General features: G+C 59.2%; 104 protein-coding genes, 1 pseudogene and 1 riboswitch (2 of these 106 only partly in view). Of the genes and pseudogenes, 74 read left to right on the forward strand and 31 right to left on the reverse strand.

The window, feature by feature from the left end:
• The 19 genes from QY316_05520 to QY316_05610 all read left to right on the forward strand — a co-directional run.
• Positions 1–677 carry the 3' portion of a PilX N-terminal domain-containing pilus assembly protein gene (locus tag QY316_05520; GenBank protein WKZ33855.1) on the forward strand. 604 nt of this gene lie to the left of the window's left edge, so 677 of the gene's 1,281 nt are visible here — the last part of the coding sequence; its start codon lies off the left edge, out of view; it ends in the stop codon at positions 675–677.
• 387 nt (positions 678–1,064) lie between these two features.
• Entirely contained in the window at positions 1,065–1,262 is a 198-nt protein-coding gene (locus QY316_05525; GenBank protein WKZ33856.1) for a helix-turn-helix domain-containing protein, read from the forward strand.
• Between the two features lie 10 nt (positions 1,263–1,272).
• On the forward strand, positions 1,273–2,340 hold the full coding sequence (gene pilM / locus QY316_05530; protein ID WKZ33857.1) for a type IV pilus assembly protein PilM: 1,068 nt from the start codon (positions 1,273–1,275) through the stop codon (positions 2,338–2,340).
• Positions 2,337–2,963, forward strand: a complete 627-nt coding sequence (locus QY316_05535) for a PilN domain-containing protein (GenBank protein WKZ33858.1) — start codon at positions 2,337–2,339, stop codon at positions 2,961–2,963. Before pilM ends, QY316_05535 begins: the two co-directional genes overlap by 4 nt.
• Complete coding sequence (gene pilO / locus QY316_05540; protein ID WKZ33859.1) at positions 2,963–3,604, forward strand: type 4a pilus biogenesis protein PilO; 642 nt, start codon at positions 2,963–2,965, stop codon at positions 3,602–3,604. The genes QY316_05535 and pilO overlap by 1 nt, the downstream gene beginning before the upstream one ends.
• Before the next feature lies 1 nt (position 3,605).
• Entirely contained in the window at positions 3,606–4,121 is a 516-nt protein-coding gene (locus QY316_05545; GenBank protein ID WKZ33860.1) for a pilus assembly protein PilP, read from the forward strand.
• Positions 4,122–4,286: 165 nt separating this feature from the next.
• Positions 4,287–7,118 (forward strand): type IV pilus secretin PilQ, encoded by a 2,832-nt coding sequence (pilQ, locus tag QY316_05550; protein ID WKZ33861.1) that lies wholly within the window; start codon positions 4,287–4,289, stop codon positions 7,116–7,118.
• Between the two features lie 291 nt (positions 7,119–7,409).
• On the forward strand, positions 7,410–8,606 hold the full coding sequence (gene aroC / locus QY316_05555) for a chorismate synthase (protein WKZ33862.1): 1,197 nt from the start codon (positions 7,410–7,412) through the stop codon (positions 8,604–8,606).
• Between the two features lie 74 nt (positions 8,607–8,680).
• Entirely contained in the window at positions 8,681–9,205 is a 525-nt protein-coding gene (locus tag QY316_05560) for a shikimate kinase (GenBank protein WKZ33863.1), read from the forward strand.
• 61 nt (positions 9,206–9,266) lie between these two features.
• Positions 9,267–10,346, forward strand: a complete 1,080-nt coding sequence (gene aroB, locus QY316_05565) for a 3-dehydroquinate synthase (GenBank protein ID WKZ33864.1) — start codon at positions 9,267–9,269, stop codon at positions 10,344–10,346.
• 239 nt (positions 10,347–10,585) lie between these two features.
• Positions 10,586–10,798 (forward strand): hypothetical protein, encoded by a 213-nt coding sequence (locus QY316_05570; protein ID WKZ33865.1) that lies wholly within the window; start codon positions 10,586–10,588, stop codon positions 10,796–10,798.
• 11 nt (positions 10,799–10,809) lie between these two features.
• On the forward strand, positions 10,810–11,169 hold the full coding sequence (locus tag QY316_05575; GenBank protein WKZ33866.1) for a roadblock/LC7 domain-containing protein: 360 nt from the start codon (positions 10,810–10,812) through the stop codon (positions 11,167–11,169).
• A gap of 12 nt (positions 11,170–11,181) precedes the next feature.
• Positions 11,182–12,267: a Xaa-Pro peptidase family protein gene (locus QY316_05580; GenBank protein WKZ33867.1), complete on the forward strand. Its 1,086-nt coding sequence runs from the start codon at positions 11,182–11,184 to the stop codon at positions 12,265–12,267.
• A gap of 212 nt (positions 12,268–12,479) precedes the next feature.
• Positions 12,480–12,938, forward strand: a complete 459-nt coding sequence (accB, locus tag QY316_05585; GenBank protein ID WKZ33868.1) for an acetyl-CoA carboxylase biotin carboxyl carrier protein — start codon at positions 12,480–12,482, stop codon at positions 12,936–12,938.
• Between the two features lie 30 nt (positions 12,939–12,968).
• A complete protein-coding gene (gene accC, locus QY316_05590; GenBank protein WKZ33869.1) occupies positions 12,969–14,303 on the forward strand; it encodes an acetyl-CoA carboxylase biotin carboxylase subunit in 1,335 nt (444 codons plus the stop codon).
• A gap of 252 nt (positions 14,304–14,555) precedes the next feature.
• Entirely contained in the window at positions 14,556–15,350 is a 795-nt protein-coding gene (locus QY316_05595; protein WKZ33870.1) for a biotin/lipoate A/B protein ligase family protein, read from the forward strand.
• A gap of 70 nt (positions 15,351–15,420) precedes the next feature.
• Entirely contained in the window at positions 15,421–17,745 is a 2,325-nt protein-coding gene (locus QY316_05600) for a tetratricopeptide repeat protein (GenBank protein ID WKZ33871.1), read from the forward strand.
• Entirely contained in the window at positions 17,742–19,229 is a 1,488-nt protein-coding gene (locus tag QY316_05605) for an HD domain-containing protein (protein ID WKZ33872.1), read from the forward strand. Before QY316_05600 ends, QY316_05605 begins: the two co-directional genes overlap by 4 nt.
• 146 nt (positions 19,230–19,375) lie before the next feature.
• On the forward strand, positions 19,376–19,867 hold the full coding sequence (locus tag QY316_05610) for a peptidylprolyl isomerase (protein ID WKZ33873.1): 492 nt from the start codon (positions 19,376–19,378) through the stop codon (positions 19,865–19,867).
• A 204-nt stretch (positions 19,868–20,071) separates the two neighbouring features.
• Here the strand turns inward: QY316_05610 and QY316_05615 are convergent, their stop codons facing one another.
• Together QY316_05615 and QY316_05620 are read right to left on the reverse strand one after the other, a co-directional pair.
• On the reverse strand, positions 20,072–20,695 hold the full coding sequence (locus QY316_05615; GenBank protein ID WKZ33874.1) for a hypothetical protein: 624 nt from the start codon (positions 20,693–20,695) through the stop codon (positions 20,072–20,074).
• A gap of 297 nt (positions 20,696–20,992) precedes the next feature.
• Entirely contained in the window at positions 20,993–21,685 is a 693-nt protein-coding gene (locus QY316_05620) for a BON domain-containing protein (protein WKZ33875.1), read from the reverse strand.
• 331 nt (positions 21,686–22,016) lie between these two features.
• On the opposite strand from QY316_05620, the gene rimP reads away from it, so the two are divergent.
• The 36 genes and pseudogenes from rimP to QY316_05800 all read left to right on the forward strand — a co-directional run bounded on the left by rimP (position 22,017) and on the right by QY316_05800 (position 58,638).
• Complete coding sequence (gene rimP / locus QY316_05625) at positions 22,017–22,481, forward strand: ribosome maturation factor RimP (GenBank protein ID WKZ33876.1); 465 nt, start codon at positions 22,017–22,019, stop codon at positions 22,479–22,481.
• Positions 22,482–22,515: 34 nt separating this feature from the next.
• On the forward strand, positions 22,516–23,829 hold the full coding sequence (nusA, locus tag QY316_05630; protein ID WKZ33877.1) for a transcription termination factor NusA: 1,314 nt from the start codon (positions 22,516–22,518) through the stop codon (positions 23,827–23,829).
• Positions 23,822–24,091 carry a YlxR family protein gene (locus QY316_05635; GenBank protein ID WKZ33878.1) on the forward strand — a complete coding sequence of 90 codons (270 nt, stop codon included), beginning with the start codon at positions 23,822–23,824 and terminating at the stop codon, positions 24,089–24,091. Before nusA ends, QY316_05635 begins: the two co-directional genes overlap by 8 nt.
• A 489-nt stretch (positions 24,092–24,580) precedes the next feature.
• A pseudogene (gene infB / locus QY316_05640) lies at positions 24,581–26,572 on the forward strand (translation initiation factor IF-2).
• A 196-nt stretch (positions 26,573–26,768) separates the two neighbouring features.
• Positions 26,769–27,056 carry a DUF503 domain-containing protein gene (locus tag QY316_05645; GenBank protein WKZ33879.1) on the forward strand — a complete coding sequence of 96 codons (288 nt, stop codon included), beginning with the start codon at positions 26,769–26,771 and terminating at the stop codon, positions 27,054–27,056.
• A 67-nt stretch (positions 27,057–27,123) separates the two neighbouring features.
• Positions 27,124–27,480 (forward strand): 30S ribosome-binding factor RbfA, encoded by a 357-nt coding sequence (rbfA, locus tag QY316_05650; GenBank protein WKZ33880.1) that lies wholly within the window; start codon positions 27,124–27,126, stop codon positions 27,478–27,480.
• Between the two features lie 50 nt (positions 27,481–27,530).
• Positions 27,531–28,517 carry a bifunctional oligoribonuclease/PAP phosphatase NrnA gene (locus QY316_05655; GenBank protein ID WKZ33881.1) on the forward strand — a complete coding sequence of 329 codons (987 nt, stop codon included), beginning with the start codon at positions 27,531–27,533 and terminating at the stop codon, positions 28,515–28,517.
• Between the two features lie 40 nt (positions 28,518–28,557).
• A complete protein-coding gene (truB, locus tag QY316_05660; GenBank protein ID WKZ33882.1) occupies positions 28,558–29,298 on the forward strand; it encodes a tRNA pseudouridine(55) synthase TruB in 741 nt (246 codons plus the stop codon).
• A gap of 198 nt (positions 29,299–29,496) precedes the next feature.
• A complete protein-coding gene (gene rpsO, locus QY316_05665) occupies positions 29,497–29,763 on the forward strand; it encodes a 30S ribosomal protein S15 (GenBank protein WKZ33883.1) in 267 nt (88 codons plus the stop codon).
• A gap of 176 nt (positions 29,764–29,939) precedes the next feature.
• A complete protein-coding gene (pnp, locus tag QY316_05670; protein WKZ33884.1) occupies positions 29,940–32,018 on the forward strand; it encodes a polyribonucleotide nucleotidyltransferase in 2,079 nt (692 codons plus the stop codon).
• Between the two features lie 196 nt (positions 32,019–32,214).
• On the forward strand, positions 32,215–33,480 hold the full coding sequence (locus QY316_05675) for a pitrilysin family protein (GenBank protein WKZ34085.1): 1,266 nt from the start codon (positions 32,215–32,217) through the stop codon (positions 33,478–33,480).
• Positions 33,481–33,522: 42 nt separating this feature from the next.
• Positions 33,523–34,194, forward strand: coding sequence for a response regulator transcription factor (locus tag QY316_05680; GenBank protein ID WKZ33885.1), 672 nt, complete (start codon positions 33,523–33,525; stop codon positions 34,192–34,194).
• 313 nt (positions 34,195–34,507) lie between these two features.
• Positions 34,508–34,768, forward strand: a complete 261-nt coding sequence (locus tag QY316_05685; GenBank protein WKZ33886.1) for a helix-hairpin-helix domain-containing protein — start codon at positions 34,508–34,510, stop codon at positions 34,766–34,768.
• Positions 34,769–34,999: 231 nt separating this feature from the next.
• On the forward strand, positions 35,000–36,421 hold the full coding sequence (locus tag QY316_05690; GenBank protein WKZ33887.1) for an FAD-linked oxidase C-terminal domain-containing protein: 1,422 nt from the start codon (positions 35,000–35,002) through the stop codon (positions 36,419–36,421).
• 27 nt (positions 36,422–36,448) lie between these two features.
• A complete protein-coding gene (locus QY316_05695; GenBank protein ID WKZ33888.1) occupies positions 36,449–37,711 on the forward strand; it encodes a (Fe-S)-binding protein in 1,263 nt (420 codons plus the stop codon).
• A 327-nt stretch (positions 37,712–38,038) separates the two neighbouring features.
• Complete coding sequence (locus tag QY316_05700; GenBank protein ID WKZ33889.1) at positions 38,039–40,138, forward strand: DUF1926 domain-containing protein; 2,100 nt, start codon at positions 38,039–38,041, stop codon at positions 40,136–40,138.
• 59 nt (positions 40,139–40,197) lie between these two features.
• Positions 40,198–40,731 (forward strand): HAD hydrolase family protein, encoded by a 534-nt coding sequence (locus QY316_05705; protein WKZ33890.1) that lies wholly within the window; start codon positions 40,198–40,200, stop codon positions 40,729–40,731.
• A gap of 244 nt (positions 40,732–40,975) precedes the next feature.
• A complete protein-coding gene (gene lptC, locus QY316_05710) occupies positions 40,976–41,539 on the forward strand; it encodes an LPS export ABC transporter periplasmic protein LptC (protein WKZ33891.1) in 564 nt (187 codons plus the stop codon).
• A gap of 19 nt (positions 41,540–41,558) precedes the next feature.
• On the forward strand, positions 41,559–42,104 hold the full coding sequence (lptA, locus tag QY316_05715) for a lipopolysaccharide transport periplasmic protein LptA (GenBank protein WKZ33892.1): 546 nt from the start codon (positions 41,559–41,561) through the stop codon (positions 42,102–42,104).
• Positions 42,073–42,795, forward strand: coding sequence for an LPS export ABC transporter ATP-binding protein (gene lptB, locus QY316_05720; protein ID WKZ33893.1), 723 nt, complete (start codon positions 42,073–42,075; stop codon positions 42,793–42,795). The genes lptA and lptB overlap by 32 nt, the downstream gene beginning before the upstream one ends.
• Before the next feature lie 198 nt (positions 42,796–42,993).
• Positions 42,994–44,547 (forward strand): RNA polymerase factor sigma-54, encoded by a 1,554-nt coding sequence (rpoN, locus tag QY316_05725; protein WKZ33894.1) that lies wholly within the window; start codon positions 42,994–42,996, stop codon positions 44,545–44,547.
• Between the two features lie 134 nt (positions 44,548–44,681).
• On the forward strand, positions 44,682–45,224 hold the full coding sequence (raiA, locus tag QY316_05730) for a ribosome-associated translation inhibitor RaiA (GenBank protein ID WKZ33895.1): 543 nt from the start codon (positions 44,682–44,684) through the stop codon (positions 45,222–45,224).
• A 237-nt stretch (positions 45,225–45,461) separates the two neighbouring features.
• On the forward strand, positions 45,462–45,932 hold the full coding sequence (locus tag QY316_05735) for a PTS sugar transporter subunit IIA (protein WKZ33896.1): 471 nt from the start codon (positions 45,462–45,464) through the stop codon (positions 45,930–45,932).
• Positions 45,933–45,947: 15 nt separating this feature from the next.
• A complete protein-coding gene (hprK, locus tag QY316_05740; protein ID WKZ33897.1) occupies positions 45,948–46,883 on the forward strand; it encodes an HPr(Ser) kinase/phosphatase in 936 nt (311 codons plus the stop codon).
• Positions 46,880–47,743: an RNase adapter RapZ gene (gene rapZ / locus QY316_05745; protein WKZ33898.1), complete on the forward strand. Its 864-nt coding sequence runs from the start codon at positions 46,880–46,882 to the stop codon at positions 47,741–47,743. The genes hprK and rapZ overlap by 4 nt, the downstream gene beginning before the upstream one ends.
• Positions 47,744–47,763: 20 nt before the next feature.
• Complete coding sequence (locus QY316_05750; protein WKZ33899.1) at positions 47,764–48,168, forward strand: PTS sugar transporter subunit IIA; 405 nt, start codon at positions 47,764–47,766, stop codon at positions 48,166–48,168.
• Positions 48,169–48,223: 55 nt separating this feature from the next.
• Positions 48,224–48,688, forward strand: coding sequence for a PTS sugar transporter subunit IIB (locus QY316_05755; protein ID WKZ33900.1), 465 nt, complete (start codon positions 48,224–48,226; stop codon positions 48,686–48,688).
• A gap of 93 nt (positions 48,689–48,781) precedes the next feature.
• On the forward strand, positions 48,782–49,075 hold the full coding sequence (locus tag QY316_05760; protein ID WKZ33901.1) for an HPr family phosphocarrier protein: 294 nt from the start codon (positions 48,782–48,784) through the stop codon (positions 49,073–49,075).
• On the forward strand, positions 49,075–50,847 hold the full coding sequence (gene ptsP, locus QY316_05765) for a phosphoenolpyruvate--protein phosphotransferase (GenBank protein ID WKZ33902.1): 1,773 nt from the start codon (positions 49,075–49,077) through the stop codon (positions 50,845–50,847). The genes QY316_05760 and ptsP overlap by 1 nt, the downstream gene beginning before the upstream one ends.
• Positions 50,848–50,971: 124 nt before the next feature.
• Positions 50,972–52,141: a methionine adenosyltransferase gene (gene metK / locus QY316_05770; GenBank protein ID WKZ33903.1), complete on the forward strand. Its 1,170-nt coding sequence runs from the start codon at positions 50,972–50,974 to the stop codon at positions 52,139–52,141.
• Between the two features lie 92 nt (positions 52,142–52,233).
• Positions 52,234–53,490, forward strand: a complete 1,257-nt coding sequence (gene ahcY / locus QY316_05775; protein ID WKZ33904.1) for an adenosylhomocysteinase — start codon at positions 52,234–52,236, stop codon at positions 53,488–53,490.
• A 341-nt stretch (positions 53,491–53,831) separates the two neighbouring features.
• On the forward strand, positions 53,832–55,865 hold the full coding sequence (locus tag QY316_05780; GenBank protein WKZ33905.1) for a chemotaxis protein CheA: 2,034 nt from the start codon (positions 53,832–53,834) through the stop codon (positions 55,863–55,865).
• A complete protein-coding gene (locus QY316_05785; GenBank protein WKZ33906.1) occupies positions 55,862–56,395 on the forward strand; it encodes a chemotaxis protein CheW in 534 nt (177 codons plus the stop codon). The genes QY316_05780 and QY316_05785 overlap by 4 nt, the downstream gene beginning before the upstream one ends.
• Positions 56,395–56,877, forward strand: coding sequence for a chemotaxis protein CheW (locus QY316_05790; GenBank protein ID WKZ33907.1), 483 nt, complete (start codon positions 56,395–56,397; stop codon positions 56,875–56,877). Before QY316_05785 ends, QY316_05790 begins: the two co-directional genes overlap by 1 nt.
• A gap of 113 nt (positions 56,878–56,990) precedes the next feature.
• Positions 56,991–57,761, forward strand: coding sequence for an outer membrane protein assembly factor BamD (locus tag QY316_05795; GenBank protein WKZ33908.1), 771 nt, complete (start codon positions 56,991–56,993; stop codon positions 57,759–57,761).
• Positions 57,762–57,921: 160 nt separating this feature from the next.
• Positions 57,922–58,638 (forward strand): tetratricopeptide repeat protein, encoded by a 717-nt coding sequence (locus QY316_05800; GenBank protein WKZ33909.1) that lies wholly within the window; start codon positions 57,922–57,924, stop codon positions 58,636–58,638.
• A gap of 87 nt (positions 58,639–58,725) precedes the next feature.
• On the opposite strand, the gene QY316_05805 is transcribed toward QY316_05800, so the two are convergent.
• The 16 genes from QY316_05805 to QY316_05880 all read right to left on the reverse strand — a co-directional run bounded on the left by QY316_05805 (position 58,726) and on the right by QY316_05880 (position 74,001).
• Positions 58,726–59,223 carry a periplasmic heavy metal sensor gene (locus QY316_05805; protein WKZ33910.1) on the reverse strand — a complete coding sequence of 166 codons (498 nt, stop codon included), beginning with the start codon at positions 59,221–59,223 and terminating at the stop codon, positions 58,726–58,728.
• 162 nt (positions 59,224–59,385) lie between these two features.
• Positions 59,386–59,880, reverse strand: a complete 495-nt coding sequence (locus QY316_05810; protein WKZ33911.1) for a periplasmic heavy metal sensor — start codon at positions 59,878–59,880, stop codon at positions 59,386–59,388.
• Positions 59,870–60,373, reverse strand: a complete 504-nt coding sequence (locus tag QY316_05815; GenBank protein ID WKZ33912.1) for a zf-HC2 domain-containing protein — start codon at positions 60,371–60,373, stop codon at positions 59,870–59,872. Before QY316_05815 ends, QY316_05810 begins: the two co-directional genes overlap by 11 nt.
• 27 nt (positions 60,374–60,400) lie before the next feature.
• Positions 60,401–60,970 carry a sigma-70 family RNA polymerase sigma factor gene (locus QY316_05820; protein ID WKZ33913.1) on the reverse strand — a complete coding sequence of 190 codons (570 nt, stop codon included), beginning with the start codon at positions 60,968–60,970 and terminating at the stop codon, positions 60,401–60,403.
• Between the two features lie 186 nt (positions 60,971–61,156).
• Positions 61,157–63,793, reverse strand: coding sequence for an alanine--tRNA ligase (gene alaS / locus QY316_05825; protein WKZ33914.1), 2,637 nt, complete (start codon positions 63,791–63,793; stop codon positions 61,157–61,159).
• A gap of 164 nt (positions 63,794–63,957) precedes the next feature.
• On the reverse strand, positions 63,958–64,440 hold the full coding sequence (locus tag QY316_05830) for a regulatory protein RecX (GenBank protein WKZ33915.1): 483 nt from the start codon (positions 64,438–64,440) through the stop codon (positions 63,958–63,960).
• 37 nt (positions 64,441–64,477) lie between these two features.
• Entirely contained in the window at positions 64,478–65,638 is a 1,161-nt protein-coding gene (locus QY316_05835) for a type IV pilus twitching motility protein PilT (GenBank protein ID WKZ34086.1), read from the reverse strand.
• An 8-nt stretch (positions 65,639–65,646) separates the two neighbouring features.
• The gene (recA, locus tag QY316_05840; GenBank protein WKZ33916.1) at positions 65,647–66,693 is read right to left on the reverse strand and encodes a recombinase RecA; all 1,047 of its coding nucleotides are present in this window, start codon (positions 66,691–66,693) and stop codon (positions 65,647–65,649) included.
• A gap of 50 nt (positions 66,694–66,743) precedes the next feature.
• Positions 66,744–67,322, reverse strand: a complete 579-nt coding sequence (gene thpR / locus QY316_05845) for an RNA 2',3'-cyclic phosphodiesterase (GenBank protein WKZ33917.1) — start codon at positions 67,320–67,322, stop codon at positions 66,744–66,746.
• 68 nt (positions 67,323–67,390) lie between these two features.
• Entirely contained in the window at positions 67,391–67,885 is a 495-nt protein-coding gene (locus tag QY316_05850) for a CinA family protein (GenBank protein WKZ33918.1), read from the reverse strand.
• 148 nt (positions 67,886–68,033) lie between these two features.
• Positions 68,034–68,483 (reverse strand): phosphatidylglycerophosphatase A, encoded by a 450-nt coding sequence (locus QY316_05855; protein WKZ33919.1) that lies wholly within the window; start codon positions 68,481–68,483, stop codon positions 68,034–68,036.
• A gap of 29 nt (positions 68,484–68,512) precedes the next feature.
• The gene (gene rodA / locus QY316_05860; GenBank protein ID WKZ33920.1) at positions 68,513–69,604 is read right to left on the reverse strand and encodes a rod shape-determining protein RodA; all 1,092 of its coding nucleotides are present in this window, start codon (positions 69,602–69,604) and stop codon (positions 68,513–68,515) included.
• On the reverse strand, positions 69,601–71,520 hold the full coding sequence (mrdA, locus tag QY316_05865) for a penicillin-binding protein 2 (protein ID WKZ33921.1): 1,920 nt from the start codon (positions 71,518–71,520) through the stop codon (positions 69,601–69,603). The genes rodA and mrdA overlap by 4 nt, the downstream gene beginning before the upstream one ends.
• Entirely contained in the window at positions 71,517–72,005 is a 489-nt protein-coding gene (gene mreD / locus QY316_05870) for a rod shape-determining protein MreD (GenBank protein WKZ33922.1), read from the reverse strand. The genes mrdA and mreD overlap by 4 nt, the downstream gene beginning before the upstream one ends.
• Before the next feature lie 58 nt (positions 72,006–72,063).
• Positions 72,064–72,915: a rod shape-determining protein MreC gene (gene mreC, locus QY316_05875; protein ID WKZ33923.1), complete on the reverse strand. Its 852-nt coding sequence runs from the start codon at positions 72,913–72,915 to the stop codon at positions 72,064–72,066.
• A 54-nt stretch (positions 72,916–72,969) separates the two neighbouring features.
• A complete protein-coding gene (locus tag QY316_05880) occupies positions 72,970–74,001 on the reverse strand; it encodes a rod shape-determining protein (GenBank protein ID WKZ33924.1) in 1,032 nt (343 codons plus the stop codon).
• A gap of 169 nt (positions 74,002–74,170) precedes the next feature.
• Between QY316_05880 and QY316_05885 the strand changes: the two genes are divergently transcribed.
• Together QY316_05885 and QY316_05890 are read left to right on the forward strand one after the other, a co-directional pair.
• Positions 74,171–76,087 carry a SurA N-terminal domain-containing protein gene (locus QY316_05885; protein WKZ33925.1) on the forward strand — a complete coding sequence of 639 codons (1,917 nt, stop codon included), beginning with the start codon at positions 74,171–74,173 and terminating at the stop codon, positions 76,085–76,087.
• 99 nt (positions 76,088–76,186) lie between these two features.
• A complete protein-coding gene (locus QY316_05890; GenBank protein WKZ33926.1) occupies positions 76,187–77,884 on the forward strand; it encodes a proline--tRNA ligase in 1,698 nt (565 codons plus the stop codon).
• Between the two features lie 73 nt (positions 77,885–77,957).
• Here QY316_05890 and QY316_05895 read toward each other — a convergent pair whose 3' ends face one another.
• A complete protein-coding gene (locus tag QY316_05895; GenBank protein ID WKZ33927.1) occupies positions 77,958–78,386 on the reverse strand; it encodes a PEP-CTERM sorting domain-containing protein in 429 nt (142 codons plus the stop codon).
• Between the two features lie 292 nt (positions 78,387–78,678).
• Between QY316_05895 and QY316_05900 the strand changes: the two genes are divergently transcribed.
• The 6 genes from QY316_05900 to QY316_05925 all read left to right on the forward strand — a co-directional run bounded on the left by QY316_05900 (position 78,679) and on the right by QY316_05925 (position 85,548).
• Entirely contained in the window at positions 78,679–79,149 is a 471-nt protein-coding gene (locus QY316_05900) for a DUF3015 family protein (GenBank protein ID WKZ33928.1), read from the forward strand.
• A 177-nt stretch (positions 79,150–79,326) separates the two neighbouring features.
• On the forward strand, positions 79,327–79,812 hold the full coding sequence (locus QY316_05905) for a DUF3015 family protein (GenBank protein WKZ33929.1): 486 nt from the start codon (positions 79,327–79,329) through the stop codon (positions 79,810–79,812).
• A gap of 64 nt (positions 79,813–79,876) precedes the next feature.
• Positions 79,877–81,751, forward strand: coding sequence for a DUF4105 domain-containing protein (locus QY316_05910; protein WKZ33930.1), 1,875 nt, complete (start codon positions 79,877–79,879; stop codon positions 81,749–81,751).
• Between the two features lie 351 nt (positions 81,752–82,102).
• The gene (gene sthA / locus QY316_05915) at positions 82,103–83,491 is read left to right on the forward strand and encodes a Si-specific NAD(P)(+) transhydrogenase (GenBank protein ID WKZ33931.1); all 1,389 of its coding nucleotides are present in this window, start codon (positions 82,103–82,105) and stop codon (positions 83,489–83,491) included.
• Positions 83,492–83,586: 95 nt separating this feature from the next.
• Positions 83,587–84,243 (forward strand): dienelactone hydrolase family protein, encoded by a 657-nt coding sequence (locus tag QY316_05920; GenBank protein ID WKZ33932.1) that lies wholly within the window; start codon positions 83,587–83,589, stop codon positions 84,241–84,243.
• A gap of 147 nt (positions 84,244–84,390) precedes the next feature.
• A complete protein-coding gene (locus QY316_05925) occupies positions 84,391–85,548 on the forward strand; it encodes a PQQ-dependent sugar dehydrogenase (protein WKZ33933.1) in 1,158 nt (385 codons plus the stop codon).
• Positions 85,549–85,806: 258 nt separating this feature from the next.
• On the opposite strand, the gene glgB is transcribed toward QY316_05925, so the two are convergent.
• A complete protein-coding gene (gene glgB / locus QY316_05930) occupies positions 85,807–87,744 on the reverse strand; it encodes a 1,4-alpha-glucan branching protein GlgB (protein ID WKZ33934.1) in 1,938 nt (645 codons plus the stop codon).
• Between the two features lie 369 nt (positions 87,745–88,113).
• On the opposite strand from glgB, the gene surE reads away from it, so the two are divergent.
• The 8 genes from surE (at position 88,114) to QY316_05970 (ending at position 94,276) form a co-directional block, all read left to right on the forward strand.
• Positions 88,114–88,866, forward strand: a complete 753-nt coding sequence (surE, locus tag QY316_05935; protein WKZ33935.1) for a 5'/3'-nucleotidase SurE — start codon at positions 88,114–88,116, stop codon at positions 88,864–88,866.
• Complete coding sequence (locus QY316_05940) at positions 88,863–89,564, forward strand: protein-L-isoaspartate(D-aspartate) O-methyltransferase (GenBank protein ID WKZ33936.1); 702 nt, start codon at positions 88,863–88,865, stop codon at positions 89,562–89,564. The genes surE and QY316_05940 overlap by 4 nt, the downstream gene beginning before the upstream one ends.
• Positions 89,557–90,030: a TIGR00725 family protein gene (locus QY316_05945; GenBank protein ID WKZ33937.1), complete on the forward strand. Its 474-nt coding sequence runs from the start codon at positions 89,557–89,559 to the stop codon at positions 90,028–90,030. The genes QY316_05940 and QY316_05945 overlap by 8 nt, the downstream gene beginning before the upstream one ends.
• Before the next feature lie 115 nt (positions 90,031–90,145).
• On the forward strand, positions 90,146–90,835 hold the full coding sequence (locus tag QY316_05950; GenBank protein ID WKZ33938.1) for a M23 family metallopeptidase: 690 nt from the start codon (positions 90,146–90,148) through the stop codon (positions 90,833–90,835).
• A gap of 94 nt (positions 90,836–90,929) precedes the next feature.
• Positions 90,930–91,841 carry an RNA polymerase sigma factor RpoD/SigA gene (locus QY316_05955; GenBank protein ID WKZ33939.1) on the forward strand — a complete coding sequence of 304 codons (912 nt, stop codon included), beginning with the start codon at positions 90,930–90,932 and terminating at the stop codon, positions 91,839–91,841.
• A 298-nt stretch (positions 91,842–92,139) separates the two neighbouring features.
• Entirely contained in the window at positions 92,140–92,655 is a 516-nt protein-coding gene (locus QY316_05960) for an adenine phosphoribosyltransferase (GenBank protein WKZ34087.1), read from the forward strand.
• Between the two features lie 146 nt (positions 92,656–92,801).
• On the forward strand, positions 92,802–94,067 hold the full coding sequence (locus QY316_05965; GenBank protein WKZ33940.1) for an SLC13 family permease: 1,266 nt from the start codon (positions 92,802–92,804) through the stop codon (positions 94,065–94,067).
• Positions 94,068–94,120: 53 nt separating this feature from the next.
• Positions 94,121–94,276, forward strand: a complete 156-nt coding sequence (locus QY316_05970; GenBank protein ID WKZ33941.1) for a hypothetical protein — start codon at positions 94,121–94,123, stop codon at positions 94,274–94,276.
• Between the two features lie 265 nt (positions 94,277–94,541).
• On the opposite strand, the gene QY316_05975 is transcribed toward QY316_05970, so the two are convergent.
• Positions 94,542–95,705: a class I SAM-dependent rRNA methyltransferase gene (locus QY316_05975; protein ID WKZ33942.1), complete on the reverse strand. Its 1,164-nt coding sequence runs from the start codon at positions 95,703–95,705 to the stop codon at positions 94,542–94,544.
• Between the two features lie 143 nt (positions 95,706–95,848).
• Here QY316_05975 and QY316_05980 point away from each other — a divergent pair, with 143 nt between their 5' ends.
• Both QY316_05980 and gspN read left to right on the forward strand, forming a co-directional pair.
• Positions 95,849–98,563 carry a GNAT family N-acetyltransferase gene (locus QY316_05980; GenBank protein ID WKZ33943.1) on the forward strand — a complete coding sequence of 905 codons (2,715 nt, stop codon included), beginning with the start codon at positions 95,849–95,851 and terminating at the stop codon, positions 98,561–98,563.
• Between the two features lie 224 nt (positions 98,564–98,787).
• Positions 98,788–99,669 carry a type II secretion system protein GspN gene (gene gspN / locus QY316_05985; GenBank protein WKZ33944.1) on the forward strand — a complete coding sequence of 294 codons (882 nt, stop codon included), beginning with the start codon at positions 98,788–98,790 and terminating at the stop codon, positions 99,667–99,669.
• Here the strand turns inward: gspN and QY316_05990 are convergent.
• The 6 genes from QY316_05990 to QY316_06015 form a co-directional block, all read right to left on the reverse strand.
• A complete protein-coding gene (locus tag QY316_05990; protein ID WKZ33945.1) occupies positions 99,652–101,982 on the reverse strand; it encodes a tetratricopeptide repeat protein in 2,331 nt (776 codons plus the stop codon). The two genes, gspN and QY316_05990, sit on opposite strands and share 18 nt — an antisense overlap.
• A 1-nt stretch (position 101,983) precedes the next feature.
• The gene (locus tag QY316_05995; GenBank protein WKZ33946.1) at positions 101,984–103,798 is read right to left on the reverse strand and encodes a tetratricopeptide repeat protein; all 1,815 of its coding nucleotides are present in this window, start codon (positions 103,796–103,798) and stop codon (positions 101,984–101,986) included.
• A 64-nt stretch (positions 103,799–103,862) separates the two neighbouring features.
• Entirely contained in the window at positions 103,863–105,212 is a 1,350-nt protein-coding gene (locus QY316_06000; protein WKZ33947.1) for a sigma 54-interacting transcriptional regulator, read from the reverse strand.
• Between the two features lies 1 nt (position 105,213).
• Entirely contained in the window at positions 105,214–106,530 is a 1,317-nt protein-coding gene (locus QY316_06005) for a nucleotide sugar dehydrogenase (GenBank protein WKZ33948.1), read from the reverse strand.
• A gap of 2 nt (positions 106,531–106,532) precedes the next feature.
• Positions 106,533–107,906 (reverse strand): PEP-CTERM-box response regulator transcription factor, encoded by a 1,374-nt coding sequence (gene prsR / locus QY316_06010; GenBank protein WKZ33949.1) that lies wholly within the window; start codon positions 107,904–107,906, stop codon positions 106,533–106,535.
• Positions 107,906–109,972, reverse strand: a complete 2,067-nt coding sequence (locus tag QY316_06015; protein WKZ33950.1) for an ATP-binding protein — start codon at positions 109,970–109,972, stop codon at positions 107,906–107,908. Before QY316_06015 ends, prsR begins: the two co-directional genes overlap by 1 nt.
• Before the next feature lie 94 nt (positions 109,973–110,066).
• Positions 110,067–110,201, forward strand: a riboswitch (cyclic di-GMP riboswitch).
• Between the two features lie 47 nt (positions 110,202–110,248).
• Here QY316_06015 and QY316_06020 point away from each other — a divergent pair.
• Complete coding sequence (locus QY316_06020; protein WKZ33951.1) at positions 110,249–112,060, forward strand: CFI-box-CTERM domain-containing protein; 1,812 nt, start codon at positions 110,249–110,251, stop codon at positions 112,058–112,060.
• Between the two features lie 29 nt (positions 112,061–112,089).
• Here the strand turns inward: QY316_06020 and QY316_06025 are convergent, their stop codons facing one another.
• The 4 genes in view from QY316_06025 to QY316_06040 are tightly spaced (at most 13 nt apart) and all read right to left on the reverse strand, a layout consistent with a single transcriptional unit that may run on beyond the window.
• A complete protein-coding gene (locus tag QY316_06025; GenBank protein ID WKZ33952.1) occupies positions 112,090–112,995 on the reverse strand; it encodes an exosortase/archaeosortase family protein in 906 nt (301 codons plus the stop codon).
• A gap of 2 nt (positions 112,996–112,997) precedes the next feature.
• A complete protein-coding gene (locus tag QY316_06030; GenBank protein WKZ33953.1) occupies positions 112,998–113,900 on the reverse strand; it encodes a glycosyltransferase in 903 nt (300 codons plus the stop codon).
• A gap of 13 nt (positions 113,901–113,913) precedes the next feature.
• Positions 113,914–115,098: a class I SAM-dependent methyltransferase gene (locus QY316_06035; GenBank protein ID WKZ33954.1), complete on the reverse strand. Its 1,185-nt coding sequence runs from the start codon at positions 115,096–115,098 to the stop codon at positions 113,914–113,916.
• 7 nt (positions 115,099–115,105) lie between these two features.
• Positions 115,106–115,343, reverse strand: partial view of a class I SAM-dependent methyltransferase gene (locus QY316_06040; GenBank protein WKZ33955.1) — the final stretch only. The gene runs 986 nt beyond the window's last position; 238 of the gene's 1,224 nt are visible here — the last part of the coding sequence; its start codon lies beyond the right edge, outside the window; it ends in the stop codon at positions 115,106–115,108.

A 115,343-nucleotide genomic window follows, 5' to 3' on the forward strand; every position in this document is an offset into this window, starting at 1 on the left:
GGACCGTGGTGGCCTATGTGGGCGCGAGCAACCTCAATACCGATACAGAATTCGGCATAAACACCAACGGTTGCGTAAACGTGTCCGGAGGCGCCGCCGACATCGGAGCAGTAAAGCAGGGGCCGGGCTGCGGCTGCGACCCCAAGATAACCGACGGAGGCGGCTCCTGCGAGCCCAACAAAACCACCGAAGACGACATGAATACCTATCTCGGCGAGGACATATCCGAGATAATCGAGTTCGCCAACGAAAGGCACAGCTGCAAGAACGGCACCTGCAGCGCTCCGGGCGACGACATACCTTCGAGCGGCAAGATAGAGGGTGTTGTCCAGGACTGGGGAGACTACGCCGGGAATACCTATTCCACGATGATATACATAGACAACAAGGGAGGAAAAGAGGTGAGCCTTTCCGGCAACTTTACGGGAAGGGGCATACTCATCGTGACCGGCGACCTCACCTTGAGCGGCACGCTCGCCTACGAGGGGCTTATATACGTCTTCGGCACTGTGACTCTCTCCGGCGGCGGAAGCTCCATGAACGTCTTCGGCGGCCTCATGGCCGACAGCACCGTCTCGGTCAATGGAAATATCGACGTCGTATACGACCAGGACACGCTTAACGACGTCGCGAGGGAGAACTCAAAACCCGCCATAATACTCTGGAAGAGGCTGTAACCGCAAGCTTCATCAAAAAGCAGCCCTTTCCTCAATCAGCACGAGTCCAATCCAGGGGCCGCTGCCGGGCAGTCTGGCAGAGGACCCCTGGATCACCGGCCCATCTCGGCTCTGCTCCCCTCAACACGACCAGGCACCCCGCGCGAAAAAAAAGTAAAAGGGCGGCACCTATTGGCGTCCCCGGGCCGGAATAAAAAAAGTCCTAAACTTATCCGGGTGTGCGCCGATATTATAGTTAATTATGTGCCAATTAGAAGAAATATGTTGACAATTATGGCTCATTGGAGATAGATTGCAGCCAATCCAGCTCAGATTCGTAATTCCCGGTCAGCTAAAGCGGCTCTCCATCGAGACCATCCATACCCTTGTGACTAAAGTGCTTGTGCCATGACGAGAAATAATCTAAAGAAGATACGTGAGGGCATGCTCCTCAGCAAATCCGAACTTGCCAGGAAGGCGGGGGTCTCCCCGCTTACAATAGACAGGATAGAGAGAGGATACCCTTGCAGGCTCGAGACGAAACGGAAGCTCATATGCGCGCTGGGCCTCAAGGTCTCCGACAAGGGCAAGATATTCCTGGACTGACGGGGGTAAAATGAACTTTTCCTTCAGCAAGAAAAAGGACGCCGTGGCATTCGACATCGGCTCCAATTCAATAAAACTTGTGCAGATGAACCGCACCAAGAAGGGCTGGGAGCTCGTGAAGATGGGCATGGCCAAGCTTCCTCCAGAGGCCATTGTCGACGGCTCCATCATCGATTCCATGACCGTCACCAACACGCTCCGCGAGCTCGCGAAGGAGCACGGCGTGAAGGTGAAGGACGCGGTCTCGTCGCTCACCGGCCATTCCGTCATCATAAAGAAGGTCAGCTTCCCGGCAATGACCGAGGACGAGCTGGCGGACTCCATCCAGTGGGAGGCCGAGCAGTACATCCCGTTCCCCATAAGCGACGTCAACATCGACTTCCAGATACTCGGGACCGACGCCGAGGGCAGGGGGCAGATGGACGTCATGCTCGTGGCGGTAAAGCGCGACGTCATAAACGACTACACCAATGTCATAAAGGAGGCCGGCCTGAACCCGGTCGTGATAGACGTGGACTCCTTCGCCCTCGAGAACATGATGGAGGTGAACTACCCGCTCGCTCCCGGCGAGAACATCGCCATGGTCAACATAGGGGCGAGCATCACGAGCATAAGCGTGATACTCGGCGGCATCACCATATTCACCAGGTCCATCCCCATGGGCGGCAACCAGTTCACCGAAGAGATACAGAGGCAGCTTAACATAAGCTTCAAGGACGCCGAGGACCTGAAGACCGGGGCCAGGGAGCCGTCCGAGCAGGAGGCAACTGAGCTCGCGGCGGCGCTGGAATCGGTCTCCACCAACCTCGCGTTCGAGGTCAAGAGGTCGCTCGATTTCTTCCTCGGCGGGGCGCACGGCTCCTATATCAGCAAGATATTCCTTTCCGGCGGAGGCTCCAGGGTCGCGGGCCTGCAGAACCTGATGCAGGAGAAGACCTCGGTCCCCGTAGAGCCGGTCGACCCGTTCAAGGGCATCGAGGCCAACCCGAAGCATTTCGGCCCCGAGGCGCTCAAGGAGGCCGCGCCGCTCTTCGGCGTGGCTGTCGGACTCGCCACACGGAGGTTCGCCGACAGATGATACGCATAAACCTGTTGCCCGTAAGGGCCGCCAAGAAAAAAGAGTCCATACGCCTCCAGCTCACGGTAGCCGGGCTGGCCACCTTCTTCGTCGCAGCCGTCTCGATAGCCGTTTACATCGTCGCCGCAGCCGAGGCGGGCGGGCTTCAGGACCAGATAACCTCCGGCAACCAGGAGCTCAACCAGCTCACGAAGAAGATAGGCGAGCTTTCAAAGATAAAGGAGCAGAAGAGGATAGTAGAGGAAAAGCTCGCAATAATAAACCAGCTTGAGTCCGACAGGACGGGCCCGGTAAGGCTCCTGAGGAACATAAGCGAGGCCATCCCGCAGAGGGCCTGGGTCAAGACGCTCAGGGACAAGGACTACCAGATCTCCATAGAGGGATACGCGTCAGACGACGAGGTGGTCGCGGAGTTCATGAGGGGGCTTGAGAGGGCGGGAATCGGCAAGGTCGAGCTCGAGGTGGCCAAGAGGGAGACGGAAAAGGAGTCCGGCTCCGAGGTGGTGAGCTTCGTTATCCGCCTGGAAAAGGAAAGGCCCGAGAGGGAGATGAAGGCCGACGCAAAAGGAATGGATAAAGGCAAGGCGGCCGGCAGGAAACCCGCGGCCAGGGAGAAAAAATAATGGCCTTTCCGATCAAGATAAACATCGACTCTGTATTAAAGCTCCCTCTCTCGAAGAGGATACTCATACTCGCGGGCGTGAACCTGGCCGTGGCCGGGCTTATGTACTGGTTCCTCATCGGCCCCAAGTACGCAAAGGTTGCTGAGCTTGACTCGGAACTTTCGGCGCTTACGGTCAAGCTCAACGAGAGCAGGCAGATCGCGGCGGACATACCGAAATACCTGAAGGAGAAGGAAGAGATGGAGGAGAAGCTCGCGGCAGCCGTCGCGCAGCTTCCGAACGCGAAGGAGATACCCGACCTCATCGACGGCATAAGCGGGGCCGGCGTCCAGGCCGGGCTGAAGATACTGCTCTTCAAGCCCGACAAGGAAGTCGAGAAGGGCTTCTACGCCGAGGTCCCGGTGAAGATGACGGTCGAGGGCAGGTACGAAAGCCTCTATGACTTCAGCTTCAAGATAGGGAACCTTCCGAGGATAGTGAACCTCGGAAGCCTCGAGGTCGTCTCCCAGGGACATAAAAACCGCGTGCCCGTCCTGAAAACGGACCTGGTCGCGACTACCTTCAGGTTCCTCCCCGGGGATGCAGCCGCGGCAGTGCAGGAGGAAGAGGGAGACCGGAAAAAAGGAGACCGGAAAAAATAAGATGAAAAGGAACCTTTTCATAGCGTTGGCGCTTTTTCTTCCGCTCCTCGCGGTCTCATGCAGCAAGACCGAAGAGGCGGCCGTTGAGAACGCGGCGAAGCCGGCGGCCAAAAAAGAAACTGTAAGGGACGCGGAAAAGGCCGTGCAGCCGTCCGGCGCGGAATCAGGCGGCACAACCGACCTGAGGAACCCTTTCCAGAGCCATCTAATCGCGTCCAGGGGCATCGAAGGCCCGGCCAGGATAAAGGGCCCGCTTGAGTGCTGCGAGCTCAACACTTTCAAGCTCATGGCCGTGGTCGTGGGCTCCGCCGATTCCGAGGGCTTCGCGCTCGTTCAGGCGCCTGACTCGAAACGGTATGTGATCAGAAGAGGGGACACGCTCGGCACGAGGGAAGGCAAGGTGGTGAAGTTCACCTCGAACTCAGTTGTCGTACGCGAGGTCTCAAGGGACGCGGAGGGCAAGGTAAGGTCCTCCGAGGACGTCGATTTCAGGCTGCCTGAAAAGGCTGGCGAATAGATTTTTCCGGAACGTCCGTCCTTCGCCCGGAACCAGGGCGAGGGTCGAGAATGCCGGGCCTATCCCGGCCCTGGCGCAAGCGCTTGGCAGTTCCAGCCGCTCCCAAGGGAAACATAAACGGAGGTTTATATGAGTTTGAGAGATGTTCGGTTGAGGCGGGCCCTCATGGGTATCATGCTCGGAGGCGCCCTGACCGCGGCAGGCTGCGCTTCGACCGGCCCCAAGGATATCCAGGCAGAGCCGGTTTCCGAAGCTGCCGCGCCGGCGGCCTCTGCCGTATCGGTCGAATACATCGACGTGGTCGGAGAGGGGGACAGGGTGCTTATCGGGACGACGGGCCCGGTCAAGTACACAGTCTTCAAGCTGTCTTCCCCGTCGAGGCTGATAGTCGACATGCCGGGGACAGGCCTTGAGAAGGTCGCCAAGACGCTTGCCGTCGGGAACGACTACGTCGGCGAGATAACAACGGCGGCATATGGCGATAACAAGGACATCGGCAGGATAGTGATAGGCCTCAAGGACGGCGTTGGCCACGACGTCAAGTCCAGCGAGAACAGCATACTCGTAAGCCTCAGCAAGCCAGGCGGCGAGGCAGTGGAGGCCGGCGCCATCAGGCTCGCCTCTGCGGACGCCGTCGTGGAAGAGGCCCTTCCTGACGCAGCGGAGCCGGCTGAAGGGCAAGCCGCCCAGGACGCGCCTGCCGCAATCGCAAGCGAGGCCCCGAGTGCGGAGCCTCAGGCGAATGCCGCCCCGGCCAAGAAGGCCACGAAGGTGACCGGCCTTGAGACAGCCGCGGAGGGCGAGAATACAGTCATAAGGGTATTGACCGACGGCATGGCCGGCAACCACAACGCTTTCGTGCTCGCCAAGCCCGCGAGGATAGTCCTCGACGTATGGGGCGTGCGGAACTCCACGGGCAAGGACGCAAGGAGCCTGAATGACAAATACGTCAAGGCCGTAAGGATAGGGAGCTACCCTGACAAGGCCCGCTTTGTTTTCGATGCGAAGGCAGACAAGCTGCCTCCGCATTCCGTAAGGGTTGAAGACGGCGCAATCGTCCTTACAATGGGCCCCGGCGCACTGCAGGCCGCTGCCCCCGCGCCGGCCACGGTAAAGGCGGCGCTCCAGGCAGAACCGGAAACCGCGAAGCCGGTGGAAGCAGCGGCATCGAGCCCGGCGCTTCCGGCGGTCCCGGCAATCTCGACGCAAGACGAGCCTTCATCCGAAAAGACCATATCCCTGAAGGATGAGGCTAAGGGAACCAGTATAGACAGGATAGACTACGCGAGGGTCGGAGACAAGGGAAGGCTCACCATAGCGGGTTCCTCGAAACTCGAGTACAAGACGAGAGAAGGCAGGGACGGGAAGACGGTAGCCCTGGATATCAAGGGGGCCGTCATCCCCGATGCGCTTGTGAGGACGCTCGACGCATCCAGGCTTAAAACGCCGGTCGCTTCAATAAGCTCCTATCAGGACTCGGTAAGCCCGAGCTCGGTCAGGGTGCTCGTAAAGCTCAGGGACAAGGCCGCGTACAATGTCCAGGAGGCCGGGAATTCCCTGGTAGTCGACTTCTCGGAAACGGCAGCCGCAGCGGACAAGGCGGCCCAGGCCGAGCCCGCCGCACCGGTCTCCTCCGAAACAAGCGCGATTTCCCAGGAGCTCGATAAAGAAAAGCGCTACAACGGCAAGAAGGTAAACCTCGACATGATGGACGCCAATATAGCCGACGTCCTGAGGCTCCTTGCCGAGGTCAGCGGCATGAACATCATAGCCTCCGACGACGTAAAAGGGACCATCTCGCTCAGGCTCAAGAACGTCCCCTGGGACCAGGCCTTTGACATCATCATGAAATCAAAGGGCCTGGACAGCGTCCAGGAGGGGAACGTCATAAGGGTCGCGCCCGCGCAGAGGATAAGGCAGGAGAACGAGGCACTGCTCGCCGCGAAGAAAGCCGGCGAGAAGCTCGAGGACATGGAGATCGAGTTCGTGGCCGTCAACTTCGCCAGCGCCGACGAGCTCAAGGACCAGGTGAAGAGCGTCCTTACGGACAGGGGCGAGGTCACGACAGACAAGCGCACCAACACCCTGGTGATAAGGGACATAAGGAAGGGCATAGAGGCAGCCAAGAACGTAGTAACCAGGCTCGACACTCCCATCCCGCAGGTGCTCATAGAGGCCCGCATCGTCGAGGCGTCCTCGAGCTTCGCCAGGGACCTCGGCATCCAGTGGGGCGTCGATTATTCGGCGGGGAACAGAAACCAGTTCAACACGCTCGGCAGCTCCACGAGCTTCGGGTCGGCAGCCCTAAGCCCTGACCGCAACATCACGGCGATAGTCGAGGAGGGCGGGGCGTACCCTATCGAGAAAAAGGAATGGCCGGCCAGGCCCGGCGTGAGCAACTATGCAGTGAACATCCCGGCTACAGGCGCTGCCGGGCCGCTCGGCGCATTCGGCTTCATGTTCGGTAAAATCGGCGCTAACCCGCTCATCCTCGACCTGAGGCTCACCGCTGGCGAATCGCAGGGGCAGCTGAAGACCATATCGAGGCCGAGGGTCACGACCCTGGACAACAGAGAAGCCAAGATAGAGCAGGGCGAGTCCATACCCTTCGAGACCACGTCCGCCGCGGGCACGGCTACGACCTTTATAGACGCGAACCTGAGCCTCACGGTCACCCCGCATATAACCCCGGACGGCAGCGTCCTTATGAAGATAAAGGCCTCGAGGAACTCCCTGGGCACGTTCAGGACGTCCGGCGGGCAGCCTTCCATCAATAAAAAGGAGGCCACCACCGACGTCCTCGTAAAGGACGGCGAGACGACCGTCATCGGCGGCATAGTCATAACCGACAAGAACAACAGCGAGCGCGGCATACCGTTCCTCAAGGACATACCGGTCCTGGGCTGGCTCTTCAAGGCGAAGTCGGTTGCCGACACCCAGACGGAGCTCCTGATCTTCATAACGCCGAAGATATTGAAGGAGAAGACCGTAGGCTAAGCGGCGGCCGTTCAATCGAAACGCGAAAATGCACCCTTCGGGGTGCATTTTTTTATTTATGGAAGGCCCGAAAAGTTATATAAATAATGGGTTGCGGGCGCAAACACCCGCCCCAGACAGGTCTGGCATGCCGCTGAAAAAGCGACCTGTCAAGCAATCAAGGATGGATCGCCAAATTGCGAGACTATCCAGGCCGGGCGATTTGCATGACTTGGACGAATTCACTTCCGCCAGGTCGCGGCTGAAAAGGCCGTATGGACTTTATCAGCATCCTATTGAAGGGGGCTTGAAATGCTCAGATACCTTACTGCTGGCGAGTCGCACGGCCCGGAGCTTACGGCCATAGTCGAAGGCATGCCGGCGGGCCTTAAGGTCTCCTCGGCCGATATCGACGCGGACCTTAAACGGAGGCAGTCGGGATACGGCAGGGGCGGCAGGATGAAGATAGAGTCCGACCGCGTCGAGATAACGTCCGGCGTGAGGAACGGGCTTACCCTCGGCTCCCCGGTAACTCTCAAGATACGGAACCGCGACTGGGAGAACTGGAAGGAGATAATGGCCGCCGATGGAGCCATATCCGACAGGACCGTCACGAGGCCGAGGCCCGGGCACGCGGACCTGACCGGAGGCTTGAAGTACGGGCACAGGGACCTCCGTAACATACTCGAGCGTTCCAGCGCGCGGGAAACGGCGATGAGGGTCGCCTCAGGCGCTCTCGCGAAGAGGCTCCTGAAGGAGTTCGGCATAAGCGTTTTTTCCTGGGTCGTCGAACTCGGCGGGGTAAAGGCCGGGAGCGCGGCCCCTGGCGGAGGGGGCGGGGCAGAGGCCCTTTTCCGGCGGGCCGAGGGGTCGCCGGTCCGGTGCCCTGATAAAAAGGCCGGAAGGGCGATGATGGCCCGTATCGACCAGGCGAAGGAGGCCGGGGACAGCCTCGGCGGCTCGTTCGAGGTCGTTGCGACCGGGGCCCCGCCCGGGCTCGGGAGCCACGTGCACTGGGACAGGAAATTGGACGCGAGGCTCTCTTTCGCCCTCATGTCCATACAGGCCATCAAAGGCGTTGAGGTCGGACTGGGTTTTGGCGCGGCACGGCTACCCGGCTCCGAGGTGCACGACGAGATATACTACAGAAGCGGGGGCGCCAAGAGCAAATGGTGGCCCCGCTCGCCTAGGTTCCTGAGAAAGACCAATAACGCTGGCGGCATAGAAGGTGGCATGTCCAACGGCGAGGCCATAGTCCTAAGGGCCGCCATGAAGCCCATACCCACTCTTTACAAGCCGCTTAGGTCAGTCGATATCGAGACCAAAAGGCCTTTCAGGGCGAGCGTGGAGAGGTCTGACGTGACAGCGGTCCCGGCAGCCGCGGTCATAGCCGAATCGGTCGTGGCATTCGAGCTGGCAAGCTTCTTCCTTGAAAAGTTCGGCGGAGATTCGGTAAGGGAAATAGCGCGTAACTATTGCGCCTACCTTGACGACATAGCCGCATATTGAAGGACTTGAGCCGGTGGATAAGGGAATGCAGGCAAACGCATGATATGCATGGATTTTAACCCGAAGCATTCTGGATGGCGTCGGAAGTGAACATAGTCCTTTCCGGTTTCATGGGCACTGGGAAGTCGACGGTCGGGCGAATCCTTGCCAGGAGGCTCGGCCATAAGTTCGTGGACATGGACGAGCTTATCGAAAAGGAAGCCGGCATGCCCATATCGGATATTTTCGGGAAAGAAGGCGAGGCCCGCTTCAGGGAAATAGAGACAGGCATCATAAGAAGGATTGCCGCCGGGGACTTTGGCGGAAATATCGTGCTCTCTACCGGGGGAGGCGCCGTTGTCAATGCCGGGAACCGTGCCCTTTTCAGGTCCTGGGGCACGCTCGTATGCCTTGCGGCATCTGTCGATGAGATACTGAAGAGGGTAGGGGACAGGGACGACAGGCCGCTCCTTCCGGCTGGAGAGAGGCGGGAGGCCGCGCTGAGGCTCCTTCGCGAAAGGGAGCCGGCGTACAGGGACTGCGACCTCGAGGTGGAGACCACCGGAAAGAGCGCTGATGAGGTCGCGGATATAATTGAAAGATACGTGCGCGGCGTATAGGGTAATATTGTAATATCAAGTATTTGCAATTGATGTTTAAACCGGCTTCGCAAGGCGTGGAATGGGAAGGATAAGGGTAGAACTCAAGGAAAGGTCGTACGACATCCATGTCGAGAGGGGCATCCTCAAAGACGTGGGCCGCCTCGTAAGGGACCTGGGCCTTAAGGGCAGGGCAGCCGTCATTACCAACCCCACTGTCGGAGGGCTTTACGGCGGGGCCGTAGCCGATGGCCTTGCCTCCGCCGGACTAAGCCCCTTTTTCATTACGGTGCCTGACGGCGAGGAATACAAGAGCATTGAGGAGGCCTCGAAGATATACGACGCGCTCATCTCGGAGCGCCTTGAAAGGTCTTCACCGATAATCGCGCTCGGCGGCGGGGTCATAGGGGACATGGCTGGGTTCGTGGCCGCGACATATTTGAGGGGCGTGCCTTACATCCAGGTCCCTACGACGCTCCTTTCGCAGGTGGACAGCTCGGTCGGCGGGAAGACCGCGGTAAACCACCCGAAGGGAAAAAACCTGATCGGCGCGTTCTACCAGCCCAGGGCGGTCTTCATAGACCCTGACGTACTGAAGACCCTCCCTGAAAGGGAGGTGAAGGCGGGGCTTGCCGAGGTCGTAAAGTACGGGGTCATATGGGACGCGGGGTTTTTCTACTACCTCGAGGAGAACGCCTCGAAGCTCATGAAGCCCGGCCCCGAGATAGAGAGGGCCATAGAGGCCTCGTGCAGGATAAAGGCCGAGGTCGTGGGCCTTGACGAGAAGGAGGAGGGCCTCCGGGCCATCCTCAACTTCGGGCATACTTTCGGACATGCCATAGAGGCGCTCGCCGGGTACGGAGCGTACAGGCATGGCGAGGCGGTCGCAATAGGCATGCGCATGGCGGCCCGCCTCTCGGAAAGGCTCGGGCTCTGCCGCGAATGCGGCCCGAGGCTGGAGGGGCTTTTGAAGGCCCTCGGCATACCTTTTTCGCCCCCGGCAATACCTTCGGCGGACTTCCTCGATGCCATGAGGCTCGACAAGAAGGTCGTCGGGAAAAGGATCAGGTTCGTGCTGGCCATAGAGCTCGGGAAGGTGGTCCTCCAGGAGGTCCCGGAGGAGGATATCCTCGGATTTCTTGGGTCTTGCACGCGCGCATGAGCACGGGCGAGGAACCCCTTTTTATCTTGACTTGCCGCCGTTTCTTTAATAATTTAGCAGTTTGCTGAAACACTCAAAATCACGTTCAGTCTGCTCAAAAAGCTCAAGATGCAAGGAGTCGAAAAATGAGGAATGAGGCGTACTTTCATTGTACGCCGGAGTTGCCAATTTTGAAGACGACGCCTTGAAGCGGGCTTTTTCAGCGGCCTGTTAGGACATTAAAACCTGGGCCGGAGAGCATGAGTAACATAAAGGCCGGAGACGATATATTCTTCACGGCGACCATGGCCGAGGTCCTGGAAAAACAGGGCCTTTACGAGGACGCCCTGATAGTCTACAAGATACTGGCGGATACGAACCCCTGGGACCAGTCCCTGAGTTTCAGGATAGAGCGGCTCAAGGCCCTGGCAGCCGGGCGCGGAAGGAAAAAGCCCGCCAGGGAAGAGAGCTGAGAGGGGGAAAGATGCCTTTCAAGGGCATATTGAAGGAACTGGTCGAGGCCATCGACGGCGGCGTTGCCGCGACCCTCATGGGCAAGGACGGCATATCCGTCGAGCAGCATATCAAATCCGGCGGGTATGACGTCGAGACAGTCGGGGTCGAGTACGGCAAGGTGGTCGACGAGATAGGGAAGGCTTCCGACCTCCTTAATCTCGGGAGCGTCCAGGAGGTCATGGTCTCGACGGCCTCAGTGGACATACTCCTCAGGATGGCGTCAGAGGACTACTACATAGCCTTCGTCCTCGCGGGCGACTCCAATATCGGAAAGGCAAGGTATCTCCTCCGGAAGGCCGCCGTTGCGGCCTCCGATGGGCTTCGCTGAGAGGGCAGGCGCTTGGGGGCTAAGCGGGAACCGGACTACAGGGGGAGGCTCAGGGGCCTGAGAACGCTCCTCGGCGATAAACTTGACGCCCTCCTCGTAAGCGACCTCAAGAACGCCAGATACCTTTCGGGCTTTACCGGCTCGAACGCGTTCATCGTAGTTACGCGCGACGAGGCGTTCTTCCTTACCGACCCGAGGTACACGGCCCAAGCCAGGGAAGAGGTCCGGGGCTTCAAAAAGAGGATATTCAGGAAGGCGCTGGACGAGATATCCGCGCTTGTGCTTGAGAAAAGGATTAAGGCGCTCGGCTTCGAGGCCCCGAACCTCAGTTACGCTACGTACAGGAAGCTCGCAAAAGCGCTCCCAAAGGCAAGGCTCAGGCCCGCGGACGGCCTTGTAGAGCGCCTGAGGGAGAGGAAAGACCCTTTCGAGGTCGAGAAGATAAGGGCCTCGGCAAGCCTACTTGACAGCGGGTTCAGGAAGGCCGCGCGGCTTGTAAGGGCCGGCGCAATCGAGAATGAAGCTGCCTTCTCCATAGAAGCGGACCTCCGGAGGAGAGGGGCCGAGGCCATGGCCTTCGACACCATAATCGCCTCGGGCGCGCGCGGAGCGCTCCCGCACGGCAGGGCCTCTGGGAAAAAGATAAAAAAAGGCGAGCTCGTCGTCGTTGACATGGGCGTCCTGATGGACGGGTACAACTCCGACGAGACCCGCACCTTCGCTACAGGCAGGCTCAAGCCCCGGCAGCGCGAGATATACTGCATAGTGAAGGACGCCCAGGCAGCCGCCATAAACGCCATAAGGCCTGGGGCAAGGGCGTCCGATGTGGACGGCGCGGCAAGGAAAGTAATAGAGAAGGCCGGGTATGGCAAGTTCTTCGGGCACGGCACCGGCCACGGGGTCGGGCTCGACATCCACGAGCGCCCCTCGCTCGGGCCGCTCTCCGAGGACGTACTCGAAGAGGGCATGGTCGTCACGGTCGAGCCGGGCATATACCTCCCGGGGTCCGCGGGCGTGAGGATAGAGGATATGGCGCTCGTCACAAAAGGCGGATGCGAGCTGCTTACGAAGACGGCAAAGGAGCTGGCCGAGCTCTAAGGGCTGCTGAAAAAGCCGTGAATGCGTCGTCTTCAAAATTGGACTTCCGGCGTACAAGGGAAGTTCGCCTCGTTTCTCGACTCATTGCATCTTGAGCTTTTTGAGCAGCCTTTATGTGGGTCTTGATTTTTTCGGCAACCAGCTAAGGGGGCGTTGGGGAAGGCAAGCGCATTTTTGAAATCGTTCTTGAGGAAGACGTCTGAGGAGGACCAATGGACATAAAGGACATAAAAGCCATCTACAAGTTCCTGCGGGAAACGGATATCGTTGAGTTCGAGCTGGAGGGGCCGGACGGGAAGGTGAGGCTTAAGAGGGGGAACGCCTATGCCGCGCTCCCCGCGAGGGAAGCTGCCGTGGAAGCCGCGCCAGCCGGTGCGCCTCCAAGGGAACAGGTGAAGGAAGACGCCGGAAAGGCCAGGCCGGACAACATAAAGGTCATCACCTCGCCGATGGTCGGCACTTTTTACAGGTCGCCTTCGCCCGAGGCCCCGCCTTTCATCGAGGTAGGGACTGTCGTGAAGAAGGCCCAGACGCTCTGCATAATAGAGGCGATGAAGCTCATGAACGAGGTCGAAAGCGACTTCAACGGCAAGGTCGTCTCCATACTCGTCGAGAACGGCCAGCCCGTAGAGTACGGCGAGCCCCTCTTCCACATAGAGGTCTCGAAATAAACCCGCGCCGGGAAACCGCAAAGGATAAGGATGTTCAACAAGATACTGATAGCGAACAGGGGTGAGATTGCGGTCAGGATAATCAGGGCCTGCCGCGAGATGGGCATAAAGACGCTGGCTGTCTACTCCGAGGCCGACAGGGAGGCCCTGCACACGAGGCTTGCCGACGGCGCGATATGCATTGGCCCGGCAAAAAGCAAGGACAGCTACCTGAACATCACCTCGCTCATAAGCGCGATGGAGGTGGCGGACGCCGAGGCCGTGCACCCCGGCTACGGCTTCCTTGCGGAGAACGCCGGCTTTGCCGAGGCCTGCGAAAAGTGCGGGATCAAGTTCATCGGCCCGGCCTCGAACACCATGCGCCTCATGGGCAACAAGGTGCAAGCCAAGCGGCTCGCAGAAGAGCTTAAGGTACCGGTGCTGCCCTGGAGCAACCGCGGCCTTTCCGACGAGAAGGAGGCCCTGGAGGTGTCGAGGAAGATAGGCTTCCCGGTGCTCATAAAGGCCGCTTCCGGCGGAGGCGGCAGGGGCATGAAGCTCGTGCACACGCAGGCCAGCCTCGCGAGCGCCTTCAACACCGCCAAGTCCGAGGCGGTCGCCGCCTTCGGCGACGGCGAGGTCTTCATAGAGAGGTTCTGCGAACTACCCCGCCACATAGAGATACAGGTCATGGCCGACGAGCACGGCAACATAATCCACCTCGGGGAGAGGGAGTGCTCCATACAGAGGAGGCACCAGAAGATACTTGAGGAGTGCCCGTCTCCAGTGGTTGACGCGAGGCTCAGGCACAAGATGGGCGAGTCAGCCGTGAGGCTCGCCAAGGGCATCGGCTACTCGAACGTCGGCACGGTCGAATACCTCCTCGACAAGAACAAGAACTTCTATTTCATGGAGATGAACACCAGGGTGCAGGTCGAGCACCCGGTCACCGAGATGGTCACGGGCGTGGACCTCGTGAAATCGCAGATAAGGATAGCTCTCGGAGAGAAGCTCCGCCTCAAGCAGAGGAACGTCACGATGAAGGGGCATTCGATAGAGTGCCGCATAAACGCGGAGGACCCCAAGACGTTCATGCCATGCCCCGGAAAGATAACCGAGCTTGTCATGCCCGGCGGCCTCGGGGTGAGGGTCGATACGGCCATATACTGCGGCTACAACGTGCCCCCGCACTACGATAACCTCCTTGCCAAGCTTATCGTGCACGCCGACACCCGGGAGGAGGCCATCGCCAGGATGACCAGGGCGCTTGAGGAGTTCCACATAGGCGGCATAAAAACGAACATACCGCTCCACCTGAGGATAATGAGGGACCACGACTTCATAGCAGGGAACACCAATATAGACTTCCTCTCGCGGTTCACCTAACTTGCTGCTGTAAGGCCTGTTGCCGTAAACGCAACCTCTAAAAATTGATCTTTTCCCCGGACTCTGCGTCAGGCCGTGAATAAAAATGCTCACATATTATCATATATGCTCCGCTTTTTATTCCCGGCCTTCCTTGATTGCAGGAAAAATCTCTAATTTTTAGAGGTTGTTTAAATCAAAGACTATGGAACCGTAGGCCCCGCCTGAACGTGGGCGGATGGATTTTTCCAGTATCCCTTCCGGAGAAGCCCTATGGACTGGAGGCTTATCATAGACGGAGACCTGCCGGGCCAGGTGAATATGGCCCGGGACTCCTCCATACTCAAGTCCCTCGAATCGGGGAGCGGCCGTCCTACGCTCAGGCTCTATGGCTGGGACCGGCCCACCATATCCCTCGGCTACCTGCAGGACCCCGCCCCTTTTCTGTGCCTTGGGCTCCCTGTGGTGAGGAGGGTCACCGGCGGCAGGGCGGTCGTCCACTGGCACGAGGTCACCTATTCGGTCGCCGGGCTCTCGGACGACGCGCTCTTTTCAGGCGGCATAACAGGCGCGTATGCCGTTATAAGCGGGTGCATAGCCTCGGCCCTCAAGGACGCGGGTGTCGAGGCCGCGCTCTTCAAGGGCAAATCCGGCCCGGGACGGAGCAGCGCCTGCTTCCGGTCTCCGTCCCGGTTCGAGGTCCTGGCCGGCGGCAGGAAGCTCGTCGGGAGCGCCCAGAGGCGCTTCAGGCGCGCATTCCTCCAGCACGGCTCAATACTCGTGAGCGCAGACCTTGAGCTGAATGAAAAGGTCTTCGGCCCGGGGCTGGCCTCGGCTATTGCCGCGGTGGATGAGTGGAGCGGAATAGGGGCCGGAGAGCTTAAAGACCTTCTTGTCAAAAGGTTTTCCGAGGGGTTCAGGGCGTCCTTTGAGCCCTCCGGGTTCTCGAGCGGGGAAGCGAGGCTCGCGGGGGAGCTCGAAGACGGCCTTCTCCTTGCCTGTCCCGGGAGCGTTGAGCCAGGCCGGGCCCAAGCCGTTGATTTTCCACGTATAAAAAATATGTTATAATTTTTCTGAATTCAGCCCTTTGGATTTCGACGGAACTGCCGATATTTCGATATGGTAGTATCGGGGGTATATGGCTCTTAAGGAAAAACTCATAGACAAGGCCCAGAAGCTCGTCCAGAAGGGCTATCTGGACAAGGCCATAGCCGAGTACAGGGCGGCGGTCGACTCAGACCCCAGGGACGTCTCCATACGCTTGAAGATCGGCGACCTCTTCGTGAAGCTCGGGAGGAAGGAAGAGGCCATAAAGGAGTATACCGAGGTCGCCAAGGCCAACGCCCAGAGGGGCTTCTACCTCAAGGCCATAGCCGTCTACAAGCAGATACTGAAGCTTGACGACTCCATCGAGGTCCACAACAAGCTCGCCGAACTCTACGCCAAGCAGAGGCTTATCGCCGACGCGATAAGCGAGTACAGCTATATCGTCACCTACCTGGAGCGCCGTGGAAAATCCACCGAGGTGCTCGATCTCCTTAAAAAAATGGTCGAGGTGGACCCCGACAACACCGGGGTGCGCCTGAAGCTAGCCGAGATATACCAGCGCATGTCGTTCGACAAGGACGCCATGTCCGAGTATTCTCTTATATTCGACAGGCTCGTCTCACAGGGCAAGCTCGACAGGGCCGAGAAGATGTACCAGGGCCTCTATAACAGCAGCCCGGGAAACGAGCAGGTCATTGCAGGCCTTGCCGAGTTATACAGGCTCAAGGGCGATAATACCCAGCGCCTGAAACTCCTCAAGGCGCTCCTTAAGTCTTATAACGCGTCCGCCAGGACCGAAGAAGCGAAAAAGACCGCCCTGGTAATAAGCGAGATAAGCCCGGACGACCCTGACGCTTCGGTCTTCCTCAAAAAGACAGAGGAGGACGGGTGGGCAGGGCAGGACCCGAAAGCCGGACCTCAGGCCGGCGCCGCCGTTGAGGCTCCGTCCGATGAAGCCGAACTTGTTTCCTGGCCCGAGGAGGAGATAGCAGTCCCTGTCGAGGCCGTTACAGAAACCAATGCGCGGAAGGACGGGGCGGCCCTGGAGACCGAGTTCGAGGCGGATGCGGCCATAGAGCCGCCCACCCCGTTAGTGGAGGCTCCGGTCGAGCCGCCTGCGAGTGTTTCCGATGCTTACTCGCCGCCTGCGGCCGGCGTCGAGGCCGGGCCGGGCGAGGTTGAAATCGATATCCAGGACCTCCTTAATGGAGAGCTGCCGTCCGCTGCCGGAACCGAAGGCCTGGAAACGCCACAGGAAACCGGCGCCCCTTCCGTTGAGGCAAGCGTAGACAGCGCGCCCGATGCAGGCCCTGAAATCGCTTCCGAGATAGAGATCGAGGTAGAGGCTGAGCCGGAGGAAACGCTTCCTTCCGGCGGGCCGGTTGAGGCCGGGGCGGATGAGGGGAGTGGGGAAGAGGAAATTGAAATAGAGATGATGCCGGAGGCCGGGATTGAGGAGGCAGCGGTCGAAGAGGCCGCTAATTTTGAAACGCCGTCCGCTTTCCCCGAGCCTTCAGAGGAGGCCCTGCCTGAGACTGCAATCGAGGCCGAAACCCCCGGTGGCGATGCTGTCGAGGTGCCCGGCGAAGCGCCTTCCGTAACGGTGGAAGAGATTCCGCCGGTCGAGGCGGAAGAGGAATATGCCGCCTCGCCGGTCGAAGCAGTTCCCGTGGCCGAAGCGACAGAACCGGAGGTCATCGCCGAAATACCCGGCGAGGCAGCGCCAGACGGGGAGGAAGAGGCTTCGGAGCAGGTTTTGGCCGATCTCGAGGAGTCGCAGGAGGACATCTCATCCGCCATAAAGGAGCTCATGGAGAAGATCGAGCCCGAGGCTGCGGACGGGGCGGCAAAGAGGGAGGACTACGTCGACCTTTCCGCGGAGCTCGGCATGGAGGAGGCGCTTACGGACCTCGCGGGCTCGTGGGGGAGCGAGGAGAAGAAGGATACTTTCGACGAGTTCAAGAGCGGCATAGGAAACCAGCTCAGCAAGGAAGACTCCGAGACCCATTATAACCTCGGGATAGCCTATATGGAGATGGAGCTCTTCTCCGAGGCCTCGAAGGAGTTCAAGATAGCGCTGAAGGACCCCCGCCTTGAGTTCAACTGCTATACCAGGCTCGGCCTCTGCGCGATGGCCCAGAACGAGCCCCAGGAAGCTGTGACATATTACCTTAAAGGCATCAAGGTCGAAGGCCGCTCCATAGAGGAACGGATAGGCATGATGTACGAGCTTGGGCTGGCTTACGAGGCTGCCGGCGAAATCGAAGAGGCGGAGGAGCTCTTCAAGGGCATTCACGAGCTCGCGCCCTCGTTCAGGGAGGTCGCCGGCAAGGTCAGGACCAGCATGCAGGCGCGTTCGAGCCCGCCGCCCTTCGTGCCGCTCGAAGACGGGCTCCTGGAAGTGGAGCTCATGTGAGCGGAAAAGACGACATCGAGCGAACGGGCCGAAGCGATTCGGCCCGTTCGTTTTTGAGGCGCTTCGAAGGCCTCGCCCAATTGGCTGAAGACAGGGTGGTAAAAGGGGTTTTCTCGGCAGCCGGGGCCGGGGTCTGGCTCGTCGGTGGGGTGCTCCGGAATATCGCCCTTTCAGCCCCGCCCGCGCCGGACTATGATTTCGCCGTAATGGGCGATACAGCCGAGTCCGCGGAGAAAGCGGCGTCCGTGTTCGGGGGCACCCCTTTTGCCCTTGACGAGGAAGCCGGCGTGTACAGGGTTGTCGTGAAGGGCGACGGCGCGTCCACGCTCGATTTCACGCCCCTCTCGGAAGGCGGCATTGCAGAGGACCTCGCGAAGAGGGACTTCACTGTGAACGCCATGGCAGTCGAGCTCCGAAGCCTTTTCGAGGGAGGCAGAGAACTCATAGACCCATTCGGCGGGCTCGACGACGCGGGGGCCGGGTTATTAAGAACGGTCTCAGCCGGGGCCTTTGACAGCGACCCTCTGAGGATGCTCAGGGCAGTGCGCATTTCAAGCCAGTACGGGCTCCGCATAGAGGAGGGGACCTGTTCCCTTATAAGGGAGAAGGCAGGACTTATTGAAAGGTCTTCGCCGGAGAGGGTAAGGGACGAGCTCAAGGCGCTTTTCGCCAATGACGGGACCGGGAAGGGGATAAGGCTCCTCTACGATACAGGGCTGGTAAATACCGTTATCCCCGAGATAGGCGGCTGGTCTGACGTGGACGGGTATGACCTCCTTTCCCATTCGCTTTCGGTTCTGACGGAGGCTGAGCGCATCCTCGGGAACATGAGGGAATGGGCCTTCCCGGGCTTCTCCGAAAGATTGATTGATTATTTTAACGAGCGCGAAGTGGAGCTTCCGAACCATGCCGTATTCAAGCTCGCGGCCTTTCTGCATGATTTCGGAAAGCCGCTGGCCCTGTCCAGGGAAGAGGGGAGGCTACGCTTCATAGGGCACGATACCAAAGGCGCGGAGGCCGTAAAGGGCCTTCTGGAAAGGCTCAGGTTCAGCAGGAAGACATCCAACGCCGTTTCTTCCTTTGTGGCGAACCACCACCGCGCTTTCATGCTCGCCGGGCTCAAGGAGCGGAGCTACCGCGCAAAGGGGCACTTCTTCAGGGCGTCCGGCGGCCCGGGCGGACTGCTTCTGCTTTGCCTCGCGCTTGCGGACGCAAGGGCGACAAGGGGCGGCGAGGACCCGGAGCTCTTTTCCGTTGTCATGGAGATGCTGGAGTTCTATTACGGGCCGTACTCCAGGAAAAAACCGAAGCCCCTCCTTACCGGGAACGAGATAATGGAGGCCTTCGGGGTCAGGGAGGGGCCGATAGTTGGGGATATAATCAGCGAGCTTGACAACGGGGTCGAGCGGGGGGAGATACGGAACAGGAAGGATGCGCTAAGGCACATAAGGGAGTGGCTCAGGCGCGGGCCCCGGCGGGGTTGACATTAAAGTCCCTTTGGGGTTTACTGTAGCTTTCATAACACGGGACCGGAGGAGATATGAGACGCTTTCTTTTGGTTTCACTGGTCATTATGATCATGGCGGCCTTGCCTGCCTTGATTAACGCAAAGGAAGGAGCAGGTAAGAGGATGGGAGAGGCAAAGGAGAGGAAGGCCGTAATAGAGACCAAGTACGGCGAGATGGAGTTGAGGTTTTTCCCGGAAGTCGCGCCCGGGCACGTAGAGAACTTCCTTAAGCTCGCAAGGGAGGGCTTCTACGACGGCACGATATTCCACCGGGTGATACCCGGCTTCATGATCCAGGGCGGCGACCCCAACACCAAGGGGAACGACAAGGGCACCTACGGCACCGGCGGGCCGGGCTGGCACGTAAAGGCCGAGTTCAACGACAGGCCCCACAAGAGGGGCGTATTGTCGATGGCGAGGTCCCAGCACCCGGACAGCGCGGGCTCGCAGTTCTTCATAGTGGTCAAGGACTCGAACTTCCTCGACGGTCAGTACACGGTCTTCGGCGAGGTCACGAAGGGCATGGAGGTCGCGGACAAGATAGTGAACCTCCCGAGGAACCCCAGGGACCTCCCGAACGAGAGGGTAGAGATGAAGGTGAAAGTGGTGGAGTAGGTCAAAGGCACCCTCTAAAAATTGATCTTTTCCCCGGACTCTTTGTCTGGCCGTGAATGAAATGCTCACATATTGGCATATATGCTCCGCTTTTCATTCCCGGCCTTCCGGGAAAAGCGGGAAAAGTCTCAAATTTTTAGAGAATGCCTGAACTGGATAGAGTCGGTGATAAGGAAAGGCCCCTTACGGGGCCTTTCCTTATTTTTACTTTTTCGGTTTTGTCTTCGGCTTCGGCTTCAGTTTCCTGAGTTCCTTCTCCGTTATGTCGAAGAGCGCCCGTACTTCCTTCTTCTGCGTCTCGTAAAGGGAGGGCACCTTTACGCCCTTCGGGACCTTCTCCTTTGCCTTGCAGTTCTTCTTAAGCGGCGTGTCGATGAAGAGCCTGCCCCTGTGCCAGGTAATGGGATAGGTCCTGCATATGGTAGGCACTATCCTCTTCGGCAGACCCTTGACGGCCCAGAGATAGAAGAGCGAGCAGCCCTTTGAGCCCCTGAGGTGAAAGGCGCAGATGTCGTCTTCTTTCCTCACGGCAGTCTCCCTGAACGAGCCGCCGATGTAGTCGCCGTCCTTTTTAAGCTCTGTCGAGAAGCAGTCCTCGACCTTCGCCCCTATGAGGGGCTCGATTAGCGCCCTGTATTTCAGGATGAGCTTGTAGGTCGCGTAGTCAACGTCGCAGCCCCAGCCGCAGCACTCGTCCTTGCAGGCGCACCCGTAGCAGCCCTCGTCGAAGAGGCCGTTATGCTCGGTTATCCTGGGGTCAATCTCGGTGATGCGTATCTTCCCTGTCCTTTTTTTCGCTCCGGGCCCTTTGCCCGCGCTTTTTGCCATCTTAAGCCAAGCCTCCGTCGTAGATTTAGCAGGCTGCTGAAAAAGTCCATTTGCTTCGAAGGCTACGTCGCTGGCTACGAAGGCGTACACGAAAAGTACGCCTCATTCCTCGCTCCCCTATTCCAACGGGGCCTAGCATCTGGAGCTTTTTGAGCAGCCTGAATAAAAACTGAGTTTTCCAGTAAGCTGTTTGCCGTATATGCTCCGCTTTATTCCCGGCCTTCCGGGAAAAGCGGGAAAATCCTGAATTTTTGGAGCTTGCCTATATGCGTTTTGTATTCAAAGGTGTGCTGGTATTCAGGGCAGCTTGTGTATGCTGGCCGCGTCTATTATGATGTTGTTCACGACCCCGTTTACGCCCCAGGTGAACCATGCGTCGTCCTCCGCTGCCTCCCTGCTCTCAGCGCTCGCCAGAACGCCTTCGAGGGTCACTACCCAGTCGCGGGTAAAGACCCTCAAGCTCGAGGCGTCGACGAGCCTGTCTTTTTCGAGTATGAGCCTTATCGCGTCGCTCACTTCATCGTCCGAGTCAGCCTCCGCCGGCACGACCTCTATGCTGTTTATGACGTCCGTCGAGCCGGGCACCCACCAGGCGAGCGCGCCGGCAAGGCGCTTGTGGCTCAGGGACCAGACCTCGCCCTCGAGGTCCACGACACCCCCGTTAACCTCGGGCTCGATGCGGAGGCTCTTCAAGGCGCTTTCCTCGGAAAGGGCCCTTCTGACATGGTCCCGTATCTCGTCGTCGGACATGTGGACCGAGGGGCGCACCCGGAGCCTGTCTATAACGCCTGAGACGCCTTCATAGCCCATCGCGAAAAGGAGCGCCCTCTTTTTCTGGGATATCTTCTCGACCATGCCCTCGATGAGGACGGAGCCGTCCTCGGACCTCACCTCGACAGGGTAGATTGCTGGGTCGAGGTGCAGCTCGTTTACGAGCGCGGCCTTTACGGCCTTCGCTATGTCGTGCGGGGTGTTTTCTTTCGGGGTCATTATGATTTCAAGGCGCCTGGGCCGCCTGTAGCCGTGGCTTAAGCTAAAATTTAAAATTGCTGTTGAGTATAGCAGAGCATATCTCCTTTAACAAGCTGTATTTGGGGCATTGCGCGTCCGTTGCCTCGCGATGCTACCGTCCGCGGAATGCCATGATTCGGCTCGAAAAAACCAAAATTTGGCCTTGCAAAGGCGGTTATTGTGTGTTAAATTGTATTTAATTAAAAACCCTCTTACATCTAAAGTGGGCCTTTGCTCACTTTTTTTGTTTGGGAGGAAGTTCTCCAGGGCGTTCGGTATTTCAGCGTCTCGCTGCGGGGGCGGAGGAAGGTTGAAGCCGGAAGGCGTCGAGGACAGGATAAGGGAGCTGGCCGGGCCTGTTGCAGAGGGCTTCGGACTTGAGCTCGTTGACGTCGCGTACGCCTCGGAGTACGGCAGGAGGGTACTCCGGATCTACATAGACAAGCCGGGCGGCATCACGGTCGAGGACTGCGAGCGCGTGAGCCGGGAATTGAGCGCCATACTCGATGTCGAGGACCCTATACCGCAGAGCTACAACCTCGAGGTCTCGTCCCCCGGGCTCGACAGGCCCCTTAAGACCGAAGCGGATTTTTCAAGGTTCAGGGGCAGGAAGGCCAGGATAAAGACAAGAGAGCCCATCGAGGGCAGGAGGAACTTCAAGGCCGCTATAGACGAGGCCAGGGACGGCGAGGTGCTCGTAACCGACTTCGACGGCAAAAAGTTCACGATAGCCATCAGCAATATTGATAAAGCCAGACTCGAAATAGAGATTTGAAAAATTTCAAGGTAGAATCCGGAGGATTTTGTAAATGCTAAACTTGGCCAATATAATCGACCAGGTCGGCAAGGACAAGGGGATCGACAAGCACATCCTCATCGAGGCGCTTGAGTCCGCGATGCTCAAGGCCGCCGAGAAGAGGTTCGGCCCGAACAAGGTCATAGAGGCGCACTACCAGGAGGAGATGGGCGAGATAGAGCTATTCCTCTTCAAGGAAGTGGTCGAGGACGTTGCGGACCCGGACACGCAGATAAGCTTCGAGGACGCCAGGGAGCTCGACCCGGAGGCCGCGCTCGGCGACAGCCTGGGCGTCAAGCTCGACTCCAAGGAGTTCGGCCGCATAGACGCGCAGACCGCGAAGCAGATCATCATACAGAAGGTCCGCGAGGCGGAGAGGAACATAGTCTATAACGAGTACTCGTCCAAGCGCGGCGAGATAGTGACCGGCATAGTCCAGAGGTTCGAGAAGGGCGACATTATCGTGGACCTCGGGAGGGCCGAGGCGCTCCTTTCCAAGAAGGAACAGGTGAGGCGCGAGGGCTACAGGCAGGGCGAGAGGATAAGGGGCGTGATACTCGAGGTCAAGGTAGAGGCCAGGGGTCCGCAGATAATCCTCTCGAGGACGCACCCGGCGTTCATAATCAAGCTCTTCCAGATGGAGGTCCCCGAGGTATACGAGGGCATAGTCGAGATAAAGGGCGCGGCCAGGGAGCCCGGCGACAGGGCTAAAATAGCGGTGGTATCTCATAACTCCGACGTCGACCCGGTCGGCGCCTGCGTGGGCGTGAAGGGCTCGAGGGTGCAGGCCGTGGTCCAGGAACTGAAGGGCGAGAAGATAGACATAGTCCACTGGTCGGACGACCCGGCCATATACGTGAAGAACACCCTTTCGCCTGCCCAGATATCGAGGGTCATAGTCGACGACGAGGAGCACGCGATGGAGGTCATAGTACCGGACGACCAGCTCTCTCTCGCCATAGGGAAGAAGGGACAGAACGTAAGGCTTGCGGCCAAGCTCACCGGCTGGAAGATAGACATACGGACGGAGAGCGAGTCCAAGGGCGTAAAGGAGAAGCTCTCCCCCGAGGAGGCGCTCCGGAAAGAGGTCCAGGCAGCCGGCGAAAGGGAAGACCGCGAGAGGGCTGCCGCGGCAAGCGATATCGGCGCAACGCTGGGTCTCTCACCCGAATTGGCGGCCAAGCTTGCCGCCGCGGGATACGTGAGCGCGGACAGCCTCACCCATGTGACGAGGGAAGAGCTTGAGAAGATAGAGGGGCTTGACGGGGAGGAGATCGAGGCGGTTCTCGGCGCCGTCTCCGAGCGCTCCGAGAAGGGTAATGCCTGAGAGGACGTGCCTGGGCTGCAGGTCGATCCTTCCGAAGTCCTCCCTTGTAAGGCTCGCGATGGACGGGGAAGGGCGGCTCCGGCCCGACCCTTCGGGAAGGCTCGGGGGCAGGGGGGCTTACATATGCCCGGACGAGGCCTGCCTCAAGGCGGCCTTGAAGAAGAACGCGTTTCACAGGGCTTTGAGGTCGGTCCCATGTGTCCCGGCCGCCGACGCTTTGTGGGAAGAGATAAAAGGCCAGGCGAGACCGGCTAAGGCTTAAAACTTAAGAGCATTGCATCCGGAGACCGGGTGCAAAAGTCCTGGCAATAATATTCGGGCGAGGAAAATGACACAAAAAGAAAAAGAAAAAGAGATACAGCAGGGCGGAGAGGTCGTTGAGAAGCGGATAAAGCCTTCCGTAATAAGAAGGAGGACCGCGCCAAAGCCGCCAGCGCCTGAAAAGGCAGCCCCGGAAGCAAAGGCTGAAGACGCGAAGGCGGCAGTCGCGGAAGCGCAGCCTCAGCCGGCAAAGGAGGCCAGGGGGCCTGAAGCCGCAGCCCCGGCAGCCACGCAGGAGGCCGCCGCCCCCGCAGCCCCGAAAGCCAAGGACGAGAAAAAGGACGATAAAAAGGGCAGGCCCGTAAGGGGAAGGGGCAAGGCCGACGAGAAAAAAGAGGCCCCGAGGAAGACCTCCACCAGGAAGGTAAAGGAAAAATCCGCCGCAGAGATACTCGCCGAGCTTACGGTAGAGGAGGAGCTTGAAAAAGCGGCCCCTGAGCCCGCGGAGGCGGCCGCTCCCGAAGTCCAGGCCGAGGCCGCGCCCACGGAGGCCCCTGCCGCCGCCCAGCCTTCTGTCAAGAAAGAGAAGGTCTTCGAGAAGGAGCCTGAGCTTAAGAAGTTTTTCTCAAGGCGCCCCCAGAAGAAAGACAGGTATCAGAAGGACGCGAAAAAGGCGTCGGCCCAGGCCAGGCCCATGAAGAAGACCGAGATAACGGTCCCGAAGGCCGCCAAAAGGGTAATAAGGATAGTCGACGCCATAAGCGTTGCCGACCTCTCGCAGAAGCTCGGAGTCAAGGCGGGAGAGATAATAAAGAAGCTGATGGGCCTCGGGATAATGGCGACAGTAAACCAGCTCATCGACCTGGACGCGGTCACGCTCATAGCCCAGGAATACGGCCATGAGGTCGAGAGCACCGCTGTCCTGGAAGAGAACCTCATGGAAGCCGGTGTAGAGACCCCGGAGGGGGAGCGCATAACCAGGGCCCCGGTAGTCACGGTCATGGGCCACGTCGACCACGGCAAGACCTCTCTCCTTGACGCCATAAGGAAGACCAACGTCGTAAGCGGCGAGGCGGGCGGAATAACCCAGCACATAGGCGCGTACCACGTGCACCTCGACAAGGGTGACGTAACCTTCCTCGACACGCCCGGCCACGAGGCGTTTACCGCCATGAGGGCCAGGGGGGCGAAGGCTACCGACCTGGTCATCCTGGTCGTCGCGGCTGACGACGGCGTCATGCCCCAGACGGTCGAGGCCATAAACCACGCCAAGGCCGCCGGGGTCCCGATAATCGTAGCGGTAAACAAGATTGACCTCCCACAGGCCGACGCCGGGAAGATAAAGCAGGAGCTTACGGGCTACGGCCTCGTATCCGAGGAATGGGGCGGGGACACCATGTTCGTCGAGGTCTCGGCCAAGAAGGGCATAAAGATAAAAGAGCTCCTCGAGATGATACTCCTCCAGGCCGAGGTGCTGGAACTGAAGGCCAGCCCTGACTCCCCGGCGAGGGGCATAGTGGTCGAGGCGAAGCTCGACAAGGGGCGCGGCCCGGTCTCCACGGTCCTCATACAGGACGGCTCGCTTAAGGTAGGGGACGCCATAGTCACGGGCATGCACTACGGCAGGGTAAGGGCAATGATAAACGACTGGGGCAAGCGCGTCGATAGCGCGGGCCCCTCGATGCCCATCGAGATACTGGGCCTTTCCGGGGTGCCGCTTGCCGGGGACACCTTCGTCGCGGTAAAGGACGAGGCAACGGCCAAGCAGATAGCCGCCATAAGGGAAAGGAAGAGCGTCGAGAAGGAGCGCCTTAAGACCGCCAAGGTAAGCCTCACCGACCTCTACGACAGGATAAACAAGGGCGAGGTCAAGGAGCTGAACCTCATCATAAAGGCGGACGTCCAGGGCTCGATAGAGGCCGTCAAGGAAACCCTCGGCAAGCTTTCGACCGAGGCCGTCAAGATAAAGGTCATCCACAGCGCCGCGGGCGGCATAAACGAGGGCGACGTCATGCTCGCCGCCGCATCCAACGCGATAGTCATAGGCTTCAATATCAGGCCTGACGCAAAGGCGCAGGCGCTCGCCGAGCGCGAGAACGTGGACCTACGCCTCTACGACATCATCTACAACCTCGTCGACGAGATAAAGGCCGCGATGGAGGGCATGCTCTCGCCGGTCGTCAGGGAAGAGGTGCTGGGCAGGGCGTCCGTACGCGATGTCTTCCGCATAACCAAGGTCGGGAACGTCGCCGGATGCTTCATGACCGACGGAAAGGCCGTAAGGGGGGCCAAGGCCAGGCTCGTAAGGGACAACGTCGTCATATACGACGGCAAGCTATCGTCCCTCAAGCGCTTCAAGGACGACGTTAAAGAGGTCGCCTCCGGGTTCGAGTGCGGCATGACCATAGAGGGCTATAACGATTACAAGGTGGGCGACGTAATAGAGCTTTACGTCCTCAAGGAAGAGGCCGCCAAGCTGTAGCAGGCTGCTGAAAAGGCCCGAACTGCTGCGTCGTCTTCAGATTGGACACTCCGGCGTACAATAAAAGTACGCCCCGTTTTTCGACTCCTTGCGTCTCGAAGTTTTTTGAGCAGCCTGAATGCTTCAGCGACCTGATAAAGGCATGCCGGGCTTTTTTAGCCGGAGCCGTTCAATCCAAGCGGACGCTCGGAGCGCAATGGTAATCGGGGTATCGAGAGTAACTCTAATCGTGCATGAGAGCCGGTCTCTGAAGGACAAGAGGCAGGCGATCAAGAGCGTAATCGGAAAAGTCAAGAACAGGTTCAACGTCTCCATTGCGGAAGTGGCTGACAACGACTCGTGGCAGAGGGCCACTCTCGGGATAGCCGCGGTGGGGAACGACAGGGCCTTCGTAAACTCGGTCCTCGACAAGACGCTTTCCTTCATAGAGGGCCTGCACCTTGCCGAGGTCACGGACACGACCATCGAGATGATGAACCTTTAGTAACAGGCACTCCGGTCTGCCGGCTCTAATCCCTGTTCTATATCTTCCAAAGGACAAGTAAATTTCCATGAGCTACAAGCGTTCCGAACGGGTGGCCGACCTCATAAAAGAGGAGGTCGCCTCAATGGTCCTTTACGGCGAAATAAAGGACCCGAGGATTGGTTTCGTGACCATCACCAAGGTCGAGCTCACCCCGGACCTCAAGGAGGCCAGGATATTCTTCAGCCAGCTAGGAAGTCCCGGGGACAGGGAAAAGAGCCGCAAGGGGCTTGAGAGCGCGAGCGGGTACATCAGGAGAAACCTTGCAAAAAAGCTGGATTTGAGGCATATTCCTAAAATCACCTTCCTTTTCGACGAGTCGCTCGAATACTCGGAAAAGATAGAGAAGATGATAAGGGACATGAAAAAGGAAGGGGACCTTTAACGGGCGGACCGCCGTGGCATCGGCGCCTTGAGGCCCGCTAAAGACAGGACATGGACAGAAGGTTTGACGATATAAAACCCGAGATAGAGAAGGGTAGGAAGTTCCTTGTGGTCTCGCACGTAAGCCCTGAGGGCGACGCGATAGGGTCGCTCCTGGGCCTTGCCCTGGCCTTGAGGGCGCACGGCAAGGAGGCGGTCGCCTATCTCGAGGACCAGGTCCCGGACCTTTTCAAGTTCCTCCCCGGGGCCGACACGATCGTCCACAGTCTCGATGGGGCCGGGCCGTTCGACGCGACCTTCGCGGTGGACTGCGGCCAGAAAGAAAGGCTCGGAAAGGGCTTCGTGGGGCTCAAGGAGCCTGGCAAGGTCATTAACATAGACCACCACGCGACGAACGACTCATTCGGCGACTATAACGTCATAGAGCCGGGCGCGAGCGCCGCAGGCGAGATGGTCTACGACCTCTGCAAGGCCGCGGCCCTCCCTATCACCAAAGAGGTGGCCGTGAACCTTTACGTCGCGATACACACGGACACCGGCTCTTTCCATTACTCTTCGTCCACTCCGGAATCATTCATAAAGGCGGGCGAGCTCGTGAGGCTCGGCGCGGAGCCCTGGGAGGTCTCCAAGCGGGTCTACGAGAACCACCCGGCAAGGAAGTACAAGCTCCTCGGCATGGTGCTTTCGACCCTCGATGTGGTGGGCCTGAACGGCGGCGGAAATGCCAAGGCCGCCACACTTGTCGTAACGCAGGAGATGTTCAGGAAGGCCGGCGCGGAAAAGGACCTTGCCGACGGGTTCGTCAACTACGCGAGGGGCATCGAGGGCGTGGAGGCGGGGGTCCTCTTCAGGGAGGCCGGAGAGCTCGAATACAAGGTGAGCCTCCGCTCGAAAGGCGGGCTGGACGTTTCGGCGGTCGCCATGCGGTTCGGGGGCGGCGGCCACAGGAACGCCGCCGGGTTCATGCTCAAGGGGAGCCTCGAGACCGTTAAGGCGAAGGTCATAGAGGCGCTTAGAGGCGAATCCGGCAGGGTATGAAAACGCAGGCCGGGCCAGGGGCGCGGTTTCTTATAGAGGCGTGAAGGCGCTTTCCGCGGGATATAACGGCGTCCTGGTAATAGACAAGCCCCAGGGCTGGACATCGCATGACGTCGTCCAGCACGTAAAGAGGAAGCTCAAGGCAAGGAAGGCCGGGCACCTGGGCACCCTTGACCCCATCGCGACCGGCGTGCTGGTGCTGGTGCTGGACTCGGCTACGAAATACGCGTCGACCCTGGGCGCCGGCGCCAAGGAATACCTGGCCGCGTGCAAGCTCGGCGAGGAGACCGACACCTACGATAGCGAGGGCAGCGTCGTAAGGGCCCCCGGCACGGGAGGCCTTGCCGGCGATGATGTCAGGAAGGCCTTGGATGGGTTCAGGGGGCGCATAAGCCAGGTCCCGCCAATGTACTCGGCCGTGAAGAGCAAAGGCACGCCGCTTTACAAGCTCGCGAGAAAGGGCGTCACGGTCGAGAGGGAGCCAAGGGAGGTAACGGTCCACGAGCTTGAAGTGACGTCCATGGACCTCCCGGTGCTGGAGTTCAGGACCGTCTGCTCCGCCGGGACCTATGTGAGGTCCATTTGCCACGACCTCGGCGAAAGGCTCGGGTGCGGGGGTCACCTTCAGGCCCTCCGGAGGACGAGGTCAGGGGCTTTCCGCATAGACGAGGCGGCGCACCCGAAACTTCCGGCGGAGGAGCTCGCTGAAAGGATAATCCCGCTGGATGAGGCCCTGAAGAGGGCCGCGCTGGAAGCCGGGCCCCAGGGTCCTGAAGCATAGATTTTCCTTTTATTATCTAAAAAGAGGTGTTACTATCGTTTTGCCCGTTTGCCGCACGTCGCGGGCTTTCCGCAAAAAGCGGCGCGGCTTAAGGAAGACAGGACTTTTTGAATCGCCGGAACGCTCTCGTTTTCAAGCCCCTGAGAGATTACCCATACGCATTCAGTCATGAGAGAAAGGAGGTAGTAAAAAGTTCAGATGCTGGCTACCGAAAAGAAACAGGAGATAATAACGTCCTTCAAGACGCACGAGAAGGATACCGGGTCGCCCGAGGTGCAGATAGCGCTCTTGAGCGAGAGGATCAACAGCTTGAGCTCGCATTTCAAGACCCACAAGGCTGACCACCATTCGAGGAGAGGCCTCCTCAAGATGGTCGGTCAGAGGAGAAGGCTTCTCGACTACGTCAAGAAGAAGGACGTCGAGCGCTACAAGGGCATAATCGAAAAGCTCGGTCTCAGGAGATAAAGGACGGTTGGGGGCGGCTCGTTCCGCTTCTCTCGCCGGGCGGCCGCTTACCGGCCGCGCATCCCGTGTCATGGAGGCCCCTATTCAGGGTCTCCCTTAAAACGAGGGCGCAGGGCGCTTGTGCGCTTTGGGCCCTGTAGTATTTTGTCCACAAAACTTAGGAGAATGGGATCAGAATGAGTAAATACGAAACCACATACGCCGGCAGACCGCTCACTATAGAGACTGGCAGGATGGCCAGGCAGGCGCACGGCTCTTGCACCGTGAGATACGGCGATACGGTCGTGCTGGTCACGGCCTGCAGGAACGACGCCCCCGCAGCGGGTGTCGATTTCATGCCGCTCACGGTCAATTATACAGAGATGACATACGCCGCCGGCAAGATACCAGGCGGCTTTTTCAAAAGGGAAGGAAGGCCGAGCGAGAAGGAAGTGCTGGGCTCAAGGCTCATAGACAGGCCTCTTCGCCCGCTCTTCCCGGAAGGGTATTACAACGAGACCCAGGTAATAGCGACCGTGCTTTCGGTAGACCAGGAGAACGAGCCTGAGATCGCGGCCATGATAGGCGCGTCGGCTGCCCTCGGCATCTCGGATATCCCCTTTGGCGGCCCCATAGCCGGCATCCGCGTGGGATACGTTAACGGCGAACTCGTCGCCAACCCTTCCTTGAAGCAGCAGAAGGAGAGCGAGATAGACCTCTTCGTGGCCGGGTCGGACGGCTCGATAATAATGGTCGAGGCAGGCGCGAAGTTCGCCTCCGAGGAGCTCCTCGTAAAGGCCCTCGCCTTTGCGCAGAGCGAGATGCAGGGCGTGATCGAGCTCCAGAAAAGGATGGCTTCCGAGCTGGGAAAGGCCAAGATGGCGGTAAAGGCCGCGGAGGCGGACCCGGAGCTTGATGCAAGGGTGAAGGAACTCGCCGTCGAAAGGCTTAAGGCGGCCCTCCGCATCCCTGTCAAGCAGGAGAGGTATGCGGCGGCAGGGGCCTTGAAGGACGAGATAAAGGCCGCTCTCGCCGAGGCCTTCCCCGGGAGGGAAAAGGAGATAGACTCCATCTACGGGGACTTGAAATACAACCTCATGAGGGAGATGGTCGTAAACGAGGGGAGAAGGGTGGACGGCAGGGGGCCGAAGGACATCAGGGCCATAACCTGCGACGTGGGACTCCTTCCGAGGACACACGGCTCGGCCCTGTTCACCAGGGGCGAGACCCAGGCCATGGTCGCCACGACCCTCGGCACCTCTGAGGACGAGCAGAAGATAGACGCCCTCTCCGGGTGGGAGTACAAGACGTTCATGCTCCACTATAACTTCCCGCCGTTCAGCGTGGGCGAGGTGAAGTTCCTCCGCGGGCCCGGAAGGCGCGAGATAGGCCACGGCGCGCTGGCCGAGAGGGCCGTAAACAAGATACTGCCGCAGGAGGGCTTCCCCTACACAATAAGGGTCGTCTCCGACATACTCGAATCGAACGGCTCGTCCTCGATGGCGACCGTCTGCGGCGCCTCCCTTTCGCTCATGGACGCCGGAGTGCCGACGCTCGGGCACGTTGCGGGCATAGCAATGGGCCTTATAAAGGAAGGCGGCAAGGTCGTGATACTCTCCGACATACTCGGCGACGAAGACCACCTTGGCGACATGGATTTCAAGGTCGCGGGCACCGCGGAGGGAGTGACCGCCCTCCAGATGGACATCAAGATAAGCGGCGTGACCGCCGAGCTCCTTAAGGACGCGCTCGAGCAGGCCCGCGAGGGAAGGCTCCACATACTCGGGAAGATGAGGGAAGCCATCGAGACGCCGAGGGCCGAGCTCTCCGCCTACGCGCCGAGGATAACGACCATATACGTCAAGCAGGAGAGGATAAAGGACGTCATCGGGCCCGGCGGCAAGAACATCAAGGGCATCATACTCGAGACTGGCGTCAAGATCGACATAGACGACACCGGCAAGGTGAACATCGCCTCCGTTGACGGCGCGGCAGCCGAGAGGGCCATTGCAATGGTCAAGGGGCTTACGCAGGACGCCGAGATAGGCAAGGTCTACATGGGCAAGGTAAAGAAGGTGATGGACTTCGGGGCCTTCGTCGAGATATTCCCCGGGACCGAAGGCCTCGTCCACATCTCGCAGCTCGCCCATGAGCGCGTAAAGAACGTAAGGGACGTGGTCAAGGAAGGCGACGAGGTCCTCGTCAAGGTGATCGACATCGACAGGGACGGGAAGATACGGCTTTCGAGGAAAGAGGCGCTCGGAGAGACGCTCTAAAAAATCGATCTTTCCCCCGGACTCTGCGCCGGGCCGGGAATAAAAATGCTCACATATTGTTCACATATGCTCCGCTTTTTATTCCCGGCCTTCCTTGATTGCGGGAAAGATCTCTGATTTTTAGAAGTTGCCTGATTTTATCCGGCTTAAGGAAGATCAGCCCGGGGCCTGAACGGCCCCGAGAAAAGCAATGTCCATTATCAAGAAGACCCTTCTCGGAAGCGGGATCCCCGTCATCACGGAGGAGATGCCTGACGTCGAGTCGTCATCCATAGGCATCTGGGTGAACACCGGCTCAAGGCACGAGACCCCGGAGATAAACGGGGTTTCCCATCTCGTAGAGCACCTCCTGTTCAAAGGCACTGAAAGAAGGACGGCCCTCGACATCTCGATGGAGATCGAGAGCGTCGGAGGCGTCCTTAACGCCTTCACAGGCAGGGAATACACCTGCTTCTATTCCAAGACACTCAATAAGGACCTTCCGAAGGCGATAGACCTCCTCTCCGACATCTTCATAAACTCGAAGTTCGACCGCAGGGATATGGAGAAGGAGAAGCTCGTAGTCCTCCAGGAGATAAAGATGGTGGAGGATACGCCGGACGACCTCATCCACGACCTCTTCGCAGAGAGGTTCTGGGACGGGCACCCGCTCGGCTGGTCCATTCTCGGCCCCTCGAAGACCATAGAGTCGATGACGAGGTCGAGCGTCCTTAAGTATTTCAGCGCGCAGTACTCCCCGCAGAACGTCTTCATAACGGCCGCCGGCGGCCTCAGCCACAGGAGCGTTGTGCGCCTGCTTAAGCCCTTTTTCGAGGGCCTTGGGAAGGCAGGGACGCCCTCGGGACGCACCGCGCCGAAGGCGCTCCCCGGAGTAAAGCTCGTCAAGAAGGAATTAGAGCAGGTGCACATGTGCATCGGCGTTCCCATGCCGCCCCAGCCGCACCAGGACCGGTACAGGGTCTATCTCATCAACACGATCCTCGGCGGCGGCATGAGCTCAAGGCTCTTCCAGGAGATAAGGGAGAAGAGGGGGCTTGCCTATTCCGTCTATTCCTACTTGAACCTCTGCAAGGACGCGGGGGCCCTTACCGCGTACGCCGGGACGTCCGCCGAGAAGTTCTCCGATGTCGCGGGGCTTGTCTTGCGGGAGTTCGAGAGGTTCCCGAAGGACGTAACCGCCTCGGAGCTAAGGAACGCGAAGGAGCAATTGAAGGGCGGGATGCTCCTGGGCCTCGAGACCAGCGACAGCAGGATGATGAAGCTTGCGAGGGACGAGTTCTACTTCGGCAGGTCTGTGCCGGTCAGGGAAATAGTCAAGCACATAGACTCGGTGACGCTTTCGAGCCTCAAGAAGCTTGCAAAGGAGCTCCTTTCGCCCGAAAGGGTCACGATGGTCGCGATGGGGAAGGTGAGCAACCGCAGCCTTCCGACGCAGTTCAGGGCACAGGCCGGCAGGCATTGAATCGCGGGGCCGTATATGTTAAATTTATAAGCGGAAACAGCCATGAGGATACTCGTAGTAGAAGACGAAAAGAAGGTCGCGGCGTTCATAAAGAGGGGGCTTGAGCAGGAGAGCTACGCCGTTGACGTGGTCGAGGACGGCGCCGAGGGTCAGAACTACGCCGAGATGAACGACTATGACGCGATCATCCTCGACATCATGCTCCCGGGCAAGAACGGCCTCGAGGTCCTTAAAGACCTGAAGGCAGCCGGCGTGAGCTCGCCGGTCCTCCTACTTACCGCCCGCGATTCGGTCGAGGACAGGGTCAAGGGCCTGAATGTCGGCGCCGACGACTACCTTACGAAACCCTTCGCGTTCGAGGAGCTGCTTGCGAGGCTCCGGGTCCTCATGAGAAGGGGCGGGTACGGCGCGCCTGTGCTAAAGTTCGCCGACTTGAGCCTCGACCCTGCCACACGCAAGGCCAAAAGGGGCGGAGTGGAGGTCGAGCTTACGGTAAAGGAATACGCGCTACTTGAATACCTCCTCCGGAACCCGAACAGGGTGCTCACGAGGACCCTCATCGCGGAGCACGTATGGGACCAGTCCTTTGACAGCGAAACGAACGTAGTGGACGTCTACATAAACCATCTCAGGAGCAAGGTGGACAAGGACTTCCCCCAGAAGCTCATCCACACCGTAAGGGGCGTGGGGTACGTCCTGAAGACCGAAGAGTAACCAGGCCCCGCATCCGCCCTGCCGCCCTTCTTGGATCAGCCTCCCAGTGATTTAAGGCAACATCCCTTAAAAAGTGATCTTTTCCCCGGACTCTGTGTCGGGCCGGGAATAAAAATGCTCACATAATGTCATATATGCTCCGCTTTTTATTCCCGCCTTCCTTGATTGCGGGAAAATCTCTAGTTTTCAGAAATTGCCTTATAATTAAATCATGTAGGGGCCGTTAATCCGGCTTTATGCGTTTTTACGCCCGCAGCTCTGGTGATAATCTCCACAGGGCAGCCGGTTTTTATACTCTATTGCAGGAGGGGGCATGGAGCGGCACTGCAGCATAAACGAGGCAAGGCCTGAAGACCTTACCCATATAAATGGCATAGGCATAGAGACCGCAAGGAACATAATCGAGTACAGGAACAGGCGCGGCCGTATAAACGACTGGGAGGAGCTCCGGGGCGTCCCGGGCGTGACCGACAGGGCCATCGAGGAGATGCGTAGCGAAGGGTGCACGCTCGGCCGCTACGGCGGCGAAAGGGAAGGTTTCCTTAGAAGGCTCCTCAGGACATTCGGGCGTTAAAGCCGCGGCCCATGACAGCGATCCGTGTAAGATCGTAAGCGAACGGAAACGGCATGGGACGGCCGGCGCGGTCGAGCCAGTCCGGCAAAATACAGACACGGTCACGCCGCGTTTGGGCATAGCTACCCGTACTGCGCAAGGACTGCCCGCGCCTTTTTTTGTTTTTTCTCCGATTAGTAGTATAATGAGACGAGCGCCAGGAATCGATACTGGCGCGCCTGGGGCCGTGTAATGCTCTCGAATCTCGTAAAAAACGGGCTTGGCAGGATTGTCGGAGAGGCGAACTGCTCTTTTTCCAAAGAGGAACTCCTCTGTTACTCCTACGACGCCACGAACACGCTACACCAGCCTGATGCCGTCGTATTCCCGTCAGGGCCCGAAGAGGTCTCTCTCATCCTCAAGATGGCCAACTCCGAGGGATTCCCGGTAATACCAAGGGGCGCGGGCACGGGTTTCTCCGGTGGGAGCCTCCCGGTCGAAGGGGGTGTGGTAATATCCTTCGAGCGGATGAGGAAAATACTCGAGATAGACACGGAAAACCTCGTGGCAGTCGTAGAGCCGGGGGTCGTCACATGGGACCTCCAGCAGAAGGCGGAAAAGCTCGGCCTTTTCTACCCCCCCGACCCGTCGAGCCTCAAGTTCTCGACCATAGGCGGCAACATAGCCGAGTGCGCGGGCGGGCCGAGGGCCGTGAAATACGGCGTGACCAGGGACTACGTCCTCGGGCTCGAAGCCGTGCTCCCGACCGGCGAAATAATCAACACTGGCGTTAGGACCGCGAAAGGCGTCGTCGGCTACGACCTTACGAGGCTCCTCGTAGGCTCGGAAGGCACGCTCGGGATAGTCACGAAGGCCGTCCTTAAGCTCCTGCCCATGCCCGAGGCGACGGTAACCATGCTGAGCCTGTTTAATGACTTGAGGGACGCGGCAAGGGCCACCTCGGCAATAATAAACGCCAAAATAATCCCATCGACGCTCGAAATTATGGACAGCGTGTCCATAAAGTGCGTGGAGGGGTTCGCAAAGACGGGCCTCCCTGAGGCCGGGGCACTCCTCCTCATAGAGGTGGACGGGCACATGGCGGCAGTCGATGCCGAGGCCGAATCAGTACGCAAGGTCTGTCTTGAGAACGGGGCAAGCGAATTCAGGCGAGCTGCGGACAAAAACGAGGTAAAGGACCTCTGGAAGGCAAGGAGGGCCGTATCCGCGGCCCTCTACAAGGCCCGGCCCGGAAAGATAAACGAGGACATAGTGGTCCCGAGGTCGAGGATACCCGATCTAGTTGACGGGCTCAGGGGAATATCCGAAAAATACGGCGTCCTCATAGCGAGCTTCGGACACGCCGGGGACGGGAACATCCACGTGAACATAATGCATGACAAAAAGACGCAGGCTGAATCTGCCCTGTCCGCTGCCGAGGACGTCTTCAGGCTCGCCTTGAGCCTCGGCGGGACCATCTCCGGCGAGCACGGCGTTGGCGTGGCGAAGGCCCGCTACCTGGATATGGAGCTTAAGCCTGAAGCGATAGAAGCAATGAGAAGGATAAAAGAGGCGTTCGACCCCAAAGGGATATTAAACCCCGGGAAGATATTCCCTGGTCCACGAATCTCAGTGCGTGCGCCAGCCGGCGCCGGATTTGCCGGCAAGACTTGAAGCGCCGTAGCGTTCCGGTCCTCTAAGATGAAGCCGTTAGAACTACTCAAGCACGAAATAGACAAATGCGTCCGCTGCGGCACGTGCAGGTCTACCTGCCCGACCACAAAGGTGCTCGGAATCGAGACCGCCTCCCCCAGGGGGCGGGTATCGCTGGTGTCCGCTTTCTCGAAAGGGGAGATAGGGCTTTCCGAGACCTATTTGAAGCACTTAAGGGAATGCACGCTCTGCGGGGCGTGCCGGACCAACTGCCCCAATGACGTAGACACAGTTTCCATCTTCGCGGCGGCAAGGGCAGGGGCAATGGAGAAGCAGGGCGTGCCCCTGGCCGCCTCGCTCGCATTCAGGGGCCTCAAGGACCCGGGCGGCATCGTCGGCATGGGGCTTAAAATCGCGAGCAGGCTCCAGGGGCTTCTTTTCAAGGATGCCACGGCCGGGCCCGGCCTGGTCTCGAGGTTCTCGCTGCCGCTCGTCGGAAACGGCAGGCTCGTGCCGCCCCTTGCGAAGACCTTCTTCCTCGACCTCCCTGAGGTGAAGTCGCTCTCAGGGACCGTGGAAGGGAACAGGCCCAGGGTCGCCTTCTACGCGGGCTGCGGCGTAAATTACCTTATGCCGTGGGTCGGGACCAAGTCCATCGAGCTCATAAATAAGGCCGGGGCGGGCGTAGAGGTGCCAGGAGGCCAGGCCTGCTGCGGCATGCCCGCATACGCGATGGGCGACCTCGCCTCCGCAAGGGAGATGGCGCTCAAAAACCTCGAAGCCCTGGAGTCGTCAGGCGCTGACTTCATAGCCACGTCGTGCGCCACCTGCGGTCACGGCCTGAAGGCCATAATGCCGGAGCTCCTCTCCGGAGCCCCGGCCCTCAAGCTAAGGGCCGAAAAGGTCGCGTCCAGGGTAAGGGACATATCCGAGCTCCTTCTTAACGAACTCGGGTTCAGGGGCAAGGGGTCCGGAGACGGACCGAAGACCATCGTCACCTACCACGACCCGTGCCACCTCGGCAGGGCCCAGGGCTTGAGGGAAGAGCCGCGCGAGCTTATAAAGATGGGCAGGGGGACTGCCTTAAAAGAGATGAAAAACCCCTGTCTCTGCTGCGGACTCGGCGGCGGGCTCATGTACACGAATTACGAGCTTTCAATGGAGATAGCCGGGAAAAAAGCCGAGAACATAAAAAAGTCCGGCGCGGACGTCGTTGCCACCGCGTGCCCCGGCTGCATCATACAGCTCAAGGACGGCCTCCACAGGGCCGGCATCCAGACCGAAGTCAAACACGTCGTAGAGCTCCTGTAAGACCGCTCAACGGGAGATCGTTGGAATGAGCCTTTCCGGGGGAACCTTTCTGTAGAAAGTTTTAACTGGGAGTGCGAACCAAGGTGGTTCTTAAGTCGATGTGTCTTAAAGACCACTAAGGTTTGCAATCTCAGTTGACCCCCTTCAAAGACTTTTAGTTCCTGAGAGCACCCCCTTAAGGGGGTGCTCTCAGGAAGAACTGAAAGTTTTTGGAGAGAGTCTGAGAGGACCTTTTTACAAAAAGGTCCTCTCAGAGACTCCTTCCCGACGAACCCTGTCGAACGGTCTCGCAGGATGTTCATAACTCTCCGGGGGTTTATTTTTCAAATGACCTATTTTGTCTTTTGCATCCACAACCACCAGCCGGTCGGCAATTTCGACAGCGTCATGGAAGAGGCCTACCGGGACTCGTACTGGCCTTTTCTTGAGGCGCTCTCAAGGCATCCGGCCATAAAGCTGTCGCTCCACAACACGGGGTTTCTCCTCGACTGGATAGCCGAGAAGCACCCGGAGTACATAGAGCTTTTGCGTTCAATGGCTGCGACCGGGCAGGTCGAGATCATGGGCGGCGGCTATTATGAGCCGGTCCTGTCGGTAATACCCGAGGAGGACAGGGTCAGGCAGGTCACCATGCTCTCCGAGAGGATTGAGGAGCTTTTTCGCGTGCGTCCCAGGGGCATATGGCTCGCGGAGCGCGTCTGGGAGCCCACGCACCCGAGCATCATAAAAAAGGCCGGGCTCGAATACCTGGTGGTCGACGACTACCATTTCGTGAAGGCGGGCCTTGAGAAGGACGAGCTCGGAGGGTATTACACGACCGAGGACCAGGGCGACCTCATAAAGATATTCCCCGGAAACGAGGCGCTGAGATATCTTATTCCGTTCAAGCCGGTCGAGGGCTTCGAGGAGTACATGCTCGGGATAAGAAACGGCTTTTTCAGGCGGGGGAACGCGGCCATATACGGCGACGACGGAGAGAAGTTCGGCGTGTGGCCGGGCACCAGGAAATGGGTTTTCGACGACGGCTGGCTTGAAAGGTTCTTTGAGTCGATCGAGAGGAACCTCGACTGGATAAAGCCCTCGACCCTCGGCGGGTATCTCGACCATGAGGAGCCGGTCGGGCATACGTATCTGCCGAATACATCTTATATGGAGATGGGCGAGTGGGCGCTCCCGGCGGGCGCGTCAAGGGACTACATGCGTCTTATAGAGGAACTCGGCCGTCTTGGCGAGACCGGAGGAAGGCTCAGGAGGTTTTTGCAGGGTGGCACCTGGAGGAACTTCCTGGCCAAGTACCCGGAGTCGAACTGGATGCACAAGCGCATGCTCATGGTGAGCAGAGAGCTTAAAAAAGGCGCGAGCGGCAACGGCGGACGGGATGAGGCTGAAAGGCATTTATACCGGGCGCAGTGCAATGACGCTTACTGGCACGGGGTCTTCGGCGGGCTTTACCTTCCGCACCTCAGGACCGCGGTCTACGAAAATCTTATCCTGGCCGAAGGGGCGGCCCTCGAAAAGTCCGGTAAAGGGGTCGAGATATCAGCTTCAGACCTGGACGCGGACAACCACGAGGAGGTCGTCGTGAGGTCCTCGGACCTGAGCGTCTTCCTGAGCCCGTTTAACGGCGGGGCTCTCTTCGAGCTCGACTACAGGCCAAAGGGCGTAAACATCCAGAATACGCTTACGAGATACCAGGAAGGCTATCATTACAAGCTCGAGGAGTCTGGCGGCGGGGATGAGAACAACGGGGCCAAGTCGATACACGAGATGGTGAAGGTAAAGGAGGAGGGGCTCCTTGATTATCTCAAGTACGACCGGAACCGCCGGGCCTCTTTCATCGACCATTTCCTCGACGCAGGCCTGACCCTTGATGAATTCTATTCGCACACATACCGGGAGCTTGGGGATTTCGCCTGGAGGAAGTACGAAAAGGGTCTCTTTCCCGACAAGGTCGTGATGCAGAGGTCCGCGGACGTTCTGGGGTCGCCATATACGGTCAAAAAGACGCTCTCGATTGATGGCGGCAACGCCTTGATCATGGCCTACGAGGTAAGCGGCGGGGCGGATAGGGAGAAAAGCGGCCTTTTCGGCGTCGAGCTTAATCTCATCCTCCCGGGGTGCGACGGCCCGGCCTGCTGGTATGAGTCTAATGCCGACCTCGGGAGCGGCGGCATAGGCCTCGGGAGCAGGGGGAGGGCGGAAGGCGTCGAATGGCTCCGGCTCGTCGACTCATGGAAGGGCATTGCCGCCTCCATTGGAATCGACAGGCCCGCTGCCCTCCTCAGATACCCTGTCCACACGGTCTCCCTTTCCGAGGGCGGTTTCGAGAAGATATACCAGGGCTCGTGCCTCCTTTTCCTTTTTCCTGCCGGGAGCCGCCCGCTCCGCCTGTCCTTCAGGCTCGCGGTCGAAGGCCTTTCAAAGTAGACCTGGCCCGCGGTATTGTGGTAAAAAATAGCGATGAAAAGACCGTGGAGGCCGTTCCGATGCCAGTATCCCCGACCATAGCCGAGAAGATAAAGGCGGTGAAGCTCGCCATTTTCGACGTGGACGGAGTGCTTACCGACGGGCGCATAATCTTCGACGCGCACGGGACCGAGACCAAGTTCTTTGACGTGAAGGACGGGCACGGGATAAAGCTCCTCATGCGCTCGGGTATCGACGCCGCAATAATAACCGCAAGGGAGTCGAAGGTGGTCCAGCTCCGGGCCGATGACCTGGGCATCTCGCTCGTCTACCAGGGCATGAAGGACAAGAAAGCGGCGCTTGAGAGCATATCAGAGCGGACTGGCCTTCCCGTTTCGGCAATGGCGTACATGGGTGACGACATAATCGACCTCCCTGTCATTAGGAGGGTCGGCTTCTCGGCGGCGGTTTCGGACGCGGTCCAGGAGGTGAAGGAGGCGGTGGATTACGTTGCCGGAAAGCCCGGAGGCAAGGGGGCGGTAAGGGAGCTTGCGGAGCTTATCCTCAAGGTGCAGGGCAAATGGGACGATGTTATGAGGCAATTCCTCGTTTGATGCATCAAGCCCCTTCTTCCGGCCATCACCTGCGAGTTTTGAAAATCCTGCGTTCTCCAGGGCGCTCATGCCTCTTATAAACACCCCCGATTGCTCGGCCCCGGCCCTCCCCGAATCTGGGGACAAAAGCCTTTACAGTGTTATTTCCGGATGGTATAATTTTTGCTATATATGCCTATTGATTCAACAATTAGTTGCAAGCAGTTGAAATATTTTGTTTTTACGGGCTGTCGAATGCTTGCCGATGAACCGAAAGCTTAGGGCCTCGCTCTCCGCCTTCATAGTCCTCTCCATAATGGGGCTCGCTGTCCTGGTCTTTATCCATTACAAGACTAGGGAGCTTCCCCAGGAGGACTTCGTGGAGGACGAGAAGGTAGAGGTAAGCATAGACAGGATACATTACTCAGGCACCAAGGACGGCAGGGTCGAGTGGGAGCTCGATGCCAGGTCGGCCAGCCGCTCGCGTGAGGGCGACCTTACGCTTTTCGAGGACGTAAAGGCGACCTTTTACGCAAAGGACGGCTCGTCATATACGCTTACGGCCAGGGAAGGCACGCTCCGCGAGCTCTCGGGCGAGATAGGCGTCTCAGGCGACGTTGTAATAGAGTCCGGCGAGGATGGGTATGTCCTCCGGACAGCCACTCTGAAGTACGTCATAAACGAGAAGGAAGTATCGACGCCCGACCGCGTCACGGTGACTTCCGACAGGCTGGACCTGGAGGGCACCGGATTCCTGGGGCATATCGATACAGGGGAGTTCCGTCTCCTTCAAAACGTAAAGGCGGTCTTCAGGGACTCGCGCATATAGCATATAGGATGACATCATCATGAGATTCAGGACAGGGCTGCTTGTCGCCGCGGCCCTTTTCATGCAGGCTTCGGTTTCGGGAGCCGCCCAGAAAAAGGCCGATGGAGCCCCGCGAAGCCCGGTGACCGTCACCTCCGATACGATGGAGGCCAGGTCAGGCGAGGGCAGGGTCGTCTTCAAGGGGAATGTGGTCGCTGTCGAGGACTTCACGCTCTGCTCGGACGAGCTCCATGTCACGTACGGCGACGGAAGCGACATAAAGAGCATCGAGGCCTCGGGGAACGTGAGGATATTCCAGGACCGGAAATCCTCGACCTCCGCGCGCGCCGTGTACGACCGCGCGGAGCGGGTAATCGTCTTGACTGGCGAGCCGCATCTGAGGCAATGTTCGGATTCCGTCCGGGGCGAGAAGATAACCGTATACCTCGACCAGGAGAACGCTCTCGTGGAGGGCGGGGACGGCGGCAGGGTCAGGGCGGTCATAATGCCCAACAAGGACTGTCCGGAAAACGACGCACCGGAGAAATACGCAAGTGAAGAAGCTCGCTGTAAGGGGACTCGTTAAATCCTTCAAGAAGCGGAGGGTCGTCGACGGCGTAAGCCTCGAGATAGGGCCCGGCGAGATAGTCGGCCTCCTCGGCCCAAACGGCGCCGGGAAGACCACCACCTTCTACATGATAGTCGGGCTCGTGAGCCCGGACGAGGGGAGCGTCTCTTTAGGCGAGAGGGAGATAACGGGCCTCCCCATGTACGAGAGGGCGAGGCTCGGCATAAGCTACCTGCCCCAGGAGCCCTCGGTATTCAGGAAACTGACCGTCGAGGAGAACGTAAGGGCAGTCCTCGAATACATGGACATCCCGAGGCCCGAGCAGGAGGCGAGGCTTAAAGACCTCCTCGAAGAGCTCGGAGTGCTGCATATCGCCAAATCAAAGGCATACGCCCTTTCGGGCGGCGAGAGGAGAAGGGTCGAGATAGCAAGGGCGCTAGTAAACTCCCCGGCATTCCTCCTACTTGACGAGCCGTTCTCCGGCATAGACCCCATAGCGGTCGGCGACATCCAGGACATAATGCTAGAGCTGAAGAAAAAGGGCATAGGCATACTGGTAACCGACCACAACGTGGGAGCGACACTGGGCATCTGCGACAGGGCCTATATTGTCGGCTCCGGCAAGCTCCTTAAAACCGGCACGCCGACCGAGATACTCGACTCAAGGCGCGTGAGGGAAGTCTACCTTGGCGACAGGTTCAGGCTTTAAACAGGTCTAACAGGCTGCTGAAAAAGCCCAATCTGCTGCGTCGTCTTCTAAATTCGTCACTGCGGCGTACATGGAAAGTACGCCTCGTTCCTCATTTTTCGACTCCTTGCATCTTGAGCCTTTTGAGCAGCCTGAATGTGGTTTTGAATTTTCAAGCAAACTGCTAAAGTCAATCATCGAGAGGCATAGCCCGCACCAATGGCTTACGAACTCAAACAGGAGCTCAAGCTTACACAGAACCTCGTGATGACCCCGCAGCTGCAGCTTGCGATCAAGCTACTGCAGCTATCGAGGCTCGAGCTCGTCGAGATGGTGCGGGAGGAAGTCGAGACGAACCCGGTCCTCGAGGACCTTTCGGGCCCCGAGGCGGAGGCCGAGGGGCAGGACACCTCCGACCCGGAAGCGGAGGCCGGGGGGCAGGACACCTCCGACCCGGAAACGGAGGCCGGGGGGCAGGACACCTCCGACCCGGAAGCGGAGGCCGGGGGGCAGGAAGCGCCCACTGAGAAGCCCGAAGGCCGCGAGACGGACTGGGATGCCTACATAGATGCGCTGAGCCAGTACCAGTCCGGCGGGATTGATTTCAGCGAGCGGGACGAGGAGGACGACTACGTGTCGAACCTCTCGGACCGGGGCGAGAGCCTCTCTGAGCACCTCCTCTGGCAGCTCAGGATGCAGGGGCTTCCGGATGCGGAATTCGCTACGGGCGAGTTCATCATCGGCAATATCGACGAGGACGGCTACCTGAGGGTCATAGAGCGCGGCCAGATGGGGGACGGCGAGTACGAGGCCGCTACCCTGGCCGAGGTCGCCGCGGCGACCGGCGCGTCCCCGGAGGACGTGCTCCGCGTCCTCGAAATGATTCAGCAGTTCGACCCCCTCGGGGCAGGCTCGCGCACCCTGAGGGAGTGCCTCCTTGTCCAGGCCAGGAGCCTTCCGGTCCGCGACACCGTCATGGAGGAGGTCATATCGTCCCACCTCGACAAGCTCGCCGGCAAGAACTTCAAGGCCATAGCCAGGGCACTGGGGGTGGAGGTCGAGGAGGTGCTCGAGGCCGCGAGGAACATAAGCAGGGGCCTCAACCCCATGCCGGGCGCGGGCTTCGGCAGGGACGAATCCAGGGCGGTGCTCCCTGACATATACATACACAAGGTAGGTGAGGATTACGTCATATCGCTCAACGAAGACGGGATGCCGAAGCTCAAAATAAGTAAGAACTACATGAAGCTACTTAAGGCGGACGGCGCGTCGGCCGAGCAGGCCAGGGGGTATATACAGGACAAGCTCAGGAGCGCGCAGTGGCTCATAAAGAGCATCCACCAGAGGCAGCGCACCATCTACAAGGTGGTCGAGTGCATAGTGAAGTTCCAGAGGGAGTTCCTGGACAAGGGCTTGAAGCACCTTAAGCCGCTGGTCTTGAAGGACGTGGCAGTGGAGATAGGGATGCACGAGTCCACGGTGAGCAGGGTCACCTCGAACAAGTACGTCCAGACACCCAGGGGCATATTCGAGCTCAAGTACTTCTTCTCTAACGGCATAGCCGGCGACGGCGGCGAGGCGGTCGCCGTCGAGTACATAAAGGAGAAGGTCAGGAAGATCATAGAGTCAGAGGACCCTAAGTCGCCCTTGAGCGACAAGCAGATAGTCGAGGCGTTGAAGGAGTCCGGCATAGTGGTCGCAAGGAGGACCGCCACCAAGTACAGGGAGGCGCTGGGTTTCCAGTCCTCGAACAGGAGAAAGGTACATTTCTGAGGAGGGCCGGTACGAGGCCGTTTTTTTACGGTATTGACTTTCCCTTTCTTAATGCATAAAAATAGCATGTTCCCGGAAGGCGCCCCGCAGTCCGCGAAACGCATTATTCCCCATACCATACGGAGGTCAATTACATGCAGATCAGCGTCACTTTCAGGCACATGGAATCCTCTGACGCCCTGAAAAGCTATGCGGAGGAGAAATCCGGGAGGCTCGCCAAGTACCTCCTTGAGCCGGCGGAGATACATTGGGTGCTCTCGGTCGAGAAGATACGGCACATCGCCGACGCGACCGTTACAGCTAACGGCGTTACCCTGAAGGCCCAGTACGACACTCAGGACATGTACTCGGCGATTGACATGGTCATCGACAAGATCGAGGGCCAGGCCATGAAGCACAAGGACAGGGCAAAGGACCACAAGTCGCCCAACGGCGAGTCGGCTTCCATCAGGTACACCGCGGTCCCCGAGGGAGAGGCAGCTCCGGCGCCGGAGCGTAGGATCGTAAAGAAGGAGAACCAGTTCGTAAAGCCCATGTCCGTGGAGGAGGCCTCCATGCAGATGGACGTAATGAAGGGCGACTTCCTGGTCTTCACCGATTCGGGCACGGGTAATACAAGCGTCATTTACAGGCTCAAGGACGGGGACTACGGGCTTATAGAGACCACCACAAGGTAGGGAGAAGCCCGCCTTTATAGCAGGCAGGAAGGCCAGGGCAAGCCCTGGCCTTCTGGCGTATCCCCTATCAGGGTGTTGAAAAGCACCCTGATAAGCAATCCACTGATGGATTGCCAAATTGAGAAGAGTATCCAAGTCGAGCAATTTGTGAGGCTTGGACGGATTCATTCCGGCCAAGCCGTAGTTGAAAAGTCCAGGAAGGACTTTTTCAACATCCTGCTAGGCGGCGAGGACGCAATGAGACTGGCTGACGTACTGAGCGAAGACCGCATCATGACAGGCCTCGAGGCCGGCGAGAAGAAAGAGCTCCTCGAAAAGATGGTATCGAGGGCGGCCTCGCTCGATAACGCTGTCGAGAAGGACGCGGTCCTCAATGCCCTCCTCGAAAGGGAGAGGCTCGGCACCACGGGAATAGGCCACGGAGTCGCCATACCCCACGGCCGCGTGAAGGGGCTGAAGGAGATAATCGTCTTTTTCGGGAGGAGCGAAAAGGGCGTCGATTTCGACTCGATGGACAGGATGCCCGTGCACCTTTTCTTCCTCATAATGGCCCCGGAACACTCGGCGGCCGCCCACCTCAAGGTGCTGGCCGGCATATCGCACCTCCTTAAGAACCAGGACCTGAGACTTAAGCTCATGAACGCGAACGGCAGGTCCGAGATATACAGGGCCATCATCGAGGCCGAGAGGAGGAACGGCGTCTTCTGACGCTTTTGGTCGAGCATGGGCGTACCCGTAAGAGAGCTTATAGACTGCGAGCAGGCGGAACGTTTCAGCCTGAGGCTCGTGACAGGGGAAAAGGGCCTGGGGCGCGAGGTGACGACCTCCCGCATACAGAAGCCGGGCCTCCTTCTTACCGGGCTCCTCGAGGAACTCCACTCGGACAGGCTCCAGATATTCGGCGCCGCGGAGATAAACTACCTTAAGCGCCTCGAGGAGGACGAGCTCGAAGACGTCCTCAAGGTCTTCAAGCCGGAGCTCCCTGCCATAATCATAGCCAGGGACCTCGAGCCACCCGGGTTCCTCGTCGACATTTGCGCCGGGAAGGACATACCGCTCTTCATAACGCCGCACACCTCCTCGGTGCTCATCGAGCGCGTGACCAAGTACCTCGAGGAGCGGCTTGCGCCATCGCTTACCATGCACGGCGTGCTGGTGGACGTGCTTGGAGTGGGGGTCCTCATTGCCGGGAAGAGCGGCATCGGGAAGAGCGAGTGCGCCCTTGACCTCGTATCTAGGGGGTACAGGCTCGTCTCCGACGACGTGGTCATAGTGAAGCGCATGCCCCCGAACATACTCATCGGCAGGAGCTCGGAGCTTATCAAGTACCACATGGAGATAAGGGGCCTCGGGATAATAAACGTAAAAGACCTCTACGGCATAACCGCCATCAGGGAAAGAAAGCAGATGGACATAGTGGTCGAGCTCGTCAAGTGGGAGAGCGAGACCGAGTACGACAGGCTGGGCCTCGAGGAGAACACCTTCTCCATACTCGGCGTGGACCTACCGTACCTCAAGGTCCCGGTAAGCCCCGGAAGGAGTGTGGCGACGATAGTCGAGGTCGCCGCGAGGAACCAGATATTGAAGATAATGGGCCACCACCCGGCAAAGGCGCTTGAACGGGAGCTCGACAACGCCATGAAGGTGCTCAAGAAGTGAAGGACATAAGGCTCGTTGTGATCTCCGGGCCATCGGGCTCGGGCAAGAGCACCGCCATAAAGGCATTGGAGGACCTCGGCTTCTACTGCGTGGACAACATGCCCGTGGCGCTCCTTCCCAAGTTCCTGGAGCTCCTCCCCCGCTCCGGCGAGATAGAGCGCGTGGCCGCGGTCGTCGACGTAAGGGAGAGGGGGTTCCTCAAGGACTTCATACCGGTCCTCTCGGAATTGAAGGCAGGAGGGTGCCGCCTCGAGGTCATGTACCTTGAGGCGGACGACGGTGAGCTCGTCCGGAGGTTCAGCGAGACCAGGAGAAGGCATCCGCTCGCAGCCGAGGAGAGCCCGCTCGAGGGGCTCTCCAGGGAGAGGGAGGCGCTTAAGGACCTCAAGGCCCATGCAGACCGGGTCATAGACACTACCGAGTTCAACGTCCACCAGCTGCGGGACCTCATAAAGGACATATTCTCAGGGCCCGCGGAGCGCGAGAGGATGGCCCTGAACCTCATCTCCTTCAGCTACCGCCACGGCATACCGGCCGACTCCGACCTCGTCATGGACGTAAGGTTCCTGCCTAACCCGTATTTCGTGAATTCGCTTAAGCGCCTCGACGGAACGGACGCCAGCGTCCGCGACTACCTGCTTTCGAGGGACGAGGCCGCGGAGTTCCTTTCGAGGTTCAAGGAGTTCCTCTCCTATCTCATCCCCCTTTACTGGAAGGAGGGGAAGTCATATCTGACCATCGCCGTGGGCTGCACGGGCGGAAGGCACAGGTCGGTAGCAATGGTAGAGGCGCTTTCCGAAGGCCTGAACTCCGAAAAAGTGGTGGTCAGGAAAAGGCACAGGGACATCGGCAAGACATAAAAAACGTGGGAAGGATTGAGATGATAGGAGCTGTAATCGTCACGCACGGCAGGCTCGCGGAGGCGCTACTCGAGGCAGCCGAGGCGATAACCGGCAAGGTGGAGGGAGTAAGGATACTGACCCTCTCGAGATCGGACACAACCGACGGCATACGGGACGTCCTCCGGGCCGCCGTGAGCGAGGTTGACTCTGGAAAGGGAGTGCTCGTCTTTACCGACATGTTCGGCGGTACGCCCACCAACATTGCCCTCTCGGCTTTCGAGGAGGACAGGGTGGAGGTCATAACCGGGGTGAACCTCCCCATGGTCCTGAAATACGTAAGCCACAGGTCGGACAAGGGGCTCGGCGAGCTTTCGGAGCTCCTTAAGGAGTACGCGAGGAAGTCCATAGTGCTCGCGGGCGAAATGCTGAAGGATAAGAAATAGGAAAAGGCCCCGCCGTTTTGATAAAATATTCAAGGGGGCGCATCCGGCCTAACATATGCTGATCCTTATCAGGGTAGACGACAGGCTGCTGCACGGGCAGGTAATATGCTCCTGGGTGCCATTCACCAGGGCGGACGCGCTTATAGTAGCCTCGGACGAGGCGGCCGGCGACCGGCTCGCGGCGGACATCATCGCGGCCTGCGGCTGCGATGAGCTTAGCGTCCACGTGAAATCGGTCTCGGAAGCGGTGCTCTCTCTTTCAGGGCTCTCGGAGAAGAGGGTGATGCTCGTGGTCGGCGACCTGAAAGACGCGATGAGGCTCTACGAGGCCGGGACGAGGTTCAAGGCCCTGAACCTGGGTAACATACACCACGAGGGCGGAAGGAGGATAACCCCTTCCATAATCGTGAACAAAGAGGACGAGGAGATAATGGAGCGCTTCGAGGCAATGGGAGTGGAGCTCGAGATACGGGACGTCCCGAGGAGCGCGCCAGTTACGTATGTCTCCGAGCGCAAATAGAGGCACCCGCAAATAAATGGTAATGACAGCCGGGCACCGGGCGCAAGGCAAGCATGCCGCGTCGTCGGGCCCGGCGCTGGGAAAGAGGACCTGATGGAGAGCGGACAGGGCAGCGCGACAAGCCTGGAGAAGACCTATACGATAAAGAACAAGCTCGGCCTGCACGCCAGGGCGGCCGCGCTTTTCGTTCAGCTTGCGAACAGGTTCGACTCCGAGATACTGGTCAGGAAGGACGACCAGGAAGTGAACGGCAAGAGCATAATGGGGATACTCATACTCGCAGCCACCCAGGGCTCAAAGGTGACGCTCCGCGTCGAGGGGAGCGACGCCGAAGGCGCCCTCGGGGCCCTCGGCGAGCTCATCGACAGTGGTTTTGGTGAGGATTGATGCCTGACAGCAGGAAACAAGTCATATTGATGAAGGGCATAGGCGTGTCTTCCGGCATCGTCATCGGAAGGGCCTATCTCCTTGAGCGTGGCAAGGTCGAGCCCGCCCAGTTCTGCTATCTCGAGCCATCCGAGACCGAGCGCGAGATCGAGCGGTTCAAGAACGCCATGAAGGCGTCCAGGGACCAGCTCATGCGCATCAGGAACCGGATGGAGAAGGACGGCAAGGGCAAGGAGCACATCCGCATCATAGACGCGCACCTGATGATCCTCAAGGACAACATGCTCATAAACGACACCATGAAGGTGATACGCGAGCAGAGGGTCAACGCGGAATGGGCGCTGAAGACGGTCCTCAAGGAACTGATGGACTACTTCGAGAAGATGGACGACCAGTACCTCCGCGAGCGCGCGATGGACATAGAGCACCTGGTGAACAGGGTTCTCCTCAACCTCATGGGCCGGAAGCACGAGTCGGTCTCGGCAATAAAGGAGCCGGTCGTCGTGGTAGCGCACGACCTCGCGCCGACCGACACCGCCCAGATGGTACGGGGCACCGTGCTCGGGTTCCTCACGGACGTCGGCGGCAAGACCTCGCATACGGCCATAATGGCGCGCTCCCTCGAGATACCAGCGGTCGTGGGCCTCGAATCCATAACCAGGAAGGCCGAGTCCGGCGATATAGTCATAGTGGACGGCACGACCGGCACGGTCATCATAAACCCCTCCGAGAGCGTAGTCGAGGTCTACAAGAGGAGGCGGGAGCGGTACGAGAACTACGGCAAGGCCCTCTTCCACTACAAGGACCTCCCGAGCGAGACTACCGACGGCAGGCGCGTAAGGCTCATGGGCAACATGGAGATTGTGGAGGAGATAGACTCCCTCATAGAGCACGGCGCAGAGGGCATAGGCCTCTACAGGACCGAGTTCCTGTACCTCAACAGGAAGGACCTGCCGACCGAAGACGAGCACGTGAAGGCCTACCGCCAGGTCGCGAAGAGGATGTCCCCGCACCCGGTGGTCATAAGGACCCTCGACGTGGGAGGGGACAAGGTGCTTACCCAGGCAGCCCCGCCGGACGAGATAAACCCGGCCATGGGCCTCCGGGCAATAAGGTTCTGCCTCAAGAACGTGGACATCTTCAAGACCCAGCTCCGGGGCATACTCAGGGCCAGCGCCTACGGGGACATAAAGGTGATGTTCCCCATGATATCCGGCATAGAGGAGATAAGAAGGGCGAAGCAGATACTCGAGGAGTGCAAAAAGGAGCTCAAGGGCGAGGGCAAGCCCTTCAACCAGGACATCGAAGTGGGCGTCATGATAGAAGTGCCCTCCGCCGCCATGATAGCCGACCTCATCGTCAAGGAGGTAAGGTTCATCTCCATCGGCACGAACGACCTCCTGCAATACTCGCTCGCGATAGACAGGGTGAACGAGCACGTCGCATACCTTTACGAGCCCTTCCACCCGGCGGTCCTCCGGATAATAAAGGGGGTCATAGAGGCCGCCAACAAGGCAGGGGTGAGCGTATCCGTATGCGGCGAGATGGCCGGTGAGCCGGAGTACGCCCTCATACTACTCGGCTTCGGGGTTGACCACCTCTCGATGAACGCGTATTCGATACTGAGGGTAAAGAGGCTCATAAGGTCCATAAGCCACGCCGAGGCCAGGAAGATATGCAGGAACATACTCGGATTCGCAACGGCCAAGGAGGTCGAGGACCAGATAAACGCCAAGCTCCCAGGGCTCTACAGGGAGGAATTCTGGAGCTGAGGGCGGCGGCATCCTCCTTTTTTTGCGCCCGGCATCCAGAGGTGTTTTTGGTTGACAAACACCGGGAAAGGTTCAATAATAACGAATTCTCGGCCTTTACAAAGACTAAGGAGGCGCCAAAACAATGGGAACGAGGGAGTACCTTTTCACTTCGGAATCAGTCACCGAGGGGCATCCGGATAAAGTAGCTGACCAGGTATCTGACGCGGTATTGGACGCGCTCTTGAAGGAGGACCCCAAGAGCAGGGTCGCTTGCGAGACCCTCGTCACCACCGGCCTCGCCCTTATAGCCGGCGAGATAACCACAAAGGCGAGGATCGACTACCAGGACATCGTCAGGGAGACGATAAAGGATATCGGCTACACGGACGCGTCAATGGGCTTTGACTGCAAGACGTGCGCCGTCATGGTCACCCTCGACAGGCAGTCGCCCGATATAGCGATGGGCGTGGACTGCGGGGCGGAAAAGGAGCAGGGCGCCGGCGACCAGGGCCTCATGTTCGGGTACGCCTGCGACCACACCTCCGAGTTCATGCCCATGCCCATAGACCTTGCGCACAAGATAACCGCCAGGCTCGCGGAGGTCAGGAAAAAGGGAATACTTGATTTCATAAGGCCGGACGGCAAGAGCCAGGTCACCATTAAATACGTGAACGGCAGGCCCACGACCGTCGACGCGGTGGTGGTATCAAGCCAGCACGCGCCCGAGGTCAGCCAGTCCAAGCTCAAGGAAGCGATAATCGAGGAGGTCGTGAAAAAGGTCGTGCCGGCGGACCTCCTGACCTCGAAGACCAAATACTTCATAAACCCCACCGGCAAGTTCGTCGTGGGCGGCCCGCACGGCGACTGCGGCCTCACCGGCAGGAAGATAATCGTCGACACCTACGGCGGCCACGGCAGCCACGGCGGCGGCGCCTTCTCCGGCAAGGACCCGTCCAAGGTCGACAGGAGCGCTTCCTACTTCGCCAGGTACATAGCAAAGAACGTGGTCGCCGCGGGGCTCGCGTCCGAGTGCGAGGTGCAGCTCGCGTACGCGATAGGCGTTGCCGAGCCGGTCTCGGTCATGATCGACACCTTCGGGACCGAGAAGATACCCGTCGAGAAGATAGAGGAGATAGTAAAGGCCAACTTCCGCATGAAGCCCGCGGACATAATAAAAGACCTCGACCTCCTGCGTCCCATATACAGGAAGACCGCGGCATACGGGCACTTCGGCAGGAGCGAGTCCGGTTTCAGCTGGGAGCTCACTGACAAGGCCGAGGCATTGAGAAAGGCAGCCGGCGTCGTTGCCTGAGCTGTCCTGACGCTTGAATGACTTTGGCGGGGAGCTACCCCCGTCGAAGTCATTCTTTTATCTGCGAACAAATAAAATTTGTTGGAGGGAAGATGGATTTTCACGTGAAGAACATGAAGCTCAGCCAGGCTGGAAGGAAGAGGATTGAATGGGCTGAGACGGACATGCCGGTCCTGAGGAAGGTAAAGGACAGCTTTTCGAAGAAAAAGCCCCTCAAGGGGACGAGGCTCGCGGCCTGTCTCCATGTGACCACCGAGACCGCGAACCTCATGGTAACTCTCAAGGCGGGAGGCGCCGACGTGGTGCTCTGCGCGTCGAACCCGCTGAGCACCCAGGACGACGTCGCCGCGTCCCTCGTCAAGGACTACGGCATCCCGGTCTTCGCGATAAAGGGCGAGGACAACAAGACCTACTACAGGCACCTCAACGCGGCGCTTGATTTCAAGCCGAACATCACCATGGACGACGGCGCCGACCTCGTATCCCTCCTCCATACAAAGAGGAAGGGCGCGGCCGACGACATCATAGGCTCGACCGAGGAGACGACGACCGGCGTTATAAGGCTCAAGAGCCTGGCCGTGAACAAGCTCCTCAAGTTCCCGGTCATAGCCGTGAACGACGCGTTCACCAAGCACTTCTTCGACAACCGCTACGGCACGGGCCAGTCGACCCTGGACGGGATACTCCGCGCAACCAACAGGCTCTTCGCGGGCTCGTCATTCGTCGTATGCGGCTACGGCTGGTGCGGCAAGGGCGTTGCCATGAGGGCCAGGGGCATGGGCGCGAACGTCATCGTTACCGAAATCGACCCGCTTAAGGCGCTTGAGGCCGTCATGGACGGGTTCAGGGTCATGCCCATAGCCGAGGCTGCGAAGCACGGGGACTTCTTCTGCACTGTCACCGGAAACCTTAACGTCATAAGGAAAGAGCACTTCCTCAAGATGAAGGACGGGGCGCTTGTGTCTAACTCCGGCCACTTTAACGTCGAGCTCGACCTCGAGGGGCTTAAGTCCGTCAGCAAGGGGAAGAAGGTGCTCCGCGACTTCGTCGAGGAATACACGCTCAGGAACGGCAGGACCGTATGCGTTCTCGGCGAGGGCAGGCTCATAAACCTGGCGGCCGCAGAGGGGCACCCGGCGAGCGTCATGGACATGAGCTTCGCCAACCAGGCGCTCGCGGCGGATTTCCTCGTTAAAAAGGGGCACACCCTCGCGAGGGAGGTCTACACGGTCCCGCAGGAGATTGACAAGGAGATAGCGAGGCTCAAGCTCATGTCGCTCGGGATGAACATAGACACCCTCACGAGCGAGCAGAAGAAATATCTCGCTTCATGGGAGATGGGCACATAGCATGGCCTGACAGGGGGAGCGGGGACAAAGGTTCCCGCCCCCTTTTCATTTAAACCAAAAAACCTTTACATGAACGCGAGTTGTGCTAAAATATAGGTTCAAAGGTTGATGGTGACCGGGACCTGCCTACGTCAGGCGGAAGATGTAACCCATGAATTCGCTATCTATTTTGGCGGGAACTTCTCTATTTGCCCTTCTGGCGGGACCCAGTCCTGGCCGGCCCAGCCATCTTTCACTTCCCCCGGCCATATCGGCACGCACTGCTCCATATCCTTGCAGGCAAACGGCTTGAGGGCCGTGTCCGGATTATCAGGACCTTCATCTTTGACGGGCGGCTGTAGGTGGCTAAGAGAGACTTGAAATCAGAGCGGTTCAGGGAATTCCTTGCCGAGGCTGAGGACGTCCTCAACTCCATGGGGAAGGGGCTCGCGAAGCTCGGCAAGGGCGTGAAGGCCGGCATAATAGACCCCGCCGTTCTCAACAGCGTCTTCCGTTCCGCCCATACGCTCAAGGGCATGTGCGGCATATTCGAGCAGGCCGATCTCGCCGCTCTCAGCCACTCGATGGAAGACACCCTCGACCTCCTCCGCCTGGGGAGGATCGCCCTCACCGACGACGTCCTCTATAACATCATGAACGCCCAGGACCTGATGGCGAAGATAATCGCCTCAAAAGGCTCCGGGGACTTTACCGGCGAGATAGAGGCCGCGAAGACGGCCCTCGCGATGATGCAGCATGTAAAGAGGACCAGGCCCAAAGACGAGTTCGCGAAAGACCTCGTATCCGTCCTAACCGACTACGAGGACCACAGGCTCCGCGAAAACCTGCGGGGCGGCAAGAACATACTTATAGTGAGCGTAAGGTTCCCCATCACCAGCTTCGACAGGGGATACATGGCGCTCACGGACCTCTTGAAGACCGAGTCCGAGGTCATAGCTACTCTCCCTTCATCCAAGACCAGCCACGAGTTCCTCCACTTCGACATACTCATCGGCACGGCAAGGGACAGGCATTTCCTGGCGGACCTCGTAAAGGACATCGCGGAGCCGGAGATAAAGGTGCTTGCCGAGCCCGCGGCAAGGCCGGAAAGCCGCGAGTTCGAGGTCATAAAGGGGACCGGCGGATACGTCCACCACGGAAGGGCGGGTTCGCTCCGGAGGGTGAGCAACACCGTCAGGGTGAACATATCCAAGCTCGATTCCATAATGAACCTAATTAGCGAGCTCGGCATATTGAAATCCGACATAGCCGCGCTGAGTTCCGATCTCAAGGGGCACCACGAGTTCTCCGTCTACGGGATAGAGCTCTCGAAGACCGGGAAAAACCTCGACAGGAAGCTTTCCGAGCTCAGGGACAGCGTCCTCGACGTGAGGATGGTCCCCATAGGCCAGCTCTTCGGGAGGTTCGACGCCTTCATCGGGAAGCTTTCCAGGGAGACCGGGAAGGAGATGAGGATCGTCACTTACGGCGACGAGACCGAGCTCGACAAGCTCATAGTCGAGGAGCTTGCCGACCCTCTAATGCACATAATCAGGAACGTGGCAGACCACGCCATAGAGGCCCCGGTCGTGAGGGAGGCGCTGGGCAAGCCCAGGACAGGCACCATAACCTTTTCGGCCTACCAGAAGGGGAACCACGTGGTCGTGGAGGTCAAGGACGACGGCGCCGGCATTGACATAGACCTCGTCAAGGATAAGTCCGTCGCGAAGGGGCTCATAACCAGGGAGTACGCGGACGGGCTTTCAAGGCAGGAAGCGCTTGAGCTCATATTCACCCCCGGTTTTTCCACCAGGGACGTCGTGAGCGAGACCTCGGGCAGGGGCGTCGGCATGGACGTCGTGAAGGAGAACATAACCCGGCTTTCCGGCATAATCGACATCGAGACCGTAAAAGGCAAGGGGACCCGGCTTGTACTAACGATACCCATAACGCTCGCGATAATCCAGGCACTCATAATCGAGGACGCCGGGAAGAGGTACGCGGTGCCGCTCAATTCCGTCGTGGAGATATTGGAATTAAGGGCCGCTTCACTCGCTTCCGTGGACAGCGAGGGGGCCATAAGCGTGGAGGACAGGGTCGTGCCTGCCGTGAGGCTGTCGAGGTTTTTCGGCCACCCCCATTCGGGTAGCAGCCACGCTTACGGCATAGTCGCCGGGCTTGCCGAGCACAGGCTCTGCCTCGTCGTGGACCATCTGCTGGAGGAGCTTGACGTCGTAATAAAGCCCCTTTCTAGGATGCTCAAGGCCCCGGGCATCGCGGGCGCGACCGACATAGGGGCCCAGGGCACCATGCTGGTGCTGGACGTCACTGGCATACTCGAAAAGGTCATGCGGGAGAGGAAGGCCGGGCTCCCGGCGCGGACTGCAGGCGTATGAAGAAGACGATAAGGCTCAAGATAGCCGAGGAGGCCCCGCGTCAGGCGACCGTTGCGCCGACCGTCGAGAACTACGACGAGAGCCTCGACCACAGGAAGAAATCCGCCGAGGGGACGATCAACATCATCTCGTTCTTCCTCGGGGCGGACGAATACGCATTCGAGGTCTCCGAGGCCGTGGAGGTATTGAGGCCAAGGCAGGCGACAGAGGTCCCGTGGACCCCGGCTTACATACAGGGCATCCTTTCGGTAAGGGGCGAGATGGTGCCGGTCCTTGATCTGAAGATGCGCCTCGGGCTGGGGAAGGTAAACGGCAGGCCTACAGCCAGGATACTCGTCGTCGCCGTGGAAGACCTGAAGGCCGGCCTCCTGGTAGACAGGCTCTCCGGAGTAAAAGAGGTGCCCGCCAGGCTCCTTGAGCCGCCTGAGGATTCCGAGCCACAAGCCGCCTTCATGAAGGCCGTGATACATGACGGGGAAAGGGTAATAAGGCTCCTCGACGCAGGAGTGCTGATAGCCGTAGAGAATTGATGAAGAGCTTCAGGTCGAAATATACCAGGCCTGATTTCCAGTTCATCCGGTTCCGGCTCGGCACCATCGAGTTCGGCATCGAAATTGGCGAGGTAAAGGAGATACTGAGGCTCAAGGAGCCGCAGAAGGCGCAGTGGGCTCCAGGTTTTATCGAGGGGCTCATAAAGGTGAGGTCGATGACGCTGCCGGTAATAGACCTCAGGAAAAGATTTTCCTTCCAGGCAGCGCCTGCGGAAACAGCAAGGATTATAGTTACTTCGGCAGATTCCCTGATAATCGGTCTTATTGTTGACGAGGTCTCGGACATCGCGCTCGGGGCCAGGGAGGTCACGTTAAGACCAGAGCCCTCGGGCTCTGGATGGGACGACTGTCTCGAAGTCACTGTCGAGACCGGGAGCGGGAAGGTCCTCATCATAAATCCTTCTAAGGTCTTAAGCGACGAGGAAAAGAGGTTCCTGGCATGCCCGGTAAAGGACGAATAACGGACGCCCGGGCCGTCCAGCGGAATACTGTGCCGCTACATCAGGTTCAATTGCCTTGAAAATCCACCGATTCCCGTGATAAATTTATTTCCGTGATACCGGCAATCCAAAAGATGAAAAGGGCTTTTGAGACGGCCCGGATAAGGGCCGTTTTTTCGTCTCTCCTCCTGGCGTTAGTCATAGCCGGGTTTTCGGGGTGCGCGACCGCCCCGGAGGTCTATAAGAGGGACGCTGCCGAGCTCTATAATTCCGGCATGCAGGCCTATCTCGGCGGCAGGCTGGAAGAGGCCGACAAGAGCTTCAGGTCCCTCCTCGAGGACCATCCGATGAGCCCGTATTCCACCGAGGCCGAACTCCTCCTGGGAGACGTCAGCTACGCGATGGAGAATTACGAGGACGCCAGCGCCTATTACGCCAATTTCATCGCGCTCCGCCCGGCCCACGCCAGGGCGTCTTACGCGCTCTTCCAGAAGGGCATGAGCCACATGAAGGAGGTGCTCTCCCTCGACAGGGACCAGACCTCGACGAGAAAGGCCCTGTTCGCTTTCGAAGACCTCATTGCCGCATACCCTGGTTCACCGTACGCGGAAAGGTCAATGGAGTTCATCGCGTTCCTCAGGGGGCGGCTCGCCGAGAGGGAATTCTACGTCGCCAGCTTTTATTTCAAGAAGAAGAACTACAAGGGCTCGCTCGGCCGGCTGAGGGACATACTCGCCGAATACCCGGACGCAGGCATAACCGACAAGGCCCTTTTCTACATAGGCGAGTCCTATCTCAAGCTCGGCGAAAAGGGACTTGCCGAGGACGCCTTCTCCACTCTTCTGAAAAACTACCCGGAAAGCCCTTACGCAGGGGACGCTAAAAACAGGCTGCGCGCGGGATAGCCGCTCAGCTGACAAAAAACATCGATAATATCGTTCAGTCTGCTCAAAAAGCGCAGGATGCAAGCAGCCGAAAAAGAGGAATGGGCCGTGTTTCTGTACGTCGGGCCCGTTTTTGAAGGCTGGCACTCAAGTGCTTAATAAGCAGGCTGTCAGGAGGAATATGGAAAAGGGCTGGCAGCATGAATACGACCTCGGCAAAAAAGCGTTCGAAGAGAGGGACTACGAGGAGGCGCTCGCCCGCCTCGAGAAGGTGGCTGCGGAGAAGACCGCCTTCGCCGACGTGCACAACATGCTCGGGCTCGTTTACTACAACGCGTCCAGGCACGAGGACGCCATAGCGGCGTTCCGGAAGGCCATCGAAATAAACCCGAACTACACCGAGGCCTCGCTCAATCTCGCGGTCGTCTATAACGAGCTCGGCAGGTTCGATAAATCGGCCGAGGTCTACACGCTCGCGAAGCAGGCAAGGCAGGACGCGCATTCCTACCTGGACCCGTTTGTGAAGGGCAAGCTCGCCAACATGCACTCGAACCTCGCACGCATCTATAAAGACCTGGGCTTCTACGCCGAGGCGGTAGAGGAGTACAGGAAGGCCCTCAGGCTCAGGCCCGAGTTCGCTGACATAAGGACGAGCCTCGGCGTTTCGTTGAGGGACATGAGGGACTTTGACGCCGCCGTTACGGAGCTTAAGGAGGCCGTAAGGCTGAACCCCTCGTACCCTGATTCGAGAATTCAGCTCGGGCTCACCTATTACGCCGTGGGGCGGCGCGAGGACGCCGGGACCGAGTGGCAGGGCGTGCTCCGCGACCACCCGGACCACAGGATGGCACGGATGTACATGAACCTCCTGCTTGCGCCTGCCCGGAAACCGGAGTGACAAGCAACGGCGTTTTGCCGGATGTGAATGGGCGTAAATAAAAGGCCCCCGTGAATACGGGGGCCTTTTAAATTGTCCAGGCGCTTATTACCGCTTCCAGCCGTGCCCGTCCCCGGCAAGGACCGATGCGTCGAACTCCAGCTTCTGCTCAGGCGTAAGGAGGCTCCTGACCTTTATCATGTGGTCGTATTTGGTCTCGAGGGATTTTGCCTTGAGCCCGGATATCTCCGAGGCGAGCCTCGATATCGCCTTCCTGTCCGGGTTGTCTGAGGCGACCTCTTTTCTTATGTCCGTTTCCTTAAGCTCCAGCGCGGCCTTAAGCGAGGCGAGCTCCTTTTTGAGCTCCACCTTGAGGCGCTTCACTTCGGTCTTCTGCTCGCCGGTAAGGTCCTTTATCCATTGCTTGCCGCCGTGCTTGTGGTCCTTGTGCTTGCCTTCGCATCCTGCATGCTCTTTTTTATGATATTCCTTATGATGTTCCTTGCCGTGCGTTCCAGGCTCGGCGTGCACGACAGACGCCGCGAGTGTCCCTGCCGTGAGGAGCGCGGCCAGCATAACCAGTGGTTTTCTTGCCGATAGTCTCATTCTCTTCCCTTGCCTCCTTAAGGCAACCTCTAAAAATTGATCTTTTCCCCGGACTCTGTGTCAGGCCGTTAATAAAAATGCTCACATATTGACATATATGCTCCGCTTTTTATTCCCGGCCTTCCTTGATTGCGGGAAAAATTTCTAATTTTTCGAGGTTGCCTAATTGAGTGTTCCGGGCGAAGTGTGCGCCCGTTTCCATTGCCTCTCGGCCATCCGCTTTTCCATCCTCTTCTCGAGGAGCTCTATATACCTTTCCTGCTGGTCCCTGTCGAGGACCGCCTTTTCCCTCAGCATGTGCTCGATCGCCTGGGCTTCGATCATGCCCTGTACCTTGCCTATCCCGGCGAGCGAGGCGTTTATGGAAGCCATGTCAGGCTCCTCCTCCCTGAGGAGCCTGAATATCTGCCTCCTTTTTTCCGCAAGCTCGCCGTGCGATGCCAGTATCGACGCCCTGAATTTTTCGTTCTCTTCCTTGAACAACGCCTTCTGCTCGGGAGTGAGCTTGAGTTTCTCAGAAACCGCCTCGTGCCTTTTTTCGGCCTTGCCGAGGGAGGTCCCGCATTCCTTGAGGTAGAAAAAACCCGCCGCCCCGAGGATGGTTACGTTGAAGAGAAGCGATATGAAGAGTACGGGTTTCAGAAACCTACTGCCCATTGCCGTTCTCCTTTATTGACAGGTAGATGTCGCCCAGGGACTCGGGCGGCACGGGGCCGAGGTCTTCCGGCTGAACCGACGCCACGAGGCTTGAGTACGACTGTTCCAGGGCCGCGTTCTCGGCCCCGCTGGAAAAGAGGTTGTCCGAGAGCACCCCGGCCGAGTATATCCCGAGCGCCATAACGAATGCGGCAGCCGCGGCCTCCGCGAACTTGAGGCGTAGCGGCATGGCCCTGAACCAGCCGAACGCGCCCTCGTTCCCGGCGTCGAGCCCCTCGTCCCTGATCCTTTCCATCACCCCGGACGCGAAGCCAGGGGGCGCGCTGAACCTCGGGGCCGACCGGAGGGCGTCCCTGACCGCGGCGTGAACTCGGGCCTCCTCGGCGCACCCGGGGCACGAGCCCAGGTGCTCGACAAGCCCCTTCCGGACGCCGTCACCGGCGAGGCCGTCGAGATGTTCAGATAAGAGGTCCTTTGCACTTTTACAGTCCATTTCAGCTCCTTGTAAATAACGACAGGCTTAACGGATTTGTTCCATTTGAGCGTGGAGAAGCCTCTTGAGCTCATCCCTCGCCCTCGATATCCTCGATTTAACGGTCCCTATCGAGACGCCTAACGCCTCGGAGATCTCCTCGTAGGAGAGCCCTTCCAGTTCGTAGAGCACGATGACGGCCCTGAGCTTCTCCGAAAGCCCTGCAATGGCCCTGGAAACAGCCTCAGCGGCCTTTTTGGATTCAAGCGCCGCCTCGGGGCCAGGGGAATCCGACGGGGGCTCAAGCGTGTATTCCTCGCCCTCGCGGCTCGTCGCGGCCAGCGAGACGTGGGCCGGTCTTCTCTTGTAGTCGAGGCAGGAGTTTACGGCGATGCGGGTTATCCAGGCCTGGAAGCTCGGGGAGGGGGTGAACCTGTCGAGGTTACGGTAGGCCTTTACGAACGCGTCCTGTGCCGCGTCCTCCGCATCGGCAGGGCCGAGCATGTAGCGGCAGATGTTGTAGACCCTGTCCTGGTACTTCCTTACGAGGGCCTCGAACGCGGCGTTGTCGCCGGCCCTGGACCTCTCTATAAGAAGTAGCTCGTTATCATTGGTCATACGCGCGCACTCTTACAAATAACTCCGAGGCCCGGCATTTTGTTCCGTGGTGGAAGAAGTTCAGGTGCGTTTTCCCGGAGCCGGGCAGCAGAATATGCCTTGGGAGGTGCAGGGTCAGTGTGCGCGGTAACGCCCGGGTGTGCCGGTATGCCGAAATGTCAGGGCCGGAAAAAAAGCCGGGGAGCCTCAGAGCTCCCCGACGGTCTTGTACGCCTCTTCCAGGGCCTCGTTTATCCTAGCGGCTTCAGGCCCTCCGGCCTGCGCCATGTCCGGCTTGCCGCCGCCCTTGCCGCCGATTATCGGCGCAAGCCTCTTTATTATCTCTCCCGCGCTGTAGCGCCCCGTGAGGTCCCTTGTGACTGCCGCAAGGAGCACGGCCTTCGAGTCCTCTTCTGCGGCGAGCACCACTATGCCTGAGCCGAGCTTCTGCCTGAGGGTGTCGGCCATCTCGCGGAGCTCCTTGCCGCCCCCGGCGACCTTTGCCGCCAGCACTGTTACGCCGTCGACCTTCCGCGCGGCATCCATGAGCTCTCCCGCAGCCCCGGCCTTTTCCCTGCTGCGGAGGCGTTCGATCTCACGCTCGAGCGCACGCTCTTCTTCGAACATCTTCCTTACCTTCTCTGGCACTCCGGCGGGCGGCACCTTTAACGCCTGCGACGCCTCCCTGAGCGCTTCTTCCGCCTGGTTCACGTATTCGAGGGCCGACTCGCCCGTAACGGCCTCTATCCTCCGCACGCCCGCGGCTACAGAGCCCTCTCCCGTTATCTTTATCATGCCTATGTCGCCGGTCCTCCGGGCGTGGGTGCCGCCGCAGAGCTCCGCGCTCACGCCCGGCACCTGCACCATACGGACCAGGTCGCCGTATTTTTCGCCGAAGAAGGCGAGAGCGCCCCTCTGTACAGCCTCGTCATAGGTCAGTACCTCGGTCAGCACCGCCTTGTTGGAAAGGACCGCTCTGTTGGCCTCCCGCTCGATATCGCGGATGAGCTCGGGCCCGAGCTGCTCGAAGTGGCTGAAATCGAACCTGAAGCCCCTCGGGGAGACGAGCGAGCCGGCCTGCCTAACGTGCTCGCCGACCTTTCTCCTCAGGACGGCATGGAGGATGTGGGTGGCCGTGTGGTTTCTCCGCGTCGCGTCTCGCGCCTCGACGTCAATAGCAAGCTCGGCGGTGTCGTCCACGTTTATCGTGCCTTCCTCGACCGTGCAGTAATGGACGATAACGCCGTTTATGGGCCTTCTCGTCCCGTTCACCCTGAGGGTGAAGCCCTTGCCGACGATAACGCCGGTATCCCCGGCCTGGCCGCCGGATTCGGCGTAGAAGGGCGTTTCTCCGGTTATGACCTCGACCTCGTCGCCGTGGTAGGCGGCGTCTACGGTCGCGCCTTCTTTTATGAGGCAGAGCACGTTCGATGAGACCGCGTCCATGTGGTAGCCGACGAACTCTGATTTTAGGCCAGAGTTCGCGAGGCCCTTATAGAGCTCCTGGGAGGACTCCCTGCCTTCGAGCCCCTTCCACGAGGCCCGGGCCATCTTCCTCTGCTCTTCCATGAGGCGGTTGAAGCCATCCTCGTCGATCGAGAAGCCCTCGTGCCTCACGATATCGGCCGTAAGGTCGACCGGGAAACCGAAGGTGTCGTAAAGCCTGAATGCGACGTCTCCGGGCACCACCTTGCCGCCAAGCTCCCTTAATGCCGCGATCTCCTGGTCGAGCAGAGTCAGGCCCCTTTCGAGCGTTTCGAAGAAGCGCTCCTCCTCGCCCCTGGTCGCCCTCGCAACGAGGTCCGCGGCCTTCACGACCTCGGGATATGCCTCGCCCATCGACTCGACGACAGCGGCGTTGACCCTGTAGAGGAAAGGCTCGGTGAGGCCAAGGAACCTGCCGTGGCGTGCGGCCCGCCTGATTATCCTCCTGAGCACGTAGCCACGGCCCTCGTTGCTCGGCAGCACCCCGTCGGCCATGAGGAAGGTGACCGCACGCGAGTGGTCGGCTATGGCCCTTATCGAAACGTCGGTCTCCGGGTTGGAGCCGTATTTAACCGAAGAGAGCTCCTCTATCATGGCGATTATGCGTTCGAAGAGGTCGCTGTCGTAGTTGTTGAGCTTTCCCTGGACAACGGCAGTGAGGCGCTCAAGTCCCATGCCGGTATCTATGCAGGGTTTTGGAAGGGGAGTGAGCTTACCCTCAGCGCTCCTGTCGTACTGCATGAAGACGAGGTTCCATATCTCGAGATACCTGTCGCAGTCGCAGCCGACAGCGCATTCTGGCCTGCCGCAGCCGGCTTCCGGGCCCTGGTCTATGAGTATCTCGGAGCAGGGGCCGCAAGGGCCGGTATCGCCCATTGACCAGAAGTTGTCCTTCTCCCCGAGCCTCACGATCCGCTCCTTGGGAAGGCCCGAGACCTTCTTCCATATCTCCTCGGCCTCCTGGTCGGTCTCGAAGACTGTTACCCAGAGCCTCTCCTTGGGGAGGCCCATCTCGCGGGTAAGAAAGTCCCACGCGTACTCTATGGCGCCCTCCTTGAAGTAGTCACCGAAGGAGAAGTTGCCGAGCATCTCGAAAAAGGTGTGGTGGCGGGCGGTCCTGCCGACGTTTTCGAGGTCGTTGTGCTTGCCGCCGGCCCTCATGCACCTCTGGCAAGAGGCGGCCCTTGCATAGTCCCGGGTTTCCTCCTCCAGGAAGACGCCCTTGAACTGGACCATGCCGGCGTTCGTGAAAAGGAGCGTCGGGTCGCCCTCAGGCACGAGGCCCGAAGAGGGCACGACCGTGTGCCCCTTTTTGGCGAAGAAATCAAGAAAGCGCTTTCTTATCTCCGAAGACTTCATCTTTCATCTTTCCGAAAATGAAATTTTTTCAGGTGAAAAGTTCCAACTGGAAAACAAGGCAATCTCAAAATTGGAGATTGCCCCGTTTTTCCCGTTACTACTCGGAGTTGTGGAAAAGATCGATTTTAGAAGTATGCACAAGTATTATAACACGCCTTCAGGGCCTAATCATCCGAGGGGAGGCCGCCCAGCGCCTGCATTATGGCGGCTGTCGAAAACCCCCTTGCCCGGAGGTGCCTGAAGGCTTTTTCCCTGGCCCTGGGGCCGGTTTCCCTGCTGTTCCTCTTGAGCCAGCGCCTGTAGGCTTCGCGGGCCGAATCTTCCTCGGGCGCGCACCCGGCCAGGGCGGATTTAATCAAGCTTTCCTCAACGCCCCTTGAGGCGAGGTCGCGGGCTATCCTGGCCGGGCCCCAAGCCTTGTGCCTTGAGCGTGATTCCGCCAGGCCCCTTGCAAAACGTTCGTCGTCGAGGAGGCCGGCTAGAAGGAGGTACTCGATTGTCCTGTCGACCTCGCCGCGGTCGAACCCCTTCTGAAGGAGTTTCGATTCCAGCTCCCGGACGCTCCTCTGCCTTACTGACAGCAGCCTGAATGCCGCCTGGGCGGCATCCTTGCTCCCGCCTTCCTTCCTCTCCGTCTTCGCTTTCATTGGCACATGGCGAGGGGAGGTGGTGCCGCGCGCAAGCTCAGAACCTCTCTATGTCCGGAGGCGCGGCCGGGGCGGCCCCGCCGTCTTTTTCGTTCTTCTCGAAGTCCTTCCAGCCCATGTCGCTCGTTCCGGAGACGCCCTTCACCTTGAGCTCGAAATCGGCCGGGTTGCTGGCCTGCATGAGCGCCTCTTCATAGGTGATGAGCCCCTTGTTGAGGAGCGACAGTATCGACTGGTCGAAGGTCTGCATCCCGTAGGTGGTGAAGCCCTTGGATATGGCGTCCGAAATGTCCTTGGTCTTCTCCTTGTCCTCGATGCACTCCCTTATGCGGGCCGTGGTGACCATGACCTCTACCGCCGGGACGCGCCCCTTGCCGTCCTTCGTGGGTATGAGCCTCTGCGAGATTATGGCCTTTATGACCCCGGCGAGCTGTATCCTTATCTGCTTCTGCTGGTACGGCGGGAAGACCGATACTATCCTGTTGACCGTCTCCATGGCGTCTATCGTGTGGAGGGTCGAGAGGACGAGGTGGCCAGTCTCTGCGGCGGTCAGGGCAATCTCTATGGTTTCGAGGTCCCTCATCTCGCCGACCATGATGACGTCCGGGTCCTGCCTGAGCGCGCCTCTTAGCGCCTCGGAGAAGCCGGGAGCGTCGACCCCTATCTCCCTCTGGTTTATGATGCACCTCTTGTCCCTGTGGAGGAACTCGATAGGGTCCTCGACGGTGATTATATGGCACGATTTCTGGCTGTTTACCTGGTCGAGGACCGAGGCCAGGGTGGTGGATTTTCCGCTCCCGGTAACGCCGGTGACAAGCACGAGCCCCCTCACTTCGTTGGCTATGGTGTGGAGGACCTTGGGGAGGTTGAGCTCGTCGAAGCTCTGTATCTTTATGGGGATGACCCTCAAGACTATTCCGACCGCGCCCCTCTGCTGGAAGACGTTGACCCTGAACCTTCCCAGGCCGGGGACGCTGTACGCCATGTCTATCTGGTGGTTCTGGCGGAAGGTCTCCTTCTGGACCTCGTTCATTATCCGCATCGCTGCCCTGGATATCTCGTCGGGGGCTAGCCTCTCGTGGTTCTTTATCGGGAGGAGCGAGCCGTGGACGCGGAGTATGGGGGGCACTCCGGCCTTGAGGTGCACGTCCGAGGCCTTGCTCTTTACCGCGACGTTCAGAATGGAACTCAGGTCTATTTCGGCCATTATTTGCTCTCCTCTTTTTTCCTGGGCTCTCCCGTCTTTACGCCGTAGTGCTCAAGTATCTTCGCGCCTATCTCGGAGGTTATCTGGGGGTGCTCGCGGAGGAACGCCCTGGCTGATTCGCGCCCCTGGCCGAGCCTCTCGCCGTTGTAGGAGAACCACGAGCCGCTCTTCTCGACTATGTCGACGCCGCTCCCGAGGTCGAGGATGTCGCCCTCCCTGGATATGCCCTCGTTGAAGAGTATGTCGAACTCCGCGTCCCTGAAGGGCGGGGCGAGCTTGTTCTTCACGACCTTTACCCGTATCCTGTTCCCTATTACCGACTCGCCCTGCTTTATCTGGCCTATCTTCCTTATGTCGAGCCTTACCGAGGCGTAGAACTTGAGGGCGTTCCCGCCCGTGGTGGTCTCGGGGCTCCCGAACATGACGCCGATCTTGTGCCTTATCTGGTTTATGAATATGACGCAGGTGTTGGATTTGCTTATCGTGGAGGTGAGCTTCCTCAGTGCCTGGCTCATGAGCCTGGCGTGGAGGCCCATGTGGGAATCTCCCATCTCGCCCTCGAGCTCGGCCCTGGGCACGAGCGCCGCCACCGAGTCCACGACGATAAGGTCTACCGCGTTGCTCCTTATGAGGACATCGGCTATCTCGAGCGCCTGCTCGCCGGTGTCGGGCTGGGAAAGGAGAAGCTCGTCGACGTTCACGCCGAGCTTTTTCGCGTACGAGAGGTCGAGCGCGTGCTCCGCGTCTATGAAGGCGACCGTCCCGCCGAGCTTCTGCGCCTCCGCGGCCACGTGGAGGGTGAGGGTGGTCTTGCCAGAGGACTCGGGGCCGAACACCTCGACGACCCTGCCCCTCGGGACGCCGCCTATGCCGAGCGCTATGTCAAGGGCCGTAGAGCCGGTCGATATGGCCGAGATCTCCGCCGGCGCGGCGCCGTCCTTCCCGAGCTTCATTATCGAGCCCTTGCCGAACTGCTTCTCGATCTGGCTTATGGCAAGGTCTATTGCCTTGGTCTTGTTTGCCGAGGTTCCGGGCGTGGTCGACATCTATGCGCCTCCGTTTAAAATTTATGTTCCTGAGAGTCTGTCCCTTATCTTCAGGCCTTAAGAAAGGCCTCTTTCATGGCCGTGTACTCGGCCCCCTTGGGCCTTAATACGCTTTTAAAGAGTACGACCGAGTAGACCGTGAACTCCGTTTTTAAAGGGGGGCTTGCCTCGGAAAGGGCGCTCCCCATGAGCATCGAGTCTTCGGGCGTCTTTATCCTGCAGAGCGTGAGGTGAGGGGAGAACTCGCGCTCCTCAGGCTCGAAACCGAGCGGGATTACGTTATCCTCGACCCTTTGCTTAAGCTCCGTAAGCTCCGCGCTCTCTCCTATCCCTGCCCATATCACCCGGGGCCGCCTCTTATTGGGGAACGCGCCTACGCCCTCCACGGTGAGCTTGAATGGCCCGATGCCCGATGCCGCGCTTTCAAGCCCGGCCCCGAGCGTATCGATAAGCCTTTCGTCAGTCTCGCCAAGGAACTTGAGGGTCAGGTGCATGGACTCGGGCCTTGCCCAGTTTATCGACCTCGACCCCGGGTCGAGCAGGGCCTGAACCGAGCGGAGAGCCTCTTTCACCTCCGAAGGGATCCTTATGGCTATGAAGGCCCTTATATCGTGCCTCCCACCAGGCAATCTCTAACAGGCTGCCGAAAAAGACTTTTGAGAGAAACTTTCATACAGAAAGGTTCTTTCAAAAGTCTTCAGCCCCTGTTAAAAGGGTTTCCTCTTATTCCCAGGGCGGCCCCCAGCATCCCCAGCGCCGCCTCGGCTGACTGCCTTTTTACGGCCTTCCTTCCGCCCCTGAAGAGGAACCTCCTGACCATCATGCGATTCCCCTTTGAGACGGCTATATAGACGAGCCCCACGGGCTTTTTAGGCGTCCCGCCGCCCGGCCCGGCTATGCCGGTCACGGCGGCTGATATGTCGGCTTTGAAGGCCTTTCTGGCCCCTTGGGCCATCTCTCCAGCAGTCTCCCTTGAGACTGCCCCGTATGAGGCGAGGGTTCTGCTTTTGACCTTGAGCATGCGGGCCTTTACCGGATTGGCATAGGCTATGACCGCGCCCTCGAAATAATCCGAGCTCCCGGGTATGTCCGTTATCATGCTCGAAAGGAGCCCGCCGGTGCAGGATTCCGCGATTGCGAGCTTGAGCCCCTTTTTCCTCAGGGCTTCTCCTATAAGGGCCGGGAGTGTCATTCAAGGAGCCTCCGGTTAATTCATTCGCGGTCATTGCGAGCGTAGCGAAGCAATCTTGTCGTCAGATAAGATGAGCGCATTGAGATTGCTTCGGAGCAAGCTCCTCGCATGACGGCAAAATGGGAATTAATCAGGGCCTTACCTTGACTCAAATGAGCCAGAGCACCGCATGGGCAGAGACATTGGCATATACCCCGGCGACGAGGTCGTCCAGCACTATGCCGGCCCCGCCGCCAAGACGCCTGTCCATGAGCCCGGCCGGATAGGGCTTAAGAATATCAAAAAACCTGAAAAGAATAAACACCAATATTGCGTTGAACGGCGTGAAAGGGATAAGGAATATGCCAACAAGATACCCGCTTATCTCGTCGGCTATTATCGACGGGTGGTCCTTTCCGCCGAGCGCCCTTGAGGCCTGTCCGGATACGGCGATGGAGGCCGCTATGACCGCGAGAGCGATGAGGGCCTGCGACTCTATCGAGAGCCCTCCAGCGAGCCAGGCGATGAAGACACCCCATAGCGTCCCGAAGGTCCCTGGCATGAAGGGTATCCTTCCCACGTACGCGCCTGTAGCTATGAAAACCATCGCTTTTTTCATTGGTTTCCCTGGTTAGTTGAGGCGCTGTCTCAGAAGATGAAGCGCCGCATCTTTATATTGAGGAGTATCCCGGCGGATATCATCGAGGTTATGAGGAACGAGCCGCCGTAGCTTACGAACGGCAGCGGCACCCCGACCACGGGAAGCATTCCGGTGACCATGCCCAGGTTTATGGCTATTTGCCAGAAGAACATGGACGTTATGCCGAAGGCCACCAGGAACCCGAACCTGTCCTTGGAGCTCGACGCGGTATTGAGGCCTGATATGACGAAGGCCAGGAAGAGGCCCAGGAGGACAAGGGCGCCCACGAGCCCCCATTCCTCCGCTAAGGCCGCGAATATGAAATCGGTGTGGTGCTCGGGGAGGAACATGAGATTGCCCTGGGTCCCCTGGAGGAAGCCCTTCCCCAGGAAGCCGCCCGAGCCGATGGCTATCTTGGACTGCATGACATGGTAGCCGGAGCCGAGGAGGTCCGACTCCGGGTTCATGAAGCTTGATATCCTGGCCTTCTGGTAGTCCTTGAGGAACATCCACCCGAGCGGCGCCATTCCCGCAAAGGCCGCGCCGAGGCCGGCTATGACCCTGAAGCGTATCTTCACGACAAAGGCCATGGACCAGAATATGAGCCAGACGATTATGCCGGTCCCGAGGTCCGGCTGTTTCGCTATGAGAAGGAAGGTGACCATCATGATGACGCCGGGGGGGATGAGGTCCTTCAGGCCCATGCCCCTTTCAGGGACCTGCTTCTCGTTAAAGTACCTTGCGAGCATGACTATGAGCGCCAGCTTTGCGAACTCCGATGGCTGGAGCGAAAAGAACCCGAGGGATATCCACCGCCTGGCCCCTCCGAAGGAGCTCCCGATGAAATATACGGATATGAGGAGGAGTATGGATGCCCCGTATATGAAATACGCGCTCCGTTCAAGATAGGAATAATTGACCACTATCGCCAGGAGCATGAGGCATGAGCCTATGACTATCCAGTACACGTCCTTCTTGTACACGGAAGGCATCTGGACGTGCGTGGCGCCGTATATGCTCACGAACCCGACGCAGACGAGCGCTGCTATCAGCCCGAGCATCACCCAGTCGAAATGCGTGAACAGCCGCCTGTCTATCATCTGGAGGCCCCCGCGCGCACGGACGCGACCCCGGCAGCATTTCCTTCCAGAGCGCCCGAATCGGCCTTTAACCCGTCAGGGAGTTCTCCTGGCTCGCCAAGGTAGGCCTTGAATATCTCTCTCGCGACCGGAGCCGCCGCGGTCGCGCCGAAACCGCCGTGCTCGACTATGACGACGACCGCTATCTGCGGGTCGTCGTAGGGGGCGAAGCCCGCGAACCACGCGTGGTCGCGGAGCTTATAGGGTATGGACTCGACGTCCCTGGTCCTCTTTATGAGCCTCGCGACCTGGGCAGTGCCGGTCTTTCCGGCTATCTTCAAATCGGTAGTCCTGCTCAAGAACCTTGCCGTCCCGCCGTCCTCATGGGTGACGCCCGCGAGCCCGTTCCTCACGTGCTCCATCGTCTTCTCGGAGATGCCAAGCTCGCCGTTTTTCTCAGGCTCGGGATTATAGACCACCTTGCCCTCCGGCGTCGTTATCTCGTCCACGAGTATGGGCTTCCAGAGCGTGCCGCCGTTGGCTATGGCGGCATAGGAGTTAAGCAGCTGCAAAGGGGTGGTGAGCATATAGCCCTGCCCTACGGATACGGATATGGTCTCGCCCTCGTACCACTTGGTCTTGTATGCCTTCCTCTTCCACTCGGACGACGGCACGAGCCCCGGTTTTTCGCCATGCAGCGGCACCCCGGTCTTCGAGCCGAAGCCGAACCTCCTGCTGTACTCCGCGAGCCGGTCCACCCCGAGCTTGAGCCCCACCTGGTAGAAGAAGGTGTCAGACGACTGCACGATGGCCTTGTGGACGTTTATGTGGCCGTGCCCCTCTTCCTTCCAGTCGCGGTAGGCCCTGCCTGCGAACCAGAAGGACGGGCCCGAGAATATCTTGGTGCCCGGGGCTATAACGCCTTCCTCTAGCGCCGCCGCCGCGTGTATGGGCTTGTAGGTGGACGCAGGCGGGTACTGCCCCTGTATGACACGGTTATTGAGGACGTTGAACGGGTTGTCGATAACCGCCTTCCATTCCGCCGGAGTCATGCGGGACGAGAGCGCGTTCGCGTCGAAGGAAGGGGAGCTGACCATCGCGAGTATCTTCCCTGTTTTCGGGTCCATTGCCACGGCGGCCCCGACCTTGTCGCGCATGGCGGCCCAGGCCGCGACCTGGGTCTTCACGTCGATGGTGAGCCTCAGGTCGTTCCCGGGGTAGGGCGGCCTCCAGTTGACGACCCGTATCTTCCTCCCCACGGCGTCTACCTCGACCTCCTTGCCGCCGTCCACGCCGCGCAGTTCCTTCTCAAAGTACTTCTCGAGACCGTATTTGCCGACGAGGTCGCCGGCGGAGTACTTCTCCCCTTCGGATTCCCGCTCTTTAAGCTCCTTCTCGCTTATCTCGCCCAGGTAGCCGAGGACGTGGGAGACGGCCTCGCTGAATACGTACGACCTCTTGGGCGCGACTTCGAGCAGCACCCCGGGCATCTCGAACCTGAAGCTCTCGACCCTGGCCGTCTCCTCCCAGGTAAGGTCCTGCTTGAGCTTCACCGCCTGGAACGGCGGCCTCTTTTTCGATTTTTCAAGCTTGTCGTCGATGTCCTCGACTTCGATATCCACGAGCCCGGTGAGCATGCGCTTGGTTGCGTCCCAGTCTTTTACGTCCTCAGGCACGATGTAGAGGTCGAAACCAGGGCGGTTCTCCGCCACCTTCACCCCCAGCCTGTCATAAATTAGGCCTCTCGGGGCCGCGGCCTTTATGAGCCGGGTTGCGTTGTTGAGCGAAAGCTCGTGAAAATGCGAATGCTGGAATACCTGCAGGTACCAGAGCCTGGCCGCAAGCATGAAGAAGGCGATGCCCGCCAGGAGGACGGCGGCATAGACCCGGCCCTTAAGTTCCCGGGGCTCTTTGTCCTTGAAGTAGCTGCCGCTCAATTCTCGTTGTCCTTGAATTTGCGGGGCGTTGCGAGGTCGGCCGTCTTCTGGAGGAGGGCGAAGACAGCCGGCGCAAGGAGCCCGCTCACCGCTGCCTCAAGGACCATCCCCGGCTGGAAGATCGCACCCAGCCCGGCGGCCCTGAGGATATAGTACGCGAGCGCGCCTTTCAAGACGGAGGCGGCGAAGACGCCGCCTATCCTGATGGCCGGCGTGGTGAACTGGACGACCTTCGAGAGGAGGTGCACTGCCGCGAATATGAGGACGAGGGAGAAAGAACTCGCTCCGAGCACCCCTCCGCTCATGGCGTCGTCGAGGTATCCGAGCGCGAACGCCGCGAGCGCGCCGTCGACGGCGGCCTTCCTGTGGGCCATGTAGAAGACGATTATGAGCGTGACGTCGGGCAGCGGAAACCCGGCGAGGACCGTGCTCTTCAAGGCCAGGTATGCGATTGTAATGGGGAGGAAAAGAAGGAACTCTTTCATGGCAACCTCTGAAAATCGCCCTTTTCCCCGGACTCGGCCGGCGCGGAAAAGGAGAAAGCTATTCCGTAACCCGCGGGCGCTCGCTTAAGACAAGCACTTCCTCGAGCTTCTTGATGTCGACCGCGGGGCGGACCTCGATGTGGTTGAAGAAGTTGTCCCTGGACTTCTCTATCTTGGTCACCTCGCCCACGACAAGCCCCTTAGGGAAGATGCCGGAGATGCCGGAGGTCAGGACCTTGTCCCCGACCTGGACGTCGTCAATCACACGCACGTACTTGAGCACCAGCGCGTCGGTGCCGTTCCCCTCGGCAACGCCCTTTACCCTGGTGCGCTGCACTATTACGTCTATGTTGGACCGGGCGTCGGTCACGAGGAGGACCCTTGCAGAGCTATTGTGCACGTCGAGCGTCCTGCCGACTATGCCCTGGGGGGCTATGACGGCGTGGTCCTTCCCGATGCCGTCCGAGAGGCCCTTGTTGACGGCGATGGTCCTCGTCCATCGCTCCATGTTGAAGCCGGTGACAGCCGCGCCCGTCGTACTGAAAGGCAGGGCGTCCCGGTACTCGAGGACGGCCCTGAGCCTCGCGTCACGCAGTATCTCCTCCAGGAGCCTGTTGTTCTCCTCTTCGAGGTGCGATACGGCGTTTCTCAATTCGCCGTTTTCCCGGTTCACGCCTACCAGGAGGACGTAGTCCGACCAGACGCCTTTTACGAGGGCCCCGGCGCCGAGGAGCGTTTCCTGGACCGGGGACAGCGTATACGAGAGGGCCTCTTTCAGCAGGTAGCCCCGTTCGTATCCCTTCCTGTCAGTCAACGCGAGGTGAAGTGAAAAAAACGCCAGGACGGCGGAAATGAGCACAAGCTGGTGCCTTTTGAGAAAAGAGTAGAAGTTGCGTTCAGAGCCCCTCATTCAGACTGGTTCGCCTCCGTTGGCCGCTGCCGCCGAATCCCGGCAGTCGCCCCGTCAGTTCGGTATGGTGACTTCCTTTAACAGACGTATCTCGTCCAGGACCTTCCCGGCGCCCTTGACGACGCAGGTGAGGGGGTCCTCGGCTATCGTTACCGGGAGCTGCGTTTCCTCGCGGAGTATGACGTCGAGGTTCTTAAGGAGCGCTCCTCCTCCCGCGAGCACTATGCCCTTGTCGACCAGGTCTGCCGCGAGCTCCGGGGGTGTGGTCTCGAGGACGTTCTTCACCGCCTCGACGAGCGCGTTTATGGTCTCGTTCAGCGCCTCCCGGATCTCCCCGGACTCTATCTCGAGCGTCGTGGGGATGCCGGTTATGAGGTTCGAGCCCTTTATCTCGAGCCTCTCCGTCTTCTCGTCCGGCATGGGGAGGCCTAGCGTCATCTTTATTATCTCCGCGACACCCGTGCCGATGGCGAGGTTGTATTTCCTCTTTATATACTGCACGATGACCTCGTCGAGCTTGTCGCCGCCGATCCTTATGGACTTGGACTGGACTATGCCGGCGAGCGATATGACGGCTATCTCGGAGGTGCCGCCGCCTATGTCTACGATCATGTTGCCCGATGGCTCGGTTATGGGGAGGCCCGCGCCTATGGCGGCCGCCATGGGCTCCTCTATGAGATAGACCTCGGCGGCGCCAGCCGAGTAGGCGGACTCCCTTACGGCCCTTTTCTCGACCTGGGTTATGCCTGACGGTACGCCTACTATTATCCGGGGGCGGACAAGCAATCTTCTATTGTGCACCTTGGCTATGAAGTACTTGAGCATCTCCTCGGTGACCTCGAAGTCGGCTATGACGCCGTCCTTCAAGGGCCTGATGGCCGCGATATTGCCTGGGGTGCGGCCCAGCATGGCCTTGGCCTCCTTGCCGACCGCGAGCACCCTTTTGCCCTTGCCGTCTTTTTTTACGGCCACGACCGAGGGCTCGTTGCAGATGATGCCCTTGCCCTTTACGTATATGAGCGTGCTTGCCGTGCCGAGGTCTATGGCCAGGTCGTTTGAGAAAAGACCCAATAGGTAATTGAGCATTATTACCGTACTCCTATCTGTAATTAATACCTAATTTATGGAATATTAACAGAAAACATTTCGCACAAGCAAGGAAAAAAGTTGAATTTACATGCGAATTTCATTATGATAGCTGTTTAAGAAACATTTCAGTGACCGGGAGCACGCTCCCGGGCCTTTCCAAGGAGGCATGATGCTCGAAAGTATCAGAAAAAGGCGGAATTCAGCCGTAATACTCGTTGCATTCGCGGCGATAATCCTCGTTTTCATATTCTGGGGCGTAGGCCCCGGCGGAGGCGGCGGGGACTCGAACGCCGTGGCTACGGTAAACGGTGAGTCCATATCCGTAAGGGACTACATGAACCTCTATAAAAGAGAGGTCGATTATTACCGTAGCGTTTTCAAGGAACAGTTTAACGACGAGATGGAGCGCGAACTGAACCTGAAGCAGCGGTCCGTCGAGATACTGATAAACAGGATCCTCGCCGTGAAAGAGGCCAGGGTCCAGGGCATAGAGGTGTCCGAAAAGGAGGTCCAGGACACCATAAAGGCCATACCCGCCTTTAATAATAACGGCACTTTCGACAAGGAACTTTACTTCAAGGTGCTGAACTCCAACCGCGTAAGCCCGGCGGAATTCGAAAAGAACATCGAGACCGACCTCCTGACGGCCAAGATTCGTGAAAAGATCCTGAGGGAAGTGTCCGTCACGGACGAGGAGGTCAGGGACAGGTACCTGAAGGAAAACAGGAAGATAACATTCGATTACGTGTCCGTCGACAGCGTGTCGCTCAAAAAAGGCATCGAGGTCGCAGACGAGGAGGCACTTGCCTATTACAAGCAGAACGCCTCCAGGTTCATGGTGCCCAGGAGCGTAAACGCCTTCTACGCCTTCGCCCCGTTCGCGGAATTCGCGAAGAGCGCTCCGGTCACCGCCGAGGAGGTAAGCGAGTTCTACGAAAGGAACAAGGGGCAGTTCGAGACCCCTGCCGCGGTAAAGGCCAGGCACATACTGGTAAGGCCCGAACCCGGCGTTGACACTGAAAAGGCCAGGGCGGACGCAAGGCAAAAGATAGACGGCTTGCTCGAAAAGGTAAGGTCCGGCGGCGATTTCGCGGCCATCGCAAGGCAGAGCTCCCAGGACCCGGGGAGCGCTTCGCAGGGAGGCGACCTGGGCTGGTTCCAGAAGGGCATAATGATAAAAGAGTTCGAGGACGCCGCATTCGCGCTCGGCAAGGGCGAGGTGAGCGGGGTCGTCGAGACGGAGTTCGGCTTCCACGTCATAAAGGTCGAGGACAGGAAAGACCCTGGCCACGTGCCTCTCAAGGAAGTGGAGCCCGCCATAAGGAAGACGCTCGGCGAGAGCAAGGCGAGAAATGTGGCGAAAGAGGCCCTTGCCGGACTCGACTCAAAGATAGCCAGGGCCGGGACAGCCGAGGAGATGAGGAAGGAAGCGGCGGCCATCAAGGGCGTTAGGACCGCCGTCACCGGCTTCTTTACGGAAATGGAGCCTCCAGCGGAGCTTGCAGGCAACGAGGACCTCAGGAATACCATGCTTACCCTGCCCCCGGGGCAGGGGAGGACCGTCGATGCCGAGGACGGCGTATATCTCGTAAGGGTCCTCGAAAGGAAAGAGGCCACCGTGCCCGAGTTCAAGGACGCGGCCCCGGAGGTAAAGGACATACTCGCTACGGAGAAGGCCTTCAAGGCCGCCCGGGAAAAGGCCGTTCAGATGGTCGAGCGCCTCAAGAACGGCGAGGATTTGAAGGCGATAGCGTCGTCCGAAAAGCTCAATGTCGAATCAACCGGCTATTTCAGCCAGCTTGACGGCTTCATGCCCAGGACGGGCATATTCACCGGGGACAAGGAAGGCCTCTTCGAGCTGAGCGAAAGCGCACCGAACTTCCCCGAGGTCCTCGTAAACGAGGGCAAGCACTATGTCCTGCGGTTCGCGGGCGCCAGGGAGGCCCCGGAGTCCGGGCTAGAGTTCAAGAAAGAAGATATACGGTCGAGGGTCCTTGCCGAGAAAGAAGAAGAGGTCCTTGGCGAGTGGCTGAACGGCCTCCGGCAGAAATCGAAGATAACCGTGAACCAGGACCTCCTTTAAAGCCCGTTCATGAACGAGAGGACCTTTCAGGGTCCTCTCGTCAATTTCCCCGGCTGCGGGCCCTGCCCTTGCACGAATCCAGATACGGAGAATAAAGAGATGCGCTATTCGAGGATGCTGCTGCCTACCCTGAAGGAATCTCCGGCAGACGCCGAGGTCATAAGCCAGAAGCTCATGATACGGGCCGGGATGATAAGGAAGGTGGCCGCTGGCATTTATAACCTGCTTCCTCTCGGCCACAGGGTGGTAAAGAAGGTGGAGGCCATAGTAAGGGAGGAGATGAACAGGGCAGGCGCCCAGGAGGTCCTGATGCCCATGGTCGTCCCCGCCGAGCTCTGGCAGGAGAGCGGCAGGTGGGAGGCTTACGGGAAGGAGCTCTTGAGGCTCAAGGACCGGCACGAAAGAGAGTTCTGCCTGGGGCCGACGCACGAGGAGGTAATAACCGACATGGTGAGGAGGGAGGTGCGCTCATACAGGGAGCTCCCCTTGAACCTCTACCAGATTCAGGCCAAGTTCAGGGACGAGATACGCCCGAGGTTCGGGCTCATGCGGGGCCGCGAATTCATTATGAAGGACGCGTATTCCTTCCACGCCACGCCCGAAAGCCTGGACCGGGAATACGAGAACATGCACCGCGCCTACACGAGGATATTCGAGAGGTGCGCCCTGCAGTTCAGGGCCGTCGAGGCCGAGACAGGCGCCATAGGCGGCAGGTTCTCGCACGAGTTCATGGTCCTTGCCGACAGCGGCGAGGATTCCATTGCGAGCTGCACGAGGTGCGGCTACGCCGCGAATATCGAAAGGGCCGAGGTGCGGGAGCCGCACCCTGAAAGGCCAATGGGCGAGCTTCCGATAGAGATGGTCTCAACACCCGGCATGAGGACCATAGAGGAAGTGAGCGCGTTCCTCAAGGCCGCCCCCTCTGCCATGATAAAGACGCTCATATACGAGACGGACAGGGGCACAGTCGCGGCGCTCGTTAGGGGCGACCACCAGCTTAACGAATTCAAGTTCAGGAACGCGGCAGGGGCGGCCTGGGTGAGGCTCGCGGACGAGGCCGTCGTCGAGAGGGCCACAGGCGCGCCCGCCGGGTTCGCCGGGCCGGTCAGGCTCAAAATCCCCGTATACTCCGACCACGCCGTGAGGAGGATATTCGACGGCGTGACAGGCGCGAACGAGAAGGACGCGCACCTCGTGCACGTGAGCGCGGCGCGGGATTTCCCCGGGGCCTCATACGCAGACATAAGGAACGCCCTGGCCGGGGACATGTGCCCGAGGTGCGAGGGCGCGTTCGAGATACGGCGCGGGATAGAGGTGGGGCATATATTCAAGCTCGGGACCAAGTATTCGGAGGCAATGGGCGCGACCTTCCTCGACGAGGAAGGCAAGGAGCGCCCGGCTATCATGGGCTGCTACGGCATAGGCGTAGGCAGGACCGCCGCCGCCGCCATAGAGCAGAACCATGACGAGGCCGGGATAGTATGGCCTGGCCCGCTCGCCCCGTTCGACTGCGAGGTGCTGCCCGTTAACGTGAACGACGAGGGCACTAAAAAGACCGCGGAGGCGATATACACGCGGCTCTCCTCCGAGATGGACGTTCTCCTCGACGACAGGGACGAGAGGGCGGGGGTGAAGTTCAAGGACGCCGACCTCATAGGCATCCCCGTGCGGGTGGTCGTCGGCGAAAGGAACTTGAAGCAGGGCAAGGTGGAGCTCAAGATCAGAAAATCCGGGGAGACAAGGCTCGTCGGAATAGAGGAAGCCGCCGCCGAGGTCGGAAAGGTCCTCGGAAAGTAGCGCGCAACTGCTTCAAAAGAAAAAGGCCGCTGCCATTCGCAGCGGCCTTTTTCTTTTGCCGATGGTCCGGCGATTACTTCGCGGACTGCCTCTTCCTTATGACTATCGCGCCCATTGCGGCTGCGAGGAGGGCCATGGTGCCGGGCTCGGGCACGGCATGGTTGTTGCCATTGTTATTCTTATCCTTTTTGTATTTCTTGCCGTGGTGCTTGCCGCCGTCGTAGTTGCCGCCGTTGCTGCTCACGGCGTTCAGGGGGCCGTTGTTCTTGCCGTTCCTGACGGGCTTGAAGTGGTTCTTGCCGCTGTTCACCTTGATGATGTTCTTGATCTTTACGATGGTCGTGTTGGTGGCGCTTGCGGCTGCGACGTTGGTGTTGGTGTTGCCGCCGTTTCCGAAAGGGGGGCCGCCGTTACCGTTATTCGGTACGCTTGCGGAGCTTACGGCAGGGACAAGGGCGAGGCATCCGACGAGTACGGCTGCGGAAAGCAGGCTTCTTTTCATTGCAGTTCCTCCTGTGATTTTTTTGATTCCCTTTTACTTAGCAAGAGCCGTGCCAGCCGGTATTGCCAGTATTTCGGGCAATTTTCGGATGCGCCGCGTCCTTCGGAGTAAAATGATTTTACAGCCCGGGCCGGCCTTTTCGCGTAAGCGCATGTTTTTTCTGGCTAGCGGGCCTGCAGTTTTTTTTACGCCGCTGAAGGCCTGGAGTCATGCGCATTTTTTTTGCACGTTCATTTGACAACCGGGTTTTTTGAGCTATTCTCTTTTGAAAAACAACTCTGGAGGTGCTGGCATGAAAAGGCTTACCATATCGGGATGCGCCCTTGCCTTATTTATGGGGTTCGCGGCGCTTCCAGCCGGGGCGCAGACCTTTGACCAGAACGTGGGCTGCGGCCTCGGGAGCGTGCTGATGAAGGAGAGGGACGCCACGCTCTTTCAGGTGCTCGCAATAACGACGAACGGGATACTCTTCAACCAGACCATCGGCATCACCTTCGGCGTCTTCGGGTGCCAGCAGCCGGCCGTATTCGTAGAAAACGAGAAGCTCAAGACCTTCGTCGCCGCCAACATGGACTCTCTCGCCCAGGACATGGCCGCCGGGAACGGGGAGTCCCTCGCGACGGTCGCCGAGCTCATGGGCGTGCCCGCGGAGAAGAGGTCGGAGTTCTATGCCTCGCTCCAGTCGAACTTCAGGGAGATATACACGTCAGGGGGCGTGCAGTCCGCTGACGTGATAGAAAACATCTCGGAGACCTCGCTTTAGCTGGACTCCGGCCCAAACCGTGTCGTCCCGGCAGGCCATGCGGCCCTTCTGCGGCCGCATGGCCTTTCAAATTTGTCAGTGACTTTGGTGTTTAATCTCTCCGCGTCCATTTAAATATTTCGTTTGACATCCAGGGGCATTAGTTATAAAAGAAGAAAAACTCTCAGGAGGCCCTGGATGAAAAGACTCGCTGGTTTTGGTTCCGCGCTTCTCCTTGCGGGGGCGTTCATGCTCCCGTCAAGCGCCGCTGCCCAGTCGTACGATACCAATGTGGGGTGCGGCCTCGGCAACATGCTCTTCAAGGAAATCGGCCAGGACAAGACGCTCTTCCAGATACTCGCTGTCACCACGAACGGTTTTTTCTTCAACCAGACCTTCGGGATCACCTCCGGAACCCTCGGGTGCGCGCAGCCTTCGATGATAGTCGAGAACGAGAAGGTCCTGAGGTTCGTCGCCGACAACATGGACACCCTCGCGCAGGACATCGCCGTGGGGAACGGCGAGGCGCTCTCAACCCTTGCCGAGCTCATGGAAATACCGGCCGAGCAGAGGCCCGTGTTCTTCTCGAAGCTCCAGGAGAACTTCAACGGCATCTACAGCTCCTCCGCTGTGGAGTCGGCTGACGTGATCGAGGGCATCTACAAGATTGCTTCCAACTCGTAGCCCATATTCAAAAGAGAGTCCAGGGCCATGCCGGCCTTCCTTGCCGGCATGGCCTCTCTTTTTATTGGCCCTCGCCTTTTTCGCGCTCCTGCCCCGGGAGGCGGCATCTTCCGACGCAGGGTACGCCGAAGCGCTCGCGGAAAGGGCCGTATCTAAGGGCCTCCATGACAGGCGCGAATGGCATGTGCTCCTTCATTACAGGCCCGCGCTCCTTGGCCGCTACACGAGCCTGGTCGACGACCCCGCCTTTTTCAACTCGCCTTCCGGAAAGAACGACCCCCGGGAAGAGCTCATTGAGACTATAAAGGCGTTCTTCAGGGCCGACCCTGACGGGGACGCCCACCCACAGTGCAGGTTCATAGCCAGGTACCGGTGGCTGTCGAACGAGCTCTCGATCGACAGCTCGAAGCTCCCCGCGCCGGAGTGCAAGGGGTATGGCGAGCTCATGCAGAACATGAACCCCCGTTCGGCGGTTCTCGTATTCCCGGTATCGCACATCAACAGCCCTGCATCGATGTTCGGGCACACGCTCCTCCGTATCGATTCCGACAGGGAATCGACCATGTTCTCCTTCGCCGTCAACTACTCGGCGGTAACGCCGGAGACGAGCGGCATCCTTTTCGCCGTGAAGGGGCTTACAGGCGCATACAAGGGGTACTTCGGCGTGCTCCCCTATTACGAGAAGATAAAGGAGTACAGCTTCCTCGAGAACAGGGACATGTGGGAGTACAGGCTGGACTTCAGCCCGGAAGAGGTCGAGAGGATGCTACTACACCTCTGGGAGCTCAAGGACATATATTCGGATTACTATTTTTTCGACGAGAACTGCTCCTATAACCTGCTCCTTGCGCTCGAAGCGGCAAGGCCTGAAACCGACCTCCTTGAGCTACTGCCGCCCTGGGTGATCCCGATGGACACGGTAAGGGCCATAAAGAAGACAGGCATGAGCTCTGGCGAGGCCCAGTACAGGCCTTCAAGGGCGTCGAGGATAAGACACATAGAGGGGCTATTGGACAAGGGCCTACGCGCCTCCGCGCTGGACCTCGCTTCCGGCGCGCTCGATCCCAATGATCTCGCCCGCGACGGGGCCATCCCGAGGGAGAAGAGGGCGATGGCCCTGGACCTCGCCTCGGAGTACGTCCAGTACAGGTATGCGAAGAGGAAGCTCCCCAAGGAGGAATACACGTCGAGGTACATAGGCGTCCTCGGCGCAAGGAGCACGCTCGGGCTCGTACCGCCTTATGATATAAGCGCCCCGGCCCCTCCGGACGACGGCCACGGCCCGGCAAGGCTCTCCATAGGGGCCGGATTCCGTGACAAGAGAGAGTTCGCTTCGATAAAGCTCAGGCCGGCGAACCACGCCCTCATGGACCCGCAGGAGGGGTATCTGCCCGGAGCCGCCATAACCTTTCTTGAAGGCGAGGCAAGGTACGACTTCGACGGAAGGGGGCTTCAAGCGGAAAGGCTCACGCTTCTGGAGATAGTATCAATTTCGCCCAGGGACAGGTTTTTTAAGCCAGTCTCATGGCGGGTTTCCGCGGACGTCCTCCGTAAGGAGGATACCGGGCGGGACGAGCGGAGGACAATATCCGGCCTCTCCGCCGGAATGGGGTTAAGCTACGGCTCATGGCCGGGCGCGCTCGCATACGCTTTCGCCGGGCCTGAGGCCAAGGCCGGACGAAGGCTCGACAAGGGGTACGCGCTCGGCGCGGGCGTGAAGGCTGGCGTGGTCGGAAGTATCACGGAGAGGTGGAAGGCGCAGCTCGAATTCACTGCCCTGGCCTTCGGCCCGGGCGACAGGCACGACATACTCGCCGTAGAGTTCAATCAGACCTTCACGACAGGAAAAGAGAGCGCCTTGATGCTGAACCTTAAGAGGGAGGACTTTGACGGCTTTTACTCGACGGAGGCGGTTTTGTATTGGAACCGTTATTATTAATGGCAATCACTTTTTTATTCCCGGCCTTCCGGGAAAAGCGGGAAAAATCTCTAATTTTTAGAGGTTGCCTAATGTCTCACAATGGGACTTGAAACACCCCTCAGGCAAAAAAAAAAAATTCAGTGCGTATTGAGCATTAAAATGCATTCGTCTTCAAAATTGGACACTCCGGCGTACCATAAAAGTATGCCTCGTTCCTCACTTTTCGACTCCTTGCATCCTGGGCTTTTTGGCAGCCTGAATGTGATTTTGAGTTTTTCAACAGCCTGATAATCCGGCCCTTCCGTTTTTCCCCTTCCTAATCATGTTTAGGGTATAATCAACTGAAATCAAATGGCAGGGGTGCGCTTCATGAGGGAATACGACGTCATCGTCGTGGGCTCGGGCCCGGGCGGGCAGAAAGCGGCCCTTCAGGCCGCGAAGCTCGGGAAAAGGGTCGTTATCGTGGAGAGGAGCCAGTATCTCGGCGGGGCCGGGATACACACCGGGACGCTCCCGAGCAAGACCCTCCGGGAGATGGCGCTCCTTTATTCAGGTTTCAGGGAGCGGGCCATATTCGGCCTCCAGCTCATAATGGACAGGGACGTCACCCTTAACGAGATACTGCACAGGAAGACCGAGGTCATACGCCGCCAGCTCGAGGTGGTGATGGACCAGTTCACGCGGAACCGCGTCGCCATAGCCTACGGCACTGCGTCGTTCCTGGACAGCCGCACCCTGGAGGTAAGAGGAGAGGGGGGCGGCGGGGAGGTCTTCAAGGCCGGGGTCATAGTGCTCGCTCCGGGCTCAAGGCCGGCGCGCCCTCCGGAGGTCCCATTCGACTCGGGCCATATCTACGACAGCGACACCATCCTTAAGCTCGACAGTATCCCGCGGAACCTTACCGTAATAGGCGGCGGCGTCATCGGCTGCGAGTACGCGTGCATCTTCGCCGCACTGGGCGTGAAGGTGAACCTCGTCGAGAAAAAGAAAAGGCTCCTCAACTTCGTGGACGAGGAGGTCGCGGAAAACCTCACCTACAGGATGAGGCACTCTGGCGTGACCATGAGGCTTGATGAAGAGGTGGTGGACATCGCTGTAGAGGCCCCGGGAAGGGTAGTGACGCGCTTGAAAAGCGGAAAGGCCCTTGCCTCCGAGAAGGTCCTTTACACTATGGGCAGGACCGGAAACTCCGACGCCCTCAACCTCGACGCGGCGGGTCTCAAGGCCGATGCAAGGGGGCTTATATCGGTCAACGAGGACTTCCAGACGGTCATTCCGCACATCTACGCCATAGGCGACGTGATAGGCTTCCCGTCGCTCGCCTCCACCTCGATGGAGCAGGGGAGGAGGGCCGTCTGCCATGCCTTCCACAAGGAGGGGATAACCTGCGAGCTTCCCGGGCTCCTGCCTTATGGCATATATACCATACCCGAGATAGCGATGGTCGGGGAGACCGAGGAGAGCCTTATGCTCAAGGGCGTGCCATACGAGACCGGCTCGGCATACTTCCACGAGGTCGCGAGGGGGCAGATAATAGGCGACACGCACGGCATGCTCAAGCTCATATTCGACAGGGAGACGAGGAGGCTTCTCGGGGTCCATATCGTCGGCGAGCGCGCAAGCGAGCTCATACACCTCGGCCAGGCGGTCATGTGCTACGGCGGGCCCATAGACTACTTCAAAGACGCGGTCTTCAATTACCCGACCCTTTCGGACGCATACAAGGAAGCGGCCCTGAACGGCCTTAACAAGCTCTGACTGGTATCCCGGTTCCCGCCTGTCCTTGACATGTCCGGGCCCCGGGGGAATACTTACCTGATAGGACGCATCCTTAACAAAAAGAACGGTGCTGAATGAGGCTCGTGAGCGACTCGGGATCTCTCGTATACATACCTGCCGGCAGGGTCAGGCTCGAGGGCGCGCTTGCCGTGCCGGACGGCGCGGAAGGCATAGTCCTTTTTGCGCACGGGAGCGGGAGTTCCCGCCACAGCCCGAGGAACAACTACGTGGCCGGGGTCCTGAGGAAAGCGGGGCTCGCTACACTCCTCATGGACCTCCTTACGAGGGACGAGGACATCGACTACGAGACCCGTTTCGACATAAACCTCCTTGCGGAAAGGCTCGACGCGGCTACGTCCTGGCTCGCTGAGGAGGACGCGACAAAGCGCCTGCGTATCGGGTACTTCGGCGCGAGCACGGGAGCTGCCGCGGCGCTAAGGAGCGCGGCAAGGGCCGGAGAATCGATAGGCGCGGTCGTCTCCAGGGGAGGGCGGCCCGACCTCGCGATGGACGCACTCCAAACGGTGAAATCGCCGACGCTGCTTATCGTCGGCGGGAGGGACGATATAGTAATAGAGCTGAACAGGAAAGCCTACGAAAAGATAACGGCTGAAAAGGAGATGGTAATAGTCCCCGGAGCTACCCACCTGTTCGAGGAGCCGGGCGCGCTCGAGGAGGTCGCAAGCCTCGCCGCCAGATGGTTCAGGGAATACCTGAAATCACCGGCATGACAGCTGCCCCAATTGAAGGACATCCTTGCGGCGCATCGTCCCTTCGAATTCCAGGAAAAACCGGCGTGAAAAGGTTGCGGACGGCGCTTTTTCAAAGTAAAATCCCATTGACCTGTTTGGAACCCCCTTACCATAGGGAAAATTATTGTGCTTAAGCTCGCCCGCATATCCGTCCTTCTGGTGGCGGCCTTATTCCTCCCTTCATCGCTCTTCGGGGAGACGCTCGCTCCCGTCCGCCTCGAAGTGCCGGAGAAGTTCAGAAAGGGCGTATTCAGCGCTGAAAGGAACCTCCAGGCCGTTCCCGGGCTGAAGGTCTCGGTATACGCGGCCGGAGTCCCGGGTGCCCGGTTCATGGCTGTAAGGGAAGACGGAGTGATATTCTTAAGCTCCCCTTCGGAAGGGAACGTCCTGGCGCTGCCCGACAGGAATAGCGACGGCGTGGCTGACGAAATCATGGTTTTCGCCAGGAACCTCAAGAGGCCCCACGGCCTGGCCTTCAGGGACGGCACGCTCATAGTCGCGGAGACAGGGAGCCTCATAGCCATCGAGGACACTAATGGGGACCTCAAGGCCGATGTGAAAAGGATACTCAGCCAGGACGTGCCCGCCGGCGGCGGCCACTGGACAAGGACGGTCGTATTGGGGCCGGATAACGCTCTCTACGTGTCAGCCGGTTCGAGCTGCAATGCCTGCATTGAGGCGGACAAAAGGCGGGCGGCTGTTTTGAGGTTTACGGATTCGAAGGCCGAGATATTCGCAACCGGTTTGAGGAATAGCGTCGGCATCGAGTTCCACCCTCAGACGGGCGAGCTCTGGGGCGTGGACAACGGCAGGGACAGAATAGGTGACGACATCCCGCCGGAGGAGCTTAACCTCATAGAAAAAGGCGGGGACTACGGCTGGCCCTTCTGTTACGGGGACCGTGTGCCTGACCCTGAGCTCGGGAGCCCTGAAAGGTGCAGGGACACAGTGCCTCCGGCTGTCGGTATGCAGGCCCATTCCGCTCCCCTTGGGATCTCCTTCGGCTACGGCCTGGAATTCCCCAAGAGGCTCAAGGAGGCCCTTTATGTCGCATTTCACGGCTCATGGGACAGGACGGTGCCGACAGGGTATAAGCTCGTCGCAATACCGTTCAGGAACGGAAGGCCTTCTGGAGCTCCGTTCGATGTCGTGACAGGCTGGCTCGTGGAGGGCGAGGCGTGGGGAAGGCCGGTGGACGCGGTCGTGGGGAAAGACGGCGCGCTTTATCTATCCGATGACAGGGCAGGGGCAGTGTACAGGATAACGTATTCGGGAAAACGCTGAGCAGGCTGTTGAAAAAGTCGTTCTCCGTCGTTGTCTTCGTCGTTCGTCACTGCGGCGTACCGAAAAGTACGCCTCATTCCTCGCTCCTCAATTCCAACGGGGCCTCGCATCTGGAGCTTTTTGAGCAGCCTGAATAAAAAACGGAGTTTTGCTATTAGAAAGAAATTTATACCTGCTTCCCCTTCCTGTTTCCCCGTCTAAGGTGGAAGAATAACTATTCGCTCGCTGCGGGGAATTTGTCCTGAACATGGTTAAAGCCTAAGCCTTCCTCTTGAAAAAGACCGCCGAAAGGGGAGGAAGGCTGATATCGATAGAAAAGGGCCTCTTGTGCGACGGGATATCCTCCGTTGAAACCCCGCCCAGGTTCCCCTTTCCGCTTCCGCCGTAGATTTCAGAGTCGCTGTTCAGTATCTCCTGCCACCAACCGCCCTCAGGAACTCCTATCCTGTATTGCTCCCTGTAGACCGGCGTGAGGTTGCAGACTACAAGAATGGTGTCCTCAGTGTTCCTGCCCTTCCTTAAAAAACTGATAGCGCTGTTCTCCCAATCGTGGAAGTCCACCCACTCGAAGCCATCGTCCGAGAAGTCGAGCTCATACAGGCCCGGCTCTGTCCGGTAAAGGCGGTTCAGGTCCGCTACCCACCTCTTTACGCCCGCGTGGCAGTCGTAGGCAAGCACGTGCCATTCGAGGCTCTCGTCGTGCGTCCATTCCCTTACCTGCCCGAATTCCCCGCCCATGAAGAGGAGCTTTTTACCTGGGTGTCCGTACATGTAGCCATAAAGTAGGCGCAGGTTCGCGTGCTTCTGCCACTCGTCGCCGGGCATCTTCCCTATGAGCGAGCCCTTGCCGTGCACTACCTCGTCGTGGGACAGGGGGAGGATGAAGTTCTCGGTAAAGGCGTACCAGATGCTGAATGTGAGCTGGTTATGGTAGTACTTCCTGAAGACCGGGTCCTTTGAGAAGTATTTCAGCGTATCGTGCATCCAGCCCATGTTCCATTTCATGCCGAAGCCCAGGCCGCCGAGCCACGTGGGCTTTGAGACCATCGGCCATGCCGTTGATTCTTCCGCAAAGGTCTGCACGTCGGGGAATTCGTGGTACACGGCCTCGTTAAGGCGCTTGAGGAACCCTATCGCCTCTATGTTCTCCCTTCCGCCGTGCTCGTTTGGTATCCATTCGCCCTCTTCTCTCGAATAGTCGAGATAGAGCATGGACGCCACGGCGTCCACCCTTATGCCATCCACGTGGTACTTGTCGAGCCAGAAAAGGGCCGAGCTTATGAGGAACGAGCGCACCTCGTGGCGTCCGTAGTTGAATATGTAGCTCGCCCAGTCCGGGTGGAAGCCCTTTCTCGGGTCGGAGTGCTCGAAAAGGTGGGTGCCGTCGAAGTAGGATAGGCCGTATTCGTCGCCCGGGAAGTGCGAGGGAACCCAGTCGAGTATGACCCCTATGCCGTTTTGGTGCAGGTAGTCGACGAGGTACATGAAATCCTGCGGCGTGCCGAACCTGCTCGTCGGCGCGAAGTAGCCGAGGGTCTGGTATCCCCACGAGCCGTAGAACGGGTGCTCCATGACCGGGAGGAACTCGACGTGCGTAAACCCCGTCTCCTTTACGTATTCGGCGAGCTGGACCGCCATCTCGCGGTAGGAGAGGGACCGGCCGCCCTCTTCAGGGACCTTCCTCCACGAGCCCAGGTGCACCTCGTAGATGGAGATGGGCTTGTCGAGGGCGTTGCGCTCCTTCCTTTTAATCATCCATTCCTGGTCGCCCCATTCATAGGAGAGGTCCCAGACGACCGAGGCGGTCTTTGGCGGGCACTCCCAGTGGAAGGCGAAGGGGTCGCCCTTCTGCACCCTGTAGCCGTGGTATCTCGACTTGATGAAGTACTTGTATAGGGTTGAATGGCCGAGGCCTGGGACGAAGCCCTCCCAAATCCCGGACCAGTCGTCGCGCACCTTGAGCCTGTGCGTCTCGGTGTTCCAGCCGTTAAAGTCTCCCATGACATAGACGGACTCCGCGTTCGGCGCCCAGACCGCGAAGTGCACGCCCTTGACGCCGTTTACCTCGGAAAGGTGGGCGCCGAGCTTGTTGTAGAGCTTGTAATGGTTGCCTTCCTTGAAGAAATATATGTCGTGGTCGGTTACGTGGCTTGATTCATGAAGTACGTTTGGCGAAGTCATGGTTACCCCGTTCATAAGACCAGCTACCCCCTGTCAGGCTGCTGAAAAAGCCCACTTCAAGGCGTCGTCTTAAAAATTGGACACTCCGGCGTACAAAAAAGTGCGCCTCATTCGACTCCTTGCATCTTGAGCTTTTTGTGCAGCCTGAACGTTTTATTATTAAGCAGCCAGGCGGAAATATCATCAAAAAAACCCGGCGACGGCATGGACTAATATAGCACATTTCGGCGCGCTTTGAGCATGTTTAACCGAACGCCACTTGCCGGGTGCAGCAGGACCGCCTAATATACTGTTGAAATAATGGGCAGTTTACATTATATTTTTTTATCTGTTTCAACCCCCAAGAGAGGACAGGCGCGCCCATGCCCCTGCTAAACTTGTATAATGGCGGAAAATAGAAAGAAAGTCATCCTGGTCTCCAACGATGACGGCATACGCTCCGAGGGGATTTTGAAGCTCGCCTCGGCGCTCCGCCGGGTGGGCACCGTCTATGTGGTCGCGCCGGACAGGGAAAAGAGCGCGGCGAGCCATTCCCTTACGCTCCACAGGCCCCTGAGGGTGGAGGGCGCAGGAACGCGGATGTACGCCGTGGACGGCACCCCTACCGACTGCGTAACTCTTGCCGTAAACGGCATACTCGCCGAAAGGCCCGACATAGTGGTTTCAGGCATAAACAAGGGCGGCAACATGGGCGAGGACGTATCCTATTCCGGCACTGTCTCCGCCGCAATGGAGGGGACGCTCCTCGGGATACCGTCCATTGCCGTATCGCTCCTTGAGAAGGACGGCTACGACTTCGGATATGCGGCGGCCTTTGCAGCGAGGCTTGCAAGGCACGTGCTGAGGGAAGGGATGCCCAGGGATACCCTCCTAAACGTGAACGTCCCGCCGGAAGCCCCCAGGGGCTACAGGATTACGACCCAGGGGAAAAGGTTCTTCAGCGACGCCGTCGTGGAAAAGGTAGACCCCAGGGGCAAGAAATACTACTGGATAGGCGGCGACCTCGAAAGATGGGAAGGGGGCGCGGACGCCGACTTCAGGGCGGTGCATGACGGCTACGTCTCGATAACGCCCATACACCTCGACATGACCAATTACCGCTCGCTCACGGAACTCCGGGGCTGGAAGATAAGATGAAAAAGGCCGGGGCCGCGCAGCCGGCGTTGAGGATCAAGCGAGACATATACGAGCGGTCGAGGCGGCACATGCTGGAGACCCAGCTCATACCGCGCGGCATAAGGTCGAGCGCGGTGCTCGACGCCATGCTGGCCGTCCCCAGGCACCTATTCGTGGACGAGGCGCTCCATTCGCAGGCATACTCGGATTTCCCCCTCCCCATAGGAGAGAAGCAGACAATATCGCAGCCCTACATGGTGGCTTTCATGGCAGAGTCGCTCGGGCTTACCGGCGCCGAGCGCGTCCTTGAGATAGGCACGGGTTCCGGCTACCAGGCGGCGGTCCTTTCGCTCCTTGCCGGTAAGGTATACTCGGTAGAGCGGATATCCAAGATAGCGGACAGGGCGCGGAAGCTCCTCGACGGCCTCCTTTGCCGTAACGTCGTCATAAGGGTGGGGGATGGCACAATGGGGTGGCCCGACGAAGCGCCGTTCGACGCGGTGATCGTCGCCGCTGGCTCGCCCGAGGTGCCGCAGGCCCTCGTAGACCAGATGAAGCCGGGCGGAAGGCTGATAATACCCGTCGGGGGAGAGGACTCGCAGAGGCTTTTGAGGATAACCAGAAAGGCCGGGGGCGCGGTGACGGAAACGCTCGGCGCGTGCAGGTTCGTAAAGCTCATCGGAAAGGCGGGCTGGCGGGAAGAGAAGGACCGTGCCTGACCGCCCGTCAAGCAGGCCCGTCATAGGGATCATCGGCTCCGGGCTTGAAGACGGATCCCTTAACGCACTCGCGGAGGTGACCGGGGCCCTAATAGCCGAAGCCGGGTGCGTTCTCGTAAACGGCGGCCTCGGCGGGGTAATGAGGGCATCGGCAAGGGGCTGCAGGTCCAAGGGCGGCATTTCAATCGGCATGCTCCCGGGGCTCGACCCAGGAGAGGCCAACGAGTACGTAGACATCCCCATCCCGACCGGCATGGGCGAGATGAGGAACGCCCTTATAGTAAGGGCGGCCTCGGCGCTCATAGCCATAGGCGGCGGCTACGGCACGCTTTCGGAGATGGCCCTTGCGCTCAAGTCAGGAAAGCCGGTCATAGGCATAAAGACGTGGGACATATCCGCCGAAGTGATGAAAACGGAAAGCCCGGCCGAGGCAGTAAGGCTCGCGTTTAAGGCGGGCGGCTTTTAGCCAGGCTGCTGGAATAACCCGATCCGCAGTCCTCATTTTTAGACTCCTTGTCGAGCTTTTGGTAGCCTGTTTAAGATTTTAGTTTTTCAGCAACTTTCAGAAAAAAAGAGTCCTGATGTTTTTTTTGAGCACCCCCTTCCACAGAATCGTTCCACTGTCTCTCCTCTTTTTTTTCGCGCTTCTTTCAATTCCAGGCTGCGCCGGTCCTGGCGTATATCACACGGTCAACAAGGGTGAGACCCTCTGGAGGATATCCAAGACCTACGGGGTGGAGCTCCAGGAGGTCGCCGAGATAAACAATATAAAAGACCCCACTGACATAAAGGCAGGCGCGAAGATATTCATACCCGGAGTGGCGAAAGTAAGGAAGGTAAAGCCTTATTCGCCGCCTGCATCCGGCGGAAAGGAAGAGGCCGGGCGCATTGTGGTGGAAAAAGGGCGGTTCATCTGGCCCGTCAAAGGGGTTGTCATATCGCATTTCGGCATGAGAAACGGCGTGCGGCACGGCGGCATGGACATAAAGGCGGAAGAGGGCGCGCCAGTCTTTGCCGCGGATTCCGGCGAGGTCGTCTTCGTTGACTCGAACATGCGCGGGTACGGGAGGATAATCATATTAAGGCACGCGGATGACTATTATTCGGTATACGCGCATAACAGGGAAAACCTTGTAAGCCACGGTGAAAGGGTGGAAAAGGGCGCGCGAATAGCGACGGTCGGCCGCTCGGGCAACGCCTCGACACCGCACCTCCACTTCGAGATCCGGCAGGGAAAGACCGTAAGGAACCCGCTTTTTTTCTTGCCATGACGCGAGAATTGTTGTAAAAGGTTTAAAACCGGAAACGCGACCTGATATGCTTCTTTGTCCCGGACTAATCCTTTAGGGAAGGGGTAGAGGCCGTATGGAGAAGCATGAGGGCTCAAATCAGGGCACTTTCATCAGGAAGCACACCCGGGACGGCAGCGAAGGGTGTGACGGCTTTTCAACCGATTCTGTAAAGTTCTACTTCAACACCATCAAGAAGTTCCCGCTCCTTAAACCTCCCGAAGAAAAGCTCCTCGCGAAAAGGATAACGAAAGGCGACCAGGATGCAAGGCGCCGGATGATAGAGGCGAACCTCCGTCTCGTGGTCAATATCGCGAAGAAGTACATGAACAGGGGCTTTCCGCTGCAGGACCTTATAGAGGAAGGCAACATAGGGCTAATAAAGTCCGTGGAGCGGTTCAGGGCCTCCAAGGGCTGCAAGTTCTCCACATACGCCACCTATTGGATAAAGCAGTCCATCGAGAGAGCCATCGCCAACCAGGCTAACGTCGTTAGGCTCCCCATCCATGTCACAGCGGACATCTCGAAGCTCTGCAGGGCGACAAGGGAGCTTACGATGGCCCTCAGCAGGGAGCCTGACTGGAGCGAGCTTGCCGAACGGACCGGCTTTACCGGGCGGTATGTAAAGAAGCTCGATTCAATCGGAAAAAAGAGCTATTCGCTCGAAGCGTCCCTCCCGGACGGAAGCGAGCAGTCGCTCCTCGACAGGCTCGAGGACCCGGCAACGCTTCCCCAGGTCGACCTCCTCGACTGCAAGCGCAAGGCCGAAAGAGTGAACGCGTGGCTCGCCTCCCTCGACGAAAACGAGCGCAGCGTCATAAAGCTCAGGTTCGGCATAGGGAACGGCGGCCCGGAGACGCTCGAAGCCATAGGCAAGGCCTTCGGGGTCACGAGGGAAAGGGTGCGCCAGATAGAGGTGAAGGCCCTCGGGAAATTGAAAAGCCTCGCAAGGGACAGGGACAAGGTAGCTTCCCTTGATGCCCTCTGAGCTTAGCAGGCTGCTGAAAAAGCCGTTCTCCGTCGAAGGCTACGTCGCTGGCTACGAAGGCGTTCAAGAAAAGTACGCTCATTCCTTGCCCCCCTGTTCCTAATGGGGGGGCGCATCTGGAACTTTTCGAGCAGCCTGAATAAAAATGGTTTTTTTTAGCAAGCTGTTAGGGCAACCTCTTTTTATCCCGGCCTTCCGGGAAAGCGGAAAAAAATCTCTATTTTTTTTAGAGGTTGCCTTGTGCTAATATGTCTTGGTTTCTGCGACAACCAGACCAACGCCAAGGAGACGGTTAATGATAGACCAGCTCAAGCAGGCCATTCGCGACGTTCCGGATTTCCCTAAAAAAGGGATACTCTTCAAGGACATAACCACCCTTTGCAAGGACGCATCCTCATTCCAGCGCATGGTGGACCTGATGGGCCACAGGTACGTGGGGAAGCGCATAGATCTGGTCGTCGGCATAGAGGCTAGGGGGTTTGTCGTGGGCGCGGCCCTGGCCTACAAGCTCGGGGCGGGCGTGATACTCGTAAGGAAGCCGGGGAAGCTCCCGCATAAGACGCACAAGGCGAGCTACTCGCTCGAATACGGCACGGACAGCCTGGAGATACACCAAGACGCCATCGAGCCCGGCCAGAACGTGATAATTGCCGACGACCTCCTTGCAACCGGCGGCACGGCTGCTGCGGTCGCTGGGCTTGTTCAGAGCATGGGCGCCAATATCGTCGAGTGCTCATTCATAGTAGAGCTCGACGAGCTTAAGGGAAGGGAGAAGCTCGCGCCCCATCCGGTATTCTCGCTACTTTCGTACTAGCAGGCTGCTCAAAAAGTCGTTCTCCGTCGAAGGCTACGTCGCTGGACACTCCGGTGCGTACACGAAAAGTACGCTTTCTAAAGGTTTGCCTCAAGGCAGCTCCATGTTAACGGGGGCAGCGGCTTGAATGCCGCTGCCCATTATTTATGCCTCCATTCAACCCCGTGCCGGGGATAATCCTTTCAGTGGTCTTCGCGCTAATCGCCGTAAGGCAGGTGGGCACCCTGAGGCTCGCCATCTGGCAGATAATGCTCGGCGGCGCGCTTGCCGCGCTCCTTTCAGGCTCCATAGGCCCCGCGCGCGCCCTCTCCTCGATCGATATCGACGTGATGGTCTTCCTTTTCGGCATGTTTGTGGTGGGGGAGGCGATGGTCGAGAGCAGGTACCTGCACCATATTGCCGACAGGCTTTTCAGGAGCGCCGGGAGCGCTAGCGCCCTGATACTCTACATACTCTTCATAATGGCCTTCTTTTCGGCTGTCCTCATGAACGATACCATAGCCATAATCGGCACGCCTCTCATGTTGTCGTTCGCGGCCAAGCATAATATGAAGCATAAGCTATTGCTCCTGACACTTTGTTTCGCGATAACTTTGGGAAGTGTCGTAAGCCCCATCGGCAACCCGCAGAACCTTCTCATCGCGCTCCACGGCGGCATCATCAACCCGTTCGTTACCTTCTTTAAATACCTTGCGGTGCCTACTATCATTAACCTCTTCATGGCTTTTTTCGTCCTCAGGCTTTTTTTCAGGGAGGAATTCCATGCCGTAAGGCTAACGCACCCGGCTGAGGAGGTGAGCGACAGGGCGCTTGCCGGGCTTTGCAGGCTCTCTATCGCGGTACTCCTCATAATGGTCTCTATAAAAGTAGGCTCCGTCTTTCTCGGGTTTGATCCGGGACTCAAGCTCACCTATATAGCGGTAGCGGCTGTCGCCCCGCTCGTCGCCTTAAGCCCGAGGCGCGTGGATATCGTAAGGAAAATAGACTGGCATACGCTCGTCTTTTTCGCGTCGATGTTCGTCCTCATGACGAGCGTCTGGGACTCGGGGCTCATACAGTGGCTTGCGGCCGGATGGTCCGGGGCCGGGTCGCACGGCTCGATACTGGCCCTGAGCGTCATTTTAAGCCAGCTCCTCTCGAACGTGCCCTTTGTCGCGCTTTACATTCCCGTGCTCGACGTGGCAGGCGGGAGCGTGGCCGACCTCATGGCCCTTGCCGCCGGGAGCACCATAGCCGGGAACCTCCTCATACTCGGCGCGGCAAGCAATATCATAGTAATCCAGAATTCCGAGAAGAACGGTGTCCCGGGCGTATCCTTTCTCGATTTTGCCAGGGTAGGCGTGCCGCTTACGATGGCTAACACGGCAGTCTACTGGGCGTACTTCGAGCTGATCCTCCATATGCCCGCTTGACAAAATCTTAACTTCAGCTATTTTGAGTAGAAAAATCTGATGAGGTCCGTCGAATGAGCAAGAATATCGAGAAGGTGCTTCAGGAGCTTAAGGAAAGAAGGGACAACCTGGATATCGCGATAAGGATACTCCAGAGCGAGGTGAAGGAGACGAGGCCAGCCAAGAGGCGCGGCAGGCCGAGGAAGAAGGCCGAGGCCAAGGAGGGGTGAGTGGGTCCCGGATAAGGTGTATGACTAAAAAACCGTCCGTGTCGCCCGCTGCGACCACGCGGGACCGCAGGAAATAGTCCACGGCAGAGGCTTACTTCTAACAGCTTGCAGAAAACTCCGTTTTTATCCAGGCTGCTTAAAAAGTTCCAGATGCGAGGCCCCCGTTGGAACAGGGGAGCGAGGAATGAGGTGTACTTTTCGTGTATGCCGGAGTGTCCAGCGACGAAGACAACGACGCAGATGGACTTTTTCAGCAGCCTGCAAATCAAACCACTTCCATCAGCACGCATTTCAGGTACTCGGTCTCGGGCACGGCGAGCGAGACCGGGTGGTCCTTTGCCTGCGAGCGTATCTCGATTATGCGGGCCTGCCTGCCCGCCTTCTTCCCGGCAGCGCGGAGCATATCGAGGAACATGGCCCTGTCCACGTGGTACGAGCACGAGGACGTGGCGAAGAGGCCGCCCGGGCTGAGGAGCCGCATGCACGCGGCGTTAGTCTCGGTATAGGCTTTTAGCCCTTCGGCCGTCCGCGCCTTCGATTTCACGAACGCCGGCGGGTCGAGCACTATGCAGTCGTATCTCTTCTGCGCCTCGGCCTCCTCTTTCATGAGCTCGAAGACGTCGGCCTTTATGAACTCGCACCTCTCGGTCAGGCCCGAGAGGGCGGCGTTTTTCCTGGCCTGTCCGATGGCGTAATCGGAGGAATCCACGCCCCTCATCCTCATGCCCGACCTGGCGAGCGAGATGCTCCAGGCGCCGGTGTAGCAGAAGAGGTCGAGCCCGTCGCCTTCGGTTGCGAAGGACGCGAATGTTTTCCTGTTCTCGGCCTGGTCGAGGAAAAACCCGGTCTTCTGCCCTGACATGGGGTCCACTTCGAGCACCGCCCCGTCCTCTTCGAGCCTCGGCAGTGGGTCGATAGAGCCCTTCAATACCTTCTTTTCAAGGGGAAGGCCTTCGAGGGAGCGGATTGAGCTGTCGTTTCTGATGACTATCGAAGAAGGCTTATAGACCTCTTCGAGCGCTTCCAGCACCATGCCTGAGAGGGCTTCCATGCCGAGGGTGAGGAACTGCAGCGACAGGCAGTCCCCGAACTTGTCGACTATAAGGCCCGGGAGGAAGTCGCTTTCGCTGTAGACCGCCCTGAACGAGCTTTTCTCCCCTATTGCCCTCTTCCTGTATTCCAGGGCCGCCTCTATCCTCCGCTTGAAAAAAGCGGTATTTATCTCTTCCCTTTTCCGGGTCAGTATCCTTATGGATATGAGGGACTGGGGGTTTGCATAGCCTATCCCGAGGAAGTTTCCATTCCTGTCTGTAAGCTCGACCAGAGAGCCGGGGACGAAGTTTTTGGGGCTGGTGAAGAGCTCGTTCGAGAAGACCCATAAGTGCCCGCCCAGTATGCGCGTTATCCTGTTTACGGCAGCTATTTCCATTTCGACTCCAAAACGAAGCGTATTATAATCATTAAACCTGCAATCCGGACCTGGCGGCGGGGGTTGCAATTTTCCGTGTTATGGGAAAGACTTGATTATATCCGGTTTTTACATTAGTACATATAAAAAAGAAGAGGTGCCTGATGGCTGTGGAAAAGAGGCGCGAAGGCGGCGAGCCGGAGAGCATAGAGGTCATACTGAGGACCGGGCAGAGCCTCAAGCTACGGCCCATACGCCCGACTGACAGGCAGAAGCTAAGGGATTTTTTCTACCGGCTGAGCCCCCGGACAAGGTATCTCAGGTTCCAGTACGCCAAGGAGCATATAACCGAGGAGGAGCTCAAGTATTTCACCGAGGTCACCCCTCCCGCAAGGTACGCGTATGTCGCGGCCATAGGCGAGGCCGAAAAGGAGCAGATAGTAGCGGTCGCGAGGTGGGACCTGCTCCCCGGCACATCCAATGCCGAGGTGGCCTTTACCGTCGAGGACAATATCCAGCTCCACGGGATAGGCACGCTCCTCCTTGAGGAGCTCGCGAAGGCGGCCCTTTCCTACGGCATAACCCTTTTCAGGGCGCAGGTGCTCAATGAGAACACCCGTATGCTCGAGGTCTTCGACGAGAGCGGGTTCATATTCAAGAAGGCCTTCTCCGAGGGCGTATACCATTACACCATAGACCTCAAGGACCAGGAGGAGTATTCCAAGCGGCAGGCCTACAGGGAGCACATAGCCCGCAGCGAAGGCGTGAGAAAGCTCCTGAACCCTAAGCGGGTCGCCATAATCGGCGCGTCCAGGAGCCCGGAGAGCGTGGGCGGCGCGCTCTTCAGGAACATGCTCAGGGACGGGTTCAAGGGGGTCGTCTTCCCCGTGAACCCAAAGACCGATTCCATTGCCGGCGTCCTTTCATATCCGACGGTGCTGGACGTGCCCGTTGACATAGACCTCGCTGTCGTGGTCGTGCCTGCCGAGCACGTGCCGGCTGTCGTGGACCAGTGCGCGCAGAAGGGCATAGGGACGCTCGTAATCATCTCGGCGGGGTTCGGGGAATCCGGGCCAGAGGGCAGGGAAAGGGAGCGGCAGCTCAGGGAAAAGATACTCTCCTACGGGATACGGGTTGTCGGGCCCAACTGCCTCGGCGTCCTTAACAACGTTCCGGATGTGCGGCTCAATGCCACCTTCTCGCCCGTCATAGCGCCGCCCGGGAACCTGAGCATCGGCTCCCAGAGCGGCGCCCTGGGATTGGCGCTCCTTGACCACGCGAAAAGCATAGACCTCGGCATCTCCTCTTTCGTGAGCTTCGGGAACAGGATCGATATCGCGACCGACGACCTCCTCGAATACTGGGAGGACGACAAGAACACCGACGTAATCGTCCTCTACCAGGAGTCGTTCGGGAGCCCGAGGAAGTTCGGACGCATCGCCAAGAGGATATCGCACAAAAAGCCGATAATAGCGGTGAAGGCAGGGCGCTCGCTCGTGGGCGCGCGGGCCGCGACCTCGCATACGGGCGCGCTTGCGGCATCCGACGTTGCCGTGGACGCGCTATTCAGGCAGGCCGGGGTCATAAGGGTGACTACCATAGAGGAGATGTTCAACGCGGCGGAGGTGCTTGCGCACCAGCCGCTCCCCAAGGGGCCGAGGGTCGGCATACTCACGAACGCCGGGGGCCCGGGCGTGCTTGCGGCGGACGCCTGCGAAGGCTTCGGCCTCAAGGTGCCGCCGCTATCTGAGGAGACGCAGACGAAACTAAGGGAGTTCCTCCCCAAGGCCGCGGCGGTCACGAACCCGGTGGACATGATAGCCACCGCCCCTCCCGAGTCGTTCAGGAGGGCGCTCGAGGTGATGCTCGGCGACCCGGAGCTTGATTCCATAATATTGATCTACATACCGCCGCTCGTCACAAAGCCCGAGGACATAGCAAGCTCGGTAAGAGCGGCACTCGAAGGTTACAGGGGGGGCAAGCCTGTCGTCACCTGCTTCATGATGTCGCAGGCCACGATGGAAGGGATAAGGAAGGAGGCTGGGCTCCGCCCGTTCGTCTTCCCCGAGGACGCGGTCCAGGCGCTTTCGCTCTCGTACACTTACTCGCTCTACAAGCACAGGGCCGAGGGCTCGCCCGTCAGGTTCCCGGGGCTCGATACCGAAGCCATAAGGGACTCGGTCTTCGGCGACGGGGCCGAGAGGGGCTGGATGATGCCCGAGGCCGCGCTCGACCTCCTTAAGCAGTACGGCATCAAGGCGGTGGAGACTAGGGTCGCGATGGACGCGGATGCTGCCGCAAGGGCCGCCGCTGAGCTCGGCTTCCCGGTAGTCATGAAGGTGCGCTCCCGGAGGATAGTCCACAAGACCGACATCGGCGGCATAGCCGTCGGGCTTGCCAGCGAGGACGAGGTGAGAAAGGCCTTTAACGGGATTCAGCTCAGGGTGGAAGAGGCGGGCATGCTTGACGAGATGCAGGGAGTGATTGTGCAGCCGATGATAAAAGGCGGGCAGGAGATGATAATCGGCATGTCGGTAGACCCGCTCTTCGGCCCGCTCATCATGACAGGGCTCGGGGGAGTGGAGGTAGAGCTTTTAAAGGACGTATCCTTCGCCATACACCCGCTTAACGACATCGAGCCCGAGAGGATGCTTACGCAGCTCAAGAGCTATCCGCTCCTAAAGGGCTACAGGGGCAGGCCGCCCAGGGACATAGCGAGCCTAAAGGACACCATACTCCGCTTTTCGGCCCTCATAGAAGACTTCCCGGAGCTTGAGACCATAGAGATAAACCCACTCATGGTCCTTGGCGAAGGCAAGGGCTCGGTAGCGGTCGACGCCAGGGTCTACATCCGGGCCCAGGAATCGCCGGCTTTCTAAAGAGGTTGCAAACACTTTTCAGAGCTCTCTCATTGACCAGGGCGCCTCTTTTGAGGTAGAATAACTTGGTCCGGCTGAACTGGCCCTTCGTATGCGCATCGCACGGAACGCGCACGCAACTCTATCCCGCTCACGCTCTATCCAGACGCCTGAACCGCCGGAGTTATCTCATGCGGTCCTGTGGAATCCCCGATACTGCATAATGCTGGAAGGAAGGTTTCTCATTGGAAAGGAACAAGGCCCCTGAAAGAACCGGGGCGCCCTTCTTAAAAAAGCTCATTCTGGCTTCGGTCCTTGCCGTCCTCGGCATATTCATATTCGCCTTGACGCTCTTCCATCTCGTGCCTTCCCATGTCTACGAGAGGCTTATCTCCGCCACACTCAGGGAAAAGACGGGGCTCGCGCTCGAGAGCGCGTCCTCGTCGACCGTCTTCCCGTTCGGGTTCGAGCTGAAGGACGCAAGGCTCAGCGACTCCAACGGCAGGGGCATCGCGCGCCTTGACTCCGTAAGGGCGGACCTGATGCTCAGGGGTATCCTGTCGGGATTGAGGATGGACTTCAAGGGTGCCGCCGGGGAGGGCACTGTCGAGGGGTCGTTCCGTTACTGGCTTTTCGGGTCGTCTATTGACATGGAATCGAGGGATGTCGATTTCAGATACATCGAGGCGCTCGGCGCTGCCGGCGTCAAGGTCGAAGGCTCGTTCGACGGCAGGTTCTCCGTGAAGTCAGCCGGGGGCTGCCCTAAAGGCTTTGCCAGGATGGAGGGTTCGGACCTCAGGAACGCGGAGTTCCGTTTAAGGGGGATCCCGCTCTCGTTCGGCGATATCGAGGAGGCGGGCCTTTCCGCGGACTTGAGAAACTGCTCCGTCTTTTTAAACGGGTTATGGGTGGAGGGGGACAAGGCCTCCCTGAGGCTCCAGGGGAGCATAAAGCCGCTTACGCCGTTGGCGTCGAGCCCCGTCGACCTTACTCTCGAAATAGTGCCCCATGCCGAGCTCCTTCAAAACAACTATCTCCTCGCCTTTATCGAGGCCTACCGCAAATCGGCGAACTTCTATTCCATACCCGTAAGGGGCACTCTCGGAAGCCTACTGCCTGGCCTCTGACAGCCGCTCTCTTTTTTCCAGCTCAAGGAGCGCGCTGCGGGCTTCCTCCTGGCCCGGGAAATCCTTACCCGCCGCGAGCGCTGCCTTGAGCTCCTCTTTCGCGAGCTTGAGGTTCTCCCTCTCGATGTACGCGACCGCCAGGTGGAATCTTACAAGAGGGTTCCCGGGGAGCTTGGCCGCGCTTTCCTTAAGGAGCGACAGCGCCCTCATATGCGCTCCCTTTTTTAAATAGATCCAGCCCAGGGTGTCGGAAATCATCGGGTCGTCCGGCATTATCTCCTTTGCCATTTCCGCCAGCGGGAGCGCTTCGTCGAGATAGCCGTGCTCGGCGTATATCCAGGCCAGGTTGTTCGCTGCCGGGGCGAACCTCGGGTTTATCTCGAGGGCCCGGGCGTAATGCTCCGCGGCCTCCTGGTAGCTCTCCTGCGATTCGTAAGCGAGCGCGAGGAGCATGTGCGCCGGAAGCGAATCCGGGCTGTTCTCGACGGCCTTTTTGAAGTTGTCAATCGATTCGGCAAAGGAGCCTTTCCGCGAATACAGGCTGCCGAGCTCGATGTAAGGCTCTACGTAGTCGCTTTTCAGCTCGATCGCCTTCCTGAACGACTCTTCGGCCTTTTCGAGGTCGTTGACCGCGAGGTAAACCTTCCCCATGAGGTGATGGAGCCAGAATCTGCCCGGGTCAAGGGCTATCTCCTTTTTAATCCGAGCTACTGCAGGGCCGTGCTCTTTTCTCTCGATGAGTATGTTCGCGACCATCGTTATGGGGCGGGGGTCGCTCCTGTCGAGCGCGAACGCCTTCTCGAACAAGGCCAGGCTGCCTGGCACGTCTTTCTCCATCAGGCGCAGGGTGCCGAGACCGTAATGGCCCCTGGGGTCGCCGGGTTCGGCCTCGACTGCCGCCGCGAACATCTCTGCGGCCTTCTTGAGCTTCTTCTCCTTGATGTACAGGCTCCCGGAAGAGAGAAGCGCGGCAGCGTTTTGAGGGTCTTTCCGGAGGACCGCCTTGAGCTCGCCGAGCGCGAGCCATGTATCGCCTGTCTCCGCGTATACTGACGCGAGCGCAAGCCTCGCGTCGACTGATTCCGGGGCGAGCCGCACGGCTTCCTTAAGCTCCGTCTTGGCCTGCTCATGCCTCCCCCTGGCGCTGTGCACAAGGCCGATGGCGTAATGTGCCATCGCATGGCCGGGCTCCATCCGCACAGCGGTATTAAGGTCCGTAAGCGCCTCGGTGGTCTTTCCCTCGGTGGCCCTTAACCTGCCCCTCAGGTAGAGCCCGAAGTAGCCGTCAGGCTCCCCGGCCAGTATCTCTTCCACAAGCGGTGCCGCCTCTTTCGCATCCCCGCTGCTTATAAGGAATTCCGCGTATTTCTTCCTCAGGACGAGCCCTTCTCGTATTTTCGAAATGCCCTCGGCGTAGACAGCCCTGGCATCACCGGGCTTGCGCGACGCGAGATAATAATCGGCGAGCTTGATATAAGCGTCCGGCACTCCGGGCCATGCCCCAGTCATCCTCTTGTATGCTTCCTCTGCCTCCTTATCCCTGTCCATGCGGGAATAGAGGCCCCCAAGGGCGTCGAGCACGGCCAGATTGTCGCCTGTTTCCCTGGCGGCGCTCAACAGCTCTTTTTCGGCTTCCGTGAACCTTTTGAGGCCGATAAACATCCTGGCGAGCGCGATCCGGGGTGCCGGGTCGCCGCCTCCGGCGCCTATTGCCTTCCTGAAGCTTTCTTCAGCCGCCGGGTAGTCTTTCCTCTCAATGTGGATCTCCGCAGCCGCCATGAAAAGGCCGGCGTCAGGAGGGCCGAGGGAGACTGCATCGTCGATTAAGGAGAGCGCCTTGCCGAATTCTTTTTTCCCGGCGCTCGCCAAGGCCATCAGGAGGAGCGCTTCCCTGCTTTTTTGGCCGTCGTTATAAACGCTTTCGGCCAGCCTTAGCGCCTCGTCATGGTCACCCGAGGCGCGGTAGAGCTCGGAAAGCCCAAGGCGCGCGCCAGCGTGCGCTGGGGACAGCTCTATTGCCCTTTTGAACTGCCGCATCGCTGACAGCGGGCTTGACGGGCCGTCTATCCCGAGATAGGAAAGGCCGAGGCTGTAGTTGGCTTCGGCGCTTTCGGGCCTGAGCTGGACCGCTTTCCTGAACTCCCTGGACGCCTCCAGCAGTTCTCCGGATTCGAGCAGGATGCGGCCCCTTTCCATGTGGCCGTTAAAGGCCTTCTCCGGGCCGCGGCCGCACCCTGCTGCGGCGATGATAAAAAAGAGTACGATTGCGACCGAGACTGACGCCGTTTTTCCATTGCTTTTGATGGTTTTCATGTCAGCTTAGCCCGCTTATCCTTTTGAGTGTTTGTTTGGCCTCGTCCGAGCCGGGGAACTCGTCATTCAGGTCCAGCGCCTTCTCGATGGCCGCCCCGGCCCTCTCGGGGTCTCCAAGCTTTATGTAAACGAGGCCGAGCCTGTACAGGGCTACCGGGTCGGCAGCCCCGTTCCGCTCAAGCCTCGAATAAAGGGCGAGCGCGTCGCCGTGCCTGCCCATCCTGTAATATATCCACCCGAGCGTGTCGGCCATGGCCGCGTCCTCGGGGTCGAGAGAGCTTCCTTTCCTGGCGTATTTGAGCGCGCCCTTGAGGTCGCCGCGTTGCTCCGCAAGGAGCGACGCGAGTTTTTGGTACGCCTCCACGGACCTGGCCGACGATATTATCTTCTTGTATTCCCGCGCCGCGTCTTCGACCTTGCCGGCTTTCGCATACGAGTCGGCGAGCCTGGTCATTATCCGGACCGACTCGGGAGCCCTGCGTGCGGCTTCCGAATAGAAGCCTGCCGCCCGCTCGAATTCGTTTCTCGACTCGAGGATCTCTCCGAGCCCGGCGTAGGCAGAGACCATCCCCGGGTGGTCTTCTATTATTCCCCTGTACACTTTTTCGGCCTCAGCCGGATCTCCCAGCCTCTCTATGGCGCTGGCGCGGAGTACCCTCAGGAGCGGGTTCCTTTCCGTTTTCGGTACGGAGGCAAGTGTTTCCCGGTAGAGCCCGGCCCTGTTATAGAGCAGGGCCAGGCTCACCCTGGCCGCTTCCGCCCCGCCCGGGCCGAAGAGGAGGTCGGATCCGCCTTCGAGCGCCTGGAGCTCGGGGAAAAGGTCGGCGGCCTTGCCGAGCTCCTCCCTTCCTTCTTCCAGCTCGCCGAGAGAAAGGAGCACGCCGCCGAGGGCTATCCTTGCGACAGGGTCGAGCGGGTCTTCTTCGACCGCCTTAAGCGCCATGTCCTTTGCCCGTGAGCGCTCCTCCTGTAGCTGCAGAGTCACAGCGGCGTTCAGAAAACCCTCCCTGAGCCCCGGCGAGGTGGCTATAAGCGACTGAAAGCTCCTCAGCGCCTCGTTATAGTCCTCCTCTATAAGGCCTATCACCCCGAGGAAATAGGAGGTGAGGGAAAACTCGGGGTTCGAGCGGCTGAGCGCCTGGAAGCTTGCCCTGGCCTCCTTTGCCTGGCTGTTAAGGAGGTAGGCGGTTCCGAGTACCAGGTGCGCCCCGGGAGAATCCGGCTCGGATTTCAGGACCTCGCCCGCGTACTCTATCGCCCTGCCAAATTCGGCCTCGGCCAGGTGGATCCGGCTCAGGTTAAGGTAGTCAGGCTCCGTCCCGATGAGCCGTTCATAGCACTCCCTCGCGTTCCTGAGGAGTCCCTGGGAAAGGTAGATGGAAGCCATGTGCCTCAACACGCCCGGGTCGTCCTTGATCTTGAGCGCCTCATGGAAGTAGACGAGGGACTTGTGATACCGTGCTTTCGTAAGGAAGAACCGGCCCATGGCCCCGTATATCTCGGCGGCGAACCCGGCATCCGCCTCACTTGCGCTCCGGGCCTGTTCGACTGCCTTCTGTTCCGCGTTCATGGCGAGGTAGGCTATCGCGAGTATGAACCTTGCGGTCTGGTCCTGCGGGTCCCTGTCCAGGACATCTTCCTCGAGCTCGGCGGCCTTGCCGAACTCGTTCTTTTTCATGAACTCGATGGCCTCGTTGTGCGCGGCGCTGTTCGGAAGCGTATCCGGCGGTTCGATAAAGGCATGGGAGCTTCCGGCGGTAATCGCGACGGACGCCGCCAGGATGACAGGCAAGAGCGCCTTCAGGGCTCGTCTCATCGGGTCCCCCTCCTTTTTTCATGCGGGCCATGCAAGCGGAACCGGCCTGTACCCGCCCGGACGCTCATGCGGGCCTGAGCCTGTATTTCACTATGAGCTTCGAGAGGTACTGGCGGCTTATGCCGAGTTCCGCCGCGGCCCTGCTCACGCTTCCGTCGTTCCTCGCAAGCGCGTCCCGTATCATCCTTTTTCTGAATGCCTCTCTCGCTTCCGCAAGGCCCATGGGGTTTGCCGTCAGGCTTTCGCCGGTTGTCCGGGACTGGAGTCCCAGGTCGGAAGACGCCAGCTCTTTTTTCGTCGAGAAGACGACGGCGCGCCTCACCCTGTTCTCAAGTTCCCTGACGTTCCCCGGCCACCCGTAGCCTTTCATGTCGTCTATGGCGGCCCTATCGAAGCCGTCGGCGGGCCTGTCGTATTCCCTGGCGAATTTCTTGAGGAAGTAGAGGGCGAGTAGGTGGATGTCCTCGCCGCGCTCCCGGAGCGGCGGGACGACGAGGGTTATGACGCCGAGCCTCAAGGCGAGGTCTTCGATGAACTCGCCGCTGCGGGCCAGCGTTCTCAAGTCCCTGGCGCTCGAGGATATGACGCGCACGTTCACGCTCTCGCGCCTGCCGGTCGAAGGTATTTCAACCGAATGCTCCCTTAGTACGGAAAGGAGCCTTGCCTGGAGGTTAAGGCCGAGCGAGCCGACCTCCTTAAACAAGACAGTCCCGCCGTCAGCCTGCTCGAGAAGGCTTTTCCTCCGCTGGCCGGAAGGAGCGACGCACCCGAAGACTTCGGCCTCAAAAACGCGCTCGGGCGCGCCCTTGCAGTCCGCCGCAAGGAATGGGAGCGCGTGCCGCGACCCGAGCCTGTGCACCGCGCGCGCGACCGTCTCCTTTCCCGTGCCCGGCTCGCCCATGATGAGCGCCGGGATGTTCACCTCCGCTAGCTTCCTTACGGTATGGAAGACCTCCTGCATCCGGCGGCTGAGGCCGATAAGCTCGCCGGGCCAGCCCCCGCCGTCGACTGAGCCCGAGCGCCCCGACTGGCAGTCGTAGGAGTAATAGGCCCGCTTCAGGGTCATCCTGACCTCTTCGATCGATACGGGCTTCGTGAAGTAGTCGAACGCGCCGAGGTCGAGGGCCCTGAAGGCGTTGTCCCTCTCGTCGATACCGGTGAGTATGACGGCCTTGAAGAGCGGGTTGGCCGAGAGGATCTCCCTTATGGCGCGCATCCCCTCGGAAGGGTCGAAAGGGGAGGGGGGCAGGCCGAGGTCCATCACCCCGACAGGGATCGAGCGCTCGGAGGCGGTCTTCAGCGCTTCATTCCTGGAGCCTGCCTCGAAGACCTCGTAGTCCCGGCAGAAGGCCCATTTCATCTGCCCCCTGAACGTCTCGTCGTCGTCGAGTACCAGGAGCCCGGGTTTTACCATTTCATGCCTTGACCACCTGCCCGCCCCTTATGCCGGCAGTGGCGTTCCTGGTGTCCACGACGAGCCTGCTGTTCGAGACTATCCACCTGTAATCGTACGCGGAATGGTCCGTCGCTATGATCACGCAATCGTATTTCTTGATGTTTTTCGCTGAAAGCGGCACGGAGCGGAGCCTCGTGGAGGTCCTGTGGTGGACGGCGATGGGCACGTGCGGGTCGTTGTAGGAGACGTTCGCGCCCTTTGACTTCAGTATCCTTATGAGTTCGAGCGATGGCGACTCCCTCAGGTCGTCCACGTTCTTCTTGTAGGCCACGCCGAGGAGGAGCAGGTTTGAGCCCTTGAGGCTTTTGCCCCTGGAATTCAGGGCCTCCATCACCTTGCCGACTACATAATAGGGCATGTTGGTGTTTATCTCTCCGGCAAGCTCTATGAACCTCGTCGAGAAATCGTATTCCCTTGCCTTCCAGGTAAGATAGAAGGGGTCTATTGGTATGCAGTGGCCGCCGAGTCCCGGCCCGGGATAGAAGGCCTGGAACCCGAACGGCTTGGTGTTCGAGGCCTCTATGACCTCCCAGATGTCTATGCCCATGCGGTCCGAGAGCATCTTGAGCTCGTTAACGAGCGCGATGTTTACGGAACGGTAGATGTTCTCGAGGAGCTTGGACATCTCCGCGACCCTGGTCGAAGAGACGGAAACGACCTCCGAGACGATCTGCGAGTACAGGGCCGAGCCGATTTTCGTGCATTTTTCGGTGACGCCCCCGACTATCTTGGGCGTGTTCTTCGTGGTGTAGTCCATCCTGCCCGGGTCTTCCCGTTCCGGCGCGAAAACGAGATAGAAGTCCCTCCCGGCCTTGAAGCCGTTCTTCCCGAAGAGCGGCAGCAGTACCTCCTCGGTGGTTCCCGGGTAGGTCGTGGACTCAAGCGATATTATCTGCCCGCGCCTGAGGTATCTTGCCACCTGGGTCGCCGAGTTGTATACGTAGCTCAGGTCCGGCTCGCGCTTGTCCGAAAGCGGGGTGGGCACGCAGATTATGACCGCGTCCGTACGCGAGAGGGCGGAGGCGTCGGTCGTAGCGGACAGGAGGCCCGTACGGACGAACGAGCCTATCTTTTCGCGCTGTATGTGCTTTATGTACGAGTTCCCGGCGTTCAGCGCATCGACCTTCGACTTGTCGACGTCGATGCCGGTCACCTTGAACCCCTCTTCGCAGAACCGGAGCATTATGGGCAGGCCGACGTAGCCGAGGCCGATGACTCCTATCCTGGCCTGCTTGCTTTCTATCTTCCTTAGGACGCCGTTATGGTTATCAGCCATGTTTACCCCTTTCGCATGGATTCGAGCCTGTTGTATTTTTTGATGATATGGTGCACCGTCGGCCTGCTTAGGCCGAGCTCTTCCGCGGCCTTGCTTATGTTGCCGTTGTGCTTGAGTATAGCCTTCTGCACGAACCTGACCTCGAGCTCTTCCTTCGCCTTCTTGAGGTCGAGGTGCTGCGGGGCCTCTTCGTCCGGGCCGAAGCCGAGGTCCGAGGACCTTATCATCGGGCCGTCCGAGAACGTCACGGCCCGCCTGATCCTGTTCTCGAGCTCCCGGACGTTGCCGGGCCACCCGTATGAGTTCATGGCTTCTACCGCCTCGGGGCTGAGCGCCTTGGGCCTCGCCCTGTCAGGTACGTATTTCTGGAGGAACGCCCTCGCGAGAAGGACTATGTCCTCTCCGCGCTCGCGAAGCGGAGGCAGGTCTATGTTGACGACAGCCAGCCTGTAGTAGAGGTCCTCCCTGAACCTTCCCTCGGCGGTCATCTTCCGCAGGCACTTGTTCGTGGCCGCGATCACCCTGACGTCTATGCCTATCGAGTCCCTCCCGCCGATGCGCTCGATCCTGTGGTCCTGGAGGAACCTCAAGACCTTTACCTGAAGAAGGAGCGGCAGTTCCGCTATCTCGTCGAGAAAAAGTGTGCCGCCCTGCGCGAGCTCTATCCTGCCGTTCCTCTGTATGTGGGCGCCGGTAAACGCGCCCTTTTCGTGGCCGAAGAGCTCGCTCTCGAGAAGGCTGTCCGGGATCGCGCCGCAGTTTATCGGGATGAAGGGCCGCTGCTTCCTGAGGCTTTGGGCGTGTATCGCCCTTGCGATAAGCTCTTTTCCGGTGCCGCTCTCGCCGCCGACCAGGACGGGCACGTCCGAGGCGGCTACTTTCCTGACCGTGGAGAACACTTCCTGCATCCTGGAGTTCATCCCGAGCACCTCTTCGAAGCCCTGGTTCTCGGCGGCCCCCCTCTGGAGCCTTGAATACTCGTACTCGAGCGAATGCACGTAGACCGCCCGCCTCAGTATTATCTTGAGCTCCTCGATGGCTACGGGCTTCACGAGGAAATCGTGCGCACCGTGCGATATCGCCTTTATCGCCGAGCACCGCTCCTTGTTGCCGGTGATTACGACCACCTTGGCCAGGGGATCGTGCTGGAGTATCCTCCCCAGGAGCTTGAAGCCCTCGCTAACGTCGTTTGTGTAGGGCGGGAGCCCAAGGTCGAGCGTTACGAGCGCCGGGCGGCCGTCCCGAAGCACCTGCATGGCGCATTCCGGGTCGGGCGCAGTAAGGACGTCGAAATCGCCAGCCAGGGCCCAGCGCATCTGGCCCCTGATGGCCTCGTCGTCCTCTATGATAAGGAGTTTCTGTTTCAGCATTTCCATCAGCCCGCGCTTGAGGCAAGCCGCTCGTCGGCATGGAGCGGGAACCTGAGCGTGAAGACAGTGCCGGCCCCTTCCTCGCTTTCCACCTCGATAAGGCCCCCGTGCGCTTCCATGACCGCCTTGCAATGGTAGAGCCCGACCCCGAAACCGTTTTTCTTGGTGGTAGTGAATGGCCTGAAAAGCCCCTTTTCCATGAGGCTTTTCGGTATGCCCGAGCCGGTGTCGGAGATCCTCACGGTGACGAAATCCCGTACGGACTGGAATGACACGCCAATCTCGCCGCCGGCCTTGACCGCTTCGCACGCGTTCATGAGCATATTGAAAAAGACCGTCTCTACCGCGTCGGAGTCCATGCTGCAAAGGGTGCAGACGCCGTTAACGTCTATGCTGATCCGCTCGGCAGCTCCCGAGGGGAGCCTCCCTACGGCGCTTTCCAGGACCGATTTCAGGTCTCCCGGCCTTTTCTCGATGCTCATCTGCCCGCCGCCGCCCGCCATCTTTTCTATAAGCGCCTTCATCCTTGCGACAGTAAGGTCGATGGCCTTTACGGCTTCCTTCTGGAACTCGGGGCTTGCCATGTTCGACCTGGCGTTATGGCTGAGGAGCGCAAGGGAGTTTGTGAAGTTCTTAAGGTCGTGCATCACGAAGGAAGACATTCTGCTGAAGGCGTCTGCCTCCTTGACCTCCAGGAGGTCCTGGCTGAGCCGGAGGTTCTTTATCTGCACCGCGGCCTGCGCCGCCACGGCGCGAAGGAGGTCGAGGTCGTTCCTTGAATAGGGCCGGCCCCCGGCACCCTCGCCGGCCGTGAGGAACCCTATCAGCTCCCTTCCAGCGGCGAGTGGCGCGCAGATTACGGCTCCGGACGAGAGCGACAGGCTTTCGGGCCCATCCGTGCCCATATCGTCGTCCGCAGGCTTGCAATCGGATAGATAGAACGGCGCCCCTGTTGCCAGCATGTGCTCGACGAGCCAGTGCGAATGGGGAATGCGCCTGAACCGCTGCTCGAGTTTCGAGGAGGTGGAAAAGAAGCAGCCCTGCCCCTGGTCATAGAGCCACACGTATACGTTCGAGGCGCCGAGCGTTGCGGAGACCATCTCCGACAGGACCGCCTTTACTCCGGCCGGGTCTGTCCGTGAACTTATCTTCTCCGTCGCTTCGAGCCACCGTTCCTTGTAGTCGTGCCTATTCCTTCCGAGCGCCGCAATCAATCCCGAGTCTTTCGTCCGGCTCTGCACATGCGGGAGGACGGCTGCGGAGAGGGCGGCCAGGACAATGAAGGAGGTAAAATAGTCGCCTGTACCGGCGCCGGCGATCCAGGATACGAGTAGAGAGACAGGTATGCAGACCGCAACCAGAAGGAGGGCCAGGGATTTCCCGAGCCCCGGCCTTGATACCGATATCTCAAGCGTATAAAGCCCGCTGGACGATAACGAGACCGCGATGCGCGCCGCGGCTGCCGCGGCACACGCCGATGTCGCCGCTATTGAAAGCCTCCCGGCGGAGCCGAAGACCGCGAGCTGGAGCGAGAGCAGTGCATATAGCGCACCGAACGCGCCCATGCCGATTGCGATCGAGCTTATCTCTTTCCTGACGCTCCCGCTGAAGGCCCTGAAGGTGCCCTCGATCTGGACAAGAGAGACTACGAGGGCCAGCGCCACGGCCGCCTGGAAGAGAACCCCGCCAGGTCCGGGCTCGAGCCTTCCGTCCGCTATGACCACGGGGCCTTCCGGGAGCGAGACAAGGACAGAGAAGAAGAGGGCCGAGGCGAGGAGCGCCAGGGCAGGGGAGCAGCGGACCAGGGCCCTGGTTTTTTCAACCCTCCCGAAGGCGGCGGCAAAGACGAGGAGCGTTGCCGCGAGGAGGCCCTGGCCGAACGCGAAGAGATGCGCGCCATAGCCCGACATCATCAGCGCCCCCCCGGCGTTAACGGACGCTATCGCAAGCATTGTCGCGAGCAGGGCGGCGACCGCCGGGTTTGCCAGCCCCCTCCCTCTTATCATGAGGAGCCCCGGGACGAGGCTCAGGCCTGCTGCGAGGACCGGTATGACGCGAAGCGGCTCAGCCAAAATGCCATTCTCCCGTGCTCAGGGTGATAAAGGTCACATACCTTCGTTCAGCTCTTTAATACAATGTCGAGCGAAAAAAATGTTTTTGGGAATCCTTTGCTCAGGGCAAACCCCGGGAAACCGGGGGACGCAGAGCAAACGGGACTAAAGAAGACTGGCAACACGCTTCCCGCTCCGTAACTCGCTCACATCAGACCTCCCCAGCTTCCACGTCAGCCGAGCCGCCAAAGGAAAATCCCTTTGGCGTTTTTTTTCAAAAAAACGGGGAGGTAGCAAATGCCTAAGTCAGTAAAGCTAATCTCGCTCTCGGCTGCCGCGGCAATCGCGGTCCTTTTGCTCATTGCGCCGCCTGCGCTGGCGGGCGAGGCAATACTCAAATGGACCGCGCCGAGCACGAACACGGACGGATCGGCTCTCACGGACCTGGCCGGCTTCAAGGTCCACTACGGCACGCAGTCCAAGTCCTACTCGAAGACGCTCGATATCGGCAATGCGGCGGCCTACACCGTCCAGGACCTCGCGGCCGGCAGCACCTATTATTTCAGCGTCACGGCCTACAACTCCGCGGGCAGGGAAAGCGCCTATTCGAACGAGGTCTCGAAGAACATACCGTCCGACACCACCGGCCCTGTACTGACCGGCATCTACTCGACCGACGTCACCCACACGGGCGCAGTCGTGAGCTGGATGACCGACGAGCCGGCCACGTCCCAGGTGGAGTACGGCACGACCTCCTCCTACGGCAGCTCGTCCTCCGTAGACCAGGCCCTTAAGACCGCGCACACCCTGTCGCTCGCTGGCCTCCAGCCCGGCACGGCCTACAATTACAGGGTGATAAGCTCGGACGGGTCCGGGAACAGGACCGCTTCCGGGAATTTCAAATTCACGACGGCGCCTGCGCCGGACACCGCGCCGCCGGTGGTCTCGAACCTCCTTGTAAAGGACGTGACCAGCTCTTCGGCGCTCGTCACATGGACGACGAACGAGCCGGCGACCACGCAGGTCGATTTCGGCCTTTCCGGCGCGTTTACTTCATCGACACCCCTTGACAGCTCCCTCAAAACAGTGCATTCGGTCCTTCTCGAGGGGCTCCAGGGGTACACTGCCTACAGCTACAGGGCCGTCTCGACCGACGCAGCGGGTAATACTGCCGTGAGCGCGGCAAAGACCTTCACGACATCCAACCAGGCCCCGGCCATCAACTCCCTGAGCTCGTCTCCGCTCTCAGGGTCGGCCCCTCTTCAGGTACAGCTCTCAGCCGAGGCTGTGGACGCCGACGGTTTCATCGTAAGCTATGAATGGGACTTCGACGGAGACGGCGTATACGACGCCGATACAGGCTCGGTGCCCTCGACGCCGCATACCTACCAGGCAGCTGGGACCTATTCGCCAAAGGTCAGGGTCAGGGACAACGGCGGCGCCATAACGGTGTCCGAGCCGCTTACCATATCGGTCGCGTCGGCCTCGAACAAGCCGCCGGTAGTCGTCTCGCTCGTCGGTACCGTGTCACAGGAAGGCTCCACGGTCTCCATCAAGTTTGACGTGAAGGCGTCCGACCCCAACGGGGTCATAGTGAAGTTCGAGTGGGACTTCGACGGGAACGGCGTCATAGACGCGGTCACGACTACGGCCCCGGCCAAGTTCTCTTACAGCTCGCCGGGCACCTACAAGCCGGTAGTTAAGGTTACCGACGACCAGGGCGGCACCGCAACCGCGACCACGACAGTGGAGGTACCGTCGGCCTCCCTCTCGGGCGGGTCGTCATCGCCCGCCCCTGAATCCAAGGGCGGCTGCTTCATCGCGACGGCTGCCTACGGAAGCTACCTGGAGCCCGAGGTCATGGTGCTCCGCGAGTTCAGGGACGGGGTGTTGCTGCCGAACCCGATAGGCAGGGCGTTCGTGGACTTCTACTACAGGGTGTCCCCTCCTGTCGCGGACTTTATCGCCAGGCACGAGGTGCTCCGCACCGCGACCAGGACCGTACTGACGCCGATAGTATACGGGGTCAAGCACCCGCTACTTGCGGCCTCGTTCTCGGTATTTGCAGTCGGGGGCGCCTTCTTCGCCGTAAGGAGGAAGCGGGATTAAGCAAGCAGCCACTCAGCCGCAAGGGGTGCCTAGCCGCCCCTTGCGGCTTTTTTTTCGATTTTCATGAGCGCCCACAGAACGACGCCCGCCATGAGGAGCGCAAGCAGGAAGAAAGGGATTCCGCCCCTGGTGTGCAGCGTCCCGTAGAGCATGCGCTCGTCTATATGGTAGCCTGCCAGCGTCAATACGGTAATCCTTATGCCGTTTTTAACGACGGCTATAGGGAAGACAGCAGCCACGAAGGCCAGCCTGCCCGGCCAGGTCCTGAGGAACATGTTCGAGGCCGTCACCCCGGCGATGAAGAGGACGAGGCTGGAGCGTATGCCGCTGCATTCCCTTGCGACCTCGACCGTAAGACCCGGGAGGTGGAAGAAAAGGCCCTCCCGCTCGACCGGAGAGCCGGAGGCGCTCAGGAAGAACCACGCGGCCTCGGCAGAGCCCCTTTGAAGGAATTTTATGAGCGGGTCGAGCGCGGCTTCCGGCACGGGCACCGCGAAAAGGAGAAAAAGGAGCGGAAAGAGCGCCGTCCTTGACGCGTGGCCGCCGAAGACGGTCACGAAACCGCCGATCCAGAAGACGACGGCAGAGAGGACCATAGTTGCCAGATGGAAGCTCCCGCCGTCGGTGAAGAGGCTCCTCCCTGCTATGAATACCGCTGCCCCGGCCAGGAGGACCGGGACGCCGTACAGCGGCCCGTAGGCGGCGGTCGACAGGATCTCCTTCCTTTTCAGGTACATGAGGTAGGCTGTGATAAATGGTATGAGCGTTATGTGCGAATACAGCTCGCTATCCATCGCAAGGCCGTAGAGTCGCGCCAGGTGCTCGGAAAATGCCGCTGCGATGCCGCCGCTGAAGAATACGATGCCAGCCACCCTAGCCCTCGCGCCCGTGCCGGGAGTCTCTCCCGCCGTCCCGCTTTCCACTCTGATGGACACGCCTATCTCTCCGTTTGCGCGCCCGGAAGCTTCAGGCGCTGTTTGAGGTTTGCCTTGTACCTGCCGCCCTTGGCCTTGAACTGCCTCACGACCCACCTAGATATCTGCGCGAAGCAGAGCCCTTTCTCGTACCACCCGAGGCTTGCGCGGTCTATCGCGTGGAACTGCTCGGTAACGAGCTTGCTCTGGATGAACTTGTAGATGTTCTTCCGCGACGAGTCCCACCAGACCGCGATCTCCTTCCTCGGCAATCTCCGGGAGTTTTTCTCGTGGTCCCGTCTCAGAAAGAGGTGCTCTGGAAGCTCATGGAACCTGCCCCTCAGGATGATTTCCAGCAGGAGGACATAGTCGGCGCCGAAATACTTCCCCAGGAGCTGCGTTTCCCTGAGGACCGATGAGCGCATAAGGCCGAATACCGCGTTTGCGAGGTTCACTTTCGTAAGATAGTGGCGCAGGCGCTCGTGCGGCCTGTCGTAGGGTATGTGGAGCCTGTCGTCGTACTTCCCTATCTCCTTGCCGGTCTCGTCTATGAGGACGGTCTTCGGGTAGCAGAGCGCGACCCTGGGCTCGGCCTCCAGTAGTTCAAGGCATCTTTCCAGAAGGAGCGGCGAGCAGACGTCGTCGTACGCCGCCCACTTGAAGTACTCGGCGCGCGAGAGGCGGAAGACGCGGTTGAAGTTGTCGGCGGCCCCGAGGTTGCGCGCGTTCCTGTGCAGCCTTATCCTCCGGTCGCGGGCGGCGTACTCCGAGCATATGTCGAAGGTCGAGTCCGTCGATGCGTTGTCGGAGATGACGAACTCGAAATCATTGAAGGTCTGCCCGAGTATGGATTCGATCGAGTGCCTCAAATACCGCTCGGCGTTGTAGACGGGCAGCCCTATGCTTACCTTGGGGGTCTTTCCCATTCCATTCCCTTTTTCATGCGCAGAGGATGCTGCACGCAAGCCCCATCTCCTTTACCATCTGCCATATTTCGCTTATGTAGTTCGGGTTCATTACTATGATGATGTCGGGCGAGTACTCCCGGACGAACTCGGGCGGCTCGATCCCCTGCCCGGTGCCGGGTATGTACTTGCCGTGCTTGTGCGGGTTTATGTCTATAACGTGGCTTATCTGGCCGGTAACGCCTAGCGCGTTCAGGAACGACACCCCTTTGGAGCCGCCGCCCCAGAGGACGGCCTTTTGTCCCTTGACGCGTATCCTCTCGAGCTCGCTCTTCCACGCGAGTATCTTGCCCGTGTACCTCCTCGAAAAGGCGGCCACCGCGGTCTTCAATTCAGCCAGGCTGAAACCGGGCGCGGGAGACCCGGCCTCATCCGTCCCGAAGGACGGGAAGGCCTCGGCGCAGAGGAACTGGCCCTCGAACGACTCCTCGATGCTGACGGCCTTGAAGCCTGTAAGCGAAAGGAGCGCTGAAAGGGAGATGGCGCTGAAGTAGGAGCAGTGCTCGTAGATAATGTCCCAGATGGCGAGCTCCCTGAAGGTGTAGAGTATGTTCGGGACCTCGAGGAAGACAACGGTCTCGCCCCTGCCGTTGACGACCTTTCTCATCTTCTCCAGAAACTCCCTCGGCGTCTCGATGTGCTCGAGCACCTGGCGGCTGCATATGAGGTCGCCCTTGTAATCTGAATACTGCTCGGAATAGAGGTCTTGTATGAAGACGACCCTGTTGTCCCTGTTCTCCATCCTTTCATGTATGTAGCTCGCATCGAAGCCGACTCCCCTGTTCCCGCCGAGCTCGCTAAGGAGCACCAGGAAGTCGCCCTTGCCGCAGCCTATCTCTATGATGTCCTTGCCGTAGAGGTTGAATTTTTCAATGAGCTTTACGGCGAGCGACCTCGCGTAGTCCTGGAAAAAGGGCGAGAAGTGGAGCGAGTTCTCGTATTCCTGCGTGTATTTTACCGCCTCGGGGTCGAAGGCCGTGTTGAAGATGTGCCCGCAGCCGCTGCAGAACCCGAGTTTTATATCGCCCCTCCGGGCCCTGAGCGCGCTTTCACGCGTGTGCCACAGGATGTTGCAGTGGACCGGCATGCCGGTCATCTCCGCGAAAACGGAGACGCATCCCGACTTGCAGACCGGACATGTGTTTTTGCCGCCTTCCATGTGCTGATTACACCGTAAGGACCTCTGCGAAATGGCCGAGCCTCTCAAGTTCCATTACTACCTCGCTTTTGTAGACGGGGTTCATGAGGATCACGGCATCGGGCCTGTACCTGGCGGCGAACCCGGGCGAGACTATCTCGTGGCCCGTTCCTGCCATGAAGGTGCCGCATCTCCTGGGGTTGACGTCGACCACGTACTTTATCTCGTCGGTTACGCCGAGTGTCGTGAGGAAGGCGACCCCCTTT

This window comes from Thermodesulfobacteriota bacterium, assembly GCA_030583865.1.
In the GTDB taxonomy this organism is placed as follows: domain Bacteria; phylum Desulfobacterota; class GWC2-55-46; order GWC2-55-46; family GWC2-55-46; genus UBA5799.

Coding starts and splice junctions, on each gene's coding strand:
- QY316_05950 (WKZ33938.1), top strand. CDS start 90,146: ATGTTTTTTTTGAGCACCCCCTTCCACAGAATCGTTCCACTGTCTCTC.
- QY316_05955 (WKZ33939.1), top strand. CDS start 90,930: ATGGAGAAGCATGAGGGCTCAAATCAGGGCACTTTCATCAGGAAGCAC.
- QY316_05815 (WKZ33912.1), bottom strand. CDS start 60,373: ATGGACTGTAAAAGTGCAAAGGACCTCTTATCTGAACATCTCGACGGC.
- QY316_05850 (WKZ33918.1), bottom strand. CDS start 67,885: ATGACACTCCCGGCCCTTATAGGAGAAGCCCTGAGGAAAAAGGGGCTC.
- QY316_05680 (WKZ33885.1), top strand. CDS start 33,523: ATGAGGATACTCGTAGTAGAAGACGAAAAGAAGGTCGCGGCGTTCATA.
- raiA (WKZ33895.1), top strand. CDS start 44,682: ATGCAGATCAGCGTCACTTTCAGGCACATGGAATCCTCTGACGCCCTG.
- QY316_05905 (WKZ33929.1), top strand. CDS start 79,327: ATGAAAAGACTCGCTGGTTTTGGTTCCGCGCTTCTCCTTGCGGGGGCG.
- QY316_06035 (WKZ33954.1), bottom strand. CDS start 115,098: ATGGAAGGCGGCAAAAACACATGTCCGGTCTGCAAGTCGGGATGCGTC.
- QY316_05820 (WKZ33913.1), bottom strand. CDS start 60,970: ATGACCAATGATAACGAGCTACTTCTTATAGAGAGGTCCAGGGCCGGC.
- nusA (WKZ33877.1), top strand. CDS start 22,516: ATGCTAAACTTGGCCAATATAATCGACCAGGTCGGCAAGGACAAGGGG.
- aroB (WKZ33864.1), top strand. CDS start 9,267: ATGGGAAGGATAAGGGTAGAACTCAAGGAAAGGTCGTACGACATCCAT.
- ahcY (WKZ33904.1), top strand. CDS start 52,234: ATGGATTTTCACGTGAAGAACATGAAGCTCAGCCAGGCTGGAAGGAAG.
- QY316_05890 (WKZ33926.1), top strand. CDS start 76,187: ATGCGCTATTCGAGGATGCTGCTGCCTACCCTGAAGGAATCTCCGGCA.
- QY316_05920 (WKZ33932.1), top strand. CDS start 83,587: ATGAGGCTCGTGAGCGACTCGGGATCTCTCGTATACATACCTGCCGGC.
- lptC (WKZ33891.1), top strand. CDS start 40,976: ATGAACCGAAAGCTTAGGGCCTCGCTCTCCGCCTTCATAGTCCTCTCC.
- QY316_05575 (WKZ33866.1), top strand. CDS start 10,810: ATGCCTTTCAAGGGCATATTGAAGGAACTGGTCGAGGCCATCGACGGC.
- QY316_05800 (WKZ33909.1), top strand. CDS start 57,922: ATGGAAAAGGGCTGGCAGCATGAATACGACCTCGGCAAAAAAGCGTTC.
- QY316_05635 (WKZ33878.1), top strand. CDS start 23,822: ATGCCTGAGAGGACGTGCCTGGGCTGCAGGTCGATCCTTCCGAAGTCC.
- rpoN (WKZ33894.1), top strand. CDS start 42,994: ATGGCTTACGAACTCAAACAGGAGCTCAAGCTTACACAGAACCTCGTG.
- QY316_05975 (WKZ33942.1), bottom strand. CDS start 95,705: ATGGAAATAGCTGCCGTAAACAGGATAACGCGCATACTGGGCGGGCAC.
- QY316_05595 (WKZ33870.1), top strand. CDS start 14,556: ATGGACTGGAGGCTTATCATAGACGGAGACCTGCCGGGCCAGGTGAAT.
- QY316_05615 (WKZ33874.1), bottom strand. CDS start 20,695: ATGGCAAAAAGCGCGGGCAAAGGGCCCGGAGCGAAAAAAAGGACAGGG.
- QY316_05900 (WKZ33928.1), top strand. CDS start 78,679: ATGAAAAGGCTTACCATATCGGGATGCGCCCTTGCCTTATTTATGGGG.
- alaS (WKZ33914.1), bottom strand. CDS start 63,793: ATGAAGTCTTCGGAGATAAGAAAGCGCTTTCTTGATTTCTTCGCCAAA.
- QY316_05990 (WKZ33945.1), bottom strand. CDS start 101,982: ATGAAAACCATCAAAAGCAATGGAAAAACGGCGTCAGTCTCGGTCGCA.
- QY316_06030 (WKZ33953.1), bottom strand. CDS start 113,900: ATGGGAAAGACCCCCAAGGTAAGCATAGGGCTGCCCGTCTACAACGCC.
- QY316_05735 (WKZ33896.1), top strand. CDS start 45,462: ATGAGACTGGCTGACGTACTGAGCGAAGACCGCATCATGACAGGCCTC.
- QY316_05980 (WKZ33943.1), top strand. CDS start 95,849: ATGGCTGTGGAAAAGAGGCGCGAAGGCGGCGAGCCGGAGAGCATAGAG.
- QY316_05965 (WKZ33940.1), top strand. CDS start 92,802: ATGCCTCCATTCAACCCCGTGCCGGGGATAATCCTTTCAGTGGTCTTC.
- QY316_05620 (WKZ33875.1), bottom strand. CDS start 21,685: ATGACCCCGAAAGAAAACACCCCGCACGACATAGCGAAGGCCGTAAAG.
- QY316_05810 (WKZ33911.1), bottom strand. CDS start 59,880: ATGGGCAGTAGGTTTCTGAAACCCGTACTCTTCATATCGCTTCTCTTC.
- QY316_05570 (WKZ33865.1), top strand. CDS start 10,586: ATGAGTAACATAAAGGCCGGAGACGATATATTCTTCACGGCGACCATG.
- QY316_05705 (WKZ33890.1), top strand. CDS start 40,198: ATGCCAGTATCCCCGACCATAGCCGAGAAGATAAAGGCGGTGAAGCTC.
- QY316_05655 (WKZ33881.1), top strand. CDS start 27,531: ATGGACAGAAGGTTTGACGATATAAAACCCGAGATAGAGAAGGGTAGG.
- sthA (WKZ33931.1), top strand. CDS start 82,103: ATGAGGGAATACGACGTCATCGTCGTGGGCTCGGGCCCGGGCGGGCAG.
- QY316_05610 (WKZ33873.1), top strand. CDS start 19,376: ATGGGAGAGGCAAAGGAGAGGAAGGCCGTAATAGAGACCAAGTACGGC.
- metK (WKZ33903.1), top strand. CDS start 50,972: ATGGGAACGAGGGAGTACCTTTTCACTTCGGAATCAGTCACCGAGGGG.
- QY316_05895 (WKZ33927.1), bottom strand. CDS start 78,386: ATGAAAAGAAGCCTGCTTTCCGCAGCCGTACTCGTCGGATGCCTCGCC.
- glgB (WKZ33934.1), bottom strand. CDS start 87,744: ATGAACGGGGTAACCATGACTTCGCCAAACGTACTTCATGAATCAAGC.
- QY316_05830 (WKZ33915.1), bottom strand. CDS start 64,440: ATGAAAGCGAAGACGGAGAGGAAGGAAGGCGGGAGCAAGGATGCCGCC.
- hprK (WKZ33897.1), top strand. CDS start 45,948: ATGGGCGTACCCGTAAGAGAGCTTATAGACTGCGAGCAGGCGGAACGT.
- pilM (WKZ33857.1), top strand. CDS start 1,273: ATGAACTTTTCCTTCAGCAAGAAAAAGGACGCCGTGGCATTCGACATC.
- QY316_05525 (WKZ33856.1), top strand. CDS start 1,065: ATGACGAGAAATAATCTAAAGAAGATACGTGAGGGCATGCTCCTCAGC.
- QY316_05600 (WKZ33871.1), top strand. CDS start 15,421: ATGGCTCTTAAGGAAAAACTCATAGACAAGGCCCAGAAGCTCGTCCAG.
- mreD (WKZ33922.1), bottom strand. CDS start 72,005: ATGAAAGAGTTCCTTCTTTTCCTCCCCATTACAATCGCATACCTGGCC.
- QY316_05750 (WKZ33899.1), top strand. CDS start 47,764: ATGATAGGAGCTGTAATCGTCACGCACGGCAGGCTCGCGGAGGCGCTA.
- QY316_05535 (WKZ33858.1), top strand. CDS start 2,337: ATGATACGCATAAACCTGTTGCCCGTAAGGGCCGCCAAGAAAAAAGAG.
- QY316_05970 (WKZ33941.1), top strand. CDS start 94,121: ATGAGCAAGAATATCGAGAAGGTGCTTCAGGAGCTTAAGGAAAGAAGG.
- QY316_05755 (WKZ33900.1), top strand. CDS start 48,224: ATGCTGATCCTTATCAGGGTAGACGACAGGCTGCTGCACGGGCAGGTA.
- QY316_05995 (WKZ33946.1), bottom strand. CDS start 103,798: ATGAGACGAGCCCTGAAGGCGCTCTTGCCTGTCATCCTGGCGGCGTCC.
- QY316_05695 (WKZ33888.1), top strand. CDS start 36,449: ATGAAGCCGTTAGAACTACTCAAGCACGAAATAGACAAATGCGTCCGC.
- QY316_05885 (WKZ33925.1), top strand. CDS start 74,171: ATGATGCTCGAAAGTATCAGAAAAAGGCGGAATTCAGCCGTAATACTC.
- pnp (WKZ33884.1), top strand. CDS start 29,940: ATGAGTAAATACGAAACCACATACGCCGGCAGACCGCTCACTATAGAG.
- rpsO (WKZ33883.1), top strand. CDS start 29,497: ATGCTGGCTACCGAAAAGAAACAGGAGATAATAACGTCCTTCAAGACG.
- ptsP (WKZ33902.1), top strand. CDS start 49,075: ATGCCTGACAGCAGGAAACAAGTCATATTGATGAAGGGCATAGGCGTG.
- lptA (WKZ33892.1), top strand. CDS start 41,559: ATGAGATTCAGGACAGGGCTGCTTGTCGCCGCGGCCCTTTTCATGCAG.
- pilO (WKZ33859.1), top strand. CDS start 2,963: ATGGCCTTTCCGATCAAGATAAACATCGACTCTGTATTAAAGCTCCCT.
- QY316_06020 (WKZ33951.1), top strand. CDS start 110,249: ATGCCTAAGTCAGTAAAGCTAATCTCGCTCTCGGCTGCCGCGGCAATC.
- QY316_05560 (WKZ33863.1), top strand. CDS start 8,681: ATGGCGTCGGAAGTGAACATAGTCCTTTCCGGTTTCATGGGCACTGGG.
- accC (WKZ33869.1), top strand. CDS start 12,969: ATGTTCAACAAGATACTGATAGCGAACAGGGGTGAGATTGCGGTCAGG.
- QY316_06005 (WKZ33948.1), bottom strand. CDS start 106,530: ATGGCTGATAACCATAACGGCGTCCTAAGGAAGATAGAAAGCAAGCAG.
- QY316_05545 (WKZ33860.1), top strand. CDS start 3,606: ATGAAAAGGAACCTTTTCATAGCGTTGGCGCTTTTTCTTCCGCTCCTC.
- QY316_05685 (WKZ33886.1), top strand. CDS start 34,508: ATGGAGCGGCACTGCAGCATAAACGAGGCAAGGCCTGAAGACCTTACC.
- prsR (WKZ33949.1), bottom strand. CDS start 107,906: ATGGAAATGCTGAAACAGAAACTCCTTATCATAGAGGACGACGAGGCC.
- QY316_05700 (WKZ33889.1), top strand. CDS start 38,039: ATGACCTATTTTGTCTTTTGCATCCACAACCACCAGCCGGTCGGCAAT.
- QY316_05855 (WKZ33919.1), bottom strand. CDS start 68,483: ATGAAAAAAGCGATGGTTTTCATAGCTACAGGCGCGTACGTGGGAAGG.
- QY316_05785 (WKZ33906.1), top strand. CDS start 55,862: ATGAAGAAGACGATAAGGCTCAAGATAGCCGAGGAGGCCCCGCGTCAG.
- mreC (WKZ33923.1), bottom strand. CDS start 72,915: ATGAGGGGCTCTGAACGCAACTTCTACTCTTTTCTCAAAAGGCACCAG.
- QY316_05805 (WKZ33910.1), bottom strand. CDS start 59,223: ATGAGACTATCGGCAAGAAAACCACTGGTTATGCTGGCCGCGCTCCTC.
- QY316_05940 (WKZ33936.1), top strand. CDS start 88,863: ATGAAAAAGGCCGGGGCCGCGCAGCCGGCGTTGAGGATCAAGCGAGAC.
- recA (WKZ33916.1), bottom strand. CDS start 66,693: ATGTCGACCACGCCCGGAACCTCGGCAAACAAGACCAAGGCAATAGAC.
- accB (WKZ33868.1), top strand. CDS start 12,480: ATGGACATAAAGGACATAAAAGCCATCTACAAGTTCCTGCGGGAAACG.
- QY316_05880 (WKZ33924.1), bottom strand. CDS start 74,001: ATGCTCAATTACCTATTGGGTCTTTTCTCAAACGACCTGGCCATAGAC.
- QY316_05645 (WKZ33879.1), top strand. CDS start 26,769: ATGGTAATCGGGGTATCGAGAGTAACTCTAATCGTGCATGAGAGCCGG.
- QY316_05795 (WKZ33908.1), top strand. CDS start 56,991: ATGAAAAGGGCTTTTGAGACGGCCCGGATAAGGGCCGTTTTTTCGTCT.
- rbfA (WKZ33880.1), top strand. CDS start 27,124: ATGAGCTACAAGCGTTCCGAACGGGTGGCCGACCTCATAAAAGAGGAG.
- surE (WKZ33935.1), top strand. CDS start 88,114: ATGGCGGAAAATAGAAAGAAAGTCATCCTGGTCTCCAACGATGACGGC.
- pilQ (WKZ33861.1), top strand. CDS start 4,287: ATGGGTATCATGCTCGGAGGCGCCCTGACCGCGGCAGGCTGCGCTTCG.
- QY316_05760 (WKZ33901.1), top strand. CDS start 48,782: ATGGAGAGCGGACAGGGCAGCGCGACAAGCCTGGAGAAGACCTATACG.
- QY316_06000 (WKZ33947.1), bottom strand. CDS start 105,212: ATGGTAAAACCCGGGCTCCTGGTACTCGACGACGACGAGACGTTCAGG.
- rodA (WKZ33920.1), bottom strand. CDS start 69,604: ATGATAGACAGGCGGCTGTTCACGCATTTCGACTGGGTGATGCTCGGG.
- QY316_05790 (WKZ33907.1), top strand. CDS start 56,395: ATGAAGAGCTTCAGGTCGAAATATACCAGGCCTGATTTCCAGTTCATC.
- aroC (WKZ33862.1), top strand. CDS start 7,410: ATGCTCAGATACCTTACTGCTGGCGAGTCGCACGGCCCGGAGCTTACG.
- QY316_05690 (WKZ33887.1), top strand. CDS start 35,000: ATGCTCTCGAATCTCGTAAAAAACGGGCTTGGCAGGATTGTCGGAGAG.